The sequence below is a fragment of the Oceanibaculum indicum P24 genome (genome assembly GCF_000299935.1).
Taxonomy (GTDB): domain Bacteria; phylum Pseudomonadota; class Alphaproteobacteria; order Oceanibaculales; family Oceanibaculaceae; genus Oceanibaculum; species Oceanibaculum indicum.
On the sequence record NZ_AMRL01000013.1, the window covers coordinates 1 to 107,757 of the forward strand.

Consider the following 107,757-nt stretch of genomic DNA (forward strand, 5'->3'; position numbering starts at 1 on the left):
GGATGCGCTGGCCACCTTCGAATCGGCGGTGAACACGGCGCTGGGCAATATCGGTGCGGATACCCGCAAGCTGAACTTCCAGGACGATTTCATCGGCAAGATTTCCGATGCCGTGGAAGTGGGCCTGGGGTCCATCGTCGATGCTGACCTTGCGAAGGAATCGGCGAAGTTGCAGGCCCTGCAGATCCAGCAGCAGCTGGCTTCGCAGTCGCTCAGCATCGCCAACCAGCGGCCGTCGATCCTGCTCAGCCTGTTCCAGTAACGCCAGTTCTGGTAAGGTAAAGGCCGGGATCGGACGATCCCGTGCTTTTTTCAAGTGGCGCAAGCGGCCAAACCCGAGGATGTGGACATGGCACTGAAAATCAATGTCAAGCCTGGCGAAAAAATCGTCATCAATGGCGCGGTCATCACCATGGGTGAGGGTGCGAGCTACATCGTGCTGCAGAACCAGGCGACCTTCCTGCGCGAGAAGGACATCATGCAACCGGAGGAAGCGAATACGCCGGTCCGGCGAATTTACTTCTCCTTAATGCTTATGTACTTAGATCAGGAAAATTACCAAAGCTACTACAACGAGTATATGGATCGGATGATCGAACTGCTGCGCACGACAACGCTGCCGCAGGTTCGCGATACGCTGATGGTGATTTTCCGGGATGTTCAGGAAAAGCGATTCTTCCAGGCCATGAAAGCCTGCAAGGCACTGATGAAGTTCGAGGAAGAGCTGTTGAAATCCTTCGGCGGCGAGGTCGAACCATCGGACCTGGAAATGGCTGTAAAGCCGACGTGAGAAAGGTGAATACTATGGTAGGGAATTACGGCGCTTATCAGCGCGCGAACTCCGTGACGGAAAATCCGCGCGCCCTCGAATATCGTCTGCTCGGCATGGTGACGGCGGCAATGATCGAGGCGGAAAAGAAGCCCGATGCTGCGCGCTTTCCGGCACGGGTCGATGCGGCCTACTGGAACAAGCAGATCTGGGATCATCTGATGGTCGATCTGACCCATGATGAGAACAAGCTGCCGAAGGAGCTGAGGGTCTCCCTGGTCAATATCGGCGTCTGGGTGAACAAGGAAGTCCGCAGCGTCATGGACCGCAAGACGGATTGCAGCACGCTGATCGAGATCAACCAGATCATCATGCAGGGCCTGAAGCCGCCGGCGACGGGCGTCGATGATGAAAAGGGCGCGACAGCGTCTTCCATGCCGGCTCCGACATCCTCCTCGGCAAGCCCGCAGCAGATGCCGGAAGAGGCGCTGGCAGCGGCCGTTCCCGCCAATACGCCGATCCGCGGCTATGGCACCAGCCAGGGCGGCAAGGCCTACGGGATGTCTATCCGCTCCTAGACGATGCCCCCGCGCTGGCTGTAAGCTGGTATGCAATACCGGCTGGCCAGTGCGGGAGAATCGCCGGGGCAGAGAAGGGGGCGTCGCGTGACCGATGAATTCAAGACCGTGCCCTTGCGGCCGGGACAGAAGCTGGTCGTGAACGGCGTGGTGGTCCGCATGGGCCCGGATGGCCAGAGCCTTGAGCTGGACCTGAAGACCCCGGTCCTCACCGAAGACGAACTGATGAACGAGGACGAGGCGACAACCCCGGCCAAGCGCATCTATTTCCTGTTGCTGGTGATGTATCTTGATGCGTCGAGTTTTGACGCAACCTACCTGCCGTTTATGGACCGGATGATCGAACTGCTGCAGGCGACGACCATCAAGGAAGTCCGCGAGAATCTGCGCATCATCATGCAGTGCGTCGATAGCGGGCGGCTCCATGAGGCGCTGCAGGCCTGCCGGGCGCTGGTGCTGTTCGAGAAGGAGGTCCTGTCGCTCGCCGAGTCGTCTTCCGGGGCTGCCAGGGCGGGGTAATCCATGTACGGCTACAGTGCCTATCAGAAAGCCGCCAGAACCACGATCAGCCCGCGCAGCGCCGAGCACCGGCTGCTGGGAGAGGTGACCGCAGCCTTGATTGCGGCCGACCAGAACCCGGATGCGAAGCAGCAGATGGTTGACGCCCTGCTGTGGAACAAGAAGGTCTGGGACAATCTCATCATCGAGTTGAAGGCCGACGATAACCAGCTGCCGGCCGATCTTCGGGCCTCCATGGTGAAGGTTGGCGTCTGGGTGCTGCGCGAGACCTATCGCGTTATGGATGGCGACAGCGACATCAAATCCCTGATTGAAATCAATACCATCATCATGGAAGGGCTGCGCTAGAGCGCCTGCCCATACGTGAATGACAAGCCGTTGATGCCCGTCCTTGAAAAAGGGGCGGGCATTGTTGTTTCGGACTGCTTTCGACAGTCTGCGCCGCCCGTCTGCGCGCCCGGCACATTCTCCCCCTGGGGTACCCTGATGGGGCGGCAAGAATTGCCGGGAGCGTGCGGCATGCTTCCTCGCCGTTGCCTGTTTTCAATAAATTATTATTCAAAAACATATAGTTATGTTAATTCGCCGAACTGGCATCGCGTTTGCTCTCTCCCTAGCCAAAGAGAACATGGCATCGGTTTGGGAGTTCAGACATGCCGGTCAATTCGATCAACACCAACACCTCGGCTCTGGTCGCCCTGCAGGCGCTCAACGCGACGAACCGGGAGCTGGATACCGTCCAGGACCGCATTTCCACCGGCCTTAAGGTCACGGGTGCTGTCGATGACGCTTCCAGCTTTTCCATCGCGCAGGGCATCCGCAGCGACCTGAAGTCCTATTCGGCGGTGTCGCAGGGCATTTCCAACGCCAAGGGCCTGCTGACGGTGACCCTGGCCGGCGTCACGACGATCTCGGACCTGCTGGGCGACATCAAGAAGAAGGTGATCGAGGGCATGAACCCGGCGAACACCTCCGAACAGCAGGCGATTCTGGCGGCCGACTATGTGGAGCTGATCGCTCAGATCGAGCGGCTGATCGAGAATTCCACCTATAACAGCCGCAACCTGCTGGTCAGCGGTGCCACCGACGTGAATGTCATCAGCAATATCGACGGCGCCACCATTCCGGTGCGCGCGAACGACCTGGCGGCCGGCCAGGACGACCTGGCGACCAACACCAACCTCGACTCTGTTGCCAATGCGACGTCGGCGCTGGACGCCATCAACACCTATATCGGCACGGTCAACACGGTGCTGGGCAATCTTGGCGCCGACAGCCGAACAATCAGCTTTCAGGACCAGTTCATCAGCGTGCTGGACGATGCGACGACGACTGGCCTGGGCGACATCGTCGATGCCGACCTCGCCAAGGAATCGGCGCGGCTGCAGGCCATCCAGGTGAAGCAACAGCTCGGCACCCAGACTCTCAGCATCGCCAACCAGCGTCCGCAGGTGATCCTGCAGCTGTTCGGCGGCTGATGAGGGATGTGGCCCGTTTCTTGCTTGGATGTCTTTGCGGTAGTTCCTGCCCGGTTTTGACCGGGGACATTAGGAGAAGTCAGCGATGAGCCTCGATATCGCCCTGCAAAATTCCCTCAGCGGTCTGCGCGTTGCGCAGGGCGGGCTGGATATCGTCGCGCGCAACGTCACCAATGCGAATACCGAAGGCTATACCCGCAAGAGCGCGCAGCAGCTCCCCACCGTCATCCGTGGCGAAGGGGCGGGCGCCTATCTGGCGGAAATCCGCCGCACTGTGGATGCCGGGCTGCGCCGCGAACTGGAAACCGCGATCTCCAACGAGGCGCGGCTGACCGTTGTGGACAAGGCGCTGGCGGAGCTGGAGCTGTCCTTCGGCAAGCCGTCCGAGAATGATTCCATCGCCGGCCGGCTGAACCTGCTGCGCAACAGCTTCGAGCAGCTGTACGCTAACCCGGAAAATCTGACCACACAGCAGAAGGTACTGGGCGAGGCGCAGAACTTCATCGACACGATGAGCGACCTGTCGCAGCAGATCCAGGATCAGCGCGCCCGGGCCGATGCCGAGATCGCGACCGCCGTTGCCGATACCAATGCGGCGCTGGCCAACATCAAGTCGCTGAACGACGAGATCGCGCGCCGCCAGGCGCAGGGCAAGAGCACGGCCGACCTGGAAGATCTGCGCGACATGGAGTTGCAGACGGTCGCGGAGAATATCGGCATCCGTTATTTCGAGCAGAGCGACGGCAAGATGGTCATCATGACCGAAAGCAGCCGCTATCTGGTCGAGTATGAGGATTTCGCGCTGGAATTCTCCACCACGGCGAATTTCGATCCGTCCTCGCGCTATCCCGCCAATGTCGGCGGCCTCACGCTGAACGGCGTCGATATCACGGCGGAGACCACCAGCGGCAAGATCGGTGGCCTGCTGGAGATGCGCGACAGCCGGCTGGTGCAGGCGCAGGGCCAGCTCGACGAGCTGGCTGCGACCATGGCAGAGGCGTTCCAGGGCACCGGCACGCCACCGCCGGCGGCACCGCCCTACGATAACCGGGTCGAGCTGTTCATGGACAATGGCGCGACCTTCGTGCGCGGCGCCGACGACGTGAATGTGGTCGGCTTCTCACAGCGCATGACGATCAACCAGGACATCGTGGACGAGCCCTGGCGCCTGCGCGAAGGCTCCGACCCGGCGACGGTGGTGGCGGAAAGCCTGAACACCGGTGACACGGCCGTCCTGCAGTCGATCCTGACCATGTTCGAGACGCCGCGCGCCTTCACCACGACCGAGCCCGGCCTTGCGGGGCCGGGCGCCGGCCTGAACCTGGATGTCGGCACCGGCGTGACGCTGCAGAGCTATTCCGCCGGTATCGTTGCCTTTCAGGGCCAGACCCGGGCCAGCGTGCAGGCGCAGCTGAACTTCGAATCGGGGTTGAAGCTGTCGCTCGACCAGCGGCTGAAGAATGAGAGCGGGGTCAATATCGACGAGGAAATCTCGACGCTGATCCAGCTGCAGACATCCTATGCCGCCTCGGCGCGGGTGATCTCCACCATTACCGAGGCGTTTGACCAGCTGATCAACATCCGGCGCTGACGCCGGATGGGCTGAATGAGACGGACTGAAAGAGGAAGAGAGCCATGAGGATCGCCAACCTCGCCCAGACCCTGCTGATCCGCAACCAGACGCTGGAAACCCAGGCGCGGCTGCAGACCGTCGAGCAGCAGATCGCCAGCGGCTACAAGTCCCAGGTCTTCAGCGGCCTTGGCGGCGAAGCCAAGAAGCTGCTGGATTTCGACCAGGCGAAGAGCAGCCTGTCCACCTATGTGGACAGCATCGTGGCGGCCGAACGGCGCGCCAAGGTGATGGATGCGGCGATGCTGCAGGTCAGCGACATCGCCAAGGATCTGCGCGCCGACAATATCGCCACCTTCCCCTATATGAACGATACGTCGGTTCGGCAGAATGTGCTGACCCGCGCGGAAGAGGCCATCGGCACCACGATCAGCGCGCTGAACACGCAGTTCGAGGGGCGCTTCCTGTTCTCCGGTTACGAGCTCGCGACCAAGCCGGTTGACGATACCGCGGCGGATATCATTGCCGATGCCGAGGCGGTGCTGGTCGCCAACGGTTTCCCGGTCGGCACCCAGCCGATCACGCCTGCCGATATCGAGGCGGCGGTGGACGAATATCTCGGCATCGCGCCAGCCGGCGCTGCCACCTATTACCAGTCCGGCTCCAGCGACCAGGTGGCAGTGCGGATCGACGCCAACCAGGAACTGACCTATGGCGTGACCGCCGATGACGATGCCTTCCGCACTGTGCTGAAGGGCTATCTGATGACGTCGCTCTCGGTGTCGCGCTACGACGATCTGGAGGGCACGGCGCAGGGCAGCTTCGATACGGCCTACGAAAATGCGCGCGGCTTCATCGAGCAGGGCGACGACGCGGTAAATGGCGCGGTCGGCCAGCTGGGCATCCAGCGCCAGAAGATGGAGACCACCCGTCTGGGCCATGATTCGACCATCGATATCCTGACCCAGAGCATTTCCGAGATCCAGGATGCCGACGTCTATGAGGCGATCACCGAGCTGCAGCGCCTGCAGGTGCAGCTTCAGGGCTCCTACCAGGTGACGGCGCAGCTCGCCAATCTCAGCCTGGTGAACTTCATCTAAGGCCTTTTTCGGCTTTATCGCTATCTGCGCCTTTACGCATCGTCCGCTTCGATTTATCGGGCGGACGATGTTTGATTTAGGAAAGGTGCGCGCAGGCGGTGAAGTCCCCTCATTCGCCATTCCCGCACTTGTTGCGGGAATCCAGGGTTCAGCCTGCTCAGGCGGACATCCAGCAAGCGGAAGCCTGGACCCCCGGTACAAGACCGGGGGTGACGGTCAGGGTTTTGTCCCCCGTCAGAGCTTGCTATAGCGCCGCCTCCTCAGTGGGGGCGGCGCTGCCTGTTGTGATCTGCGCTCATTCGCTTATATATAAAAAGCGTCCTTTAACAGGAAGCGACGAGAGCAGGAGAGACAGGCGTGATCAGCGGCATTGGATCAGGCGAGGCTTTCGGCGCCGGCACCCAGCCGGTGGCCCGGAACAATGCTGAGCCGCTTCGCACCAATACCGCCCGTATTCCTGCCAATGGAGGCCCGTCAGAGGAACCGCTCTCCCGGCCGCGTCCCCCGGGGCCGACCGAGGTGGACGGTCCCCAGGTCTGGGGCAATGGCTATCTCAGCCCGGTCTATCGCTTCGACGACAGTACCAGCACCCTGTTCTTCGAGCAGCGCGCCTTCGTCTCCGGCGACACCACCCGCCAGGTGCCGCTCGAAAGCGCGGTGAAGCTCTACAGCCTGTTCGAGCAGGTGCGCCAGAGCACCCTGCCGGGGCAGTCCGGCGAGCCTGAGACAGCAGGCCAGGGCGATCCGGCCCCAGTGCCGACAGCATCTGGTCGGGAGACACCTGAGGCTACGGCCACGGGTCAGACGGAAGCCGCCACTGCAACGGGTGGCACCCCGCAGCCCGCCCCGGCGGAAACGGCACCGATAAGGCAGCCATCCAGCGCTACAGCAGGGCCTGTGGGCCAGTTGCTCGACATCGAGGCCTGAGCGCGGTCGGACTTTTTCAGCAATCCAAACGATAACGGCCCGGTCCGCGTTCTGCGGTCCGGGCCGTGTCTCCTGCCCCTGCTGGCTAACGAGAGGGGCGGGAAGGGCGTGTGTCAGATCTCGCGGTTGACGGCGATCGACACCTTGTCGTGCTTGGGCGTGCTGACGCCGTAGCTGAAATTGCCGGTGGCGGTATAGCCGCCGGTTTCCGCGCGCCTGGTCTGCACGGCGTCCTTGATGACCTTGAAGACGCGCTCGCCGGCTTCAACGGCGCTGGCGAGTGCCATCATGTTGCGACTGACCAGCGCCTGCAGTGCGTCCATCTTCTCGCGCAGCAGGCTGCGCTGCTCCTCCGGCGCCTGGTTCACCGGCGCGGGGTTCTGCTGCAGGGCGGTCTGCAGCTTCACATAATCGTTCGACGCCATGGTCTTTTCCGTCTGCAGCGTCGCGATCTCCTTCAGCAGCCGCTTTTCCAGCAGCTGGGTCTCGCGGCTGAGCACCTCGATCAGACGGTCGATGACCTCGACGAAGCGGTTCAGGTTGACCGGCGGGGGCGGTGCCTCCTGAGCCAGCGTCATGGCGGTGAATGCGGCGTTCATTTGCCTGTCTCCTGTAGTCTCAGCATTTCGGCCTGCACATTGTCGGCGATGCCGAACCCGCCGCGCCTGGAGATTTCCTTGCCCATCTCGGTGACGAGCAGGGAGCGCCAGATGCCTTCGGACGGGCCGCCGCCGAAGGGGCCGTCGGTCGGCAGCGATTCGAACATCGGTTTCAGCATTTCCGAGATGAAGACGGCCTCGAATTCCTCCGCCGCCTTGCGGGCCTTGTCGGCGGTCATGCCGGGGCCGGTCGGGATGGTCGGGCGCCCGCTGGTCGCCTGGCTGGTGGCCAGCGACAGGTCGATCGGGCTGGAGGACGCGGTGCTCATCAGATCACCTCGATTTCGGCCTGCAGCGCGCCGGACGCCTTGATCGCCTGCAGGATGGAGATCATGTCGCGCGGACCGACACCCAGCGCGTTCAGCCCATCGACCAGCTCCTGCAGCGTGACGCCGGAGGGCATGACGGTCAGCCGGCGGTCGGCCTGCTCGTCCACCTCGATCTGGGTGCGCGGCACGACCACGGTCTGGCCGCCATCGCTGAACGGGTTGGGCTGCGAGACCTGCGGCGTCTCGGTGATGCGGATCGTCAGGTTGCCCTGGGCGATGGCGACGGTGCTGATGCGCACATTCTCGCCCATCACGATGACGCCCGACTTCTCGTCGATCACCACCTTGGCGATATAGTCCGGCGAGACGCGCAGCTGTTCGATATCGGTGATCAGGCCAACCGCGTTGTTGGCGTATTGCTGCGGCAGCGCCATGCGCACGGTCGCCGGGTCCAGCGGCTGCGCGATCGGCTGGCCGAGGAAGGCGTTGATCGCCTGGGCCACGCGCCGCGAGGTGGTGAAATCCGGGTTGCGCAGGGAGATCTTCACCGACTCCATCTCGGTCATCTTGAAGTCGATCTCGCGCTCCACGATGGCGCCATTGGCGATCCGGCCTGCGGTCGGCACGCCACGGGTGATGGAGGCGGCGGCGCCCTGCGCGGAGAAGCCGGAGGCGGCCACCGGGCCCTGCGCCACGGCATAGACCTCGCCATCGGCGGCGATCAGCGGCGTGACCAGCAGCGTACCGCCCAGCAGGTTGGAGGCATCGCCGATGGTGGAGATGTTCACGTCGATGCGGGTGCCCTGGCGGGCGAAGGGCGGCAGCGTGGCCGTGACCATCACGGCGGCGATATTATCCACTTCCAGCCCGTTATCGCGGGCATTCACGCCCAGGCGCTCCAGCATGCCGACCAGGCTTTCGCGGGTGAAGATCGACTTGGTCAGATCGTCGCCCGTGCCGTTCAGCCCGACCACGAGGCCGTAGCCGACCAGGATGTTGTCGCGCACGCCCTCGAAGCTGGCGATGTCCTTGATCCGCGAATTGGCGGCGGCAGGCTGCGCGGCAGCCAGCAGGAACGTGGCCACCACCAGCAGGGGGGCGGCGAGCGCCGTCGAAAACAGGGTCTTCCGGATTGATCGCAGCATGTCGCTTCCTCGTGCGTGCAAGCCTGGCGTAATGTCTCGCCACCTCATATGCGAAAAGCGTGCCAGCGCTTGGCAGGTGGCGGGCGGCGGCAGAAGGGCCCGGAATTCCGCCGCTTCCCGCGGATCAGGTCCAGGATCGGGCCGGGCCGGGGGCATGCCGGCGGGCAAGGCGTTCCGGGTCGCGGACCCCAGGCGGAAAAAATTGCCGATCCCGCCGATATGCCTTGCGGTACCAGTGTAATTTGTTGATCCGCCGGCTTATATGGCCATATATAGAGGCATTGGGACGGAGAGAAAATGAAAGTCGGTTCAACAGGCCCCATTCGGTCCGACGCCGCCCGCCGGTCTGACAAGGCCAAGGGCCGTGGCGCCGAGTTCGCGCGTCATCTGAGCGCGACGGAGGAGTCCGGCTCCGCCCAGCCCGTCTCCGGTGTGTCTGGCGTCGATTCCCTGCTGGCCGTCCAGCAGGTGGACGAGCGGCCCGAGCGCCGCGCGCGCCAGCATGGCGAGGATATGCTGAGCCGGCTGGACGAGATCCGCCACGGCCTGCTGCTGGGTGGAATCCCGCTCGCCCGCCTGGAACAGCTTTCCGACATGGTGAAGCGGCAGCGCGAGCGCGATCTCGATCCGCGTCTTGCCGGAATCCTGGACGACATCGAGCTGCGGGTGCGCGTCGAGCTGGCCAAACTGGGCCGCGACAGCTAGCGTTCCTATATTATTAAATACTGAAATTCATTACTTTATTTCGATTTTTCGCCGGCTTTCCATTTAATAAAACTTACTCTTGTTCAGGGGCAGTGCGATCCCTATACTCCGCGCGCTTTCGGTTCTGCGTAGCGTGGAGTGGAGTATGTCAGCATCGCCTTTGCTGCCCCCCGACTACCGGCCGTCCGAGGACGAGCCGTTCATGAATCCGATGCAGCGGGAGTATTTCCGCCAGAAGCTGTTGCGATGGCGACAGGAGATTCTGGTGGAAGCGGGGCAGACCCTCGACCATCTCAGCCAGGAAAATCTGCAGCAGCCGGACATGGCTGACCGCGCCTCGCTGGAGACCGAGCATGCCATCGAGCTGCGTACCCGGGATCGCGAGCGCAAGCTGCTCGCCAAGATCGATGCCGCGCTGGAGCGGATCGACGATGACAGCTACGGCTATTGCGAGGAGACGGGCGAGCCGATCAGCCTGCGCCGGCTGGAGGCACGACCCATCGCCACGCTGAGCCTTGAGGCGCAGGAGCGGCACGAGCGGATGGAACGCACCCACCGCGACGACTGATCCCGCCCCCGGATCGGACAATTACAAAGGCCGCATCGCAAGGTGCGGCCTTTGCTTTGCTTGCCCGAAAATAAAAAGACCGCCTGGCCCCGGTTTCGGGAGGCGGTCTTTCGGTTCAGCCTTCTGCCGGCCGTCGCTTGCCCTTTAGATACTTGCCTTCCGGCGGGGCGGGCCAGAACCTTCTGCCCTGGGCATTCTGCTTCCGCTTGCCGCCTGTCCGGCCTTCTGCCGGCAAAATCTGCTGCCGTCTTTAGAACGGCATGATGATGTCCATCACCTGCTGGCCGTAGCGCGGCTGCTGCACATCGGTGATGTGGCCGCGGCCGCCATAGGCGATGCGCGCCTCGGCCAGACGGTCATAATCGATGGTGTTGGTCGAGCTGATATCCTCCGGCCGGATGATGCCGCCGACGATCAGTTCGCGGACCTCGAAATTCACCCGCACTTCCTGCTTGCCATAGACCACCATATTGCCGTTCGGCAGCTTCTGGGCGACCACGGCGGCGACCCGCAGATTGATCGCCTCCCGGCGGTTGATGGTGCCGGTGCCGGTGCTGCTGCTGCCGCTTTCCAGGCCCAGCAGATTGCCGGGGTTCACGGCGTCGGGCAGCACCTTGCCGAGTTCGGCTTCCAGGCCGAACAGGCCGGTCAGCCCAGCATCCTCGCTGTTGGCGCGGGTGCGCGCGGTGGTGTTCGAGAGCTGCGCGTTATCAGCGATCTCGATGATGACGGTGATCAGGTCGCCGACCTGGGATGCGCGCTGATCCTTGAAGAAGGCCCGCGAACCCATGCTCCACAGCGAATTCGCCTGGCGCACCTGCGGCCGCATCTCCGGCATCGGCATGCTGACCGGGGTGTAGTTGCTGGAGTGGGTCGGGTTGTCGATGCCGCTGAGGCCCGGCGCCTTGCCGACCTGGCTCAGCCGCTCGCCGGCGCCGCAGGCCGACAGGCTGAGCGCGGCAAGAGCGGTGCAGGCGAGCAGGAGTGCGCGGCTGCGCTTCGGGCTGTGGGGTTTCGTGGTGGTCATGGCAACTATCCTTCTTCAGGCAAGCTAGGGGCAGTCAAAGGGGCGGTAAGGGCGGCCGCCCGTTACTTTTCGTCTGTTCAGTTCAGGGCCACCTGGCCGCGGGTGACGACCTCGACGAGGTTCGGCCCGACGACCTTGCCCTGGATGATCTTCTTCGAGCCGGTATTGGTGACCTGGATCAGGTCGCCCTCGGCGCCGTTCTGCATGGCGATGCCGGTGGCGGTCAGCCGCATGTTGGCGGTGGTGGCCACGATGGTGACGCGGTCGCCGCGCGTGGTCAGCAGGTTCGGCTTCAGGTCGGTGCTGCGCAGCGGGCGGTTCGCGGCCAGCGGGCGGCGGGTGACCGTGCCGATGATGTCTTCTGGCTGGGCGACGATATTGCCGGCCAGGCTGGCCTGCCGCACCTTCTTCCAGGCGACGTCGCTCTGCTGGATTACCGCACCCGGCAGCACGGCGCGGGCCAGCACCGGCACATCGATCAGCGTATAGACGCGGCCCGTGACCTGCACGCTCTGCGCCTCGGGATCGTTCGCCGGGGCGGTGATGGTGGCCTGGAAGCGCTGCGAGCGCTTGTCGTAGCTCAGCTGCTCGACCCGCATGGTCATCGGCCGGTCGGTCGCGATATGCAGCTGGACGCTGCGGTTGAACAGATCGACGTCGATCTCCTCGAACCGGTCCTGGGTGATCAGCGCATCGCGGATCTCGCGCTCGATCTCCTCCGCCGGCACGACCACGCTGGCGCGTTCGATGGCGACCTTGTCCAGCGGGCTGTTCGGCCGCCAGTCGAGGCCATGCTGCTGCGCCAGGGCATAGAGATGGCTGGCGGTGTAGATACGGCGCTCGCCGGGCTGGGGCGCATGATCGATGATGCTGTTCCGATCGTCGGAGATGCCGGCGAACAGGTGGCCGAGGCGTACCTCGCGCCCCTGCACCATCGTGACGTTCTGCAGCGCCACCGGCAGCAGGGCGGCAGCCGGCGCCAGCACACGGTCGCGCGTCTGGTATTGCTGCGCCGATGCGGGCAGCGTGGCCAGACCCAGCAGGGGAGCCACAAGCATGGGGGCCAGGACGGCGAGACCCAGGCCGCGCATCCGAAGCTGCCCAGAAGTGTTCCGGGGGGCGGTCTTATGGTTGGCTCGCATGATGTCTGCTCCTTCTTCCGCGTGTGTCGCTTAGCCGCTCGCGCCTGATCCGGGATCAGCGCAGGCGGGTGACGGTCTGCATCATCTGGTCGGTGGCTTCGATGACCTTGGAGTTCATCTCGTAGGCGCGCTGCGCGGTGATCAGCGAGGTGATCTCGGTCACCGGGTTCACGTTCGAGGTCTCAAGGTACCCCTGCAGCAGCGTGCCATAGCCCGGCTCGCCCGGATTGCCGGCGATTTCCGCGCCGGAGGCCGGGGATTCGACCAGCAAATTGTTACCGATGGCCTCAAGGCCGGCCATGTTCGGGAACACCGCCAGATCGATCCGGCCGAGATTCTGCAGTTCGACCTGGTTGTCCAGCTTCGCCAGAACCTCGCCGCTGGCATTGATGGTAACCGACACGGCGTTCTGCGGCACGGCGATGGCCGGCTGCACCAGGAAGCCGTCGGCGGTGACGAGCTGGCCTTCCGGGTTCAGCTGGAAGGAACCGTCGCGGGTATAGCCGATCTCGCCATTCGGCAGTTCGATGCGGAACAGCCCTTCGCCCTGGATGGCGACGTCGAGCTGGTTGTCGGTCAGCATCAGGTTGCCCTGCTCGTTGATCCGGTAGGTGGCCGCAGCACGGACACCGACACCGATCTGCAGGCCGGAGGGCACGACATTGCCTTCCTGCGCGGACTGGGCGCCGACCCGGCGCAGATCCTGGTAGAGCAGGTCCTGGAATTCCGGCCGCATGCGCTTGAAGCCGACCGTGCTCATGTTGGCGATGTTGTTGGAGATGACCTCCACATTGATCTGCTGCGCCTGCATGCCGGTGGCGGCAATATTAAGGGATCGCATGATTTCTACTCCGTATCTGGCTTATGGCCGTTAAGTGCGTGCGGTCAGGTCTTAGGCGCCGTTATTCGGCTTGCCGAGCCGGCGGATACCATCGCGCATCCGGTCATGCTCCTGCTGGATGAGGTTGGAGGTGCGTTCATAGCTGCGGTGAATGTCGATCATCCGCGTGATCTCGCCGACCGCATTCACGTTGGAGCTTTCCAGCGCGCCCTGCACGACCCGCGAATTCTGCGGCTCAATCGGCTCCTCCAGGGAGACGAACAGGTTGGTGCCGGCGCGCTGCAGCGTCTGCGGGTTGTCGAAGCCGACGATCTGGATCTGGCTGATCTCGACACCGTCCTGGGTGCGGATGAAGCCGAACTCATCGACCAGCAGCGGCCCCTGATCCATCGGGATCGAGACCGGGTTGTTGTTGCTGTCGAGCACCGCATAGCCCTCGGTGGTGACAAGCTCGCCATTCTCGTTCGGCTTGAAGCTGCCGGTGCGCGTATAGCGCGGGCCCGCCGGCGTCTCGACGACGAAGAAGCCATCGCCAGTCACCGTCAGGTCATAATCGTTCGCAGTGGTCTGCAGCGCGCCTTCTGACATGTCGAAGGCAATCGCCTTGTCGATCACATAGGACAGCTTCTCACCGAAGCGGGGCTGCTCCAGATATTCGGCGAACAGCACGCGCTGCCCCTTGAAGCCGGCCGTGTTCACGTTGGCGATATTGTTCGCGATCGTGGACATCTCGCGCTGCAATGCGCTCTGACGTGACAAGGCGATGAACGAAGTGGCTTCCATGATCGTGTCTCTCCTGCCTGGTTCGATGGCCGGTAACGGTCCGGCACCTCGGGCTCGCCAAACCAGATGCAGGAGGTGTGCCAAAACGAAAACGCCAGGAAATCCGCCACTTTTCTGGAGAGAATCCGGTTCTGGGGACGGCGTGGGCATGTTGCGGCAGGCTTTGCCCGGCAAATCTTGCCAAGCCGTATCGCACAGCGTGGCAGGGGGAGGGGTACTCTTTGCCGGGCGCTGCCGCCGCGGCGGTGTGGGACCACAAGATCACGCGGTCGGCATTTAAAAAACGACAAGGTATGGGGTTACGCGGCAGCCAATCCTTTCAACACAGACGTGATTCCGCTAAACTGCAAAAAGCGTTATGTATGAAGCCATGCCGGATCGCCGGACACGATGCGGCCCGGCGTATGGCCAGGGAAGGCACGATTTTTGCTCCATCGGTTTTCAGGCGTCCAATCCGGGCGTCGCACCCAAGGCGCAGGCCGCCCGCTCCGGGCGGCTCCGCAAGAGTGACGGACAGGTAGAAGAAGATGGCGGCTGACGCGGTCGGCGAGGATTTTGAAGAAGGCGGTGAAGGCCCGCCGAAGAAAAAGTTCAGCGGTAAGAAGCTGATCCTTTTCATCGTGCTGCCGCTGCTGCTGCTGATCGGCGCGGCCGTCGGCGTCTATTTCTCCGGCCTGCTCGGCTCCGACCCGGCGCCGGTGGATACCGCCCAGGAGGCACCGCCGCCGCCGCCGCCGGCGCAGGCCGTGTTCTTCGATCTGCCGGAAATCATCGTGAATCTGAACAGCACCGGCCGGCGCTCCACTTTCCTGAAGATGAACATCAGCCTGGAGCTGCAGAACCCGTCCGATATCGCCCGGATCAACGAGGTGATGCCGCGCATCATCGATAATTTCCAGGTCTATCTGCGTGAATTGCGGATCGAGGATCTTCAGGGTTCCGCCGGCATGTACCGCCTGCGCGAGGAGCTGCTGCGGCGGGTGAATCTGGCGGTGCGGCCGGCGCGCGTGCGTGACGTGCTGTTCCGCGAGATGCTGGTGCAGTAGCGGATGCGGCGCCGGGACAAGACGGAGGCAAGATGAGCAACGACCAGGATGCCCTGGCTGACGAATGGGCCGCCGCGGGCGAGGACGACGAGGATATGGCCGCCGCCATGGGCGGCGATGAGGATGAGGCTACAGCCCGTGTCCTGAACCAGGCGGAGATCGATTCGCTTCTCGGCTTCGACGAGGATGGCGACGGCTCGGGCGACAATTCCGGCATCCACGCCATCGTCAATTCGGCGCTGGTGTCCTATGAACGCCTGCCGATGCTGGAGGTGGTCTATGATCGCCTTGTCCGCATGATGTCCACCAGCTTGCGCAATTTCACCTCGGACAATGTCGAGGTCTCGCTCGACAACATCAACTCGATCCGCTTCGGCGATTATCTGAACTCGATCCCGCTGCCCGCCATGCTGGGCGTGTTCAAGGCCGACGAATGGGACAATTTCGGCCTGCTGGTGGTCGATTCGGCGATGATCTATTCCATCGTCGACGTGCTGCTGGGCGGCCGGCGCGGCACGGCGGCGATGCGTATCGAGGGCCGGCCTTACACCACCATCGAGCGCAATCTGGTCGAGCGGCTGATCAACGTCGTGCTGTCCGACCTGTCGGCGGCCTTCGACCCGCTGTCGCCGGTGACCTTCCGCTTCGAGCGTCTGGAGACCAACCCGCGCTTTGCCACCATTGCCCGCCCGGCCAACGCCGCCATCGTCGCGCGCCTGCGCATCGATATGGAGGATCGCGGCGGACGGCTGGAGCTGCTGCTGCCCTACGCGACGCTGGAGCCGGTACGTGAGCTGCTGCTGCAGATGTTCATGGGCGAGAAGTTCGGCCGTGACTCGATCTGGGAAGGCCATCTGGCGACCGAGCTGTGGCACACCGATGTCGAGCTGGAAGCGGTGCTGGACGAAGTGCCGGTGCCGCTGGGCGACGTGCTGAACTGGAAGGTCGGCAGCCGCATGTTGCTGAACACCGAGGCGGATTCGACCATCGATCTGCGCTGCGGCAACGTCACCCTGTTCGGCGGCCGCATGGGCCGCAAGGGAACCGATATCGCCATTCGCATCGAGAAGCGTCATCGCAAGATGTAGCATGGAGCCGCCGGCACGCCGCCGGCCGCCACGGGAAGGGATGGGCGCATGATGGGCCTGGAAATGTCGCTGCTGCTGGAAACGCTGGTGGCTGCCTTGCTGGTCGCCACCATCGTCTATGCCGCCATCCTGAACCGCAAGCTGGGCCGGCTGCGCGCCGACCGGGCGGAGCTGGAGGCGCAGATCGCCCGATTCGTGGAGTGCACGCATCGCGCCGAAGCCAGCATCAAGCATCTGAAGGCGGTTTCCGAAGAGGCCGGCCGGTCGCTGCAGCAGCCCATCGACAGGGCTATGGCCGTGCGCGATGAGCTGGTGTTCATGATCGAGCGTGGCGACACGCTGTCGGAGAAGCTGTCGGGCCGGATCTCGGCGGCGCGCGAGCCGCGCGCGGAAGAGACGCCTGCTGCCATGCCCAGGCGACCGCGCCCGGCCGCGCCAGTTCAGGCTGCGCCCGGACAGGAGCGGGGCCAGGACAGGATGGTGGGACCGGCGCCCGAGGAGGACGAGGATATGGCCGGCCGTTCCAAGGCGGAGCGCGACCTGCTGCGTGCTCTCCGCGAGGCCCGCTAGCAACAACTGCTGAGATATGAAGGGGCGCGTGGCGCCCGCCTGAAAGAACCGAGTGGAATAGTGATGCTGTCGATCCCACGCCTGTTGCCGGTTACGATTCTGGCCGCCCTGCTGCTGCTGACCGTGAAGCTGGGCGGTATCTGGGACGGTGTCTCCCGCCTGCAGGCCGGGATCGGCACTGCGCCGGTGCGTGCCCAGCAGGCCCAGCAGCCGGCGCCCGCAAACCAGCAACCGGCGAACCAGCAGCAACCGGCCAATCAGCAGCCCGCAGGTCAGCCTTCCACAAATCAGCAGAACGGGGCCAACCAGGGTGGTACGGGCCAGGGTGGGGCTTCGTCGGGCGGCACCGCCGTCGATCCGATCCTGTTCAGCCGGTCGGAAATCGAGCTGCTGCAGGAATTGTCGCGCCGCCGCGATGAGCTGGACCAGCGCGAGCAGACGCTGGTGCAGAAGGAGGGGCTGCTGGCAGCCGCCGAGCAGCGTATCGACAAGAAAATTGCCGAGCTGGATGCGATCCGCTCCGACATCGAGGGGCTGATCAAGAAATATAACGAACAGGAAGAGGCGGAGGTGCAGCGCCTCGTGAAGATCTACGAGGCGATGAAACCCAAGGATGCGGCCCGCATCTTCGACCAGCTGGACATGAACATCCTCCTCCAGGTCGTGGAGCGCATGGCCGAACGCCGCGTCGCGCCGATCCTCGCCGATATGAGCCCGAAACGGGCCAATGAGCTGACTGCGGAAATTGCATCGCGTCGCCAGATGCCTGATCTTGGCGCGCAACCGACCCAGTAGCGGTAACAGTGGCGGAATTACAGCGGAACCGGCGCCGCCTGGCGCTTAAAAAAAGATCGTGATCGTTTTAACTCTTGTTTAATTAACGGCGACTAGAGTGACCCCCGTCGCCCGTTAACCACACAAACCTACGCTTTAAACCGAGGTGATGAATGAGCGTCGATATGAACATGGATATCCTCATCGTCGATGATTATCGCACGATGCTCCGGATCATCCGCAATCTGCTGAAACAGATCGGCTTCGATAATGTCGATGAAGCCACCGATGGCAGCATGGCGCTCAAGAAAATGCGCGAGAAGAGCTATGGGCTCGTCATTTCCGACTGGAACATGGAGCCGATGACCGGCCTGCAGCTCCTGAAGGAAGTGCGCGCGGACGCCAAGCTGAAACATACGCCCTTCATCATGGTGACGGCGGAAAGCAAGACCGAGAACGTGATCGCCGCCAAGCAGGCCGGCGTGAACAATTACATTGTGAAGCCGTTCAACGCCGCCACGCTGAAGATGAAGCTGACGGCTGTCATCGGGAACTTCTGACAGAGGGTTCTGCCATGGCCGTTCCGTCGAAATTTTCGGCAAAGCAGCCTGCCGGCGAGGCCGCTGCCGATTCGTCCGCCGGTCCGGCCGTGACCACGGAAGAGGTGGTCTCCGTTGTCGAGCAGATGCTGTCCAACCTGCGCGGCGACCTGTCGCCGGGTGCCATGCAGCTCTATGGCGAGCTGGAGGATCTGGCGCGCTTCATCCGTGATGCCCGCAAGGACCTGGCGGAAATCCGCCCGGAAGACATCCGCGACCATCATATCCCGAGTGCCACCGACGAGCTGGATGCGGTGATCGGCGCCACCGAGGAGGCGACGGGCCGTATTCTGGATGCCTGCGAGGTGTTCTCCGAAGTCTCCGGCAAGCTGTCGGAAGAGGATTCGGAGCGCACCATGAATGCGGTCACCGAAATCTACGAGGCCTGCAACTTCCAGGACATTACCGGCCAGCGCATTACCAAGGTGGTCGGCACGCTGAAGCATATCGAGGACAAGATCGAACAGCTCCTCCAGGCTTTCGGCGCGGGGGTCAATAACGCGAAGGACGGCGCTGCCAAGAAGCCGCCGGCCGCGGAAAAGCCCAAGGGCAAGGATGGCCGGCCGGATGCCGATCTGCTGAATGGCCCGCAATTGCCCGGCAATGCGAATTCGCAGGAAGATATCGACGCAATTCTCGCGAGTTTCGACTAGACTGTCGCCAGTTAGGTTAACGGGCGGCCGGAGTCGATGCAGGGCGAAGACGGGCAGAACGAAACGAAGAATCCCGCAGCGGCCAGTGCCCAGGCTCTGTTGAGCCTGTATCTCCTCCTGCTGGCCTTCTTCATCCTGCTGCAATCCATCTCCACCTTCGAGGACCAGCGCGCCGGCGAGGTGATGGAAGGGGTAAACCGCAGTTTCCCCTCCTTCCTGAAGTCCGGCACGGTCGGCGGCGACCGCATGACCAGCGGCGGCCTTGCCGAGGGTGCCGAAGCCTCGGCCCGGCTGGGTCCGCTTTTCGAAAGCCAGTTCACCCTGTCGCCGACGGCGCGCATGACGCCGGCCGACAGCTTCCGCGCGACCGTGCCGCTGGCGGAACTGTTCGAGGGGCCGGGTGAGGGGCTGAATCCGCAAATCGCCCCCTTCCTTGATCAGCTTGCCGATATTCTGCAGCGCCCGCCTGCCGGTGCACGGATCGAGCTTGAACTGCTGATTCCCGAAAAACCGGCTGCCATCGGCGCCAGCGGAAATGCCGAGACACCAACCATGCGGCGGCTTGCCAATCTGGTGCAGGCGCTCGTTCAGGCCGGCGCGCCGGCCAGCGTGCTGTCCATCGGCTATGGGCTTGGCAACGGAAACGGCAATGGCGATGGCCAGAAGATGAGCTTCCTGTTCCATGTCCGGAGCAGCGCCAGCACTGCCGTCACCTTCGGTCCGGAGAGCCGCTGATGCCCTCCGATCCGCTTTTTGGCCTGAACAGCGGCCCGCATGGTGGTGCAGGCAAAAACCCCAACGCACCAGATTCACCGCCGCAGCACAGCCCGTTCCATATCCTGCCGAAGGTCGGCGGGCCGTTCTGGCTGCTGACCTTTCTCGACGTCATCAGCCTGCTGCTGGCCTTCTTCATCATGCTGTTTGCCATGTCGAACCCCAGGACAGCAGACTGGGAGGAGCTGTCGGCCACCCTGGCCGACCGGCTGGCACCGAATGTGGAGACCGTGAAGCCGGCGCCGCCGACCGCGCTGACCATCGACGAAGACAAGACCGTACCGGGCCTGAACCTCGATTATCTGGTCTCGCTGCTGCGCGGCCATCTCGACAGCGATCCGCTGTTGGCACGAACCGTGCTTCACCGTTTTCCGGACCGGTTGATCCTCTCGATGCCGTCCGACCTGCTGTTCGCGCTGAACAGTGCCGCCCTCAACGACCAGGCCCGCCGGGCCCTGTTCGAGCTGGGCGGCCTGCTCGGCAACCTCAGCAACCGGACGGATGTGTATGGTCATACCGATCCCGCGCCGATCCGCTCCGGTCCCTATCGCAGCAACTGGGAGCTTTCGTTGGCGCGTGCACAGTCCGTAGCGACGGCGCTGCTGGAATCGGGTTATGATAAGCCTATGATCGTTCAAGGATTCGCCGATACGCGCTTCGTTTTTCTCGCCCGTGATATCCTCTCGCCCCGGCGTGAGGCGCTGGCGCGCCGCGTCGATATCGTGCTCTACCCGTCGCAGGCCGCGATCCTGCCATGAGGCGCGCCGCGATCCTTTCCCTGCTTGGGGCCCTGCTGGCGGCCCTGACTGGTGCGGCGTATCTCGCGCCGCTGCCGGCGCTTGCTCAGCAAACCGGACAGCCAGCCAGCAGCCCGGCACAGACGACGGCACCGGTGCAGGTGCCGGTGCGTGGTGGCCTGCATGAAGGCTATGGAAGGCTGGTGTTCGACTGGCCCGGTAATGTGGAATACACGGCGGCAGTCGAGGATGGTTCGCTCATCATCCGGTTCGACCGGCCGCTGCGCACGGATATCTCCGGCGCGCTCGCCAATCTGCGCAGCTTCCTGGCCGGCGGATCGCTGGAACCGGACGGCCGCACCCTGTCCTTCGTGCTGGCCAATGGCGATTTTGGCTTGCGCAGCTTCAAGATCGGCACCTCGGTCGTGCTCGACCTGCTGCGCCAGGGCGGGGCAGAGACGGCAGAATCCGCGCCGCCACCCAGCCCGCTGCCGGCCAATGCGCAGCAACCGGCACCAGCCAGTGTGCCAGCCAGTCCGGCGGCCACCGACCTCAGGGTGCGCGGCGCCGATCATGACGGCTATTCCCGTCTGGTGTTCGACTGGAATCAGCCGGTCGATTACACGGTGGACAGCCGGAACGGGCAGGCAACCCTGCGATTCGACCGGCCGGCCAGCTACGAGATCGGCACGCTGAACAGCCGGCCGCTGCGCAATGTGCGGCGGGTGGAACCGACAGGCGGCGACGGGCGCGGTGTGACCCTGCAGATCGCCCCCGATTCGCGGCTCAGGCATTTCCGCAGTGGCACGCGAATCGTGGTCGATGTGCTGAACCCTGCTTCCGGAGGCGCGCCGGAAACCCGACCGGCCTCCCAACAGGCAACTGCACCCACACCGACGCCCAAGCCGCCGGCCGGCGAGCGCGGCCAGCCAGCAGCGGCGCCCCAGCAGGCACCGCAGGCTCAGACTCCGGGCCAGCCTCCCTCCGCCGCAACCGCCAGCCCACAGGACCGCCCGCCCGGGGAACGCGGCCCGTCGCTGCCCGCACAGCCGGTCACGCCGGTTACCAGCCAGCAGACGGCGGATGCCCGCCCGATCCCGGGAGCAGGGCCGGCGGCGCAACCCCTGACCTCATCCCTGGCGCCGTCGCGAATCCAGGCCCCGGTACCGCTGGAGCAGCTACAGGGCGCACCGGTACCGGTGACGCTGCGCCGCGAGGGCGACATGGTGGCGCTGCGCTTCCAGTTCGAGGATTCCAACGCCGCGGCCGTGTTCCGCCGTGCCGCGCATCTGTGGATCGTGTTCGATGGTGCGCGTCGCTTCGACTTCTCGGCGGTGACGGATACCGACGCGGGCATCTTCTCTGAACTAACGCAGGTTCCGGTACCGAATGGCTCGCTGGCACGCGCGCGTCTGGTCCCCGGCGTCAATCCCCGGATCTGGCGCGACGGGCCAAGCTGGGTGATCGAGCTGCGCGCACAGCCGCTGCGCCCCGACGTGGCGCTGGCGACCGAGGTGCAGCCGGTCAGCCCGCAGGGGCCGCGCCTGTTCATTCCCGTTACCGGCATTGGCGAGACCGTTGTCGTGCGCGACCCGGAGGTCGGTGACGAGCTGCATATCGTGCCGCTGTCGATGCTGGGGCGCGGTATCGAGGGCGACCGGCGCTTTGCCGAGTTCGAGCTGCTGGCGACGGTGCAGGGTATCGCCGTGGTGCCGCTTGCCGATGGCGTGGCGGTACGGCAATTGCCGGATGGTGTCGCAATCACCAGCGGCGACGGTCTGGTGCTGTCGCGCGACCTGCCGGAACGGTCGGAGACCTTCGGGGAAGTTGCGTCGGACAGCGATATCCGCAAGGGCAAGCCTTTCGCCATGCAGGAATGGCGCGGCAACCAGGCGCCCGGCCAGGGTTTCTATCCCAAGCGGCAGCAGTTGCAATTCGCCCTGGCCGATGCCACCAGCATCGCACGCACCAAGCCGCGCATGGATCTCGCGCGCTTCTACTTCGCCAACGGCCTGGCGCCGGAGGCGATGGGGCTGCTCCGGATCATCGCGGAGGGCGATGCGGACTATGCGAACCTGCCCAGCTTCAAGGCGCTGCGCGGCGCTACCCTGTTCATGATGGGCCGCCACGAGGACGCGTTGAAAGACCTTTCCGACCGGGCGCTGGATGGTATCCGCGAGGTGGCGCTGTGGCGCGGCGCGGCCTTCGCGGCGCTCGGCAAGTGGAACGAGGCGGTGGAGCAGTTCGCCCGCGCCGGCGAGATTCCGGCCGACTATCCGCGTAACTACACGACGGAGATCGCGCTGCTGGCGGCCCAAGCGGCCATCCGCGTCGGCGACAACCGTGGTGCTGGCCAGTTCCTGAACGTGGTGGCGGCCGGCACGCCGACCGACAGCGAACAGGCGCGCATCAACTATCTGCGCGGGCTTGTGCTGCAGGCGGCGGGCGATACCGATGCGGCGTTCGAGCTGTGGCGTCCGCTGGCCGAGGGCGCGGACCGCTGGGCCCGGGTGCGGGCGGCACGCGCGATCATCGAGCAGGAGCTGGCGCAGGGCAAAATCTCCAACGCCGATGCGCTGCAGCGGCTGGAAAGCCTGCGCTTCGCCTGGCGCGGCGACGATCTGGAGTTCGATCTGCTGCGCCGGCTGGGCGACCTGTATCTGGCGGAGAATGATTACCGGAACGGTCTGGCGACGCTGCGCGAGGCGGCGACCCTGTTCCCGAATCATCCGGAAACGCCGACCCTGGCGCGCACCATGACCGACGCCTTCGCCAAACTCTATCTGGAAGGCGGTGCGGAGCGCATGCCGCCGCTGACAGCGCTGGCGCTGTACGATGATTTCCGGGAGCTGACGCCGCCCGGTGCGCGCGGCAACGAGATGATCCAGCGTCTGGCTGACCGTCTGGTGACGGTCGATCTGCTGGACCGTGCCGCCAACCTGCTGGACCGTCAGGTGAAGTTCCGCCTGGAAGGGGTGGAGAAGGCGCGGATCGGCGCCCGGCTGGCGCTCATCCGGCTGCTTGACCGTCGGCCCGAGGCGGCGGTCGGCGCGCTGGACGAGAGTGCTGTGCCCGGCATTCCGGTGGAGCTGGCGCGCGAGCGCAACCGGCTGCGGGCGCGGGCGCAGTTCGACCTCGGCAATCCCGAACAGGCCATCACCCTGCTGCAGCCGGACACCAGCCGCGAGGCCGACCTGCTGCGTGCCGATATCCTGTGGCGGCAGCAGGATTGGGCCGGCGCCGCCGAGGTGTTCGCCCGGCTGGCCGATCCGCTGGCCGACAAGCGCGACCTGACGGAGCGCGAGGCGACGCTGGTGCTGAACTGGGCGATTTCCGCCTCGATGAGCGAGAACACCCCGGCGGTGGTGCTGATCCGGCAGAATTTCGCGCAGGCGATGGACGCCACCCGCTTCCGCGAGGCCTTCCGCCTGATCACCAACACGACCTCGGGCGATTTGAACGATCTGCGGACGCTGACCCAGCGGTTCCAGGAGGTCGAGCGCTTCCAGTCCTTCCTCAGCGATTACCGGGAACGGCTGAAGGCCAGCCAGCTCAGCGCCATCAACTGACGCGTCTCTAGAGCGGCCCGAAGCTCTGCACCAGGCTGCCGGCGATCATGTACCAGCCGTCCAGCAGCACGAAGAAGATCAGCTTGAAGGGCAACGAGACGATAACCGGCGGAATCATCATCATGCCCATCGACATCAGGACCGAGGCGACCACCATGTCGATGATGACGAACGGGATGTAGATCAGGAAGCCGATCTCGAAGGCGCGCCGCAGCTCGCTGATCATGAAGGCGGGGACCAGCGCGCGCAGCGGCGTGTTCTCCCCCACCTGATCCGGCGTGGCCTTGGCGATGCCGAGGAACAGGTCCAGATCCTGCTCGCGCACATGGGTACGCATGAAGCTGTGGAACGGGGCGATCACCCGCTCCAGCGCCTCGGCCTCGTCAATCTGCTGGTCGAGCAGCGGCACCACACCCTCGTTATAGGCGCGCTCCAGCGTCGGCTGCATGATGAAGAAGGTCAGGAACATCGCCAGGCTGATCAGCACGATGTTCGGCGGGTTCTGTTGGGTGCCGAGCGCGAAGCGCATGAAGGACAGCACCACGATAATCCGGGTGAAGGAGGTGACCATCACCAGGATGCCCGGTGCGATGGACAGCACCGTGAACACCGCCAGCAGCTGGATGATGCGGGCGGTGGTGGAACCGTCCGGCGCGCCCAGGTCGAGATTGAAGCTCTGCGCCACCGCCATCTGTGGCAGCAGCAGTAGGGCCAGCGTCAGCAGTGCGGGCATCGCAAGCAGGCGGCGGCTCATTCGGCCGTCTCCGTGCCGGGGCGGCGGCCAAGGCGCGGTTCGCGCGGGCCAGCCGGTGCTACTGTTGCCTTGGTTGCGGGTTTTGCGGCGGGGGGCGTACGGTCCAGCACGGCATCGAAATCGGCGGTGCCGTCCGGCTCCTCCTCATCGAGGGATTCGATCAGCAGGTCGCTTTCCGGCCCCAGCAGCACCAGATGTTCCCGTCCGTCGCGGCGCAGCAGCACCAGTCGCCGCTTGGCATCCACCGGCAGCACCTCGACCAGCCGCAACCGCCGCTCGCCGCGCGTGCGCGGCAGGGCACCACCGATCCCGAGCCGGCGCATGACCAGATAGAACAGGCCGAGCAGGGCCAGGACGAAGACCAGCGCAAGAACGGCGTAGAGATAGCTTTCGATGTTCATGTGCCGGCCTTTTCGGGGAAATTCATCGGAAGCCTTTACCATAGGCACGCGCGGCATGCAGCCTTTGCGCGCTGGCCGGGTCCTGCCTTGTCTCGCCGGCCTTCTGCTCCATCCCGCCGCCTAGCTTTTCCGCCAGCTTTTCCAGTGCCTTGATCGCCTGTTCCATCGCCGGCAGCAGCGTGCGGGCCTCGGCGGCGGGCAGGGCGGTCGCCCCGGCGCAGGCCGCTGCAATGGCGCTGGTCAGGCCGGCCAGCTGGACAGGCCCCCCGGCGTCGAGCGCCTGGGCAGCGGCCTCTATATCGGCCTGGATACGGGCGAGGTTTTGGCGGGCTTCGGCGAGGGTCATGAGGTCGCAGGGCTGGCGGAGGACGGGCCGGTGTGGGGCGGGTTAGTAGGGGCCGCATCCTCGGTCAGCTGGTTGTTCGCGCGGTACACATAGGACAGGATTTCCGCGACAGCCGCGAAGGCCTCGACCGGAATTTCCTGATTGGCTTCCACCGCCATCAGCACCTGGGCGAGTTCCGGGTCGCGGCGCACCTTCACATCATGATCGAAGGCAAGGCGCAGGATCTTCTCGGCCACCGAGCCATAGCCCTGCGCCACCACCACCGGCGCCCGGTCGGCACCGCGTTCGTGATGCAGTGCGACCGCAATCTGCCGTTCGCCCTTCTTGCCACCGGACTCCGGGGGTGGCGACGGCACCTCAATTTCGTCGATGATGTCGAACAGCCGCTCGCCGAGCGAAGGCTTGTGGTGGCGCAGCTGCGGAGGCTTTTTCGGCTCCATGCGGTATCCCGTATGAATTCTGTCCGTCATCTTAACGCATTTTCCGGGGACGGGACACTCCGTGCGGCGATGCGGCAAATCTTGCCGGGGCGGCAGCGGACAGGCCGGAATCTCCTGCCGCGCCGTGCCGCCCTGTTTAAATAATTATGTGTTTTCAATGCATTGAGTTTCGGCACGTTGCTTGCTTTCATTCGGGCAAGGCAAACGGCCGATCCGGATGCGAGTTTAGGAGACGACGCGATGAGCATGGGCAATCTGGCACTGTTTCAGGGCATGAAGCAGAAGATGGACTGGCTGACCCAGCGTCATACCGTGCTGGCGGAGAATATCGCCAATGCCGACACGCCGGGCTACCGGGCGCGCGATCTGAAGCCGCTGGAATTCCGCTCGCTGGTGAAGGAAACCCCGCGGGTGAACATGGCCGCCACCTCTTCCAGCCACCTGACCGGCCTGCGCCGCGAGCCGGAGTTCCGCGTCAATGAGGAACGGCCGCGCAACGCCTACGAGGTCAGCATCAACCAGAATGCCGTGTCGCTGGAAAACCAGCTGACCAACGTATCGCAGAACCAGGCCGATTTCCGCCTCGCCAGCAGCCTGTACCGGCAGAACATCACCCTGATGAAGCTGGCCATCGGCCGCCAGCCGGGCGCTTAAGATCGGGCGCGTAAGACCAGGTAGCGGATAGAAGGAGAGAGCAGGATGTCACAGGATCTGATGCGCGCGATGACCGTCTCGACCTCGGGCATGAAGGCCCAGGGTCTGCGGCTGCGGGTGATCTCGGAAAACCTCGCGAACGCCGATTCGGTGGCGCAGGGGCCGGGGCAGGAGCCGTACCGGCGCAAGCTGGTGATGTTCCGCAACGAGCTGGACCGGGCCGACAATCTGCACAAGGTGTCGGTCAGCCGCGTGACGAACGACCCCTCGCAGTTCCAGACCAAGTACGATCCGACGCATCCCTATGCGGATCAGGACGGCTACATCATGACTCCGAACGTCTCCTCGCTGATCGAAACCATGGATATGCGCGAGGCGCAGCGCAGCTACGAGGCCAATCTGAACGTCGTCGAGACCTCGATGTCGATGCTGACCAGGACCATCGATCTTCTGCGCATTTGATGATAAATAGGAAGCGTTGAGCGCGAAGGAGGAAGTGCCATGGTTGCCCGGATCGGTGATGCGATCGCTGCCTATGCCAAGACCGGCCAGATCGACAGCGGTCCGTCTGGTGGCAGTGCGGTTGCGCCTGGCAAGGATTTCGCCAGCTTCCTGCGCGACAGCGTCCAGGAGGCGCACGAGGTCATGAAGGGCGGCGAGCAGATGAGCATGAAGGCCATCACCGGCAAGGCCGACCTCAATGATGTGATCGTCGCGGTGAACGATGCCGAGGTGACGCTGCAGACCGTCGTCGGCCTGCGCGACCGGATGGTCCAGGCCTATCAGGAAATCCTGCGCATGCCGATCTGATGGCCCGGTTCCACTAGGAAAAGGGCCGCGGCATGAACCCGAGTGATGTCATCGATGTTTCCCGCGAGGCGCTGCTGGCCACGCTGGTGATCAGCGCCCCGGCGATGCTGGTCGGGTTGGTCATCGGCCTGATCATCGCGCTGTTCCAGGCGTTGACGCACATCCAGGAAATGACACTGGTCTTCGTGCCGAAGATCATCGTGGTGTTCGCCAGCCTGTTTGTCTTCATGCCCTTCATGCTAAGCACGCTGCTGGATTTCTCGGCGACGCTGGTGGACCGCATCATCGGGCTGAATTAGCGGAGGCTGCTGCCGGCCGATGCCTTTCGAGCTGTTCCTTCCCGCCCAGTTCTTCGCCTTCTTCCTGGTGTTTTCGCGCGTCGGCGCGGCGCTCTCCATGATGCCCGGGCTGGGCGAGGGGCTGGTGTCCATTCGGGTCCGGCTGGCCTTCGCCATGCTGGTCAGCTTCCTGACGCTGCCGATGGTGCAGGACACGCTGCCGGCAATGCCGCCGACCGCGCCGCAACTGACCCTGCTGGTGGCCGGCGAGGTGGTGATCGGCCTGTTCATCGGCACCCTGTCGCGCATCGCGCTGACCATCCTGGAAATGGCCGGCTTCATCATCTCCATGCAGATCGGCCTTGCCTCGGCGCAGGTCTTCAACCCCAGTCTGGGCGCGCAAGGCTCGCTGCCGGGCGCATTGCTCAGCACCATCGGCGTGCTGCTGATCCTGGCGACCAACCTGCATCACATCTTCATCCTGGGGGTGGTGGACAGCTACACGCTGTTCACGCCCGGCGCGCCGCTGCCGGTGCAGGATTTCTCCATGGCGGTGACCCGGGCGGTGTCCGACGGGTTCCGCATCGCGCTGCAGATCGGCGCGCCGCTGCTGGTGATCGGCGTGCTGTTCCAGGTCAGCGTCGGTGTGCTGTCGCGCCTCATGCCGCAGCTGCAGATTTTCTTCATCGTGCTGCCGTTCCAGCTGCTGCTGGGCGTTTTCCTGTTCTCGCTGATATTGTCGGCCTCGATGATGTGGTTCCTGCGCTACTATGAAAGCGTGGTGATGCGCATGCTGGCACTTTGACTTAAGGTGCGGATAGGCAGGCACGGCAGCGCCAGCCTGTAAGTTTCATGAAGCGGAGCTGGCCCCCTGGCGGGAACCCGGCTCCAGACGGCGGAGGCCATGTCCGACGATCAGGACGAAGCGTCCAAAACAGAAGACCCGACAGACAAGAAACTGTCGGATGCCCGGGAGAAGGGCCAGGTCGCCGTCTCGCGCGAGATCGCGAGCTGGCTGGCGCTGGTCGGCGGGCTGCTGATCGTCAGCCTGTTCGCCAGCTTCATCTCCAAGCAGGTCTACACCACCATCCGACCCTTCATCGAAAAGCCGCACGAGCTGATCCTGGATGCGGCCAGTGTCGGCAGTGTCTTCGGCTTTGCGCTGGCCGGCACCGCCATCGCCCTCGCCATTCCGTTGCTGCTGTTCATGTTTCTGGGGGCTGCCGCGAACGTGATGCAGAATGGCGTGCTGTTCGCGCCGGAGGCGATTGCGCCGAAGCTGGAGAATATCTCGCCCCTCAAGGGGCTGAAAAAGATGTTCTCTTCCAGCGGGCTGGTCGAGTTCCTGAAGGGCATCTTCAAGATCGTGCTGGTGGGCGCGCTGCTGGGCGTGATCCTGTATCCGGAGCTGTCGCGGCTGGAAGAGATCATGCAGCTGGACCCGGTTTCCATGCTGGAGGAAATCCGCTGGATGCTGATCCTGCTGCTGGGTGGTGCCGTGGCGCTGATGGCGGTCATCGCCTTCGCCGATTTGGTCTATCAGCGCTACTCCTTCAACAAGCAGATGCGCATGACTAAGCAGGAGGTGCGCGACGAATACAAGCAGACCGAAGGCGATCCGATGATCAAGGGACGCCTGCGCAATCTGCGCATGCAGCGCGCCCGCCAGCGCATGATGGCCGCCGTGCCGCAGGCCACGGTGGTGGTCACCAACCCGACCCATTATGCGGTTGCCATCAAGTATGAGCGCGACAGCATGCAGGCGCCGATGGTGGTCGCCAAGGGCATCGACGCGGTGGCGCTGCGCATCCGCGAGATGGCGGAGGAACACAAGGTGCCGGTTGTCGAGAATCCGCCGGTCGCCCGCATGCTGTACGCGACGGTCGAGATCGACCAGGAAATCAAGCCGGAGCAGTATCAGGCCATCGCCGAGATCATCTCCTACGTCTTCCGCCTGAATCAGGGGCGTAATCCGAACATCAACCAGGGGCGCAATGGCGGATCCATCCGGCAATAGCCCCGCTACCGGCGGTCTGTTCGGCGACCTTGCCCGGCTGTTCGGCAAGGGCGGCGGTTCTGACGCTGCCCCGGATACCGGCCCGGTTACGGCGCCCGCGGGCGTTGAGACCTTCAACCCTGCTGGGGGTGGCCCTGTTGGCGGCAGTTTGGCCGGCATCGGCAGCGACCAGCTGTCACAGGCCTTCGAGAATGCGCCTCTGGCCATCGTCTTCGCCGACCGTGCGGGGCGGGTGCTGGCTGGCAACCGCATGTTCTGCGAACTGGCCGGTCTCGACAGCGTATCGCCGCAGGCCGGGCTGGCGCTGTCGGACCTCGTGATGGCCGAGGATGCCGGGCTGCTGGCCGAGGCCACCGGTCAGGCACTCGCCGGGTCGCCGCCGGGCCATCCGGTGGAGCTGCGCATGGCGCGCGATCCCGAACTGGTCGCCGCCGGCTTCGTCCGCGCCCTGCAATGCCCTGACGAGACGGCGGAGGAAGCGGAAAGTGCGCCCAGCCTGATACTGCATCTGATCGATGTCAGCCAGCGCAAGAAGCTGGAGGCGCAGTTCGTACAGTCGCAGAAGATGCAGGCGGTCGGCCAGCTGGCCGGCGGCGTGGCCCATGATTTCAACAATCTGCTGACCGCGATGATCGGCTTCTGCGACCTGCTGCTGCTGCGTCACTCGCCGGGCGACCAGTCTTTCGCCGACATCATGCAGATCAAGCAGAACGCCAACCGGGCGGCCAATCTGGTGCGCCAGCTGCTGGCCTTCTCGCGCCAGCAGACGCTGCGGCCGCGCGTGCTGGACGTATCGGAGGTGCTGTCGGAACTCTCCCACCTGCTGCGCCGGCTGATGGGCGAGAATATCCGGCTCGACATGCGCCATGGCCGCAATCTCGATCTGGTGAAGGCCGATCAGGGGCAGATCGAGCAGGTCATCCTGAACCTCGCCGTGAATGCGCGCGATGCCATGCCGGAGGGCGGCGCGCTGAGCATCGCGACGGAGACCATCGAGATCATCCGCGCCCAGCAGATTGGCTCGGAGGAGATCCTGCCCGGCCGCTATGTGAAGATCGAGGTTGCCGATACCGGCACCGGCATCCCGCCCGAAGTGGTGCCGCGCATCTTCGAGCCCTTCTTCACCACCAAGGCGGTCGGATCGGGGACGGGGCTCGGCCTGTCCACCGTCTATGGCATCGTGAAGCAGACCGGCGGCCATGTGCTGGTCAACAGCGAGGTGGGGGAGGGTACCAGCTTCTCCATCCTGCTGCCGGCTTACGCGGCGGATGCCGCGCAGGGCGCCGAGCCGGGCGAGGAGGCCGAGGCGCGCAACCGCGACCTGACCGGCGCCGGCACCATCATGCTGGTGGAGGATGAGGACCCGGTCCGGCTGTTCAGCGCGCGCGCGCTGCGCAACAAGGGCTACAAGGTGATTGAGGCACGCTCCGGCGAGGCAGCGATGGAAATCCTCGCCGCCGAGGAGGAGCCGATCGACCTGCTGATCACCGATGTGGTCATGCCGGGCATCGATGGGCCGACGCTGATCCGCCTGGTCCGCGAACGCCGGCCGCACATCAAGGTGCTGTGTATTTCCGGCTATTCCGAGGATGCGCTGCGCCAGCGCATCGCCGAGGAAACCGGCATCGCCTTCCTGTCCAAGCCGTTCAGCCTGAAGCAGCTGGCCGGCCGCGTGAAGGAGCTGCTGGACGGTTGATCCCGCCCAGGGCGATTACCGCGCACGAAAATGAGAACAAATCAGGAAAATCTGTTGCGATATGGAACATATCGTGTACATTAATCCCTGCGTTGCCAGCCGGCGCCGCGCTGTGAAATAACAGGGAGCATTGCCATGTCGGCACAACTTCTCCGCCTCGTCGAAGGGGACAATATGGATAAGCAGAAGGCTCTGGATGCGGCGCTGGGGCAGATCGAGCGCGCATTCGGAAAGGGCTCGATCATGAAGCTGGGGCAGCGCGATTCGGCCGTGGAGATCGAGGCGATCTCGACCGGCTCGCTCGGCCTGGACATCGCGCTGGGCATTGGCGGGCTGCCGCGCGGTCGCATTATCGAGATTTACGGGCCGGAAAGCTCGGGCAAGACGACGCTGGCGCTGCATGCGGTGGCCGAGGCGCAGAAGGTCGGCGGCACCTGTGCCTTCGTCGATGCGGAGCATGCGCTGGACCCGACCTATGCGCGCAAGCTGGGCGTGAATGTCGATGAGCTGCTGATCTCGCAGCCCGATGCCGGCGAGCAGGCGCTGGAGATTGCCGATACGCTGGTGCGTTCCGGCGCCATCGACGTGCTGGTGGTGGACAGCGTGGCCGCCCTGGTGCCGCGCGCCGAGCTGGAAGGCGAGATGGGCGACAGCCATGTAGGATTGCAGGCCCGGCTGATGAGCCAGGCGCTGCGCAAGCTGACCGCCTCGATCTCCAAGTCGCGCTGCATGGTGATCTTCATCAACCAGATCCGCATGAAGATCGGCGTCATGTTCGGCAATCCGGAGACCACGACCGGCGGCCATGCGCTGAAATTCTACGCCTCCGTCCGTCTCGACATCCGCCGCATCGGCGCGATCAAGGACAAGGACGAGGTGGTGGGCAACCAGACCCGCGTGAAGGTGGTGAAGAATAAGGTGGCGCCGCCCTTCCGCGTCGTCGAGTTCGACATCATGTATGGCGAGGGCGTGTCGAAGATGGGCGAGCTGGTCGATCTCGGCGTGAAGGCCAATATCGTCGAGAAGTCCGGCGCCTGGTTCTCCTACAATGGACAGCGCATCGGCCAGGGCCGGGAGAACGCCAAGAACTTCCTGCGCGAGAACACCGCCATGGCGCAGGAGATCGAGCAGAAAATCCGTGCCAATGCCGGCATCGTCTCGGAGGCGCTGATGGGCGCACCGGAGGATGACGGCCCCGACTCCCCGCCGGAGGAGTAAGGCTGGTTTCCGCCGCTGGACAGCGTTCCCGGCGGCCCGTATAAGCGAAGACCCGCTGGTGATCGGCGGCGCGGATGCCCTGACAGGCTCTTATGGCCTGATCGGGACAGTTCGCGCCGCTTTGCCATATGCGCCATCTGTGTGCGCTGCAGGGAAGGCCCGCATCGGCGGGACTTCACGGCGGTGCCCGATGGCACGATATAAGGGAATTGGGCACGGGAAACGGCAGGCCGGCTTTGACGGTGCCATACCCGACGCGAAACCTGGACCAAGCTAGAAGACTGCACGCATGAACACGGCGAACGATATCCGCAAGACCTTCCTGGAGTATTTCGCGCGCAACGGGCACGAGATCGTTTCCTCCAGCCCGCTGGTGCCGCGCAACGACCCCACCTTGCTGTTCACCAATGCCGGCATGGTGCAGTTCAAGAATGTCTTCACCGGCGCCGAGACCCGGCCCTATGATCGGGCGGTCACCTCGCAGAAATGCGTGCGTGCCGGCGGCAAGCACAATGATCTGGAGAATGTCGGCTATACCGCGCGTCACCACACCTTCTTCGAGATGCTGGGGAATTTCTCCTTCGGCGATTATTTCAAGGAACGCGCGATCGAGCTGGCCTGGAACTTGGTCACGAAGGAATACGGCCTGCCGAAGGACCGGCTGCTGGTCACCGTCTATGCCGAGGATGAGCAGGCGCACGGGCTGTGGAAGAAGATCGCCGGCCTGACCGACGACAAGATCATCCGCATCGGCACCTCCGACAATTTCTGGCAGATGGGCGATACCGGCCCGTGCGGCCCGTGCTCGGAAATCTTTTTCGATCATGGCGACAAGATCCCGGGTGGCCCTCCCGGCAGCCCGGACGAGGATGGCGACCGCTTCATCGAAATCTGGAACCTGGTGTTCATGCAGTTCGAGCAGCGGGCACCCGGCGACCGTGTGTCGCTGCCGCGCCCGTCGATTGATACCGGCATGGGGCTGGAGCGCATCACCGCCGTGCTGCAGGGCAAACACGACAATTACGATATCGACCTGATGCGCGCCCTGATCGAGGCCTCGGCGGAGGCATCGGGCGTCGATCCCGACGGGCCGTTCAAGACCTCGCACCGGGTGATCGCCGATCATCTGCGCGCCAGTTCCTTCCTGATCGCCGATGGCGTGCTGCCGGCCAATGAGGGTCGCGGCTATGTGCTGCGCCGGATCATGCGCCGCGCCATGCGCCACGCCCACATGCTGGGCTGCCGCGAGCCGCTGCTGTGGCGTCTCGTGCCCGCCCTGGTGCGCCAGATGGGCGAGGCCTATCCGGAACTGTCGCGCGCCCAGGCGCTGATCGTCGAGACGCTGAAGCTGGAGGAAAACCGCTTCAAGCAGATGCTGGATCGCGGCCTGAAGCTGCTGGAGGAGGAGACCGCCAGCCTGGGTTCCGGCGGCACCCTGTCCGGAGAGGTGGCCTTCAAGCTGTACGATACCTATGGATTCCCGCTCGACCTGACGCAGGACATCTTGCGCGGCCAGGGCGGCAGCGTCGATACGGCCGCCTTCGATGCCGCCATGGCGCGCCAGAAGGCCGCTGCCCGCGCTGCCTGGGCCGGCTCCGGCGAGGCGGCGACCGAGACTGTCTGGTTCGACATCCGCGAGAAGACCGGCGCCACCGAATTCCTGGGCTATGCCGAGGATGTGGCGGAGGGCCAGGTGATGGCGCTGGTGGTGGACGGCAAGCCGGTGCATGCCGCGAAGCAGGGCGACAAGGTCGCGCTGGTCGCCAACCAGACGCCCTTCTATGCCGAATCCGGCGGCCAGATGGGCGATGCCGGCACCATTATCACGGCCAATGGCGCGGAAATCCGCATTTCCGACACGCAGAAGAAGCTGGGCGCGCTGCATGTTCATCTGGGCGAGGTGGTGAAGGGCGAGGTGACGACCGGCGACACGGCCGAATTCCGCATCGACACCACGCGTCGCGATGCACTGCGTGCCAACCATTCGGCGACCCATCTGCTGCACGAGGCGCTGCGCCGCCGGCTGGGCGATCATGTCACGCAGAAGGGCTCGTTGGTGGCACCGGACCGGCTGCGGTTCGACATTAGCCATCCGAAGGCTCTGTCGCCGGAGGAAATCCGCGATGTCGAGGCGGAGGTGAACAGCCGTATCCGGGTGAATGCCGATGTGAACACCTCGCTGATGACCCCGGAGGAAGCGGTGGAGGCCGGCGCGCTGGCGCTGTTCGGCGAGAAATACGGTGAGGAGGTGCGCGTCGTCTCGATGGGCGGCGCGGAGCCGGAAAAGGGCAAGTTCGGCAGCTTCTCGACCGAGCTGTGCGGCGGCACCCATGTGCGCCGCACCGGCGATATCGGCTTCCTGAAGATCATCGGCGAAAGCGCGGTGTCGGCCGGTGTGCGCCGTATCGAGGCGGTCACCGGCATCGGCGCGCTGGCCCATGTCGAGCAGCAGGAGGCGCTGCTGGCGGAGACGGCCGGCGTGCTGAAGGCGGCCCCCTCGGAACTGCCGTCGCGCGTTGCGGCCCTGGTCGAGGAGCGCCGCCGGCTGGAACGCGAGCTGGTGGAACTGCGCAAGAAGATGGCCAGCGGCGGCGGGGCGGCCAGCGAATCGGCCGCCAAGGATGTGGCGGGCGTGAAATATGCCGCGCGCCGGCTGGATGATGTGCCGGCCAAGGAGCTGAAGGGCATGGCCGACGCGCTGAAGAAGCAGGTCGGCTCCGGCGTCGTGGCGCTGGTCGCGGTGCAGGACGGCAAGGCCTCGCTGGTGGTCGCGGTCACCGATGACCTCACCGGCCGCTTCAGCGCGGTGGATTTCGTGCGCGTCGGCTCCGAGGCGCTGGGCGGCAAGGGCGGCGGTGGCCGTCCGGACATGGCGCAGGCCGGTGGCCCCGACGGCGACAAGGCTGACAGCGCGCTGGCGGCCATTGAGCAGGCGCTGGCGGCGAAGGCGGCGGCCTGACCATGGATGGTGCTAAGGCGGCAAGCGATCTGCGCTTCGACGGGACCGACGATTACGTCGCCACCGCCGACCTGACGCTGGCGGTAAACGCCGCCATCACGCTGCAGCGGCCCCTGCTGGTGAAGGGCGAGCCCGGCACCGGCAAGACCGTGCTGGCGCATGAGGTGGCGAAGGCGCTGGGCCTCGGCCTCATCGAATGGCATGTGAAGTCCACCACCAAGGCGCAGCAGGGGCTGTACGAATATGATGCGGTCAGCCGGCTGCGCGACAGCCAGCTCGGCGACGAGAAGGTGAAGGACATCGCCAACTACATCCGCCGCGGCAAGCTGTGGGAGGCCTTCGTCGCCGACAAGCCGACCGTGCTGCTGATCGACGAGATCGACAAGGCGGATATCGAGTTCCCGAACGACCTGCTGCTGGAACTCGACCGGATGGAGTTCTTCGTCTACGAGACCGGCGTAGTGGTGAAGGCGGCGCGGCGGCCCATCGTCATCATCACCTCGAACAATGAGAAGGAGCTGCCGGACGCCTTCCTGCGCCGCTGCTTCTTTCATTACATACGCTTTCCCGATGCCGACACGATGGCCGACATCGTCGAGGTCCATTTCCCGGGCATCAAGCAGGCGCTGCTGCGCGAGGCGCTGGCCAGCTTCTACGAGCTGCGCGACGCGCCGGGCCTGAAGAAGAAGCCCGGCACTTCTGAATTGCTGGACTGGCTGAAACTGCTGCTGGTCGAGGATATCCCGCCGGAGGCGCTGCGTGCCAAGGATGCGAAAAGCGCCATTCCGCCGCTCTATGGCGCGCTGCTGAAGAACGAGCAGGACGTGCAGCTGTTCGAGCGTCTGGCCTTCCTCGCCCGCCGCGACGGACGCTAGGCGCAGGATCGGGGGAGGCGGATGTTCGTCAGCTTCTTCCTGGAACTGCGCAAGGCCGGCGTGCCCGTATCCTTGCGCGAATATCTCAGCCTGCTGGAAGGGGTCGAGGCCGGCGTGCCCGGCTATTCGGTCGAGAATTTCTATTATTTCTCCCGCGCCGCGATGGTGAAGGACGAACGCCATCTCGACCGTTTCGACCAGGTGTTCGGCCATGTCTTCAAGGGGCTGGAACTGCTGGACAGCGTGTTCGGCGCGGACATTCCCGAGGAATGGCTGCGCAAGCTGGCCGAACGCCACCTCAGCGAGGAGGAGAAGCGCCAGATCGAGGCACTGGGCGGCTGGGACAAGCTGATGGAGACACTCCACCAGCGGCTGGAGGAGCAGAAGAAGCGCCACCAGGGCGGCAATAAATGGATCGGCACCGCCGGCACCTCGCCCTTCGGTGCCTATGGCTACAATCCGGAAGGCGTGCGCGTCGGCCAGGACGGCAACCGCAATTTCCGCGCGGTGAAGGTGTGGGACCAGCGCGCCTACCGCAATCTCGACGACAGCGTGGAGATCGGCACCCGCAACATCAAGGTGGCGTTGCGCCGGCTGCGCCGCTTCGCCCGGCAGGGGGCGGCGACAGAGCTGGACCTTGACGGCACCATCCGTTCCACCGCGCATAATGCCGGCCTGCTCGACCTGAAGATGCGCCCGGAACGGCACAATGCGGTGAAGCTGCTGCTGTTCTTCGATGTCGGCGGATCGATGGATGGCCATATCCGCGTTTGCGAGGAGCTGTTCTCCGCCGCGCGGGCCGAATTCAAGCACATGGAATATTTCTACTTCCACAATTGCCCGTATGAGCGGGTGTGGAAGGACAATAACCGGCGCGGCATCGACAAGATTCCGACCTTCGAGGTGCTGCGCACCTATGCCGCCGACTACCGCGTCATCTTCGTTGGCGACGCCTCGATGAGCCCCTACGAGATTTTCCAGCCCGGCGGCTCCGTCGAGCACTGGAACGAGGAGGCCGGCGCGGTCTGGATGAAGCGGCTGCTGGACACCTATCCGCGCGCCATCTGGCTGAACCCGGTGGCGGAGGGGCGCTGGCCCTGGTTCGAATCGATCCAGGCGATCCACCAGATGATGGAGGGCCGCATGTTCCCGCTCACCCTCGACGGGCTCGACCGCGGCATCCGCGAGCTGACGCGCTAGGGCTGGTTGTATAGGGCATATTGCCCTATTATCTCTTCATTATGACCACGCCGACGAAGAAGACCGATCACGCGGCCAAGGCCGAGGAAACCCGGCCTGATGTGGTGCGTCGTTCTGGCGACGGGGAAGGCTACGAGCCCCGGGACAGCCTTAAGAAGGCAGCCGATTGGGCGTTCAAGCGCTATGAGCGCACCTTCAAGGCATTGGCGAAGTGATCGAGCCGCTCTGGCTCACTGTCCCTGACGTCCTGTATCTTCACGAACGCTCGATCGAATTGTTCGGCGGTTCGTACGGAACACGCGAAGAGGGCTTGCTGGAGTCTGCCGTGATGCGGCCGCAACAGCTTTGGTCTTACACCGAACCGCCGCCTAGCCTTTCTGATCTGGCGGCAAGCATTGGCTTCGGCCTGGCCCGTAATCATCCGTTATCGATGGAAACAAGAGAACCGCTTATGCGGCTGTTCTCTCGTTTCTGTATGAAAACGGCGCCTATCTTGATGTGAGTGAACTTGAGGCGGAGCGGGTGATGGTGAATGTGGCGAGCGGCCTGATGCCCGAAGCCCTTTTCGCTTCCTGGATCAGCGCGAATAGTCTCGCGACCGACGACTGATCCCGCCTTGGCACGGGGGTTGCTTATACCCTGGTGCCATGAAGAAAACGATCCTGACCCTCATCCTCCTTGCCGGTGCCGCGCTGCTGCCGCAGCGCGCCGAGGCGCTTGGCACGACGGCCGGCACGCTGCCTGACCTGTGCGGGGCGGCGATTGCCCGGACCGAGGAAGCGCGTGGCATTCCGCGCAATTTCCTGCGTGCCGTGGGGCTTGCCGAGTCCGGCCGCTGGGACAGCAAGGCCGGGCAGGGCGTACCCTGGCCCTGGACCGTGACGGCGGAGGGGGAGGGCAATTATTACCCCACCAAGGCGGCAGCGATTGCCGCCGTGCGCCGCTTGCAGGCCCGCGGGATCAAATCCATCGATGTCGGCTGCATGCAGGTGAACCTGTACTGGCATGGCAGCGCCTTTTCCGGCCTGGCGGACGCCTTCGAGCCGGAGGTCAATGTCGCCTATGCCGCCGACTTCCTGTCTCGGCTGAAGGAGGAACGGCGCAGCTGGCAGAATGCGGTCGGCTACTATCATTCCGCCACGCCGGAATTCAACCAGCGCTACCGCGCCAAGGTGCTGCGGCTGTGGCAGGGCGTGCGCGACCAGGACTTTGCCGGCGTGGAGGAGGAAGTGCGCTTCTCCGAGACCGCCCGCTCGGCGGCGCGGCGGCAGCTGCCGACCATGATGCCGGCCTGGGCGAAGAGCGGCGGTGCGGCGGAAACCGCGGCCGCCGTCCCGGCCTCGGCGCGTATCGCTGCCGGTGCGCGGCAGCAGGTGGCGCAGCGCGAGACGCCGTCCGCCGGCGGCCTCAACGCCTACCGCAAACGCGCGGTGCCGACGCCGGAGACTTTCCAGGCGGTTCCGGAAAGCCTGGTAACCCGTTAACAGAACAAAGAAAAGGGCGCCGGATGATCGGCGCCCTTGCTCTTTTCGCTAAAGGGATGGAGGTCAGCCCATCGCCTTCTGCAGGTTCTTGTCCAGCGCGTCGAGGAACTGGTTGGTGGTCATCCAGGGCTGGTCCGGGCTAATCAGGATGGCAAGGTCCTTGGTCATCTGGCCGGCCTCGACGGTCTGGATACAGACCTTCTCCAGCGTCTCGGCGAACTTCGCCACTTCCGGCGTCTCGTCCATCTTGGCGCGGAAGGAAAGGCCGCGCGTCCAGGCGAAGATCGAGGCGATCGGGTTGGTCGAGGTCTCCTTGCCCTGCTGATGCTGGCGGTAATGGCGCGTCACCGTGCCGTGCGCGGCCTCCGCCTCGACGGTCTTGCCGTCGGCGGTCATCAGCACCGAGGTCATCAGGCCCAGCGAGCCGAAGCCCTGCGCCACCGTGTCGGACTGCACGTCGCCGTCATAGTTCTTGCAGGCCCAGACATAGCCGCCGGACCACTTCATGGCGCAGGCCACCATGTCGTCGATCAGGCGATGCTCGTAGGTCAGGCCCTTGGCCTTGAACTTGGAGGCAAAATCGGCGTCGAACACTTCCTGGAACAGGTCCTTGAAGCGGCCGTCATAGGCCTTCAGGATCGTGTTCTTGGTGGACATATAGACTGGCCAGCCAAGGTCCAGGCCGTAATTGAAGCAGGCGCGGGCGAAGTCGCGGATCGAATCGTCCAGATTGTACATGCCCATGGCCACGCCGCTCGACGGGAAGTCATAGATGTCGAACTGCTGCGCCGGGCCGCCATCGGCCGGCTGGAAGGTCATGGTCAGCTTGCCGGGCCCGGGCACCTTGAAGTCGGTGGCGCGGTACTGGTCGCCGAAGGCATGGCGGCCGATGACGATGGGCTGGGTCCAGCCCGGCACCAGGCGCGGCACGTTCTGGCAGATGATCGGCTGGCGGAACACGGTGCCGCCCAGAATGTTGCGGATCGTGCCGTTCGGCGACTTCCACATCTTCTTCAGGCCGAATTCCTTCACCCGGTCCTCGTCCGGGGTGATGGTGGCGCACTTCACGCCCACGCCGTACTTCTTGATCGCATTGGCGGAATCGATGGTGATCTGGTCGTCGGTCTTGTCGCGGGCCTCGATGCCGAGGTCGTAATACTTCAGATCGACGTCGAGATAGGGCAGGATCAGCTTGTCCTTGATCATCTGCCAGATGATGCGGGTCATCTCGTCGCCGTCCAGCTCGACGATCGGATTCTTAACCTTAATCTTCGCCATGCGTTTTCTCCTCTTGCCGGCGCGTCGGGGCCGGCGCACCTTTATTTGCCGCGGCGAACAATATCAGGCCGTCCGCACGGCGCAATAGCCGGTTACGGATGGCAGGTCACTGCCATTTCACTTCCGGGCCGGGGATCGGTTCCGGTGCCTCCGCCAGGGCGGCGAAGGCGGCATCGATGTCGGGCACGAAGCGCAGCAGGGCGCGGTGCTGTTCGCTCACGAAACCTTCCGCGATCATGTGGTCCATCATGGCCCGCAGCGGCGCCCAGTAACCCTTGGCATCGATGATGATGATCGGCTTGGAATGCAGTTTCAGCTGCCGCCAGGTGGCAATCTCGAAGGTCTCGTCCAGCGTGCCGAGGCCACCCGGCAGCACGATGAAGCCGTCTGACCGCTCGGCCATGATCATCTTGCGCTCGTGCATCGTCTCCACGACGATCAGTTCGGTCGCCCCGCCATGGCCGACCTCCAGGCGCATCAGGTGGCGCGGGATGATGCCGGTGACCTTGCCGCCGGCGGACAGCGCGGCATCGGCGGCCTCGCCCATCAGCCCGACCTTGCCGCCGCCATAGACCAGTTCGATGCCGGCTTTCGCCATGCGTTCGCCGACGGCGCGGGCAAGCTGCTTGTAGTCGGGATCGACGCGGCCGGAGGAGCCGCAATAGACACAGAGGGATTTGATGTTTTCCATGCGCGGCGATATCGCATTGCCGTGCTGCCCGGTCAACCGTGCAGTGGTGACGATCACAAATGCGTGTGTGGTACCGTCGCCCGCGCGTTCCGGCTGCGCTGAGGCTTTACCCTGTTTGCGAAACCGGACATGCTTTCAGCGCGGCGGCGTGGGTCGCCGTTTTTCATGTGCTAGCCAGTCGGATTCGGCCGAATCGGGAGAGGACCAGACAGATGAGCAAAGCCCATTTCAGCAAAGCCCTGCGTGTCGCCGTCACCAGTTTCTGCGCGGCCGGCGTGCTCGCCGGCAGCGTGTTTGTGGGCGCGGCGGTTGCCGCTGACCGCAAGCCTGAGGATGCCCTGAAGTACCGCAAGGGCGTGCTGACCGGCCTTGCCTGGCATTTTGGCCCGGTGGTCGCCATGGCCAAGGGCGAGGCGCCGTTCGACCAGAAGCAGCTTTCCGAGCGCGCGGCAGCCATGGCGGCGCTGTCCAACATGCTGGGCGAAGGCTTCATCCAGGGCACGGCGCAGGGTCAGATCGACGGCAGCCGGACGCTGCCGGTGGCCTTTACCGACAGCGCCGACTTCCAGAAGAAGCTGGAGGCGCTGCAGACCGCCACCGCCGCGCTGGCCTCGGCCTCCGGCTCGGTGGCGCAGGGCGATCTCGGCAAGCATGTCGCCGCCATCGGCGGATCCTGCAAGGCCTGCCACGACACCTATCGGGCAAAATAGCGCCTCAGCGGAGCAGGGGTGGCAGTATTTCCACGGTGAAATAGACCGCCCCTGCGGAGATTACGGCGAACAGGCCGGCAAGCCACAGGCTCGCCGGCCTTTCCATGCCCCCCACATCCATGCCAAGGCCGGGAGGCAGGTCCCTGTGGCCGGTCACCATCGCGGTGACCAGGTTTTCGCGCTTGTACAGCCGGTAATAGGCAATCGCCGCCAGGTGCAGCACGACCAGCGCGATCAGGAACCAGACCGCGATGGCGTGGGTGCGGTTGGCGATGCTGTCCACCGCGCCGGAGAACAGCCCGTTCAGCGGACCTTCGGTCAGGATGTCGTCGGAGGCGAACAGGCCGCTGCCGGCCTGTGCCAGTGCCGCCAGCAACAAGGCGATAACCGACAGCGCGCCCAGCGGGTTATGGGTGTCGGTCGGGTGGGCCTTCGGCGCTGTCAGCGTGCGCAGATAGGCCAGCACCGCCGCCGGTCCGCGCAGGAAGCTGGCAAACCGCGCGGTGCGGCTGCCGAACAGGCCCCACAGGATGCGGAAGATCACCAGCGCCAGCACCGCGTAGCCGAAGCGCATGTGCCAGGTCTTGTCGAAGCCGCCGAATTCCCCGGTCCAGTAAGCGCCGACGATGGCGCCGGCCAGCAGCCAGTGGAACAGCCGCGTCGGGATATCCCAGACGAGGGCATGGCGATAGGCGGCGGGCGGGGCAGAATCGGTCATGGGCGGGGCTCGTCAAAGGGGTAGGTCAAAACCAAGATGGCTGGCCTGCGCCGGACCTGCAAGGCCAGCCGCTGCATGCACCTGCAATTGCACTCCGGACTATCCCGATATAGGGTTTGCGCTACGGCATAAAGCGGTCCGGATAACCGGCCGATTTTGGGGGCGTGCGCAATGAATCCTTCCGACATGACGGTTTTCTGACAATGCTGCGACGTCCTTTCATCATCGGCGTGATCGGCGCCATCGTGGTGCTGGTCGCGCTGGCCCTGAATTTCCTGGTGACGTCGGAAGATGCGCCGCAGCAGGCCGCGCCCGCCACCTTGCCATCCGGCGCCAGCCGGTCCACGCGGAGCCTATAAGTACCGGCCGCCACCTCGCCCTCGGGCTGCACGCACGGCGCCGTCCACCGCCGCGACACCCTCCACGGCCCCGCAGAACCCCGCCGTGCCGGACCAGACGCCGGCGCCGCGTGCGCCCAGCTTCGATGTGGTGCGGGTGAACCCGAAGGGCGATACGGTGATCGCCGGGCGCGCTACGCCGAATTCCAAGGTGATCGTGAAGGATGGCGACCGGGTGATCGGCGAGATCCAGGCCGATCAGCGTGGCGAATGGGTGCTGCTGCCGAAGGAGCCGCTGCCGCCGGGCAACCGGCAGTTGACGCTGGAGTCGGAACTGCCCGACGGCAGCCGCCTGCAGTCGCAGGATGTGGTGGTGCTGGCGGTGCCGGAACCGCAGAAGGATATCGCCGGTCAGCCGAGCGCCGCGCCGCAGACTCCGCTGGCCATGGTCGTGCCGCGTGAGGGCAGTGGCCCGTCCACGGTGCTGCAGGCCCCCGCCGCGCCGCAGCAGCCGGCGCAGCAGCCGACGGCTCCAGCGACGGCAGCCCAACCGGTGGCCCAGCCAGCGGATCAGGCCAAGCCGGCCGCTCCGGCGCCGACAGGCCCCTCCGTCGTCAGCCTGCCGGAAAACGGCAAGAAGACCGATATGCCGGTCAGCGTCGATGTGGTGGATTACGATGCCAAGGGGGCCGTGATCCTGAGCGGCCGGACCGAACCGAACGGGCAGGTGCGGGTCTATCTCGACGACAAGCCGCTGGGCGACGCACGGGCGGACGACAAGGGCAACTGGCGCCTGCAGCCCGAGGGCGAGGTGGCGGCCGGTACTTATAGGCTCCGCGTGGACCGGCTGGCGCCGGATGGCAAGGTGGTGGCGCGGGTGGAACTGCCCTTCGCCCGATCGGAGCCGCTGTCGGGCCTCCTGGAAGGCCGGGTGGTGGTCATCCAGCCGGGCAACAATCTGTGGCGCATCGCCCGGCGCACCTATGGCGATGGCATGGCCTTCACGCTGATCTATGGCGCCAACCGCGACCAGATCCGCGATCCCGACCTGATCTATCCGGGCCAGGTCTTCGTGCTGCCGCAGGTGAATTAGAGAACTTTACGCATCCTTGTCGGACGTGTCCGGCAGGGAGAGGGTGGACATCTGCCCGATATGATCGCGCAACCGGGCCAGGAACAGGGCCACCGTGGCGATCAGCAGGCTGGGCGTGGGCGGGCCTTCCAGCGGCAGTTCGACATCCAGACGGATGCGCTGGCGCGGATCGACCAGCAGCCGGGTCTCTTCCTTGACGCCGATGGCCCGCAGCGCCTCCAGGATGGCGCGGCGGCGCGCGACGGATTCGCTGCTGTAGGGCAGGATGCCGATCAGCGCGCGCATCGACAGGCGGGCCTCGCCCTCGCGGTCGTTCAGCTGCGCAATATAGGTCACCCCGTCGCAATCGAAGGCGAACTGGAAGGGGCGGGCATTATGCGGCGCCCCGTCGCCGCTGTTGGCAACCTTCACGAAAGTCCGCAGGTCGAACTCGTCGGGAACGTGATTGAGTACGGCACGGAAGGGGCTAGCGGCGTCCATCAGCATAAGGCTTTCGGCTCCGGGGCAGGATGCTGAAACTGTCACGCTGGAAGATAGTGTCAAGCTCCTAAGGAAGGGTTAAAACGGCGGCGATTGTTTCGGGCGCGTCGCTGTGTACTCTCCGCTTGCGAATGCCCATATGGTAGGGTCCCGATGGGAAACGAGAAAGGAAACGGCGTGTTGAAATCGATTCTGGTGCCGATTGCGCGGGAAGGCTGGCCCTTCATCGGGATATTCGCGGTCGGTACGCTGATCCTGTTCGCCATCTCCGATCCGCTGGGCTGGGCAGGCGTGATTCTGACCCTGTGGTGCGTCTATTTCTTCCGGGACCCGGACCGGGTGACGCCCAGCCGCCCTGGCCTCGTCATCAGCCCGGCCGATGGCGTTGTCTGCTTCGTCGGCAAGGCACCGCCGCCGGCCGATCTGGAGCTGGGTGACGCGCCGATGCTGAAGATCGGCATCTTCATGAATGTGTTCGACGTGCATGTGAACCGCGCCCCGGTGGACGGCAAGGTGTCGCGCCTGGCCTACCATCCCGGCAAGTTCTTCAACGCCTCGCTGGACAAGGCGAGCGAGCAGAATGAGCGGCACGGCATGGTCGTCGAGATGGCGGACGGCACCAAGGTCGGCAGCGTACAGATTGCCGGGCTGGTGGCCCGCCGCATCGTCTGCAAGACCGCCGAGGGGGCTACCCTGCGGGCCGGCGAGCGCTATGGGCTGATCCGCTTCGGCAGCCGGGTCGATGTCTATCTGCCGGCCAGCGCTGCCTCGCTGGCGGTACTGGGGCAGCGGATGATCGCCGGCGAGACGGTAATCGCCGACCTGACCTCCGCCGAACCGGATCGTCTGGGCGAGATTCGCTAGTGGTCGGGCTGCGGCAAAAAAGCGGGTTCAGACGGCACCGCCGGGCGCCGCGCCTGAAGGGACTGTCGATCAACCGGCTGATCCCGAACATCCTGACCGTGCTGGCGCTGTGTGCCGGGCTGACGGCGATCCGCTTCGCGCTGAATGGCGAATGGCAGCAGGCGGTGATCGCGATCTTCGCCGCCGCGATCCTCGACGGGCTGGATGGGCGCATGGCGCGCCTGCTGAAGGCGACCAGCAAGTTCGGCGCGGAGCTGGATTCGCTGTCGGATTTCATCAGCTTCGGCGTGGCGCCGGCAGTCGTCCTTTATATGTGGGGGATGAGTGGCGTTGCCGGCTTCGGCTGGGCGGTGGTGCTGTTCTTCGCCACCTGCGCCGCGCTGCGGCTGGCGCGCTTCAATACGACGCTGGGCGACCCCGAACTGCCGGCATACGCCTACAACTACTTCTCCGGCGTGCCGGCGCCGGCCGGGGCGGGGCTGGCGTTGCTGCCGATGATCCTGTCCTTCGACCTTGGCTATGACACGGTGCTGAAGCATCCGGCGCTGGTGATCGCCTGGGTATTCTTCATCGGCCTGCTGATGGTCAGCGCCATCCCGACCTTTTCGGGCAAGAAGGCGCGTATCCCGCAGGGGCTGGTGATCCCGATGCTGATCGTGGTCGGCCTGCTGGTGGCGGCACTGGTGAACGCGCCCTGGCGCACCCTGTCGGGGCTGGGCCTGCTCTACCTGCTGTGCATCCCGTTCTCCGTGCGCTCCTACCGCCGGCTGAAGGCGGAGGCGGAGCAGATGGTCGCCCAGCATGAGGCGGATATTGCTGCGTCTGGCGATGCCGTGCCCGAGAGCGGGAACGACCAGAGCGGGGAACCCCGTCCCGGCGCATGATCGACGCCGCACTGCGACGGCTGGTCGATCCGGCGCTGGATGCCGCCGGGGGCTTCCTGTCGCGCCGGGGCGTTTCCGCCAATGCCGTGACGCTGGCTGGCTTCGCGGTCGGGCTGATGGCCCTGCCGGCGCTGGCGCTGCAGGCCTATGGCCTGGCGCTGGCCTGTATTCTGCTGAATCGCCTGGCTGACGGGCTGGATGGCGCCATCGCCCGGCGGCGCGGCGCGACCGATTTCGGCGGCTATCTCGACATCGTGCTGGATTTCATCTTCTACGCCGCCGTGGCTTTCGGCTTTGCGCTGGCCGATCCGGCGGCGAACGCGCTGGCCGCCTGTTTCCTGATCTTCAGCTTCATGGGCACGGGATCGAGTTTCCTGGCCTATGCCGTGATGGCGGCGAAGCGCGGCCGCACAAGCACGGCGCGCGGCCCGAAATCGCTCTATTATCTCGGCGGGCTGACGGAAGGGGCGGAGACCATCGCCCTGTTCGTCGCGATCTGCCTCTGGCCGGGCTGGTTTCCCCAGCTCGCACTCCTCTTCGGCGCGCTGTGCTGGGTCACCACCGCGACGCGCATCCTCGCCGCGCGGCGCGACTTCACCCCTTAGTCGTGCCTTCGGCCGGAACCGGCGGCGCCTTCTTCTCCTCACGCTTCTGCCGCCGCCGTGCCCGCCAGTCGCTGACATTGGCGCGAACCTTTAGCGCCGAGGGCGTGATGACCAGCGTCAGGATGGTGGCGAAGGCCAGCCCGAAGACGATGGCGGTGGACAGCTGCACCCACCATTGCGTCGAGGGCGCGCCGATGCTGACCTCGCGGCTGATGAAGTCGATGTTCATCTGCAGCACCATCGGCATCAGGCCCAGGATGGTGGTCAGCGTGGTCAGGAAAACCGGCCGCAGACGCTGGGCGCCGGTGCGCAGCAGTGCCTCATGCGCCGGGATGCCCTGCTTGCGCATCAGATCGTAGGTATCGATCAGGATGATGTTGTTATTCACCACGATGCCGGCCAGCGCGATCACGCCGACGCCGCTCATGACGATGCCGAACGGCTTGTTCATCACCAGCAGGCCGATCATCACGCCGATGGTGGACAGGATCACCGCCGAGAGGATCAGGAAGGCGCTGTAGAAGCTGTTGAACTGGGTCAGCAGGATGATCGCCATGATGAACAGGGCGACGGCGAAGGCGCGCATCAGGAATTGCTGGGCCTCGGCCTGTTCCTTGTCCTCGCCCTTGAAGGTCACCTCGACGCGCGGATCGAGGCCGGCATCGGGCAGCCAGGCGCGCAGTTCCCGCACCTTGTCGTCGGCCAGCACGCCGGGCTGCACATCGGCCTTCACCGACATGATGCGCCGCCCGTCCACGCGCTTCAGCTCGCCGACCTTCTGTTCGGGATTCTCGGTGACGAAATTGCTGATCGGGATCAGCCCCTGCTCGGTCTGGATGCGCAGCTGGCCGAACCGGTCGAGATTGCGGTATTCGGTCGGGAAGCGCACGACGATGTCGATTTCCTCGTCGCTGTCGTCGGGCCGGTATTCGGTGACCTTCAGCCCGTTGGTGACCAGCCGCACATAATTGCCGATCATGCTGAGATCGACGCCGAACTTGGCGGCCTGTGCGCGGTCGGCATCGATGGCCCACTGGATGCCGGGGATCGGGCGGCTGTCCTCGATATTGGCCAGCCCCTCCATGCTCTCGAACTTGGCGCGGATCTGCGCGGCTGCGGGTTCCAGCAGCGAGACGTCGAGGGCGCTGATCTCCAGCGCGACGGGCTTGCCGACCGGCGGCCCGGCCTCCTGCTTCTGCGGTTCGACGAGGATGCCGGGATATTTGCGCGAGCGTTCCACGATCTCGGCCAGGATATCGTTGGCCGGCGGGCGCTTGTCCCAGTCCTTGAACTCGACAGAGATGGTGGCGATGACATCCTCGGCTTTGTCCTGGCCGCTGCGCACCTGGGTGCCGATCGAGGAATAGACCGAATCGAAGGCATCGAGCGCCAGCACTTCGCGTTCCACCAGGATGGCGAGCTGCTTCTTCTCCTCGATGGAAAGGTTGCCGCGCGCATGCACCAGGATCTGCGCCTGTTCCGGTTCCACCTCTGGGAAGAATTCCACGCCATGGCCGTGGGTGGCGTAATACCACTGCACGAAGACCAGGGTCCCGACGGCGGCCAGCACAACCTTGCCGGGATGCGTCAGCGCCTTGTCCAGCGTGCGGATATACAGGCCGGTCGGGCCCTTGACCTGCGTCAGGTCGATGGTCTCGTTGTCGTCGTCCGAGGCTTCGGCGCTCAGCGCCTTTGCCTTCTCGGGATCGAGCGAACCGCCCGGCTTGCCGATGAAGGCGCCCAGCGTCGGCACGAAGATCAGCGCCATCAGCAGCGAGGCCGACAGGGTGGCGATCAGCGTGATCGGCAGGAACTTCATGAACTCGCCAACCACGCCTGGCCAGAACAGCAGCGGCAGGAAGGCCGCCAGCGTGGTCGCGGTGGAGGCGATGATCGGCCAGGCCATGCGCTTGGCAGCGCGGGCATAGGCGCGCTTTGGCGACTGGCCCTCGGCCATCTTGCGGTCGGCGAACTCGGTTAGCACGATGGCGCCGTCCACCAGCATGCCGACGGCGAGGATCAGGGCGAACAGCACCACGATGTTGATGGTGATGCCCATGGTGAAGATCACCAGGATGGCCAGCAGGAAGGAGCCCGGAATGGCGACGCCGACCAGCCCGGCCGAGCGCAGCCCCAGCGCGCCGACAATGACGATCATGACCAGCAGAACCGCGCTGATGACGTTGTTCTGAAGGTCCGTCAGCATGGTGCGGATATCCTTCGAGCGGTCCTGGCTGTAGGTGACCTTCACGGCCTCCGGCCAGAACTGCTTCTGCCGCTCCGACAAGGCGCGCACCGCCTCAATGGTCTCGATGATGTTCTCGCCGGTGCGCTTGGTGACCTGCAGCCCCACCGCCGGCTCGCCATCCAGCCGGGCGACGGATTCGCGGTCCTTGAAGGTGCGCCGCACCTCGGCTACGTCGCGCACGCGCACCACCGCATCGCCGTCGGTCTTCAGCGGCATGTCAAGGATGTCCTCGGCACTCTCGAACAGGCCCGGCACCTTCACCGGGAATCGCCCGCTGCCGGTGTCCAGCGCGCCGGCGGCGATCAACCGGTTGGACCGGTCGATGAAGGTGAGAATATCCTCCGACCGCAGGCCATAGCTTTCCAGCTTCAGCGGGTCGATCAGGATTTCCACCAGCTCCTCGCGGTCGCCGGCGATATCGACGTTCAGTACCGAGGGGATGCCCTCGATCTCGTCGCGCAGCTCGCGGGCGAGGCGGACCAGCGTGCGTTCCGGCACCGGGCCGGACAGCGTGACCACCAGCACCGGGAACAGGCTGAAATTCACCTCGGTGATGGTCGGTTCCTCGGTCTCCTCCGGCAGCTCGGACTTGGCGATGTCCACCTTTTCGCGCACATCGTCCAGCGCCTTGTCGGCATCGAAGCCGGCATCGAACTCCAGCAGCACGAAGCCGCCGCCTTCGTAGGCGGTGGACCGCATCTCCTTAACGCCCTCGATGGATTTCAGCTCCTGCTCCATCGGGCGCAGCAGCAGCCGCTCGGAATCCTCCGGCGAGATGCCCTCATGCACCAGGCTGACATAGATGGTGGGGATGTTGATGTCCGGATCGGATTCCTTGGGAATGTCGATATAGGCGACGGTTCCCGCGATCAGGATCAGCACCAGCACCGCGATGGTGGTACGGGCGCGGGCGATGGCAGCGTCGATCAGGTTCATTTCTTCGCCCCGCCATCGGCATAGCTGCCAGCGAAATTCTCCGACCGCACGGCTTCAACCTTCTGGCCCTCGGCAACGAATTCCTGCCCGACGACGATCAGGCGCGCGCGCTGTGGCAGGCCGGCCAGCCAGACGCCGTCCGTCTCGCTGGCGATGATCCTGACCGGCCGGAAGGTGACGGTGTTGTCTTGGCCCACCAGCTTCACGCCCATCTGCCCGGCATCGTTCAGGGTCAGGATGGAGGGGGTGATGAAATGCGCGGGGACGGAGTCCAGCGACAGTTTCACCGCGGCGGTCAGCCCGTCGCGGATGGCGCCGTCCCGGTTATCCAGCTCGGCCTCCACGCGGAAGGTGCGGGTGGCGCTGTTGGCGACGCTGGCGATGTAGCGGATGACGCCGGTACGGGTCTCGCCGGTGGAGAAGCGCACCTCGGCCAGATCGCCCAGTTCGAGGGACAGGGCATGGGTCTCCGGCACCTCGATGACGACCAGCATCGGGTCGGTATCGACGATCTGCGCCACCTCGTCGCCGGCCTGAACATAATTGCCGATTTCGACCATGCGGTCGTTCAGCACGCCATCGAAGGGCGCGCGGATGGTCGTGTTGGTGATATCCGTCTCGATCCGGGCGAGGGCGGCGCGGGCGGCGTCCAGCTGCGCCTGCGCCTGCGCCAGATTGGTGTCGGAGCGGAAGCCCTTGCCGGCCAGCTGCTTGGAGGCGCTGAATTCGACCTCGCGCTGGCGTACCAGCGCCCGCGCCTCTGCCCGCCTTGCCTCCCGGTCGTCCAGGGCAAGGCGCGCGATCATCTCGCCGGCGGCGACGCGCTTGCCTTTTTCCACGCCGATCTCGGTGACACGGCCATCGGTCTCGACCCGCAGCTGCACGCGTCGTTCCGCCTGGGTGAAGCCGTTGATGGTCAGCTCGCGGCGGTGCGCCTGCTCCTCGGATACGATGAACTGCACGCCGGGCAGGGCTGCCTGCGCTTCCTGCTTGGGGGCTCCGGCAGGTGCTTCGGCGGCATCGCCGAACTGGCCGGAGGCAATCCAGAGCGTGGCGGCCACCGCGAACAGAATGGCGATCCAGATCGAGGACTTCATCGCGTGTCTTCCTGCTTGCTGCTGGCGGTGGTTGTGGCGCGTTCGGCCAGGAACCGGTCGCGGTTGCTTAAAAATAGGTCGGGCGACGCGATAAGCATCCGCCCCTGCCGGCATCGGCGCGGACTATAGGAGTGCTTGCCGACGGCATCAATCGGGATGTCGTTACGAAATATTTCGCGGGTCATCCTTTGTCGCCAAAGGGTTTGATGTGTTCAGGCGGCTTTCGTTCCCGCCGCGTAACGCACATGCACCGGCAGCCGGTAATGATCGCCCTCGCGGTATTCCTGTAGCCGCCGGACGACGGCGGCCTCGACCGCCTCGCGCTCGGCGGCGCTGGCCTCCATCCACAGCTTGCCGAAGGACATGTCCAGGTTGGTGCGCCAGAAGGGCTGGTCGCCCGGCGCCTTGCGGCGCGCCTGGATCACCTGTTCCTCGACAGCGGCAAAGCCGACCTGTTCCAGCAGCCCGACCAGGGTACCGGGCTGGCCCAGGATGAAGGGCATTTCCAGGAAGGTCTCGTCCTGCGGCCCCATCACTTCCAGCACGGCGGCCATGTTGATCTGGAACACCGCATTGTCGGCCAGCGGCCCCCAGACCATGAAGCCGGCGCGCCCGCCGGGCTTCAGCACGCGCAGACATTCCCGCAATGCCTTCGGCTTGTCGGGGAAGAACATCAGGCCGAAGCGACAGGTGACACGGTCAAAACCGGCATCGGGGAAGGGCAGGGATTCGGCGTCCGCAATCTCGAAGCCGATATTGCCGGTGCGGCGGTCAGCAGCGCGACGTTTTGCCCCAGCCAGCATGCCCTCGGCCAGGTCAGTCGCGGTGACATGGCCTGTCTCGCCAACCATCTCGGCGATGGTCAGCGCCGGCTCGCCAGCGCCGGAGGCCAGATCCAGCACCCGCTGGCCCTGTGCGATTCCGACCAGTTCCAGCAGCGGTTCGTTCAGGCGGCGCGCCATTTCCGCCATTTCCTCGGCGCGCTTGTTCCAGCCAATGCCGCGGTCGTTCCAGGCGGCGCGCTGCCGTTCCTTGAACGCTTCTGTCGTATCGCGGCTCATGGCATTCTCCCTGCGGATTTGGTTTTTAGTTGCAGCTCGGTCGTCAGCGGTCATCAGATGTGCGTGCGGTGCAATAACGGCTTGTTTGCAATCAACTCGCAATCTCACTATTATGCGCGCGTTTCGCCAGCGGAAGCCTTATGCCATAGCCGTTTTCGGGCGGAAACGCATCGTCGAAAGAGCAGGATACTGGAATGAACGAGACCACCCCGTCGGCTGCGGCCGCACTTCCCGGCGCCGTTCCCACAGACGCCGTGACGCCGCCGCCCGGTGCGCTCGATCAGGCGCTGGAGCTGATCCAGGCTGGTGGCCCGGTGGTGGTGATCCTGCTGGTCTTCTCGGTGGTGGCGCTCGCCATCTTCATCATGAAGATGATCCAGTTCCAGTCGGCGCGGCTGTGGAGCCGGGGCTTCGTGGAGCCGGCCCTGACGCAGGCGCGCAATGGCCGCCTGGCGGAGGCGCTGGCGGGTCTGCGCGGCCTGCGCAGCCCGGTCGCGGAAGTCATGGCGGTGGCCATTGACGGATTCCGCCATCGCATCGCCGAGGACCGCATCCGTGAGGAAGTCGCCCGCATCGGCAGCGCCCGGCTGGAGGAGCTGCGCTCCTACCTGCGCGTCATCGAGGTGATTGCGACGCTGAGCCCGCTGCTCGGCCTGTTCGGCACGGTGCTGGGCATGATCGACGCCTTCCGCCAGATGGAAGCCGCCGGCAGCAATGTGAACCCGGCCATCCTGTCGGGGGGCATCTGGGTGGCGCTGCTGACCACGGCCGTCGGCCTCGCGGTGGCGATTCCGGCTGTGGCCATGCTGAACTGGCTGGAGCGAACCGTCGAGCGCGCGGCGCACACGATGGACGATGCGGTGACGCGGTTGTTCACCATGCCGCTGGTAGCTTCCAATCACGGCGCCGACCACGGGGAGCGTGAGGCCGCCGGCCTGCGCCAGCCGCATGCACAGCCTGCGGAGTAGCCTTCCGGCGAAGCGCCGGCAGCTGATTAGCCTGACGCCGCTGATCGACGTCGTGTTCATCCTGCTGATCTTCTTCATGCTGGCCTCCAGCTTTCTGGACTGGCGGACCATCACGCTGAACACGCCGGGGCAGGCGGTCGCAACGCCGGATATGGAAGGCGCCATGCTGGTGCGCCTGCGTGCCGACGGCTCGCTGGACCTTGCCGGCGAGGCGCTGTCGGCCGAGCAGTTGCAGACGCGGCTGCAGGCCGCCCTGGCGCGCAAGCCGGATCAGCGCGTGCTGGTGCGCCCGGAGCGCGGCGTGGCGATGCAGCGCGCGGTGGAAGTGCTGGACATGGTGACGGCGAGCGGCATCAAGGATGTCTCGCTGGTGCGGGGGCGGTGATGAGCGTTCTGAACCATGGCCGGAAGAGCGCTGGCGGCGGCCTGTTCGCCGCCGGCCGCCATCGCGAGCGGAATTCCGACGAGGGCATCATCCCCCTCATCAACGTGGTGTTCCTGCTGCTGATCTTCTTCATGCTGGCCGGCAAGCTGTCGCAGATCGACCCGTTCGAGGTGACGCCGCCGGATTCCGCGTCGGAAAGCCTGCCCGATGGCTCGACGCTGACCGTCCTGGTCGGCGCCGACGGGCGCATCGCCTTCGACGGCAAGCCGATGGAGCTGGACGCGCTGCCGGCGGCGCTGGAGGCGCATGCCAGGGACGGCGCGGTGCTGCGGCTGAAAGCCGACCAGCAGGCCGAGGCCGACCGGGTGATCGAGGTAATGGAAAGCCTGCGCGCGGCCGGCATCGAGAAACTGTCACTGCTGACCACGAAGACGGGAACAGGCGAATGAGACTCTCCCCGCGCGCCAAGCTGGCCGGGCTGATCGCATCGCTGGCGATCCATGGCAGCGCGCTGGCTTTCTTCGCTGATTTCAGCGAGGACAAGGGCACCGCGCAGGCGGGCCTCGGCGGCGTCGAGGTGGCGCTGGCGCCGATGGGTGGCGCGCCAGGCAGCGAGGCGCGCGCCGTCGAGTCGACCGAGACGGTGAAGCCGACCGAAGTGACAGAGGCGGTGAAGCCCATCGAAACGGCGGAGGTACCGGACGTTCCGGTAACGCCGGTCGAGCAGGCGCGTCCCGTGGAGCCGGTAAAGCCCATAGAACCGGTGAAGCCGGTGGAGCCCGTAAAGGTCAAGGAAGAGCCGGAGAAGGTGAAGATGGCGGAGGTTCCGCCGCCACCACCGCCGCCGCCGGTGAAGCCTGTCGTCAAGAAGCCGGAACCGCCGAAGCCGGTGCAGCAGCCCCAACCACAGGAAATCAAGCCGCAGCAGGTCGCCAAGGCAGAACCCGCCCCGGTGCAGGCGGAAGCCGCACCGGCACCGTCGGTTACCGGGTCCGCTGGCAAGTCGGGCGCCCAGGATTCGCAGAATGCCGGCACCACGAACAGCACTTCCGCGTCGGCGGGCGGCGGCATGCCGGGTTCCTCGGCCGATTATCTGGCGCTGGTGCAGGCCTGGCTGGAACGCCACAAGGAATATCCGCGCCGGGCGCAGTTGCGCCGCATCGAGGGCACGGCGGTGCTGCGCTTCGTCATGGACCGCGAGGGCAAGCTGGTTTCCTACCGGCTGGAACGCGGCTCCGGCCATTCCGTGCTGGACGAGGCGGTGCGGGAAATGATCGAGCGTGCCTCGCCCTTCCCACCGCTGCCGCCCGAAATCCAGCAGGCCAATCTGGAACTGGTGGTGCCAGTTTCCTTCTACCTGCGCTGACGTCGCTTACAGGCCCGGCCCCATCAGATAGTCGGGCAGCCAGGTGGCGATGCCGGGGAACAGGCACAGCAGCAGCATGCCGACCACCATGCACAGCATGAAGGGCAGGGCGCCGTACAGGATCGTCGGCAGCTTGATCTTCGGTGCGATGCCGTTGATGACATAGAGGTTCAGGCCGACCGGCGGGGTGATCAGCCCCAACTCCATATTGATGGTCAGGATGACGCCGAACCAAATCGGGTCGAAGCCGGCATTCACGATGATCGGCAGCAGGATCGGCGTGGTCATCAGGATGACGGCGGCCGGCGGCAGGAAGCAGCCGGCGACCAGCAGCAGGATGTTCACGAAGAACAGCAGCAGCCAGCGGTTGATGTCCAGTAGCGCAATCCATTCCGCAATGGCCTGGGTGACGTACAGGCTGGACAGCATGTAGCTGAACAGCACCGAGGTGCCGATGATCATCATGATCATCACCGATTCGCGCATGCCGTCGCGCATGATGTGCCACAGCGCGGTCGGCTGCCAGACGCGGTAGATGACGACCACCAGCAGCAGGCACAGCATGGCGCCCACGCCCGCCGCCTCGGACGGGGTGGCGAGGCCGCCATACATCGAATAGACGACGCCGGCGATGATCAGCAGGAAAGGCAGGATGCGCGGTAGCACCTCCAGCTTCTGGCGCAGCGAATAGCGCTCGCCGATCTGCGCCAGCCCCTCGCCGCGCCGCCAGCACAGGAACAGCGCCCACAGCATGAACAGGCCGGTCAGCATTAGCCCCGGCACGACGCCGGCCAGGAACAGCCGGCCGATGGAGGTCTCGGAAGCGATGCCGTACAGGATCATCGTCACCGAGGGCGGGATCAGGATTCCCAGCGTGCCGCCCGCCGCGATGGCGCCGGTCGCCAGATCGTCGGAATAGCCGCGCTTCTGCATCTCCGGGATGCCCATGCGGCCAATGGCGGCGCAAGTGGCGGGCGAGGAGCCGGTCATCGCGCTGAACAGGGCACAGGCGCCCAGATTGGAGATGACAAGGCTGCCCGGCACGCGGCTGAACCAGCGCGCCAGCGCCTCGTACAGGTCCGAGCCCGCCCGGCTGGAGGCGACAGCAGCCCCCATCAGCACGAACATCGGGATCGACACCAGGGTGAAGTCGTTCAGGCCGGCATAGAGCGTGTCGGCCAGGAACTCGATGGCGCGCAGCCCGTCGAAGGCGACCATGAAGCCGACGGCGACCACGCCAAGCCCAAAGGCGACCGGCATGCCGGTCCCCAGCACGACCAGCGTCACGAGGCCGATCAGCAGGCCAAGGGTAAGCTCGCTCATGAATGCTGCTCCGGTTCCATGCCGAACGGCATGTCGCGTCCGGTCAGCAGGCAATAGATATCGGCGACATATTGCAGGCACAGCACGCCCATGCCGATGGGCAGGGCGGCGTAATAGATCCACAGGCGCGCCCGCCACATGGAATCGGTGGTCCAGCCGCCATCATAGGCCTCCCACCACCATTCGATACCGTTCCACAGCACCAGCAGGCAGAAGCCGAGCGCGATCACCGAGGCGACGAAGGCCAGCCGCACACGCCAGCGGTGCGAGAGATAAAGCGGCAGCAGATCGACATTCACATGCCCCTTGGTCAGCAGCACATAGGGGCTGCCCACGAAGGTGGCGGCGACCAGGATGAAGGTGACGAACTCGCTCTGCCAGATCGCCGATTCCTGCAACACCGTGCGGACGAAGATCATCTGGCAGACGATGATGACCGAGGCGAGGATCATCAGGACGGCGGCAATGCCGCAAATCCGCGACAGCGCCGTGACCGTTCGGACGTAGAGCTGCATGGTCGCTCCAGAGAGGGCGGTATGTGACGGGGTAGGGGAGAGGGTTCCGCCCGTACCGCTTATCGGCACGGGCGGACTCTCTGTGGCTGGCGGGCTTACTGCACCGACAGCGCCATCTCGATCAGCTTGGCGCCGGTCGGCACCTTTTCCGAGAAGGTCTTGTAGGAGGTCTTCTTCGCCACCTCGCGCCAGGCATTGGCCTGTGCGTCAGACATGGTGACGACCTTCACATTGTTCTTCGTGTAGGCCTCGACCAGCTTCTCGTCGAGCTTCTTGCTCTCCGCCGCGAAATAGTCTTCCGACTTCTTCGCCGCCTTCATCAGCGCGTCCTGCTGGTTCTTGTTCAGTTTGTCGAAGCTGCGCTTGGACATCAGCACCGGCTCGTACATGAACCACAGCGCATTGTCGCCGGGAGCGGTCAGGCAGGAGAGCTGCTCATACAGGCGGAAGGAGACGAAGCTGCCCGCGCTGGTGTCGGTGGCATTGGCCACACCGGTCTGCAGCGCGTTATAGACCTCGTTGGACGGGATCGAGACGATGGACGCCCCGGCGCCGGCCCACATCTCGGCGAAGGTGGCACCGGCCGAGCGCGCCTTCAGGCCCGCCGCGTCCTGCGGCTCCAGGATGCACTTGTCCTTGCCGCCGAAGGCGCCGGCCAGCCAGGCATCGGCCAGCACGATGACGCCGGCATCCTCGATGATCTTCTTGATCTCACCCATGAAGGGCGACTTGTTCAGGCGCTTGGCATGGTCATGATTCTTCACCAGGCCCGGCATCAGCGTGGCGCCGAATTCCGGATGGCGGCCGCTGGCATAATCGAGCGGGAAGGCCGTGATGTCGATCTGGCCCTTCAGCATCGCCTGCCACTGTTCCTTCGGCTTCACCAGCGAGGCGCCGGGGAACACCTTGATCTCCATGCCGACATTGGCTGCCGCGACCTCACGGGCGATGATCTGCACCATCTCGTCGCGCACATCGCCCTTGCCGCCGGGGAACTGGTGCGAGGCCTTCAGCTCGACCGCTGCCGCATCCTGTACGGCAAGGGCCGCCATCGCCACACCGGCGAATGCGGCCAGAATGAACCGGTTACGCTTCATTGGTTTTCCTCCCTGTGAAAGCGTTTTTCATTTTTTGTAAAACCAGTATGAGACGAAAAATGTGCGCATCACAACAGTCTCTGTATTGGGCTCTGTTTGGTGGCGGGCAGGGGGCAAAATAATACCGCCCATCGGGGCTTGCCGTGGGGCCCGTCCCGTCGCACTCTGCGAGCCGGTCGCATTGACCTAACCGAGGGGGCGAAATCCATGCTGCGCATCTGGGGCCGCAACAATTCCATCAATGTCCAGAAGGTGATGTGGTGCGTCGGCGAGCTGGGGCTGACGCATGAGCGTATCGATGCGGGCCGCGAATTCGGCCTGACCGGCGAGGACTGGTACCGCAAGATGAACCCGAACGGGCTGGTGCCGGTGATCGACGATCGCGGCTTCGTGCTCTGGGAATCCAACGCCATCGTCCGCTATCTGGCGGAGACCTACGACCATGGTGGCCTGTGCCCCGCTGATGCGAAGAAGCGCGCGCAGGCCGGCCAGTGGATGGACTGGGCCACGACCATTCTGGGCGCGCCGATGACCACTGCTTTCTGGCAACTGATCCGCACGCCCGAGGCGGAGCGCGACATGGGCGCGGTTGAGAAGGCGGCTGAGGCGCTGGGCAAGCATTACGCGCTGCTGAACCGGCATCTCGACAGCCGGCTCTACATGCTGGGCGAGCGGCTGACCATGGCGGACATCCCGGTCGGCGCCTTCGTGCACCGCTGGTACGCGCTGGACGTGCCGCACCCGGAGCTGCCGTCCTTGCGTGCCTGGTATCAGCGGTTGACCGAGCGGGAGGCGTTCCGCACCCATGTCATGCTGCCGCTGACGTGATCCGCCTGTTCCGAACGGTATTGGAGGCCGCCCAAAAACGGCCCGAATGAGGTTTCATCATCCCTGTCGTCAAAGGTTAAGCTTAGGCCGCTACGATGCGATACCGGACACACAAAAGAAGCGAGGCTAACATCATGTCGATTTCCCCCCGGTTCCGAACCGCTTCCGGTTTCCTGTCCCGTATGGTTGTCGCCGCGTCCCTGGCTGTCGCCGGGTTGGCCGGGACCGCCCCCGCGCCGGCCAGCGCGCAGGTCAGCGCTCAGGCCTCCGGCATCTCCATCGAGCTCAACAAGCTGGAGGAGCAGCCGAATGCCTGCCGCGTCTATATGCTGTTCGAAAATCCGGGCCAGACCGAGTTCAGCGAATTCCAGCTCGACCTCGTGCTGTTCGATACCAATGGCGTGATCGCCCGCCGCCTGTCGCTGGACGCCGCCCCCTTGCGGGCCGAGAAGACCAGCGTGAAGCTGTTCGATATCGACGGGCTGGCCTGCCCGAAGATCGGCCGCATCCTGCTGAACGACATGCTGGGCTGCGCCGATGCCTCGGGCAAGCGCAGCGACTGCCTGAAGCTGATCAAGCCTTCCAGTCGGGTCGACGCCAAGTTCGTGAAATAGGGGTAAGAAAACCCTCTCCCCAACGCGGGAGAGGGCGGTGAGCGTAAGCGAACCGGGTGAGGGGGCGACTCTGACCGTGCAATTACCCCTCACCCAGCTGCGCCTAATTCGCTCTCGCTCATAAGGCTCCGCAACCCTCTCCCGCAAGGGGAGAGGGCATTTAACAGTAGAGCCCCCTACATCACCTTGCCGGGGAACGGGTGTTCCCCGGTGCGCGATTCGACCTCGATGACCCAGATGTCCGGGTCGCGCCCGACCGCGCGCTCGATATAGGCGTCAGCCTCGGCTTCCGGCACCAGCGCGCCATCGAAGGCGGCCAGCCAGCCCAGATTGCCGTCCAGATCGCGGGCCTGGCTCAGCAGCTGGCAGCCCTGTTCCAGCCGGTTCACCTTCAGCAGCACCGTCGCCCCGGCCTCCGCCCCCTTGCGCAGCACATAGGCCGGCAGGTTGCGCGCCATGCATTGGCGCAGGTGAGCCTTGACCCAGATGTCCGTGGTCAAGCGCGGTTCTTCCATCCTAGACTGCCTTTCAAGAATTCAGCGACCGTTCCTGCCGCCTTATCCCATGCCGGGAAGGGCGCGCCAAGGACAGCATAAGAGCCGCAGCATATCTTGAGGAAGGAAACGGACGATATGAGTGCGACCTCATTCACCGTCGATCAGCTGGCCCAGCGCATCCCGGACGGGGCCAAAATCGCCCTGCCGCCGGATTATTCCGGCTGCGCCATGGAAGTGGTGCGCGCGCTGATCCGGCGCGGTGCTAAGAATCTGCACATTGTCGGCGTGCCCTCGGTGGGGCTGCAGGGCGACATGCTGATCGGCGCCGGCTGTGTCGGCACGCTGGAGACAGCGGCGGTCACCATGGGCGAGCTGGGCATAGCACCCCGCTTCATCGCCGCCGCCAAGGCCGGCACCATCAAGCTGCGCGACGGCACCTGCCCGGCCATTCATGCCGGGTTGCAGGCGGCGGAGAAGGGCATCCCCTACATGCCGCTGCGCGGCGTGCTGGGCAGCGATCTGGTCGCGCATCGCGACGACTGGAAGGTGGCTGAAAACCCGTTCGGCGAGAATGATCCGATCCTGCTGGTCCCGGCGATCCGCCCGGATGTGGCGCTGTTCCATGTCCGCAAGGCCGACCGCAAGGGCAATGTCTGGATCGGCGTGCGGCGCGAGCTGATGCTGATGGCGCATGCCGCGAAGGAATGCCTGGTCACCGCCGAGGAGATCGTCGAGGGCGACCTGCTGGCCGACGAGGCGACGGCGGCCGGCACCATCCCCGGCCTCTATGTCACCGCCATCGCGGAGGCGAAGGAGGGGGCCTGGCCGGTCGGCCTGGGTGGCGCCTATCCGGCCGATGCCGGGCATATCGCGGATTATTACGAACAGGCACGCAGCGACGAGGGCTTCCGGAGCTACCTCGCGCAGCATGTGCTGACCCGTAACGCGGCGGAGTGACCCTGATGGCCACAGATTGCAAGCCCGAGGAACTGCTGATCTCCTTCATCGCCGACAGGCTGGCGGGGCTGCGCCATGTCGCGGTCGGCAATTCCTCCCCGATTCCGGGTGCCGCCGCGCTGCTGGCGCGTGCCCGCTCCAACGGCATGCTGCGCGTCTCGCTGCTCGGCAGCCGCAAGCACACCGCCTTCACCGATGGCGGCAAGGAGCTGTTCGACTGCGCCGCCGAGGGCCGTATCGACGCCTTCTTCCTGGGCGGCGGGCAGATCGACGGCGAGGCCAACATCAACCTGGTCGGCATCGGCGACTATCCGCAGACCAAGGTGCGCTTCCCCGGCTCGTTCGGTTCCGCCTATCTGTATTTCCTGGTGCCGCAGGTGATCCTGTTCCGCGAGGAACATACCGACCGCGTGCTGGTGCCGAAGGTGGATTTCGTCAGCGCGCCGGGCACCAGCCCCGCCAATGTCTATCGGCCGGGCGGGCCGAAGATGCTGGTCACCGGGCGCTGCATCTTCGACTTCGACAAGGACCGGAAACGCTTCAGCCTGCGCAGCGTGCATCCGGGCCATACGGTCGAGGAAATCCGCGAGAATACCGGCTTCGACTATGACGAGCCGGCGAGCGTGCCGGAGACGCCGATCCCCGATGCCGAGACGCTGGCGCTGTTGCGCGGGCGCATCGGGCAGGAGATCGCCGAGACCTATCCCGCCTTCGCGTCGCGTGTCTTCGACATCGCCGCCTGATTTTCATTTTGGGAGAACGAATGATGGCGGATACCGCCGCGAACCCGGCCGGCGGCGCTTTTGGCGCGCTGAACGGCCTGAAGGTGATCGACCTGACCCGCGTGCTGGGCGGCCCCTACGGCACCCAGATCCTGGGCGACCATGGCGCGGAGATCGTGAAGATCGAGCCGCCGCAGGGCGACGAGGTGCGCGACTGGGGGCCGCCCTTCCTGGAGGGCGACGCCTCCTATTTCATCGGCGTGAACCGCAACAAGCGCTCGCTCGGCCTCGACCTCTCCAAGCCGGAGGGCCGGGAGGTGCTGCTGCGCCTGCTCGACGGTGCCGACGTGCTGATCGAGAATTACAAGCCCGGCACCATGGAGCGCTGGGGCATCGGTTATGAGGAGGTGTTGTCGAAGCGCTTCCCGAAACTGATCCATTGCCGCATCAGCGGCTTTGGCGGCGACGGCCCGCTGGGCGGCTTTCCCGGCTATGACGCGGTCATCCAGGCGATGGCCGGCATGTTCTCGATCAACGGCACGCCGGAGGCCGGGCCGACCCGTATGGGCACGCCGCTGGTCGATCTCGGCACCGGGCTCTATTCCGCCATCGCCATCCTGATGGCGCTGTTCGAGCGCCAGCGTTCCGGCAAGGGCCAGTATATCGATATGACGCTGTATGATTCGGCGGTGGCTCTCCTGCATCCGCAGGCGGCCAACTACTTCCTGTCGGGCAAGACCCCGGTGCTGACCGGCAGCGAGCATCCCAACATCACGCCCTACGACAAGTTCGCCACCAGCACCGGCGAGATTTTCCTCGCCATCGGCAACAACCGCGCCTTCGAGCGGTTCTGCACCGAGATCGGCCGCCCGGACCTGCCCGCCGATCCGCGCTTTACCAGCAATGGCGAGCGCACGATCAACCGCCCGGCGCTGCGCGCGGAGCTGGAAAAGGCGATGGCGGACATGGACGGCAAGGCGCTGTGCGAGCGGCTACTGGCCGTCGGCGTGCCGGCTGGACCCGTCATGAACATCGCCGAGGTGTTTGCAGCGGAACACACCCAGCATCGCCGCATGGACGAGACGCTGGGCGCCTATCGCGGCACCGGCATCCCGATCAAGTTCAGCCGCACGCCGGGCAGCGTGCGCCGCACCCCGCCAAAATTCGCCCAGCACAGCGATGAAATCCTGGCCGAGGCGGGCTTCTCCGCCGAGGAGGTCGCATCGCTGAAGCAGGGCGATGTGGTGGTCACCAAACGCCGGCAATAAGAAACGAACACGGAGGACCGCCATGAAGATCGTCGAGCTGAAGGCCTATCCGATCTCCTTCAAGGTGCCGGAGGGGGCGAATGTCTCGCTGGGCATCGGCCGCACGGTGAAGCGCGACGCGGTGATCGTGAAGATCGTCACCGAGGACGGCATCACCGGCTGGGGCGAGGCGCATGCCGCCCGCGCGCCGGGTGCCGTGGCGCAGCTTGCCAACACCACGCTGCGCCAGCTCGTGGTCGGGCAGGATGCCGGCGATATTGTCGGCCTGTGGAACCGCATGTACCGCATGCAGCTCGCCAGCCACGGCATGGGGGCGGGCGCCGCCATCGCGATGAGCGGCATCGACATGGCGCTGTGGGACATCAAGGGCAAGGCGGCGGGCTGGCCGCTCTACCGGCTGCTGGGCGGCTCCGCGAAGCCGATGCAAGCCTATGCCGGCGGCATCTCGCTGGGCTTCCAGGAGCCGGCAAAGCTGGTGGAGGAGGCGCAATCCTATGTCGCGCAGGGCTACAGGGCGCTGAAGCTGCGCATCGGCGACACGGTGGCGCGCGATCTGGAACGGGTGCGCGCCGTGCGCAAGGCGCTGGGCGAGGGCATCGACATCCTGACCGACGCCAACACCAACTACACGCTGGCAGATGCCCGCAACGCCTATCCGGGTCTGGACGAGTGCCGTGTCGGCTGGCTGGAGGAACCCTTCCCCTCGCCGGACGACCGTAGCTACGAGATCGCGGCGTCCTATGGCCGCACGCCGCTGGCGGCGGGCGAGAACCATTATACCCGCTTCGATTTCAACCGGCTGATCGAGCGCAAGGTGATCAATATCTTCCAGCCTGACCTGTCGAAGACCGGCGGCATCACCGAGGGGCTGCGCATCGCGCACATGGCCTCGGCCTGGAAGATTTCCAGCCATCCGCATACGTCGGTGACGGGCCTCAACATGGCGGCCTCGCTGCATTTCCTGGCCGCCATCGACAATCCCGGCTATTTCGAGGCCGATCTGTCGAAGGGCAATGTGTTCCGCGATCAGCTGTGCAGCCCGGCCTACAGCGTTTCAGCCGACGGCACGGTAACGCCGCCGGAGGCGCCCGGCCTTGGCATCGAGGTTGATGAGGCGGTGCTGGCCGCCCACCCCGTCATCGACGGGGCGGGGTATGTGTGATTAAGCATCAGAAAAGATTCTGAAATTAGCATTAACGCTTAATTGTCATTGCCGGGCTTGACCCGGCAATCCAGGGGCCAAGGCCTGAGACGTTACAGGCAAAGCGACGCTCCTGGACCCCCGGGTCAAGCCCGGGGGTGACATGAGAATGTACTTTCTGAAATCCACCCATGCTCTTCGAGACGGCGCTTCGCGCCTCCTCAGGGCGAGGGGAGTATTGGATTACCGGCGGCGCCTCCTGGTGACCTCATGCTGAGGAGGTCGCGCCCGGTTCAGGGCGCGACCGTCTCGAAGCATAGGGCGGCGTGCGCCCGGTCTTTACCCCGCCGTCTTCGCGGACAGGCCCAGCAGGGCGCGGCGGCGGAGCCACAGGCTGGGGCGGTAGCGGTCCTCCCCGGTCAGTGCCTGCAACTGTTCCAGCACGCGCAGCGTCGCCCTGGTCCCCATGGCATCGACCATGGCCAGCGGCCCCTGCGGATAGTTCAGACCCAGCGTCATGGCGAGGTCGATCTCCTCCGGGCTGGCGAGGCCGACCTGCGCCATCTCGCAGGACAGGTTGCCGATCATGGCGCGCAGGCGCTGGGCGATGAAGCCCGGCGAATCCTTGATCGCGGTGACCTTGCAGCCATCCTTCGCCAGCAGCGCCGCCACGGAATCGCGGGCGGCGGCATCGGCCCCCGGCGCGGTCATGATGGTGATGCGCTTCGAGATGTCGGCGCTGAGGTCGATGGCCACCAGCCGGCGGTGATCGGCGCCGGTGCGCACGGCGACGCTTGTCGCGTCCTCGCCGATGGGGGCGCAGAGGATGGGGCTCGATCCATCGTCCGACGCGGTGATCTTCACGCCGAGGCCGCCAAGGAACTTCTCCAGCGCGGCATCCGGCTCGGCCAGGCTGACGGTGGCGGCGGGGGCCGCATCCGTCACATGATCCGGGCTCGGCGCATCGAGAACATTCCCTTTATTGTCATAGCGATAGTGGCCGGCCTTCGTCTTGCGTCCCAACCGGCCCGCCTCGTACAGCGCCTTGTGCAGCGGCACCGTCTTCAGGCGCGGATCGTGCAGATAGCCCTCATAGACGATCATGCTGACCGGATAGTTCACATCGATGCCGGTCAGATCCATCAGCTCGCACGGCCCCATGCGGAAGCCGCAGCATTCCTTCATGACCGCATCGATCTGCGCCGGCGTAGCCACGCTCTCATGGATCAGGCGCATGCCCTCGGTTGTGTAGGCGCGCCCGCCCATATTGACGAGGAAGCCGGGCGCGTCCTGCACGGTGACCGGCGTGCGGCCCATGCGCTTGCCCAGCTCGGCCAATGCTACGGCGACATCGTCGGCGGTTTCCGGCCCCTTGATGATCTCGACCAGCTTCATCAGCGGCACGGGATTGAAGAAATGCATGCCGGCGACGCGCTGCGGCCTGGCGCAGTTGCGCGCGATGGCGGCAATCGGCAGGGATGAGGTGTTGGAGGCGAGAATCGCATCCTCCGCCACATGTTTCTCCAGCTCGGCGAAGATGCTGCGCTTCAGCTCCAGATCCTCGAACACCGCCTCGACCACCACAGGGCAGCTGCCCAGATCGGCAAGGGCAGGGGCGATGGAGAGGCTTTCCTTCATGCCGGCGACGGCATCGGCCTGCAGCCGGCCCTTCTCGACCAGCCGGTCCAGCCGCCCGAAGATCAGCTCGCGCCCGGCCTCCGCACCGCCCGGCTTGGCATCATGCAGGACGACCTTGCAGCCGCCCTCCAGCGCCACCTGGGCAATGCCCTGGCCCATCGCGCCGGCGCCGACGACGCCGACCGCGAATCCCTCGGCTTTCACATCCATGATCGCCGCCTCCTCATATCCGCTCGATGATGGTGGCGATGCCCTGGCCGACGCCAATGCACATGGTGCACAGCGCATAGCGGCCGCCGGTGTCGTGCAGCTGCTGCGCCGCCGTCAGCAGCAGGCGCGCGCCGCTGGCACCCAGCGGATGACCCAGCGCGATGGCGCCGCCATTCGGGTTCACGCGGGGATCGTCATCGGCGATGCCGAGCATGCGGGTGGTCGCCAGCGCCTGGGCGGCGAAGGCCTCGTTCAGCTCGATCACATCCATCTGGTCGATGGTCAGGCCGGCCAGCTTCAGCACCTTCTCCGAGGCCGGGGCTGGACCGATGCCCATGATGCGGGGTGCTACACCGGCGACGGCAGCGGCGACGATGCGGGCGCGCGGCGTCAGGCCGTGGCGCTTGGCGGCCTCCTCCGAGGCGACGATGATCGCGGCGGCGCCGTCATTCACGCCCGAGGCATTACCGGCGGTCACCGTTCCGCCTTCCTTGCGGAACGGGGTGGACAGCTTCGCCAGCTGCTCGATGGTGGTGTCGCCGCGCGGATGCTCGTCCTGGTCCACCACGATGGGGTCGCCCTTGCGGCGCGGGATGGTGACGGCGACGATCTCCTTCGCCAGCCTTCCATTCGCCTGCGCGGCGGCAGCCTTGTGCTGGCTGCGCAGCGCGAAGGCGTCCTGGTCCTCGCGGCTGACCTGGAACTGCTCGGCCACATTCTCGGCGGTTTCTGGCATCTGGTCGATGCCGTACTGCTTCTGCATGATCGGGTTCACGAAGCGCCAGCCGATGGTGGTGTCGTAGATCTCGGCCTTGCGGGAGAAGGCGCTGTCCGCCTTCGGCATGACAAAGGGCGCGCGCGACATGCTCTCCACACCGCCCGACAGCATCAGCGAGGTCTCGCCAGCGCGGATCGCGCGGGCGGCCTGCACCGTGGCCTCCATGCCGGAGCCGCACAGCCGGTTCACCGTGGCGCCCGGCACCTCGACCGGCAGGCCCGCCAGCAGCAGCGCCATGCGCGCGACATTGCGGTTATCCTCGCCGGCCTGGTTCACGCAGCCATAGAGCACATCGTCCAGCGCGCCCCAGTCCACCGATGTGTTGCGCTCCATCAGCGCCTTGATCGGCACGGTCGCCAGATCGTCGGCGCGCACGGCGGACAGGCTGCCGCCAAAGCGGCCGATTGGCGTGCGGATGGCGTCGCAGATGAAAGCCTCGGTCATCGTTTCCCCCATGGTTTGGATAGGTTGCTCCCAGAGTGCGATCACATTGAATGCGGTCGCTTTAGGGACGCATTCAATGTGTGAATCGCCCTCTGATAACTTGAATAGAGACGGATTCACGCTTCAGGTCGAGGCACGGCTTGCCACGACCTGAAGCGATCCGGCTCTAGCATTGCCGGGGAAGCTTGCACACCCTATGATCCGGGTCAATTCTGCAAAACCACATTCCGCCCAGCAAAACTGGGGATGTAAACAAAGGAGGAAAGCAATGTCCGAGACGGCCCAGCCGGAGGTAATCGTCGAGCGCCCGGAAGACGGCATCGCCGTTGTGCGCATCAACCGCCCGGCGGTGCGCAACGCGCTGAACATCGCCACCCGCAAGAAGCTGGCCGAGGAATTCGCCAAGCTGTCCGAGGATAGCAGCGTGCGCGCCATCGTGCTGACCGGCAATGAGGAGGCCTTCGCCGCCGGGGCCGACCTGCGCGAGTTTGTCGAGGCCACGCCTATCGACCTGCTGACCCGCCATACCGAGCGGCTGTGGCGGGTGATTTCCTCGACGCCGCAGCCGGTGATCGCCGCCATCAACGGCTTCGCGCTGGGCGGCGGGCTGGAGCTGGCGATGCATGCCGATATCATCGTGGCCGGCGAGGGCGCCAAGCTGGGCCAGCCGGAGGTGCGCGTCGGCATCATGCCGGGGGCGGGCGGCACGCAGCGCCTGACGCGCGCGGTCGGCAAGTTCCACGCCATGAAGCTGTGCCTGACTGGCCGGCCCATCGACGCCGCCGAGGCGTTCCAGATCGGCCTTATCAGCACGCTGGTGGCGGACGATCAGGTGATGGAGACGGCGCTGAAGATGGCGCGTGACCTCGCCTCGCTGCCGCCGCTCGCCGTGCAGCAGATCAAGGAAGTCATCGTGGCCGGCGAGGACAGCTCGCTGGAGACCGGCCTGATGCTGGAGCGCAAGGCGATGCAGATGCTGTTCGCCAGCAAGGACAAGAATGAGGGCATGCAGGCCTTCTTCGAAAAGCGCAAGCCGGCCTATACGGGCGAGTAACGGCGTCGGCGAGGCCCGGCATTCGTGCCGGGCCAGCCATGCGCGGAATTTCCGCACTCCGGGATTGACGCGCCCATGGGGAAGCTGGCTAGACTGCAAAAGCAGTCAGCGCTCTTGACTTTTCGCGGTCACGGGCTAGCCGGCTCGTTTTTTGCTGCTTTCCAGAGGACGGACCCATGACCTTCGTGCCGAATTCCGCGAGCGCCCGCGACATCGCGCATCATCTGCATCCCTACACCAATCTGAAGGTGCATGAGACGGAAGGTCCGCTGGTCATCACCGGTGGCAAGGGCGTCCATGTCTTCGACGAGGACGGCAAGGACTATATCGAGGCGATGGCCGGCCTGTGGTCGGTGTCGCTGGGCTTCAACGAGCAGCGTCTGGTCGATGCCGCGATCAAGCAGATGAAGGAGCTGCCCTACTACCATACCTTCACGCACAAGTCGCACCTGCCCTCCATCGACCTTGCCGAGAAGCTGAAGTCGGTCGCCCCGGTGGAGATGTCGAAGGTGATCTTCCAGAACTCCGGTTCGGAAGCCAACGACACCGTCGTGAAGCTGATCTGGTACTTCTGGAACGCCCAGAACAAGCCGGAGAAGAAGAAGATCATCTCGCGCATCAAGGGCTATCACGGCGTCACCGTCGCCTCGGCCAGCCTGACCGGCCTGCCGAACAACCACCGCGACTTCGACCTGCCGATCGCCAATATCCTGCATGCCGACTGTCCGCATTATTACCGCTTCGGCCTTGAGGGCGAGAGCGAGGAGGAGTTCGCCACCCGCATGGCGGACAATCTGGAGAAGCTGATCCTGAAGGAGGGGCCGGAGACGGTCGGTGCCTTCATCGCCGAGCCGATCATGGGCGCCGGCGGCGTCATCGTGCCGCCGAAGACCTATTTCGAGAAGATCCAGGCCGTGCTGAAGAAGTACGACGTGCTGTTCTGCGCCGACGAGGTGATCTGCGGCTTCTGGCGCACCGGCAATTACTGGGGCAGCCAGACCTTCGGCATGAAGCCGGACATCCTGTCCTGCGCCAAGGCGCTGTCCTCCTCCTATCTGCCGATCTCGGCGGTGATGGTGAATGAGCGCGTCTATCAGGCCTGCGTGACCGAGTCCGAGAAGATCGGCGTGTTCGGCCATGGCTACACCTATTCCGGCCATCCGGTCGCGGCCGCCGTTGCGCTTGAGACGCTGAAGATCTACGAGGAGCGCGACATCGGCGCGCATGTCGGCAAGGTCGGCCCGCTGCTGCAGAAGGGCATCGCCGGCTTCGCCAGCCACCCGCTGATCGGCGAGGTGCGCGGCACCGGTCTGATCGGCGCCATGGAGATGGTGCAGGACAAGAAGACCCGCGCCGCCTTCGACCCGAAGCTGGGTGTCGGCGCCAAGTTCGCCAAGATCGCACAGAAGAACGGCCTGATCGTCCGCGCCATCGGCGATTCGGTCGCTTTCTGCCCGCCGCTCATCATCACCGAGCAGGAGATGGGCGACATGCTGTCGCGCTACGCCAAGTCTCTGGACGAGGTGGCCGCACAGCTGAAGGCGGACGGCATTGCCTTCGGCTGATCGCCGCGATCATGGGACGATACGAAGGCCGCCTCCCCGGAGGCGGCCTTTTCGTTTGCCCGTTCCGCTGCCGCGACATTCCGCGCGGATGACCGGTGCGCGTTTCGATAGTATAAGCTCGGCAAAAAACCGGATTGCCGCCATGGATTATCAAAGTTTCTTTGCCGACCGCATCGCGCAGCTGAAGGCCGAGGGGCGCTATCGCGTCTTTGCCGATCTGGAGCGCCAGGCCGGCCGGTTCCCGGATGCGCGGCAGCATGTCGGCGGCGCGCAGCAGCGTCCGGTCACCATCTGGTGCTCCAACGACTATCTCGGCATGGGCCAGCATCCCGCCGTGCTGGCGGCGATGCAGGAGGCGATCCAGCGCACCGGCGCCGGCGCCGGCGGCACCCGCAACATCTCCGGCACCACTCATTATCATGTGCTTCTGGAGCGCGAACTGGTGGCGCTGCACGGCAAGGAAGCGGCCTTGCTGTTCACTTCCGGCTATGTCGCGAACGAGGCGGCGCTGTCCTGCCTCGCCTCGTCGCTGCCGAACTGCATCGTGTTTTCCGATGCGCTGAACCACGCCTCGATGATCCAGGGCATCCGCCATTCCGGGGCGGAGAAGAAGATATTCCGGCACAATGATATCGCCCATCTGGAACAGCTGCTGGCCGAGGCCGACCCCGCGCGGCCGAAGCTGGTCGCCTTCGAATCGGTCTATTCGATGGATGGCGACATCGCACCCATCGGCGATATCCTCGATCTGTGCGAGCGTTATGGCGCGCTCAGCTATCTCGACGAGGTGCATGCCGTCGGCCTCTATGGCGTGGAAGGGGCGGGCGTCGCCCAGCGCGACGGCGTGATGCACCGGGTCGATGTGGTGCAGGGGACAATGGGCAAGGCGTTCGGCCTGATGGGCGGCTACATTGCCGCCTCGGCCACGTTGGCGGATTTCATACGCTCCCATGCCTCCGGCTTCATCTTCACGACGTCGCTGCCGCCGGCGTTGACCGCCGGTGCGCTGGCCAGCGTGCGCATCCTGCGCAGTGATGAGGGCAGGGCACTCCGCGCCCGCCATCAGGAACGGGCGGAACGGCTGCGTGCCCAACTGCGCGCCGCCCGGCTGCCGCTCATCGAGGCGCCCAGCCATATCGTGCCGGTGCTGGTGGGCGATGCCGCACGCTGCAAGCAGGCCAGCGACCTACTGCTGGAGCGCCATGCGATCTATGTGCAGCCGATCAACTACCCGACCGTGCCACGTGGCACCGAACGGCTGCGCCTGACGCCGACCCCGCTGCATGACGATGCGGCAATGGACCGGCTGGTTGCGGCGCTGACCGATATCTGGGGCGCGCTGGAGCTGAAGCAGGCGGCGTGAGACGGCCTGCCGCAAAATTGCCGCTTCCCTTTTTCTGCGAATCGTTCTTAATAGTGGACAAATCCGGTCCGGTATCCCATTTGGATAGTCGGACTTTCCGAAAGGTGCGCAACAGGATATGCCCATGTTCCGCGACAACTCGCTGATCCCGACCGAGGCGCTGCGCCTGGCCATGCTGGGTTTCCTGGCCGAGGGGCCGAAGCGCTATGCCGATCTGGCGGCGACTGTGCGGCGCTTCGCCAGCCGGATGGCCGGCCCGTCGCTCGACCTGCTGGCCCCGTCGCTGGAGTTGCTGCGCTTCGAGGGGCTGGTGGCCCCCATTGACGGCGAGAGCATGGAAGATAATCCGGTGCTGCGCCTGACGGATGCCGGCCGCGCAGCGCTTGATGGCCTGCTGAGCGCCAACATGAAGCCGCTCGTGAACGACCTGAACAAGCTGGTGGTGGCGCTGAAGCTGCGTTTCCTGCATCTGATGGCGCGGGAAGACCAGCTGGTCCAGCTTGAAATGCTGGAAGACCTCTACCGCAACGAACGCGCCCGGCTGGTCGATCTTAAGGCGAATGAGGAAGCGGCCATCATCGACGGGCTGCTGCCGGCCTGGCTGGACCAGGAGATCGCCCAGGCGGAGGCCCGTATCGCCTGGTGTCAGGAGATACAGGCCCGCCTCTGAGCTACCGGGTCAGCTCTCCGCCAGACCCTTGATCGCCGCGCGCATGAACTGGCGCGAGCGCAGATAGACCAGTTCCTTCCAGTCATCCTCGTCCGGATAGAAGGCCTTGCGCATCTGGGCCTTCAGTTCCTTGCCCTGCGCCGAGTCGAGATCGCCGCGCGCATGCAGCCAGTTATCGGCGATGACGGCGCCGACCACATTCTTCAGCGGATAGGTGCCGTATTCCGCCGTGACGGACGTCACATCCGTCCCCTCCAGCATGTCCACCACCGCGTGCTTGATGACGCCATAGAGGGCGGGCGAGGTGGAGTTGCCGAGCGCCGGCGAGCTGACATTGTTCACGAACCAGTCGAAGCAGCGCTGCAACTCCGGCGTGCCCGGCTCGCCATCGGCGATCAGATCGACCGTGCCATAGGGGCCAAGGCCGGTGTGGTAGTCGATGAAGCAGGCATGTTTCGCGCCCTTCACATGGGCATCGACGATCTTGCGGAAGGTCAGGTTCGACCAGGTCGGCTTGTTGCCGCCATGGAAGATGCCGTCGGCATGGTTGTACTGGCCCTGGCTCAGCGCCTTCTGCCAGGCGAAGGCGCCATGCTGCTTCTTATAAGCATCGAACGCGGCCTCCATCGCGGCGAGGCTGTCCTGCCCCCACTGCTTCGGCACGATGACATCGTGCAGCGCGTCATAGTCCGGGTTTTCCGGATAGCCGCCATTGTGATCGATGAAATTGCGGTTCAGATCGACATTGTCCTCTGTCACGCGCCGGATCCAGGCGAAGCCATGCGGGTTGATGGCGTGGACAAGCACGACCTTTACATTCTTCGGCACGCTCCTGTAGGCGCCGCTGCGCAGCCAGCCGATCAGCGCGCCGGAGCCGCAGAAGCCCTCCGCGCCATGCGTCGCGGAATTGGCCAGCAGCACGCGGTCGGCCTTCGGATCGCCCCAGACCGCGACATCGGTATAGAGCGCACCGCCGTCCGGCCCCTTTGAATTAGGGTTCAGGTGATTTTCGATGACGAGGCCGGCATGGGTAGCGGCTTCCAGAAACTTGGCGCGGGCAGCCTGGTAGTCGGGGGAAAAGTAGTTGATGACGTCCATCGGGGATTCTCTTACTGCGGGAAGAGGATAGGCGGCGATGCTGCGCGTATTGCCTGGCGATGGCAAGGGGGCAAAGCCGCTGAAGCCGTGCTATCGGGCATCCGATTCGCGTTGACGCGCGGCTGCAAAGAAAGCTACATCCGAAATAGGCAAGGTCCGGTAGAAGACCCGGCCTGATGGTTTGGTTACAGGCGCTCCGCCAGCCGCGAAAGCGGTGGCGCGGCGCGAGAAAAGAAGGAAGTTCAGGGATGCGCAAGCTATTTGGAGCGGCCGTGGTCGCGGGCGCTGTCGCGCTCAGCCTCGGCGGTGCCGCAGACGCCAAGACGTTCCGTTATGCGACGACGGGCGACATTCTGGGTCTGGACCCCCACATCAACAATGAGGGGCCGACCAACACGATGAAGAACAATGTGTACGAGGGTCTGATCCATCGTGCATGGGACCTCTCGCTGCATCCGGCGCTGGCGACCGAGTGGGAGCAGGTCAACCCGACCACCTGGCGCTTCAAGCTGCGCCAGGGCGTGAAGTTCCACAATGGCAGCGACTTCACCGCCGATGACGTGCTGTTCAGCTTCGACCGTATCCGCCAGCCCCAGTCGGAGATGAGCTTCGCGGTCAACACGATCCAGGAAATCAAGAAGATCAGCGATTACGAGATCGAGATCATCACCGGTGGTCCGGATCCGATCCTGATGCTGAACCTGCCGAATTTCCACATCATGGACAAGGAATGGTCGGAGCAGAACAACACGACCAATGTGGAGCGCGGCAGCTCGGCCAAGACCTACGCCAACCTCAACATGAACGGCACCGGCCCGTTCAAGCTGATGGAGTGGGTGCCCGATACCCGCGTCGTGCTGGAGCCGAACAAGGGTTGGTGGGGCAAGCCAACCCACAATCTGACCAAGGCCATCTTCACCCCGATCGGCAACGACGCGACCCGCGTGGCCGCGCTGCTGTCGGGCGAGATCGACCTGATGTACCCGGTGCCGCTGCAGGACGTGAAGCGCATCGACAGCTCCAGCTCTGCCAAGGTCCTGCAGGGGCCGGAACTGCGCACCATATTCCTGGGCTTCGACCAGCATCGTGACGAGCTGCTCGACATGCCGGGCACCGGCAAGAACCCGTTCAAGGACAAGAAGGTCCGTCAGGCCTTCTACCAGGCCGTGGACATGGAAGCGATCAAGCGCGTCGTGATGCGCGGCGCCTCGGCCAATACGGCGCTGATGATTGCCCCGGGCATCAACGGCTTCGACAAGGCGCTGAACGACCGCTACCCGTACGATCCGGAAGCGGCCAAGAAGCTGCTGGCGGAAGCCGGCTATCCGAACGGCTTCCCGGTCACGCTGGACTGCCCGAACGACCGTTATGTGAACGACGAGGCGATCTGCCTGGCCGTCGTGCCGATGCTGAAGCGCATCGGGATCGACATCAAGCTGAACGCCCAGACCAAGTCGCTGCATTTCGACAAGATCGGCGCCAAGCAGAACTGGAACACCAGCTTCTACATGCTGGGCTGGACGCCGGGCAGCTACGACGCGCTGAACCTGCTTGAGAACATCATCACGCTGGACGGCAAGGGCCAGGGCACCTGGAACTCGGGCCGCTATACCAACCCGCGTGTTGAGGAGCTGACCGACCTGATCCGGGTCGAGACCAACCAGGAAAAGCGCAACGCGATGATCAGCGAGGCCATGAAGATCCATAAGGAAGACTTCGGCCACCTGCCGCTGCATCAGCAGGCGCTTGCCTGGGGCGTCGCCAACACCGTCGCCGAGGTGAAGCAGCGTCCGCAGAACGATGTGGACATCCGCTACGTCACCATGAAGTAAGGCGCCAGCCGGGAGTAGTACGGCCCGGACCTCCCACGGTCCGGGCCGTCGCTCTTTCGGCGGCCGACCCAGCTCCGTTTTTCAGGCACGGCGAAATGTTCGCTTTCATCATCCGACGTCTGCTCCAGTCACTTTTCGTGATGCTGGCGGTGGCGTTTATCTCCTTCTCGCTGTTCAATTTCGTCGGCGACCCGGTCAACAACATGATGGGTCAGGAGGCGACCGCCGAGCAGCGCGAGGAATTGCGCAGGGAACTCGGGCTCGACCAGCCATTCCCGATCCAGTTCGCCCGTTTCGTCGGCAATGCCGTGCAGGGCGATTTCGGCGTCTCCTACCGGCTGAGCCGCCCGGTCTCCGATGTGATCGCGACGCGCCTGCCGGCGACGCTGGAGCTGGTGTTCGTCGCCGCCGTGCTGGCCCTGGCCATCGGCGTGCCGCTGGGCGTCTATACCGGCCTGCACCGCCACGGAACGATCAGCAAGATATTGCTGACAGCTTCGCTCATAGGCATTTCCCTGCCGACCTTCCTGATCGGCATCATCCTCATCCTGATCTTCGCGGTCTGGCTTGGCTGGCTGCCCTCCTTCGGGCGCGGGCCGACGGTCGATCTGGGCTGGTGGACGACCAATTTCCTCACCGTTGGCGGCTGGCAGGCGCTGATCATGCCGTCGATCACGCTGTGCCTGTTCCAGTTGACCCTGATCATGCGCCTGGTGCGCGCCGAGATGATGGAGGTGCTGCGCACCGACTACATCAAGTTCGCGCGCGCCCGCGGCCTTTCCAACCGGGCGGTGAATTTCGGCCATGCGCTGAAGAACACGATGGTGCCGGTCATCACCATCACCGGCCTGCAGATCGGCTCGCTGATCGCCTTCGCCATCATCACCGAGACGGTGTTCCAGTGGCCGGGCATGGGCCTGCTGTTCCTGCAGGCGATCCAGTTCGTCGATATTCCCGTCATGGCGGCCTATCTCTGCCTGGTCGCCTTCATCTTCGTGGTCATCAACCTGATGGTCGATATGCTCTATTACGTCGTCGATCCGCGCCTGCGCGTCGAGCGCGGCGGGCATTGAGGGAGGGCAAACCATGGCCGATACCAACATGACCGACGATCTCGGCGCCGCCCGCAGCCTGTGGTTCCGCATCAGCGACGGTGCGCGCCGTTTCTTCGATGGCGACGTGTTCTACAGCTTCAAGCGCTCACCCGTCGTGATCGTCGCCTTCGTGGTGACGATGCTGTTCTTCCTGCTGGCCTTCCTGGCCCCCTGGATTGCGCCGCACAACACCTATGACGTGGTCACGCTGAACCTGATGGATGCCTTCCGGCCGCCAGTGTGGGAGGCGGGGGGCGATCCCAGCTACCTGCTGGGCACCGACGATCAGGGTCGCGATGTGTTCTCCACCATCATGTTCGGCGCGCGTGTGTCGCTGACGGTGGGCTTCCTGTCGGTCATCCTGGCGATGGTGATGGGCATCGTGCTGGGGCTCGTGGCCGGTTATTTCGGCGGCGTCACCGATGCCGTCATCATGCGCATCGCCGATGTGCAGCTCAGCTTCCCGGCCATCCTGATCGTGCTGCTGATCGACGGCTTCACCCGCTCGCTGCTGCCGCGCGGCATGCATGAGGAGATCGCCCTCGTCATCCTCGTGCTGGCCATTGCCTTTGCCAACTGGGTGCAGTTCGCGCGTACCGTGCGCGGATCGTGCCTGGTCGAGAAGAACAAGGAATATGTGCAGGCGGCCCGTGTGATCGGTTTGCATCCGGCCCTTATCCTGATCCGGCATGTGCTGCCGAACGTGATGAGCCCTGTGCTGGTCATCGCCACCATCAGCCTGGCCATCGCCATCCTGACCGAGGCGACGCTGTCCTTCCTGGGCGTCGGCGTGCCGCCGACCCAGCCCTCGCTGGGCACGCTGATCCGCATCGGCAACGACTTCCTGTTCTCCGGCGAATGGTGGATGACCATCTTCCCCGGCGCGGCACTGGTGATCCTGGTGCTGGCCGTGAACCTGCTGGGCGACTGGCTGCGCGACGCCCTTAACCCGAAGCTGCGATAGGACATGCCGGAAATGCCCCAGAGCACCGACAAGCCGCTGCTCCAGGTCCGCGATCTGAAAATCGAGTTCCCGACCCGGCGCGGCATCCTCACCGCCGTCGATGGCATCAGCTTCGACATCATGCCCGGCGAGGTGCTGGGCGTGGTCGGCGAATCCGGTGCCGGCAAGTCACTGACCGGCGCCGCCGTCATCGGCCTGCTGGAGCCGCCGGGCCGCATCGCGGCCGGCAGCATCACGCTGGACGGAAGGCGTATCGACAATCTGCCCTATGAGGAGATGCGCAAGATCCGCGGCCGCAAGATCGGCGCCATCTTCCAGGACCCGCTGACCAGCCTGAACCCGCTCTATTCCGTGGGGCGGCAGCTGACCGAGACGATCCAGACCCATACCGACATGACGGACAAGCAGGCGCGCGACCGTGCCATCGAGCTGCTGTCCGATGTCGGCATCCCGGCGCCGGAACGCCGCATCGACCATTACCCGCACCAGTTCTCTGGCGGCATGCGGCAGCGTGTGGTGATTGCGCTGGCGCTGGCGGTGAACCCGACGCTGGTGATCGCCGACGAGCCGACCACGGCGCTGGACGTGTCGATCCAGGCGCAGATCATCGCGCTGCTGAAGCGGCTGTGCCGGGAGCATGGCACGGCGGTCATGCTGGTCACCCACGATATGGGCGTGATCGCGGAGACGGCGGACCGGGTGGCGGTCATGTATGCCGGCCGCATTGCCGAGATCGGCCCGGTGAAGGACGTCATCAAGCGCGCCAAGCACCCCTATACGCATGGGTTGATGGGCTCGATCCCGATGATCGGCCACGATATCGAGCAGCTAACCCAGATCGATGGCGCCATGCCGCGCCTGACCGACATCCCGCAGGGCTGCGCCTTCAACCCGCGCTGCCCCAAGGTGTTCGACAAATGCCGCGTCGAGCGGCCGGAGCTGATTGCCGTGGAGAAGACGGACGTGGCCTGCTGGCTGTACGAGAAGGAGGCGGTCCATGGCTGAGAACGCCGCCCTGAAAACCCAGGCTGCCGATGCCGGCCCGGTGCTGGCTGCCCGTGACCTGGCGCGCTATTTCGACGTGTCGCCGCCGCTGCTGAACCGCGTCATCGAGGGCGTGCCGCGCCAGACGCTGAAGGCGGTGGACGGGGTGAATTTCGAGATCGCGCGCGGTGAGACCTTCTCGCTGGTCGGCGAATCGGGGTGCGGCAAATCCACCGTGGCGCGCCTCGTGGTCGGCCTCTATACCCCGACACGTGGCGACCTGATCTTCGAGGGGCAGAACATCGCCGGCCTGACGCGCAAGCAGATGGCCCCGATGCGCCGCAAGATGCAGATGATCTTCCAGGACCCCTATGCCTCGCTCAATCCGCGCTGGCGGGTGGTGGACATCATCGCCGAGCCGCTGCGTTTCTTCGGGCTGACCTCCGGCGAGGCGGAAACCCAGAAGCGGGTGGGGGAGCTGCTGAATTTCGTTGGCCTGTCGGCCAAGGACGGCGTGAAGTACCCGCACGAATTCTCCGGCGGCCAGCGCCAGCGCATCTCGATTGCCCGCGCGCTCGCCAGCAATCCGGAATTCCTGGTGTGTGACGAGCCGACTTCGGCGCTGGACGTCTCGGTGCAGGCGCAGATCCTGAACCTGATGAAGGAGTTGCAGCGCGAGCTGAACCTCACCTACCTGTTCATCAGCCACAACCTTGCCGTCGTCTATCACATGTCGAACCATGTCGGCGTGATGTATCTGGGCAAGCTGGTGGAGGTGGCGCCGGCGCGCGTGCTGTTCGCCAAGCCGCGCCATCCCTATACCAAGCTGCTGCTGGACACGATCCCCGACCTCGACATGAAGGGGGCGGAGCGTGCGCCGGTTGCGGGCGAGGTGCCGAACCCGATCAACCCGCCCAGCGGCTGCGCCTTCCATCCACGCTGCCCCTTCGCCAATGACCGCTGCAAGCGCGAGGCGCCGCAGGCCATCGCCCTGCCGGACGGCGCAAAGATCGCCTGCCACGGCGTCGAGGAAGGCCGTATCCCAGCGGCTGCCTGAACAAGGCCGCCGGGGATATGAACATGCCGCAGCCCAGCCTTGCGGCTGTTGGGGCGGCATTGCCGGACGCTATGGCCTAGTCTGGAATGGCCGATTTAAGAGAAGAAGGAACAGGGACATGAGCATGCTTTTCCTGGGCGCGCAGATCATCGACGGCGCCGGCAAGGCGCTGAAGGATCACGGGTTGCTGGTCGAGGGCGGCAAGATCGCCCGGATCGCCCCGGCGGGTGAATTCGCCGGCTATGCCGGCCAGACCGTGGACGCCAAGGGCATGACCCTTCTGCCTGGCCTGATCGACTGCCATGTCCATCTCTGCATGGGGGCGGAGGGCAATCCCAGCATCTTCGTGCAGACCGCGCGGCCCGACCAGATTGCCATCCGCGCGCTGGAACATGCGCAGATCACGCTGCGTGGCGGCGTGACCGCCGTGCGCGACTGCGGCGGCAAGGATTATCTGGAATTCGGCGTGCGCGACGCCTGCAATGCCGGCAAGCAGCTGGGCCCGACCATCCGTGCCGCCGGCCGCATGATCTGCATGACCGGCGGTCACGGCAACCGCTATGGCCGCATCGCCGACGGCGTTGACGATGTGGTGAAGGCGGTGCGCGAGCAGGTGCATGCCGGCTCCGACCTCATCAAGATCATGGCCACCGGCGGCGTGATGACTCCGGGCGTGAACCCGGAGGACGCGCATTACTCGCCGGAGGAGCTGGCCGCCGGCATCGCCGAGGGGCACCGCTTCCACAAAACCTGCGCCAGCCACGCCCAGGGCGAGGAGGGCATCCTGAACGCGGTGCGCGGCGGGATCGATTCCATCGAGCACGGTATCTTCCTGACGCAGCAATGCATCGACGAGATGCTGCCGCGCGGCACCTACATTGTGCCCACCCTGGCAGCGGTGAACAATATCGTCGCCAACAAGGATAATGGCGTGCCGCCCTATGCCTATGAGAAGGCGGCGCGCGTGGCGGAGCGGCACAAGCAGTCGATCCTGATGTTCTACAAGGCGGGTGGCAACCTCGCCATGGGTACCGATGCCGGCACGCCCTACAACAAGCATGGCGAGAACGCGAAGGAGCTGGAATACATGACGGAGATCGGCATCTCCGCGATGGATTCCATCACCATCTCCACGAAGAACGCCGCCGACCTGATGCGGCTGTCCGATCGGGGCACCCTCGCCGAGGGGCTGGCCGCCGACCTGCTGCTGGTGAAGGGCGATCCGCTCAGTGATATCAAGGCCGCTTCGCGCGCCGAGAATCATGTCATGGTGCTGAAGAACGGTATCGCCGCGCTCGACCGCCGGCCGGGTGGCGTCTCCGCCTTCCCGATGGCGGCAGAGTAATCTGAGAGAGACAGGGGAGGGCCAGATCATGCCGATCATCAACCGCATCGCCGACTTCCAGGACGAGATGACCGCCTGGCGGCATCACATCCACACCCATCCGGAAACCGCCTTCGAGGAGCACAAGACCAGCGCCTTCGTCGCGGAGAAGCTGGAATCCTTCGGCATCGAGGTGCACCGCGGCCTCGCCGGCACCGGCATTGTCGGCAAGCTGACGGGCGGCAACGGCTCCGGCCGGGCCATCGGCCTGCGCGCCGACATGGATGCGCTGGACGTACACGAGAAGAACGATTTCGACCACAAGTCGCAGCATGAGGGCAAGATGCATGCGTGTGGCCATGACGGCCACACCACCATGCTGCTGGGGGCGGCCAAGTACCTGTCCGAGACGAAGAATTTCGACGGCACGGTCTATTTCATCTTCCAGCCGGCGGAAGAGAATGAGGGCGGCGGCCGGGTCATGGTGGAGGACGGGCTGTTCGAGAAATTCCCGGTCGAGCAGGTCTATGGCATGCACAACTGGCCCGGCCTCGATGTCGGCAAGATGGCCGTGCGGACCGGGCCGATGATGGCCTCGTTCGATATTTTCGAGATCACCGTGAAGGGCAAGGGCGCGCATGGCGCCATGCCGCATATGGGCGTGGATTCGGTGGTGACCGCCTCGCAGATCGTGAACGCGCTGCAGACCATCGCCAGCCGCAACACCCATCCGCTGGATGCGGTGGTGGTCAGCGTCACGCAGATCCATGGAGGCGACGCCTACAATGTGCTGCCGGACGAGGTGGTGCTGCGCGGCACCACGCGCAGCTTCCGCCCGGAAGTGCAGGACAGCATCGAGCCGGCGATGCGCCGCATCGTGGACGGCATCTGCCAGACCATGGGGGCGACCGCCACGGTGAAGTACGAGCGCCGCTACCCGCCGACGATCAATACCGCGGCGGAAACCGAGATCGCGGCCAGGGTCGCGGCCCAGGTGGTCGGCGACGGCAATGTGCATGATGATCTGATGCCCTCCATGGGGTCGGAGGATTTCGCCTTCATGCTGCAGCAGAAGCCGGGCAGCTATGTCTGGATCGGCAATGGCTCGACCGAGGGCGGCTGCATGCTGCACAACCCGCATTACGACTTCAACGACGGCGTGCTGCCGATCGGCGCCAGCTACTGGGCGAAGCTGGTCGAAACCACGCTGGGCAAGGCGGCGTAGGACAACAGGGCTGGATCACGCAGCGTCGAGCGGGATGATGCGGGCGATATCCGGCCCCTTTTCCCGCTCGACCTGCTCCAGATCGTAGCGTGCCTGCAAATTCATCCAGAAGGCCGGGCTGGTGCCGAAATAGCGGCCCAGCCTTGCCGCCGTGTCGGCGGTGATGCCACGCCGCTCATGCAGGATTTCCGACAGGCGGGTCTGCGGCACGCCGATGGCCTTGGCCAGCCGGTAGGCGGTCAGGCCCATCGGGGTCAGAAATTCCTCGCGCAGCACTTCCCCGGGATGAATATTGGGAAGCATGCCTGCCTGTTTATCAGCCGTGATAATCGACAATCTCAACCTCCCGCGCGCCATCGCCATCCCAGACGAAACAGATCCGCCACTGATCGTTGATGCGAATGCTGTACTGCCCGGCACGGTCACCTTTCAGAGCTTCCAGCCGGTTGCCGGGAGGAACACGCAATTCCTCAAGCGCCGTCGCGGCATCCAGCATACGCAGCTTGCGCCGGGCAATCCGCTGAATGTCCGTCGGCAGCCGTCTGGCGAAGTGTCCCAGCCAGATCGACTCCGCATCGCGATTGGCAAAACTCTTCAGCATAATAACGCCAGACGTTACTGACGAAAAGCGTTATTGCACGCCCGTCCGCACCACGCGGCCCTCGATGGGGTAGCTGGGGTCGCTGTAGCCGGGCGTGGAGGGGTGGCCGATGGGCACCAGGCTGTCCACCAGCGCCTCGTCCTCGGCGTCGAAGCGGTAGGACAGCGCCTCCACATAGCCCAGCCAGTGGTCCATGGTGCGCGGCCCGGCGATGGTGGCGGTGACGAACTTATTGTTCAGCACCCAGTTGACGGCAAAGCCGATGGCGGTGGTGCCTTTCTTCTCGGCATGGGCCTTCAGGGTCTGCGCGATGACCATGGATTCGCGCCGCCATTCGGTCTGCATCATGCGCTTGTCCTGGCGCGCCGCGCGGCTGTCGTTCGGCGGCGGGGAATCCGGCAGGTACTTGCCGGTCAGGATGCCGCGCGCCAGCGGGCTGTAGGGCACCACGCCCAGCCCGTAATGATTGCAGGCCGGCAGGTGCTCGACCTCCGGCATGCGGTTCATGGCGTTGTAGTAGGGCTGGCTGACCACCGGGCGGTCGATGCCGGCCTCGCCGGTCAGGCGGCAGATCTCTGCGACCCGCCAGGAGCGGAAATTCGACAGGCCGAAATGGCGGACTTTGCCGGCGCGCACCAGCATCTCGATAGCGCGCACGGTTTCGTCCAGCGGCGTGCTGAGGTCTTCCTTGTGCAGGTAAAGGATGTCGATATGGTCGGTGCCCAGGCGCTTCAGGCTGGCTTCCGCTGCCTGCAGCACCCAGCGCCGCGACAGGCCGCGCTCGTTCGGCCCCGGGCCCATCGGGTTGGCCAGCTTGGTCGCCAGCACCCACCAGTCGCGGTCGGCCTTGATGGTGCGGCCGACGACACGCTCCGACTCGCCCTCATTATAGGCGTCGGCGGTATCGATGAAATTGAAGCCGCGGTCACGGGCATCGGCGATGATGGCGGCGGAATCCGCCTCGTTCGTCGGGCCGCCGAACATCATGGTGCCGAGGCACAGCGGCGAGACCTTCAGGCCGCTGCGGCCCAGATTGCGGTATTCCATTTTTCTCTCCCTATCGGCAGTCCGCCGTGTAGCGCCAGCCTTCTTCCTGCTGGCGCGCGTTGATATCGATGGCATGGCTGGTCGTGGTGTAGCAGCTGAACAGCGGCAGCCCCAGGAAGTTCACCAGCACCAGCGAGATGCGGTTACCGCCATAGGTCGTCCCCACCAGGCAGGATTCGACCTGCCGGTTACGCTCCAGCCGAAAGGTGAAGCGCTCGCGCGATTGCAGCACGACGCGGCCGTAGAGCGTCACCGGCGAGCGGTTGCGCAGCAGGAAGCATATTTTTCCCGTGGCGCCGATGCCGGGCGACGCAGGGGTCTGCGCCTGCACGGGCCTATCGAAGGCAGCGAGGGCGAGCACGACAAGGGCAAGGAAGACAGCAACGGATTTCATGGCTGCCATTGAAGCGCAGAGCGGCGATGCGAACAAGCGGGCGCTGGGCGCGTTATAGAAGAAGAGCGCCCGTTGGTTGCCATCGACTGAATTAATTGGATTTTAAGAATGGCGGGCGCATATCTTCACCACGCACTCTTCAGGACAGGCCCGCCCCCATGCTTTCGGAAATGATCGCGAAATACGGTTATCTCGCGGTTTTCGTCGGGACATTCTTCGAGGGCGAGACCATCCTGGTGCTGGGCGGCTTCGCGGCGCATCGCGGCTATCTGGAACTGCCCTATGTGATGCTGGCGGCCTTCGTCGGCACCTTCCTTGGCGACCAGCTCTACTACTTCATCGGCCGGCGCTGGGGTGTTCGCCTGCTCGACAAGCGCCCGCGCTGGCGCGAGCGCTCGGCCAAGGCGATGGCGCTGCTGCACAAGTACGACGTTATCTTCATCCTCAGCTTCCGCTTCATCTATGGCGTGCGCTCGGTCAGCCCCTTCGTCATCGGGATGAGCGGCATCAGCCCGATGCGCTTCATGCCGCTGAACCTGATCGCGGCCTTCATCTGGGCGATTGCCGTCGGCCTGCTGGGCTATCTGTTCGGCGAGGTGTTCCAGATGTACCTGGCCGAGATCAAGCAGTACGAATTCTACATTCTGGGCGGTATCGCCGGCATCGGCCTGCTGCTGTGGGGCCGCAACCTGATGCGCGGCCGGCGCCGCAAGCGCTGGCGGGAGATGCTGGCCGGTGCCCGTGTCCGGAAAGAGGCCCGCATGGCCGAACGCTCAGCGGCGAACGACGCCTCGGCTGGTACCCCGTCCGGCACCCCGGCCAGCTCTGGGGTCGAAGGCGTCCTGCAGCCCGTCGCCCAGGAAGTTGAAGGCGATGACGGTCAGAAAGATCAGCAAGCCGGGGTAGAGGGCGAGCGCCGGGCGCTGCCATAGCGTTTCCTGCGCGCCGGTCAGCATGGCGCCCCAGCTCGCCACCGGCGGCTGGATGCCGAGGCCTAGGAAGCTCAACACCGATTCCAGCAGGATTACATTGCCGACCGACAGGGTGGTGGCCACCAGGATCGGCGACAGCGCATTCGGCAGGATATGGCGGAACATGATGCGCGCCGCCGTGGCGCCCTGCGCGCGCGCCGCCTCCACGAAGGCACGTTCCTTCAGCGACAGGGTGGCGCCGCGCACCAGCCGCGCCGTCGTCGTCCAGCCGACCAGCGCGATGATGGCAACGATGCGGTAGAGGCTGAGATGCTCCGACTGCGCCACGCTGTCCGGCAGGCCCAGCTTGGCCGGGTCGATGGCCGCCAGCACGATCAGCAGCGGCAGCATGGGCAGCGAGATCACCCCGTCCGCCAGCCGCATCAGCACGGCGTCCAGCCGCCCGCCCAGATAGCCGGCGGCAACGCCCAGCACCGCGCCGATGCTGGCCGCCATCAGCGCCGCGACGATGCCGACGAACAGTGATACCCGCGCGCCATAGAGCAACCGCAGCAGCAGATCGCGGCCCAGCTCGTCCGTGCCCAGCCAGTGCTCGGGGGAGGGTGGAGCCAGCCGGCCAAAAAGGTTCACCGCCGCCGCGTCCAGACCCAGTACCCGCTCGATCAGCGGGGCGGCCAGAGCGAGGGTGGCCAACAGGATCAGCAGCGCAAGGCTGGCCAGCGCCAGCCGGTGCCGGCGGAAGCGCCGCCAGACCAGCACTGCCGGGCGTTCCATGGCCGGGGCGAGTGAGGTATCGGCGCTCATGCGTAAGAAATCCGGGGGTCCAGCTTGGCATAGCCGATATCGGCGGCGAGGTTCGCCAGCAGCGTCACCAGCGTCGCGAACAGCAGCCCGACCAGCGCCAGGTTATAGTCGTTGTTCATGATGGCGTCGTAGATCAGCTTGCCCATGCCGGGCTGGGCGAACATGGTCTCGGTGATCAGCGCGCCGGAGAACAGGGTGCCGAAATCCAGCGCCAGAATGGTAACCACCGGGATCAGCGCGTTGCGCACGCCGTGCCGCCACAGCACGCGCGCCTCGCCGGCGCCCTTGGCGCGGGCGGTGCGGATATAATCCTCGCGCATCGCCTCGATCAGGGACGCCCGCAGATAGCGCGTGAGGCCGGCAAGGCTGGCCAGCGTCAGGGTGATGACCGGCAGCACCAGATAGGGCAGCCGGTCGGCAAGGCCGGGATTCTCCATGCCCGCCGGGGCAGCACCGCCCGCCGGCAGCCAGCCCAGCGTGACGGCGAACAGCATGATCAGCAGCAGCGCCAGCCAGAAGGGCGGGACGGAGATGCCGGCGAAGCAGAACAGGTTCACGATGCGGTCGGCTAGCGAGCCCGGCCGGCTGGCCGCCAGCACACCCAGCGGTAGGGCGATGGCGATGGCCAGCACGAAGCTGGCCCCCATCAGCAGCAGCGTGTTGCCGAGGCGCGGCACCAGCACTTCCAGCACCGGCCGGGAGAATTGCCGGGAGTAGCCGAAATCGCCGCTCAGCGCCGCCGAGGCCCAGTTGGCATAGCGCTCCAGGATCGGCCGGTCCAGCCCGTACAGCGCCTTCAGCCGGGCGATGTCGGCGCTGGTAAGGGTCGGGTCGGCCTGGATCATCAGGTCGATGGGGTCACCCGGCATCAGCCCCAGCAATCCATAGATGATGAAGGACATGACGAGCAGGACGCCCACCCCCTGCAACAGCCGCCGGACGATATAGGCCTGCATCAGCGGACCGGTAGATTAGGGCGGGTCACTCCGCAGCGCGCCATTGTTCGACCCACAGCGTCGTCGGGTACTGGTGGCCGGTCGGGGTGATGCCCTCCAGCCAGCGCGGCATCACATAGGCGTCGGAGCGGAAATAGAGCGGGATGACTGGCAGCTCGGTGGCATAGATTTCCTGCAGCCGTGACCACATGGGCCGGCGTTTCTCGCGGTCCAGCTCGACCTCCAGCCGGTCGATCAGCCTGTCCATCTCGTCATTGCGGAAGCCGGGATTGTTCTGGCCGCTCCAGCCATTTTCGGCACTCGGAATCTGCGAGGAATGCAGCGTGGTGCGCGGCACCGATTCCGGCGCGCTGATCCAGGCATACATGGCAAGGCCGGTGAATTTCCGCTTCGTCACCGTCTCGCCGAAGAACACGCGGGCCGGCTCGTTGCGGATGCGGATATCCACGCCTGCCTGCCGCCATTGCGCCTGCAGCGCCTGCTGCACCAGCTCCCGCGTCCGGTTGCCCGCCGTGGTCATGAACTCCAGCGTCAGCTTCTCGCCCTTGGCGTTCTGGCGGATGCCGCCGGCGCCGCGCGTCCAGCCGGCCTCGTCCAGCAGCTCCGCTGCCCGCTTCGGGTCATAGGCATAGGTTGGCGTGGCCGTATCATGCACCCAGTCCAGCGGGTTAACATTGGAATGGGCGACCGGCTGCTTGCCGCCGAACAGCTGGCGGTCGATGGCCTGCCGGTCGATGGCGTGGATCAGCGCGCGGCGTACCCGGATGTCGGCCAGCACCGGATTGTCCAGCATCAGATCGATATGCTCGTAGATCAGGCCGGGCTTGTAGGCGATTTTGAACCGCTCGCCATGGCGTTTCTCGAAGGCCAGCGCCTGGTCCAGCGGCAGGCCCAGCTCGCCGGAAATGTAGTCGATATCGCCGGCCAGCAGATTGGCCTCCAGCGCCGCCGTATTCTCGATGACGCGGACGACGATGCGGCTGAAATGCGGCGTCTTGCCCCACCAGTTCGGATTGCGTTCCAGCGTGATGTGGCTGCCGGGGGCAACCTGGGTGACGCGGTAGGGGCCGTTATACAGGCCGGGATTGGTGGAGTCGGTATCGTAAAGCGTGCGGCGGCGATATTCCGCCGGCTCCGCCATCGGCGCTTCCTCCATATGAGCCGGCAGCAAATCCAGCCCGTTGATGGCGTTGTAGTTGAAGGACAGCCGGTCGATGGTGAGGGTGAAGGTTTTGTCGTCTTTCGCCTCGATATCGAGGATACGGCGGAAGGTTTCCTGGTTGGCGACGCCGCTCTGCGGTGTCTTTCCCACCGTCCATGTGAAGATCACATCCTTCGTCGTTACCGGCGTGCCGTCGCCCCATTTGGCGTCCGGGTGCAGCGTGTAGGTCAGGCGGATGCCCTGGGTTCCGCCGGCATCGTTCGGCTTGTCGAGCTCGAAGGGGACGGCGCCGCCATTCTCGATGGTCGGCAGGTCGGTGCAGAGCATGCACATCAGCTGCCAGTCCGGGCCATAGGTGGTGATCGGCCGCCGCGCCATGCCCAGCACGTAGGACTTCGCCATCATGGCGTCGATCAGCGGGTTCAGCGTGGAGGGAAACTGCGTGATGCCGATGACCAGCTCGTCCTTCGGCTTCGCCTGCGCCGCCGGTCCGCTGACCGTCAGGCAGAGCGCGAACAGCGCCAGAAAACCGAGACTTATCAGCCGCTTCATCGCCGTTCCTTCGCTGCCATCCTTATCCATATACATGCCAAGGAGTATAGCAGCCGTGATCCGGCGCGACAGGGGCGCGTACTAACTTCGGCGGGTATTTTTGCGACTTGGCTTGGTTATCGCCAACCGTCATTCCCAATCACAAACTGTCATTCCCGGGCTTGTCCCCGGAATCCAGGGTTGAGTTTACTCGGGCGAACATCCAGTGAGCGGAGGTCTGGACCCCCGCAACAAGTGCGGGGGTGACGGTCTGTGGGGCTGAGGTGAACTCACCCCTTGGCGCGGGTCTCCGCCCAGCCGTCCGGGTCCTTCAGGAAGCTGCGCACCTGGTCGAGCTGGTCCTTGGTGTAGCCGCGCCGCTCGGCGGCCAGCAGCACATCGGCCCAGGTCGCCAGCTCGTGCAGGGCCACGCCCTGCTCGGTCAGCTTGGCGACCCCTTCCGGAAACACGCCGTAATGGAACACGACGAAGCAATGCGCGACTTCCGCCCCGGCGGTGCGCAGCGCTTCGACGAAGTTCAGCTTGCTGCCGCCATCGGTCGCCAGATCCTCGACCAGCAGCACGCGCTGGCCTTCCCTGATCTCACCCTCGATCTGAGCATTGCGCCCGAAGCCTTTGGTTTTCTTGCGCACATAGAGCATCGGCAGGCCCATCCGCTCGGCGATCCAGGCGGCGAAGGGGATACCCGCCGTCTCGCCGCCGGCCACCGCGTCGAAGCCCTCGAAGCCGGCGATGCGGCCCATCTTCTCCACGCCCATATCCATCAGCTTGGCGCGGGCGCGCGGGAAGCTGATGATCTTGCGGCAATCGACATAGACCGGGCTGAGCCGGCCGGAGGTGAAGGTGAAAGGCTCCTCCGGGCGGATGTGGATCGCCTTGATGTCCAGCAGGATGTCGGCGGTGATCTCGGCCCAGCTCTTGATGTCGGTCATTGTGTCCTCGCGCGGTTTTGCGCCAAGACAGCCCAGGATGCGCCCGCCGTCAAGCACGGCCTGCTGGCGCAGCCTGCGTCTGGTTCCCCTGTGACGGTTAGAGTATTTTCCCGGCATGATCTCCGATCCCGATATTCTGGCCGCCTACCATGCCGAAGGGCGCGGCATCCTCTACCGCTATCGCCGGCATCGCGGTGCGTGGCAACCGCATCTGGAGGCGGCGAAACAGGTCATTCTGGAGGCGGTGGCGGCGTGCCCGGGCCGGGAGAGTGTCGCTGTGCTCGGCTCCGGCGCGCTGCTCGATGTGCCGCTGGCTGATCTTCTGGCGGGCTTCCGCCGGGTGGTGCTGGTCGATGTCGCGCATCCCTGGCGAGTCCGGCTGCGCGCCGCGCTGACCCCGCGTCTTACGCTGCTGGATGCCGACCTGACCGGCCTCGGCGGGCGGCCATCCCCCGGCATGGAGCCGCCATCGCCGCCCGACCTGCCGGCGGTGCAAACGGCCGATCTGGTGATCTCGCTGAATCTGATGTCGCAACTGGCCTATGTGCCTGTCAGCCAGTTGGAGCGGATGGGCCAGACGGAGGAGCAGACCGACGCCTTCGCCGCAGGGCTGGTGCGCGCGCATCTCGACTGGCTGCGCCGCCTGCCGGGGCGGGTGTGCCTCGTCACCGACGTGAAGCGCATCGTGCTGGACCCGAAGGGCGGGGTGATCGGCGAGATCGATCCGCTCTACGGGCTTTCCCTGCCGGCGGGCGGCACCGAATGGAGCTGGGACATCGCCCCGATTGGCGAGATGGCGCCGGACTATGCGGTGCGGCACCGGGTGCGCGGCTATAGCGATTTGCCGAAGGGCTGAAAGCGGCTAGCATCGGGGCAAGCATCCGAAAGAAAAGAGGAAACCGCCATGTCCACCGCAACCGATCCGGTCGTCCTGCTGGAGCGCGACGGCGCCGTCGCCACCATCACGCTGAACCGGCCGGACAAGCTGAACGCGCTGAACCGGACGATGTGGATCGGCGTGCGCGATGCCTTCCATGAGGTGTCGGCGGACCCGTCCGTGCGCTGCGTCGTGCTGACCGGGGCGGGGGAGCGCGCCTTCTGCCCCGGCGCCGATATATCCGAGTTCGAGACGGCGCGCGCCAGCGCCGCGCAGGCCGCCGAGTACGGCAAGCTGATGGACGGGGCGATGGAGGCGATCGCGGACTGCCCGCATCCGGTGGTGGTGAAGGTGAAGGGCATCTGCGTCGGCGGCGGGCTGGAGATCGCGTGCCTTGCCGACATGCGCATCTGCCAGGAAAGCAGCCGCTTCGGCGTGCCGGTGAACAAGCTGGGCCTGACCATGGGCTATAGCGAGATCGCCGCGCTGATCGGCCTGGTCGGCAAGACCAACGCACTGGAAATCCTCTATGAGGCGCGGGTGTTCGGCGCGGCGGAGGCGAAGGAGAAGGGGCTGGTGAACCGGGTCGTGCCGGATGCACAGATCGATGCGGCTGTGGCCGAGAGCGTTTCCCGCATTGTCGCCGGTGCGCCGCTGGTCAACCGCTGGCACAAGAAGTTCGCCCGCCGGCTGGAGCGGGCCACGCCGCTGACCGAGGCGGAGATCGCGGAAGGCTATGCCGCCTTCGACACGCAGGATTTCCAGACCGGCTACAAGGCCTTCCTGGCCAAGGCCACGCCGGACTTCGAGGGCCGCTAGGAGCCGCCATGGACGCCTTCGAGGGCCACAGCTTCTCCAAGGGCACGGTCATCGTGCATGAAGGCACGCGCGCCGATGCCGCCTATGTGGTGGAGAAGGGCTCGGTCGTGGTGTTCCGCACGGTGAATGGCCGCGAACTGATGATCGCCCGGCTGGAGACGGGGGCGATCTTCGGCGAAATGGCCCTGATCGAGCGGCGCAAGCACAAGGCCAGCGTGCGCGCCGCCGAGGATTGCATCTGCGCCGTGGTCACCGAGAAGGTGTTCTGGAAGCTGCTGGAGGATGCCAACCCCTTCATCCGCGCGCTGGTGCTGACGCTGGTGAAGAGCCTGGGCGCCACCACCAGCCAGGCCATCGGCCTGCAATCCATGCTCGGCATGGGCATCGGCCCGGATACGGACGAGCGCGGGCGGTGATCAGTTTTGAAGTGACGGCCTTTCTCTTTCGTCATGGTCGGGCTTGACCCGACCATCCATTGACCGGGCTAGCTGCACGGACCGCTGGCCCCTCGGGTCAAGCCCGAGGGTGACGAGAAAAAGTGGGATGGTCCGCGGCGGCAGGCATCCAAAACCCCAGACGGCGCCTCACCCCAGGAACAGCAGGTAACCGCCGACCAGCACGCCACCCAGCGCGATCCAGATGATCGCATCCTTCCAGAAATCGGATTTCAGGCGCCGGCGGTAATAGAAGGCCGGGGCCAGAAAGGCCAGCAGCAGGGTCAGATAGACCAGCCGCATCCAGTCATGTTCGCTCATGCCGCCCCGTCGATTGACTTTGCCTGCATCCGGTCCCTAGCTTGCCTGATGAAGCCGCAAAGGCATAGCACTTGAACCGGGAGCCGCACTTGACACCCCTCGACCTCGATTTCGTCCGCCGCCAGTTTCCCAGCTTTTCCGACCCCGAGGCCGGCCCCTGGGCCTTCTTCGAAAATGCCGGCGGCTCCTATGTACCGCAGGCGGTGGTGGACCGGATGAGCCGCTATCTCTCCACCATGCGGGTGCAGCATGGCGCGGAATATGATCTGTCGCGCCGCGCCACCCAGGCGGTGACCGCGGCGGCGGACCTGATGGCGGAATGGGTGAACGCCAGGCCGGACGAGATCGTCATCGGCCCGTCGGCGACGCAGCTGACCTATGTGCTGGCGCAGGCGATGCGCGGCTGGTTCGGCCCTGGCGACGAGATCATCGTCACCAACCAGGACCATGAGTGCAATGTCGGCGCCTGGCGAAGGCTGGCGGCGGCGAGCGGCGCCACGATCCGGGAATGGCGTATTGACCCGGAGACGGGCGAGCTGGAACTGCCGGCCCTGCAGGCGCTGCTGAACGGGAAGACGCGGCTGGTCTGCTTCACCCATTGCTCCAACATCGTCGGCACCATCAACGACATCCCGGCGATTGCCCGGATGGTGCATGAGGCCGGCGCGCTGATCTTCGTCGATGGGGTCGCCTATGCGCCGCACCGGGCGCTGGACATGAAGGCGCTGGATGTCGATTTCTACGTCTTCAGCCTCTACAAGACCTACGGCCCGCATCAGGCGCTGCTCTATGGCCGGCATGAGCTGCTGGCGAAGGCGGAGAACCAGAACCACGATTTCATCGCCGGCAGCGTGCCCTACCATCTGGCTCCGGGCGGCAAGAACCAGCCGGACGTGGCGGCGCTGGCCGGCATCGCCGATTACCTAGACGCCGTTCATGCGCATCATTTCCCAGCATCGGAGAACAGCTTCCAGAAGCGCTCCGCTGCCGTGTTCGATCTGTTCGCCCGGCAGGAGGAGGCGCTGGCCGCGCGACTGCTGGACTATCTGACCGCGCGGAAGGATATCCGGGTGATCGGCCAGCGCACCGCCGATCCGGCAAGGCGCGCGCCGACCATCAGCTTCACGGTGGCGGGCAAGTCCTCGCTTGAAGTCACGCGCGGCCTGCTGCCGCACAAGATCGCCGCACGGAACGGCAATTTCTACGCGCCGCGCTGCGTCGAGGCACTGGGGCTGGACCGCGAGGATGGCGTCGTCCGGGTCAGCATGGTGCATTACAACACGGCAGACGAGGTGGACCGGCTGATCCGCGCGCTGGACGGTGCCTCCTAAGCTTTTGGGCAGAGCTTGGTTTCGGCGCCGAACACCTCGTCGAAGGTATCGCGCAGGGCAACGTCCAGATCTTCCATCGTCACCGGCAGGCCCAGATCGACCAGGCTGGTGACGCCATGTTGGGCGATGCCGCAGGGCACGATGCCCTGGAAGTGCGACAGCTCCGGCTCGACATTGATCGACAGGCCGTGGAAGGTCACCCAGTGCCGCACGCGCACGCCGATGGCGGCGATCTTGTCCTCGCGCATCGGCAGGCCCAGATCGTGCCGCACGACCCAGATGCCGACGCGTCCCTCGCGGCGCTCGCCGGTCACGTTGAAGCGGGCCAGCGCGCGGATCACCCATTCCTCCAGCGCGTGGACATAGCAGCGCACATCCGGGTTGCGCTGTTTCAGGTCCAGCATCGCATAGACGATGCGCTGGCCCGGCCCGTGATAGGTGTACTGGCCGCCGCGCCCGGCCTCATAGACCGGGAAGCGGTCGGGTTCCAGCAGGTCTTCCCGCCGGGCGCTGGTGCCGGCGGTAGAGAGCGGCGGGTGCTCCAGCAGCCACAGCAGCTCCGGCGCGCTGCCCTCGCGGATCGCCTTCACGCGGGCATCCATGTCGGCCAGCGCCTCGGGATAGGCGACCGGCAGGTCGCTGACGCGCCATTCCGGGGTGGCGATCTTGGAAGCAGTGGAGAGCGAGCCGTCGGGCACGGGGCACCTATCGGACGGAAAAACATGGGTTCGGGGCGAACGCGCCTTGCGGTGCCCCTCGGGATTTGGTATGTCCGCGCGCACCGTTTGGCAAGGCTTGCTTTCCCGGCGGCGTTGACATTACCTCAAAGGCGGAAACGCCTTTCTTAGATATGCGGTCGTGGCGGAATTGGTAGACGCGCAGCGTTGAGGTCGCTGTCCGAGAAATCGGGTGGAAGTTCGAGTCTTCTCGACCGCACCATTTTTGGTAAGAAACGGCCCGCCGGACCTTCCGCGGGCCTTTTTCTTGGCTATGATCCAGGCGGACCAGACATCGGGGAACAGAATGGCCGACGATTTCAGCGAAGCCGCGCTCGACTATCACCGCAATCCGGTACCGGGGAAGATCCAGGTCACCTCAACCAAGCCGGTGGCGACGGCGCGCGACCTTGCGCTGGCCTATACGCCCGGCGTGGCGGTGGCCTGCAACGCCATCGTGGACGATCCGGAGGAGGCCTTCAGCCTCACCGCGCGCGGCAACCTCGTCGGCGTCGTTACCAACGGCACGGCGGTGCTGGGGCTGGGTGCCATCGGGCCGCTGGCCTCCAAGCCGGTGATGGAAGGCAAGGGCGTGCTGTTCAAGAAGTTCGCCGGCATCGATGTGTTCGATATCGAGATCGACGAGCTGGATGTCGACAAGCTGGTGGACATCATCGCCAGCCTGGAGCCGACCTTCGGCGGCATCAACCTTGAGGACATCAAGGCGCCGGAATGTTTCGAGGTGGAACGCCGGCTGCGCGAGCGCATGAAGATTCCGGTCTTCCATGACGACCAGCACGGCACCGCCATCATCGTCGCCGCTGCCGTGTTCAACGGGCTGCGCGTGGTCGGCAAGAAGTTCGAGGATGTGAAGCTGGTCACCTCCGGCGCCGGTGCCGCAGCGCTGGCCTGCGTCGATCTGCTGGTCCATATGGGCGTGCGCCGCGAGAATGTGACGCTGACCGACATCGTCGGCGTGGTCCATGAAGGCCGCAACGAGCTGATGGACAAGTACAAGGCGCGCTATGCCCAGGCGACCGACGCGCGCACGCTTGCCGAGGTGATCGAGGGCGCCGACGTGTTTCTCGGCCTCTCCGCGCCGCGCGTACTGAAGCCGGACATGGTGGCGAAGATGGCCGACCGGCCGATCATCATGGCGCTGGCCAACCCGACGCCGGAGATCATGCCGGACGAGGTGAAGGCGGTCCGCCCCGATGCCATCATGGCGACCGGGCGCAGCGACTTCCCGAACCAGGTGAACAACGTCCTGTGCTTCCCCTTCATCTTCCGGGGCGCGCTGGATGTCGGCGCCACGGTTATCAACGAGGAGATGAAGATCGCCTGCGTGAAGGCCATCGCCGACCTCGCCATGGCGGAGCCTTCGGACGTGGTGGCCGCCGCCTACAGCGACCAGGAGCTGGTGTTCGGCGCGGACTACATCATTCCCAAGCCGTTCGACCCGCGGCTGATCGTGGAGATCGCGCCGGCTGTCGCCAAGGCGGCGATGGAATCCGGCGTGGCGCGGCGCCCGATCCCGGATTTCGAGGCCTACCGGCAGAAGCTGACGCAGTTCGTCTTCCGCTCTGGCCTTGCCATGAAGCCAGTGTTCGACCGGGCGCGCGAGAATCCGAAACGCATCGTCTTTGCCGAGGGCGAGGATGAGCGCGTGCTGCGCGCCGCCCAGCAGATGATCGAGGACAAGATCGGCTATCCGATCCTGATCGCGCGGCCGGAAGTGCTGGAAACCCGCATCAAGCGCATGGGGCTGAAGCTGGTGCCGGGCGAGAATGTCGAGGTGGTGAACCCGCAGAGCGACCCGCGCTATCCCGATTACTGGAAGCTCTATCACCAGATCATGGAGCGCAAGGGTGTCTCGCCCGACTATGCCCGCACCGTGGTGCGCACGCGCCAGACCGTCATTGCCACGCTGATGCTGAAGCGCGGCGAAGCGGATGCCATGATCTGCGGCACGGTCGGCCGCTATGATGATCATCTGCGCCATATCACCGACCTGATCGGCAAGGCCGATGGCGTGCGCCAGATGTCGGCGCTGAACATGCTGATCCTCTCCAAGGGCGTCTATTTCCTGGCCGATACCTATGTGACGCCGGACCCGACCGCCGAGGAGATCGCCGAACTTGCCGTGCTGGCCGCCGCCGAGGTGCGCCGCTTCGGCATCGAGCCGAAGGTGGCGCTGCTCTCGCATTCCAGCTTTGGCAGCCACCAGACCGATTCGGCGATCAAGATGCGCGAGGCACTGCAGCTGCTGATGCGGATGGCGCCCGGCCTGGAGGTCGAAGGCGAGATGCATGGCGATGCCGCCGTCTCCGAGGCGATCCGCAGCCGCATCTTCCCGAATTCGCGGTTGCAGGGCGCGGCCAATCTTTTCATCCTGCCGACCCTTGATGCGGCCAACATCTCCTTCAACTTGCTGAAGGTACTGGGCGAGGGGCTGTCGGTCGGGCCGATCCTGCTGGGGTCTGCCCTGCCGGCGCATATCCTGACCCCCTCGGTTACGGTGCGTGGCATCGTGAACATGTCGGCCCTTGCCGTGGTCGATGCCCAGGGAGCCGAGGCGCACGGCGTCTATGTCTGACGGCCCTGCGGTGGATGGTGCGGTAGATGCACTGACGGGATTGTACTAGAAGCGACACGAACCCAGAGCCGCCCTCAAGAGGGCTAGACCGATCCGGCGCCGGAGGTGGCGAATGACGGAACCCGACCAGAAGCGCGAAGAGCAGCCGGCCGGAACATCCGCCGCGCCGGATGTCGATACGCTGGCCGAAACCATGACCGCCGCGGTCCCGCCACCCGAGGCGGTCCAGCCGCCGCATGAGCCGGAGGACGGCCCGTCCACCCTGTCCGCCGAGGCGACCGACGCCGCGCTGGAAGCCGAGGAGGCGCTGGAGGCGCTTGCCGAGGCAGAGGCGGCAGAGGAAGAGGCAGGCGGCGAGACGGTGCCGGGCGGGCAGGCCGCCGAAACTGCCGCCACCGTTCAGGACGAGGCCGCACCACCGACGGTTTCCCTGGAAACGCTGAAACGCTTCGTGCTGACGCCGAAGCTGGAGCGCAAGGTCGCCAAGGCGATCGACGAGGAGAAGCTGAAGAAGGCCGGCAAGCTGGCCAGGCGCCTGCACGCCGCCGACCTAGCCGACCTTCTGGAGCGGCTGTCCTACGAGCAGCGCGCGATCCTGCTGGAGGTGCTGCGCGAGGGGTTCGACCCGGAAGTCCTGCCCTATCTGGACGAGAATGTCCGCGACGACGTCATCGAAATTCTGGGGCCGGAGGCGGTGGGGCGCGCTATCGCGGAGCTGGATTCCGACGACGCTATTGCCATCATCGAGGATCTGGAAGACGCGGAGAAGCAGGCGATCCTGGAGGCGGTGGAGCCGACCGGCCGCGCCCTGCTGGAGGAAGGCCTGACCTTCCCGGAATATTCTGCCGGCCGCCTGATGCAGCGTGAGCTGGTGGCCGTGCCGTCGCACTGGACGGTCGGCCAGACCATCGACTTCATGCGGACCAACCCGAACCTGCCGGACGATTTCTACGAAATCTTCGTGGTCGATCCGCGCTTCCGCCCCATCGGCCTCGTCTCGCTGGGCAAGCTTCTGCACAACAAGCGGCCGATAAGGCTGCGCGACATCATGTCGGGCGACTTCGTGCGGCTGCAGGCCGAAACCCCGCAGGAGGAGGTGGCCCATCTGTTCCGCCAGTACGGGCTGGTCTCCGCGCCGGTGGTGAATGACAGCGGGCGGCTGCTGGGCCGGGTCACGGTCGATGACGTGGTCGATATCGTCGATGAGGAGGCGGAGGAGGATATCCTGCGCCTCGGCGGCGTGTCCGAATCCGACCTTCAGAGCAATGTGCTGGAAACCACCAAGCAGCGTTTCCTGTGGCTGCTCATCAATCTCGGTACGGCCATCATGGCCTCGGGCGTCATCGCCATCTTCGAGGCAACCATCGCGCAGGTGGTGGCGCTGGCCGTCCTTATGCCCATCGTCGCCTCGATGGGCGGCAATGCCGGCACGCAGACCGTGACGGTCGTGGTGCGCGCGCTGGCCATGCGCGACCTCAGCACCTCCAACGCCTTGCGGGTGATCTGGAAGGAAGCATTGGTCGGCCTGCTGAACGGGGTGCTGTTCGCCGTGCTGATCGGCGCCATCGCCGCCTTCTGGTTCGAACCGCTGATCGGCGCGGTGATCGCTGCCGCAATGGTCATCAACATGCTGGTTGCCGGCCTGTCCGGCGCGCTCATCCCCATCGGCCTAGAGCGGCTGAAGATCGACCCGGCGGTCGCGTCCTCGGTGTTCCTCACCACCGTCACCGACGTAATCGGCTTCTTCGCCTTTCTGGGGCTGGCAGCGGCCTTTGTGCTCTAACTTTACGCAAGCGTAAATCTATGCAACGCTGAGGCATGTCTGAGAGCTTCAGTATCGCGCAGCTGGCCGAGGAATTTGGCGTCACCCACCGGGCTATCCGCTTCTATGAGCAGGAAGGGCTGCTGGCACCGGCGCGGCGCGGCAACAGGCGGGTCTATTCCGGCGGCGACAGGGTCCGGCTGAAGCTGATCCTGCGCGGCCGTCGGCTCGGCTTTTCTGTAATGGAAATCAAGGAAATCCTCAGCCTCTACGACCCGGAGGACGGGGAGGGCGCGCAGCTGCGCCATCTGGTCGGCAAGATCCGTGAGCGCCGTGCCCTCCTGCGCCGGCAGCGCGACGATATCGATGCCATCCTGGACGAGCTGGACCGGCTGGAGGCCGCCTGCACCGACCGTCTGCTCGATGCCGCCGATTGATTGACGCGCGCGTAAGGCAGGATTACGCTTCCCCAAAAGACACTCAGGGAGGCGTCCATGCAGGTCGCGATCAGCGATCCAGACTATCAGGCGCGGGTCAGGCAGGCCTTCGACGGCCAGCCCTTCATGCATTTCATCGGCGCGGAGATGACGGAACTGTCGCCCGGTGCCTGCGAGATCAGCCTGCCCTGGCGTGCTGACCTGACGCAGCATGACGGCTTCTTCCATGGCGGCGTTGTGGGCGCCATTGCCGACAATGCCTGCGGCTTCGCCAGCTACACGGCGGCAGCGGCGGACCAGTCGATCCTGACGGTGGAATACAAGCTGAACCTGGTGTCGCCAGGCGTCGGCGAGGTGCTGGCGGCGCGCGGTCGCATCGTGAAGCCGGGGCGTCGTCTCGTCATCGCGCAGGCCGATGTATTCGCGCTGAAGGAAGGCCGGGAGAAGCTGGTCGCCACCTCGCTCAGTACGCTGATGCTGCTGAACCCGTCCGAACGCGGCGAGCGCGCCTGATGGGATGCGCTTGATTTGATGATTAAGGCCGCGTCTCATGGAGGGGCGGGCCGACAAGAGCCAATCCGGGAGGAACCATGAGCATCCCCAATGATCTGCCTGGGCTGAATTTCGACCTGGGCGAGACTGCCGAGATGATGCGCGACCAGGTGCGCGGCTTTGCCGCCGACGAGATTGCGCCGCGCGCCGCCGATATCGACCGCGACAACCAGTTCCCGATGGATCTGTGGCGCAAGATGGGCGACCTCGGCGTGCTGGGCATCACCGTCGGCGAGGAATATGGCGGCGCCGGCATGGGCTATCTGGAGCATTGCGTGGCGATGGAGGAAATCTCCCGCGCCTCGGCCTCGGTCGGCCTGTCCTATGGCGCGCATTCCAACCTCTGCGTGAACCAGATCCGGCTGAACGGCACGGAGGAGCAGAAGCGCAGATATCTGCCGAAGCTGATTTCCGGCGAGCATGTCGGCGCGCTGGCGATGAGCGAGCCGGGCGCCGGTTCCGACGTCGTCTCCATGCGTACCAAGGCGGAGAAGAAGGGCGACCGCTACATCCTGAATGGCGGCAAGATGTGGATCACCAACGGCCCCGACGCCGATACGCTGGTGGTCTATGCCAAGACCGACCCGGACAAGGCGCAGCACGGCATCACCGCCTTCCTGATCGAGAAGGGGATGAAGGGTTTCTCCACTGCGCAGAAGCTGGACAAGCTGGGCATGCGCGGCTCCAACACCTGCGAACTGGTGTTCCAGGATTGCGAGGTGCCGGAGGAGAATGTGCTGGGCCAGCTGAATGGCGGCGTGCGCGTGCTTATGAGCGGGCTGGATTACGAGCGCGCGGTGCTGGCCGCCGGGCCGCTTGGTATCATGCAGGCCTGCATGGATGTGGTCGTGCCCTATGTCCATGAACGCAAGCAGTTCGGCAAATCCATCGGCGAGTTCCAGCTGATGCAAGGCAAGCTGGCTGACATGTACACGACGATGAATGCCAGCAAGGCCTACGTCTATGCCGTGGCGAAGGCCTGTGACCGCGGCGAGGTTACGCGCAAGGATGCGGCGGGCTGCATCCTCTACGCCGCCGAGAAGGCGACCTGGATGGCGCTGGAGGCGATTCAGTGTCTTGGCGGCAACGGCTATATCAACGACTATCCCACCGGCCGGCTGCTGCGCGACGCCAAGCTCTATGAGATCGGGGCGGGCACCTCGGAAATCCGCCGCATGCTGATCGGCCGCGAACTGTTCAACGAAACCCGATAGAGGCCAGCATGACACGCCGCCGCATTTCCTCCGGTTCCAGCTTCGAGAAGCTCTGCTCCTACAGCCGCGCCGTCATCCATGGCGACTGGGTCTATGTCTCGGGCACCACCGGCTTCGACTATGCGAAAATGTCGATCTCCGACGATCTCGTTGAGCAGACCGAGCAGTGCTTCCGCAATATCGACAAGGCGCTGGTCGAGGCCGGCTCCAAGATGGCGGACCTCGTGCGCATCGTCATCTATCTGGGCGATCCGTCCTATTTCGAGACTGTGGCGCCCATCGTCGGCAAATGGTGCGCGGAGTGCCGCCCGGCCAACACCACGGTTGTCGCGCAGTTCATCGATCCCAAAATCAAGATCGAGATCGAGACGACCGCCATCATCCAGCGCCCCGAAGGCGAGTGAACAGGGCGGTCCTACCGGAAACCAGGGGAGAAGATCATGCCGACCGTTCTGATCACCGGCGCCAATCGTGGCATCGGGCTGGAATTCGCCAGGCAGTACGCCGCCGATGGCTGGAAGGTCATCGCCACCGCCCGTGACCCCGGCAAGGCCGGCGAGCTGAAGGCGGTTCCCGGCGTCCAGGTCGAGGCGCTGGAGGTAACCGATGATGCTTCCGTCGCCGCGCTGGCGGCAAAGCTGAAGGGTGTAAAGATTGATGTGCTGCTGAACAATGCCGGCATTTCCGGCCCGCGCGGCTTCGCCATCGGCGAGTGGGACTTCAAGGCGTGGGAGGAGGTGATGGTGGTGAACAGCATCGCCCCGCTGCGTGTTGCTCAGGCCTTTCTGCCGCATGTCGAGGCGTCGGACCGCAAGATCATGGCGTTCATCAGCTCACGCATGGGCTCGATCACGCTGAATGGCGGCGGCAGCGCCTTCTACCGCTCCTCCAAGACGGCGCTGAACATGGCGGTCAGCTGCCTGGCGCTGGAGCTGAAGGACCGGGGCGTCACCTGCGCCGTCTTCCATCCGGGCTGGGTGAAGACCGACATGGGCGGCGCCGGGGCGGACATCACTACGGGCGAGAGCGTCACCGGCCTGCGCAAGGTGATCGGCGGTCTGGACATCGGCAAGACCGGCAAGTTCTTCAACTATGACGGGGCCGAATTCCCCTGGTAGGGGAAAGGCCGGTGGGGAGGGCGGCATGCGGTTGAGCGAAGAGCAGCGGATGATCCGCGACATGGCGCGGGACTTCGCGCGCGAGAAGCTGCTGCCCAACGCCGCCCACTGGGACCGCGAGCATGAATTCCCTGCCGAGGCCGTGGCCGAGATGGGGGCACTTGGCCTGATGGGCATGCTGGTGCCCGAGGAATGGGGCGGGGCGGCGGCCGATAATGTCGCCTATGCGCTGGCGCTGGAAGAGGTGGCGGCCGGCGACGGTTCCTGTTCCACCATCATGAGCGTGCACAACTCGGTCGGCTGCGTGCCGATCCTGCGTTTCGGCACGCAGGAGCAGAAGCAGCGCTTCCTCGGCCCGCTGGCGCGCGGCGAGATGCTGGCCGCCTTCTGCCTGACAGAGCCGCAGGCCGGCAGCGATGCCTCCTCCATCCGCACGCGGGCGCGGCTAGACGGCAATCACTGGGTGCTGAACGGCACCAAGCAATTCATTACCTCGGGCAACCGGGCGGACATCGCCATCGTCTTCGCCGTCACCGATCCGGAGGCCGGCAAGAAGGGCATCTCGGCCTTCATCGTGCCGACGAAGACCGACGGCTACCGGGTCGCCAGCGTGGAGCGGAAGCTGGGCCAGCATGCCTCCGACACCTGCCAGATATTGTTCGAGGAGATGCGCCTAACGCCGGACCTGATGCTGGGCCAGCCGGGCGAGGGCTACCGGATCGCGCTGTCCAATCTGGAGGGCGGTCGCATCGGCATCGCCGCGCAGTCGGTCGGCATGGCGCGCGCGGCCTATGAGGCGGCACTGGCTTACGCGAAGGAACGGCAGAGCTTCGGCAAGCCGATCATCGAGCATCAGGCGGTGGGCTTCCGGCTGGCCGACATGGCGACACAGATCGAGGCAGCACGCCTGCTGGTGCTGAATGCGGCCCAGAAGCGCGATGCCGGGGAGCCCTGCCTGACAGAGGCGGCGATGGCCAAGCTGTTCGCCTCCGAAATGGCGGAGAAGGTCTGCTCCGACGCTATCCAGATTCATGGCGGCTACGGCTATCTGGAGGATTTCCCGGTCGAGCGCATCTACCGCGATGTGCGGGTCTGCCAGATCTATGAGGGCACCTCCGACATCCAGCGGCTGGTGATCTCCCGCGCGCTGGCGGCGGCCTAGAATAAATAACAGGAGGAAGAACGACCCATGTCCGATGCCGCGAAACCGCCGGTCGAATTCTATTTCGACTTCTCCTCTCCCTATGCCTATCTCGCCAGCCTGCGCATCGATGAGGTGGCGAAGCTGTATGAGCGCACGGTTATCTGGAAGCCGGTGCTGCTGGGTGTGGTGTTCAAGACCACCGGCAATGTGCCGCTGCTCGACCAGCCGCTGAAGGGCGATTATGTGAAGCGCGACCTCGCGCGCACCGCCCGCCTGCTGGGCGCGGATTTCCGGCTGCCGTCCAGCTTTCCCTTCGCCGCCGTAGCGCCCTCGCGGCTGTTCTACTGGCTGGCGCAGGACGATCCGGCGCGGGCCAACGCCTATGCCAAGGCGGTGTTCTCGACCGCCTTCCAAGAGGCCGTGGCGGTGAATTCGCCCGATGCCGCTGCCGATGTCGCGGCGAAGCTGGGCATCGACCGGGGCGCGGCGCTGGCCGCCTGCCAGAACCCGGAGATCAAGGAGAAGCTGCGCCTCGCCAATGAGGAGGCGGTGGCCGCCGGCGTTTGCGGCGCGCCCTATTTCATCGTTGATGGCGAGCCGTTCTGGGGCAATGACCGTATGGACCATCTAGAACGCTGGCTGGCGACCGGCGGCTGGTGAGCAAGGCCCTATGACCATCCTGAAGAGCCAGATCAGCCCCCGCAGCGACGCGTTCCGCGAGAATGAGGCGGCGATGCGCGCGCTGGTCGATGACCTGCACGCCAAGGTTCAGCACATCAAGCAGGGCGGCGGCGAGAAGGCGCGGGAGCGGCACCTGTCGCGCGGCAAGCTGCTGCCGCGCGACCGGGTGCGCGGGCTGCTGGATGTCGGATCGCCCTTTCTGGAACTGTCGCAGTTCGCCGCCCACGGCATGTATGGCGGGGACATCGCGGCGGCAGGCATCGTCACCGGCATTGGCCGGGTGTCCGGTCAGGAATGCGTCATCGTCGCCAACGACGCCACGGTGAAGGGCGGCACCTACTACCCGATGACGGTGAAGAAGCATCTGCGCGCGCAGGAGATCGCGCGGGAGAACAACCTGCCCTGCCTCTATCTGGTCGATTCCGGCGGCGCCAATTTGCCGAACCAGGATGAGGTGTTCCCCGACCGCGATCATTTCGGGCGCATCTTCTACAATCAGGCGACCCTGTCCGCCGCCGGCATCCCGCAGATTGCCGTGGTGATGGGCAGTTGCACGGCGGGCGGCGCCTATGTGCCCGCCATGTCGGACGAGAGCATCATCGTGAAGGGGCAGGGGACGATCTTCCTGGGCGGCCCGCCGCTGGTGAAGGCGGCGACCGGCGAGGTGGTGACGGCGGAGGAGCTGGGCGGCGCCGACGTGCATTCCCGCACCTCCGGCGTGACCGATCATTACGCCCAGAACGACGCCCATGCGCTGGCCATTGCCCGGCGCATCGTCGGCAATCTGAATCGCGTGAAGCAGCCCAATCTGGCGATGCGCGAGCCGCGCGAGCCGCTCTATGACCCCGCCGAACTGTATGGGGTGGTGCCGGCCGATCTGCGCAAGCCCTATGACGTGCGGGAGGTGATCGCCCGCCTTGTCGATGGCAGCGAGTTCGACGAGTTCAAGCAGCTCTATGGTGCCACGCTGGTCACCGGCTTTGCCCATCTGTACGGATGCCCGGTCGGCATCGTCGCCAATAACGGCATCCTGTTCTCCGAATCGGCGCAGAAGGGCGCGCATTTCATCGAACTCTGCGCCCAGCGCGGCATCCCGTTGATTTTTCTACAGAACATCACCGGCTTCATGGTCGGCCGGAAGTATGAGGCCGGCGGCATCGCCAAAGATGGCGCCAAGCTGGTGACGGCGGTTTCCTGCGCCCAGGTGCCGAAGCTGACGATGATTTTGGGCGGCAGCTTCGGCGCCGGCAATTACGGCATGTGCGGCCGCGCCTTCGGCCCGCGCTTCCTGTGGATGTGGCCGAATGCCCGCATCTCCGTCATGGGCGGGGAGCAGGCGGCGAATGTGCTGGCGCAGGTGAAGCGCGATAATCTGGAGGCTGCCGGCACCTACTGGCCGGCCGACGAGCAGGAAGAATTCATGGCGCCGATCCGCCGGCAATATGAGGAGCAGGGGCACCCGTATTATGCCAGCGCCCGGCTGTGGGACGATGGCATCGTCGATCCGGCGGAGGCACGCACGGTGCTGGGCCTCGGCCTGTCGGCAGCGCTGAACCGCCCCATCGAGCCGACCCGGTTCGGCGTGTTCCGGATGTAGGACGGGAAGCGATGGCAACGATCTGGTTCTATCACCTGCAGCGCAGCGGCCTTGAGGATGAGTTGCCGAAGCTGCTGGAAAAGGTGCAGGAGCGCGGCAAGCGCGCCGTCGTCATGGCCGGCTCGCCGGAGCGTGTCGAGGCGCTGACCCAGCATCTGTGGAGCTATCGCGACGACAGCTTCCTGCCGCATGGCAATGCGAAGGACGGTAACCCGGCAGAACAGCCGATCTGGCTGACCGAGACAGATGAGAATCCGAACGAGGCCGCCTATCTGTTCCTGACCGATGGCGCGGTGTCGGAGAAGCTGGAAGAATATGAGCGCTGCCACGACATGTTCGATGGCCGCGACCAGGAGGCGCTGACGGCGGCGCGGGCGCGCTGGAAGGCGCTGAAGGCGGCCGGGCACGAGCTGGCCTACTGGCGGCAGAAGGAGCAGGGCGGCTGGGAGAAGGCGGCCTGAAGCTGCCTGTTGCCGCAACGCAGCACGCCGGCTATAACCCCGCCACCTGTTCATCCCATAAGCCTTCTGGAGCGAATCACATGGCCACCGAACGCACCCTGTCGATCATCAAGCCGGACGCCACCCGCCGCAACCTGACCGGCAAGATCAATGCCCGTTTCGAGGATAACGGCCTGCGCATCGTCGCGCAGAAGCGCGTGCAGCTGACCAAGGCCCAGGCCGAGGGCTTCTATGCCGTGCACAAGGAGCGGCCGTTCTTCAACGACCTCGTCTCCTTCATGATTTCCGGCCCGGTGGTGGTTCAGGTGCTGGAAGGCGAGAACGCCGTGGTGAAGAACCGCGAGATCATGGGCGCCACCAACCCGGCCAATGCCGCCGATGGCACCATCCGCAAGGATTTCGCCGAATCGATCGAGGCCAACTCGGTGCATGGCTCCGACTCGGCTGAGAACGCGGCCATCGAGATCGCCTATTTCTTCGCGCAGACCGAAATCGTCGGCTGACGCGGACTTCAGGCAAAAAGAAAAGGCCGGGGATTTCCCCGGCCTTTTTTGTTCCTTCCGGCGGTCGTTCAGACCAGGAAGATCGCCATCAGCGCCAGCGAGATGATCACGGCGACGGTCGAATAAGTGAAGAACTTCACGAAGCCGCCGTAGATTTCCTGATGGCGCTTGGTTTCGGTATCCATCGTCATGACGCTGTCTTCCCCTTATTCCCAATGAGGCTGGGTTATCAAACATGGCGGGCGCCCGCCCTGAAATAGCGGTTCCATATAGCCCAACCGCAAAGCCCGAGAAAAGAGAAAATGGCGGATTTCCGGGCGCCCCTCTTGTCTTGTGGAAAACACGGTTAAAATCAGTTGCGGAATTGCGCGGGAAACGCCAATTTCGAGTCATCCTAAAAAGGAAGTATCGCGCGCTCGGACAGGGTCCAGCCAATGAACTTCCAGGCCCGAGGGACAGAGGCATCGCCGGAACAGCGTTGAGGCAGTGGATCGCGGGCCAGCCCCCAACTCCCGAAAAGAGCATGACGAGATGAGTGACTATAATGCCGGTGGCGACGACGCCACCATCACCGGAACGGTGAAGTGGTTCAACGCCGAGAAGGGCTATGGCTTTGTTGCCCCGTCGGACGGTTCCCCCGATGTCTTCCTGCATATCTCCGCGCTGAAGCGGGCCAATCTCGATGATGCGCCACAGGGCTCCACCATCGTCTGCCAGGTGCAGCAGGGCCAGAAGGGGCGTCAGGTCTCCCAGGTCTCCGAGCTGGACACCAGCACGGCGGACCCGGTGGCGCCGCGCCGCTCCTCCAATTTCGGTGACCGCCCGCGCCCGTCTGGCGGTTATGGCGACCGCAACCGGGGCGGCTATGGCGACCGGGACCGCGGCGGTTATGGCGGTGATCGTGGTGGAGACCGGGGCGGTTATGGCGAGCAGCCCCGCAACTTCGGTGACCGTGGCGGCTTTGGCGACCGCGACCGTGGCGGGGACCGCGGCGGTTTTGGCGGCGGTGATCGGGGTGGCTTTGGCGACCGGGGCGGCTTCGGTGACCGCGGCGGCTTCGGTGACAAGGGTGGCTACAATGATCGCGGCCGTGGCGGCCGTGGGCGTGGCTCGCGCCGCTACGAGGACTGATCGGCCTAACCGGCGAATTCAGGAAAACCCCGGCGTCAGGCCGGGGTTTTCTTTTGCGGGCCTCAGTTTTGGTCCGCCCTCCCTGCATGGCGGATGGGCGCGCTTCGCCCTTAACGGCGGGTTGCATGCGGTCCATACTGCCCCGACCTTAAAGACAGGCGCTGGCCAGAAGCCGGCGCGGTTATCCATTGCGAAGGCAGGAAACATCCCATGAGCACGACCATCCCCCTGAAAGACCCGAAGCTGTTCCGGCAGCAATGCTATATCGACGGTGCCTGGGTCGATGCCGACAAGGGCGACACGCTGAAGGTGACCAATCCGGCGGATAATTCGACGCTGGGCACGGTGCCGAAGATGGGCGCCACCGAGACGCGCCGCGCCATCGAGGCGGCGAATGCGGCCTTCCCGGCCTGGCGCGCCAAGACCGCGAAGGAGCGTGCCACCATCCTGCGCAAGCTGTTCGACCTGATGATGGCGAATCAGGACGATCTGGCGGCGCTGATGACGGCGGAGCAGGGCAAGCCGCTGACCGAGGCGAAGGGTGAGGTGGCCTATTCCGCCAGCTTCATCGAATGGTTCGCCGAGGAAGGCAAGCGCGTCTATGGCGACACCATCCCCGGCCACCAGGCCGACAAGCGCATCGTCGTGACCAAGGAGCCTATTGGCGTTGTCGGTGCGATCACGCCCTGGAACTTCCCCTCCGCTATGATCACCCGCAAGGCCGGCCCGGCGCTGGCGGCGGGCTGCACCGTGGTGCTGAAGCCGGCGAGTGCCACCCCCTATTCGGCGCTGGCCCTGGCGGAGCTGGCGGAGCGTGCCGGCGTGCCGAAGGGCGTGTTCAACGTCGTCACCGGCTCAGCCTCCGGCATTGGCGGCGAGCTGACCAGCAATCCCATCGTGCGCAAGATCACCTTCACCGGCTCCACCGAGATCGGCAAGGTGCTGCTGGAACAGTGCGCCGCGACGGTGAAGAAGGCCTCGATGGAACTGGGCGGCAACGCGCCCTTCATCGTGTTCGACGATGCCGACCTGGATGCGGCGGTGGAAGGGGCGATTGCCTCCAAGTACCGCAATGCCGGCCAGACCTGCGTGTGCGCCAACCGCCTGCTGGTGCAGGACGGCGTCTATGACGCCTTTGCCGCCAAGCTGGCCGAGGCGGTCAACAAGCTGAAGGTCGGCAACGGCTTTGAGGCCGGCGTCGTGCAGGGGCCGCTGATCGACATGGCCGCCGTGGAGAAGGTGGAGGAGCATATTGCCGACGCGCTCGGCAAGGGCGCCAAGGTGGTGGTCGGCGGCAGCCGGCACGCGCTGGGCGGCAGCTTCTTCCAGCCGACCGTGCTGGCCAATGTCACCACTGACATGAAGGTGACCCGCGAGGAGACCTTCGGCCCGGTCGCCCCGCTGTTCCGCTTCAAGACGGAGGAAGAGGCGATCAAGATGGCGAACGATACCGAGTTCGGCCTCGCCTCCTACTTCTACAGCCGCGACCTCAGCCGCGTCTGGCGTGTTTCGGAAGGGTTGGAATACGGCATCGTCGGCATCAATACCGGCATCATCTCGACCGAGGTTGCGCCGTTCGGTGGCGTGAAGGAATCCGGCCTCGGCCGCGAAGGCTCGAAGTACGGCATCGATGATTATCTGGAGATGAAGTATCTCTGCATGGGCATCTGATATCTA

The 107,757-nt window shown here is 65.1% G+C and carries 116 protein-coding genes, 1 tRNA gene and 1 pseudogene; 81 read left to right on the forward strand and 37 right to left on the reverse strand.

All coding sequences use genetic code 11. From position 1 onward, the window contains the following. From P24_RS10925 to P24_RS10965, 9 genes are all read left to right on the forward strand, one after another. On the forward strand, positions 1-262 hold a 262-nt coding region (locus P24_RS10925; protein WP_008944780.1), incomplete at its 5' end, for a flagellin. Between the two features lie 87 nt (positions 263-349). Next, positions 350-790 carry a flagellar biosynthesis repressor FlbT gene (gene flbT, locus P24_RS10930; RefSeq protein ID WP_008944781.1) on the forward strand — a complete coding sequence of 147 codons (441 nt, stop codon included), beginning with the start codon at positions 350-352 and terminating at the stop codon, positions 788-790. 14 nt (positions 791-804) lie between these two features. Next, complete coding sequence (flaF, locus tag P24_RS19245; RefSeq protein WP_008944782.1) at positions 805-1,347, forward strand: flagellar biosynthesis regulator FlaF; 543 nt, start codon at positions 805-807, stop codon at positions 1,345-1,347. An 87-nt stretch (positions 1,348-1,434) separates the two neighbouring features. Then, positions 1,435-1,866: a flagellar biosynthesis repressor FlbT gene (locus P24_RS10940; protein ID WP_008944783.1), complete on the forward strand. Its 432-nt coding sequence runs from the start codon at positions 1,435-1,437 to the stop codon at positions 1,864-1,866. 3 nt (positions 1,867-1,869) lie between these two features. Continuing rightward, positions 1,870-2,214, forward strand: coding sequence for a flagellar biosynthesis regulator FlaF (gene flaF, locus P24_RS10945; RefSeq protein WP_008944784.1), 345 nt, complete (start codon positions 1,870-1,872; stop codon positions 2,212-2,214). Between the two features lie 305 nt (positions 2,215-2,519). Further along, a complete protein-coding gene (locus P24_RS10950; protein WP_008944785.1) occupies positions 2,520-3,344 on the forward strand; it encodes a flagellin in 825 nt (274 codons plus the stop codon). Between the two features lie 85 nt (positions 3,345-3,429). Further along, a complete protein-coding gene (flgK, locus tag P24_RS10955; protein ID WP_008944786.1) occupies positions 3,430-4,935 on the forward strand; it encodes a flagellar hook-associated protein FlgK in 1,506 nt (501 codons plus the stop codon). Between the two features lie 44 nt (positions 4,936-4,979). After that, positions 4,980-6,014: a flagellin gene (locus P24_RS10960; protein WP_008944787.1), complete on the forward strand. Its 1,035-nt coding sequence runs from the start codon at positions 4,980-4,982 to the stop codon at positions 6,012-6,014. Positions 6,015-6,371: 357 nt separating this feature from the next. Beyond that, positions 6,372-6,941: a hypothetical protein gene (locus P24_RS10965; protein WP_008944788.1), complete on the forward strand. Its 570-nt coding sequence runs from the start codon at positions 6,372-6,374 to the stop codon at positions 6,939-6,941. 113 nt (positions 6,942-7,054) lie between these two features. On the opposite strand, the gene P24_RS10970 is transcribed toward P24_RS10965, so the two are convergent. The 3 genes from P24_RS10970 to P24_RS10980 are packed head-to-tail and all read right to left on the reverse strand — an operon-like array spanning position 7,055 to position 9,014. Then, positions 7,055-7,540: a flagellar protein FlgN gene (locus tag P24_RS10970; RefSeq protein ID WP_008944789.1), complete on the reverse strand. Its 486-nt coding sequence runs from the start codon at positions 7,538-7,540 to the stop codon at positions 7,055-7,057. After that, on the reverse strand, positions 7,537-7,869 hold the full coding sequence (locus tag P24_RS10975; RefSeq protein ID WP_008944790.1) for a rod-binding protein: 333 nt from the start codon (positions 7,867-7,869) through the stop codon (positions 7,537-7,539). The genes P24_RS10970 and P24_RS10975 overlap by 4 nt, the downstream gene beginning before the upstream one ends. Next, positions 7,869-9,014 carry a flagellar basal body P-ring protein FlgI gene (locus tag P24_RS10980; protein ID WP_008944791.1) on the reverse strand — a complete coding sequence of 382 codons (1,146 nt, stop codon included), beginning with the start codon at positions 9,012-9,014 and terminating at the stop codon, positions 7,869-7,871. The genes P24_RS10975 and P24_RS10980 overlap by 1 nt, the downstream gene beginning before the upstream one ends. A gap of 297 nt (positions 9,015-9,311) precedes the next feature. On the opposite strand from P24_RS10980, the gene P24_RS10985 reads away from it, so the two are divergent. Further along, positions 9,312-9,719 carry a flagellar assembly protein FliX gene (locus P24_RS10985; RefSeq protein WP_008944792.1) on the forward strand — a complete coding sequence of 136 codons (408 nt, stop codon included), beginning with the start codon at positions 9,312-9,314 and terminating at the stop codon, positions 9,717-9,719. Positions 9,720-9,864: 145 nt separating this feature from the next. Further along, entirely contained in the window at positions 9,865-10,287 is a 423-nt protein-coding gene (gene dksA / locus P24_RS10990; protein WP_008944793.1) for an RNA polymerase-binding protein DksA, read from the forward strand. A 250-nt stretch (positions 10,288-10,537) separates the two neighbouring features. On the opposite strand, the gene flgH is transcribed toward dksA, so the two are convergent. The 4 genes from flgH to flgF all read right to left on the reverse strand — a co-directional run bounded on the left by flgH (position 10,538) and on the right by flgF (position 14,080). Further along, entirely contained in the window at positions 10,538-11,314 is a 777-nt protein-coding gene (gene flgH / locus P24_RS10995) for a flagellar basal body L-ring protein FlgH (RefSeq protein ID WP_008944794.1), read from the reverse strand. A gap of 77 nt (positions 11,315-11,391) precedes the next feature. Further along, positions 11,392-12,405 carry a flagellar basal body P-ring formation chaperone FlgA gene (gene flgA, locus P24_RS11000; RefSeq protein WP_008944795.1) on the reverse strand — a complete coding sequence of 338 codons (1,014 nt, stop codon included), beginning with the start codon at positions 12,403-12,405 and terminating at the stop codon, positions 11,392-11,394. A 106-nt stretch (positions 12,406-12,511) separates the two neighbouring features. Beyond that, entirely contained in the window at positions 12,512-13,297 is a 786-nt protein-coding gene (gene flgG, locus P24_RS11005) for a flagellar basal-body rod protein FlgG (RefSeq protein WP_008944796.1), read from the reverse strand. 51 nt (positions 13,298-13,348) lie between these two features. Further along, entirely contained in the window at positions 13,349-14,080 is a 732-nt protein-coding gene (flgF, locus tag P24_RS11010) for a flagellar basal-body rod protein FlgF (protein ID WP_008944797.1), read from the reverse strand. 527 nt (positions 14,081-14,607) lie between these two features. Here flgF and P24_RS11015 point away from each other — a divergent pair. From P24_RS11015 to P24_RS11055, 9 genes are all read left to right on the forward strand, one after another. Further along, on the forward strand, positions 14,608-15,126 hold the full coding sequence (locus P24_RS11015) for a flagellar basal body-associated FliL family protein (RefSeq protein WP_008944798.1): 519 nt from the start codon (positions 14,608-14,610) through the stop codon (positions 15,124-15,126). 32 nt (positions 15,127-15,158) lie between these two features. Further along, the gene (gene fliM, locus P24_RS11020) at positions 15,159-16,214 is read left to right on the forward strand and encodes a flagellar motor switch protein FliM (RefSeq protein WP_008944799.1); all 1,056 of its coding nucleotides are present in this window, start codon (positions 15,159-15,161) and stop codon (positions 16,212-16,214) included. 48 nt (positions 16,215-16,262) lie between these two features. After that, positions 16,263-16,784, forward strand: coding sequence for a DUF6468 domain-containing protein (locus P24_RS11025; RefSeq protein WP_008944800.1), 522 nt, complete (start codon positions 16,263-16,265; stop codon positions 16,782-16,784). 63 nt (positions 16,785-16,847) lie between these two features. Continuing rightward, the gene (locus tag P24_RS11030) at positions 16,848-17,579 is read left to right on the forward strand and encodes a MotE family protein (protein WP_008944801.1); all 732 of its coding nucleotides are present in this window, start codon (positions 16,848-16,850) and stop codon (positions 17,577-17,579) included. A 152-nt stretch (positions 17,580-17,731) separates the two neighbouring features. Further along, a complete protein-coding gene (locus tag P24_RS11035; RefSeq protein ID WP_008944802.1) occupies positions 17,732-18,118 on the forward strand; it encodes a response regulator in 387 nt (128 codons plus the stop codon). Positions 18,119-18,132: 14 nt separating this feature from the next. Then, positions 18,133-18,810 carry a protein phosphatase CheZ gene (locus P24_RS11040; protein WP_008944803.1) on the forward strand — a complete coding sequence of 226 codons (678 nt, stop codon included), beginning with the start codon at positions 18,133-18,135 and terminating at the stop codon, positions 18,808-18,810. Positions 18,811-18,846: 36 nt separating this feature from the next. Continuing rightward, entirely contained in the window at positions 18,847-19,545 is a 699-nt protein-coding gene (locus P24_RS11045) for a hypothetical protein (RefSeq protein ID WP_008944804.1), read from the forward strand. Next, the gene (locus P24_RS11050) at positions 19,545-20,342 is read left to right on the forward strand and encodes an OmpA/MotB family protein (RefSeq protein ID WP_008944805.1); all 798 of its coding nucleotides are present in this window, start codon (positions 19,545-19,547) and stop codon (positions 20,340-20,342) included. Before P24_RS11045 ends, P24_RS11050 begins: the two co-directional genes overlap by 1 nt. Further along, positions 20,339-23,890, forward strand: coding sequence for a tetratricopeptide repeat protein (locus P24_RS11055; protein ID WP_008944806.1), 3,552 nt, complete (start codon positions 20,339-20,341; stop codon positions 23,888-23,890). The genes P24_RS11050 and P24_RS11055 overlap by 4 nt, the downstream gene beginning before the upstream one ends. Before the next feature lie 7 nt (positions 23,891-23,897). Here P24_RS11055 and fliP read toward each other — a convergent pair whose 3' ends face one another. From fliP to P24_RS19815, 4 genes are read right to left on the reverse strand one after another with little or no spacing between them, the layout of a single operon-like run. Beyond that, complete coding sequence (fliP, locus tag P24_RS11060) at positions 23,898-24,644, reverse strand: flagellar type III secretion system pore protein FliP (protein WP_008944807.1); 747 nt, start codon at positions 24,642-24,644, stop codon at positions 23,898-23,900. Next, positions 24,641-25,045, reverse strand: coding sequence for a flagellar biosynthetic protein FliO (locus P24_RS19810; RefSeq protein ID WP_008944808.1), 405 nt, complete (start codon positions 25,043-25,045; stop codon positions 24,641-24,643). The genes fliP and P24_RS19810 overlap by 4 nt, the downstream gene beginning before the upstream one ends. 22 nt (positions 25,046-25,067) lie before the next feature. Next, positions 25,068-25,391: a hypothetical protein gene (locus P24_RS11070; protein WP_008944809.1), complete on the reverse strand. Its 324-nt coding sequence runs from the start codon at positions 25,389-25,391 to the stop codon at positions 25,068-25,070. Then, on the reverse strand, positions 25,388-25,831 hold the full coding sequence (locus P24_RS19815; protein WP_008944810.1) for an EscU/YscU/HrcU family type III secretion system export apparatus switch protein: 444 nt from the start codon (positions 25,829-25,831) through the stop codon (positions 25,388-25,390). The genes P24_RS11070 and P24_RS19815 overlap by 4 nt, the downstream gene beginning before the upstream one ends. A gap of 240 nt (positions 25,832-26,071) precedes the next feature. Between P24_RS19815 and flgB the strand changes: the two genes are divergently transcribed. The 14 genes from flgB to P24_RS19250 all read left to right on the forward strand — a co-directional run bounded on the left by flgB (position 26,072) and on the right by P24_RS19250 (position 39,022). After that, positions 26,072-26,485: a flagellar basal body rod protein FlgB gene (gene flgB, locus P24_RS11080; protein WP_008944811.1), complete on the forward strand. Its 414-nt coding sequence runs from the start codon at positions 26,072-26,074 to the stop codon at positions 26,483-26,485. Between the two features lie 45 nt (positions 26,486-26,530). Further along, the gene (gene flgC / locus P24_RS11085; protein ID WP_008944812.1) at positions 26,531-26,947 is read left to right on the forward strand and encodes a flagellar basal body rod protein FlgC; all 417 of its coding nucleotides are present in this window, start codon (positions 26,531-26,533) and stop codon (positions 26,945-26,947) included. A gap of 39 nt (positions 26,948-26,986) precedes the next feature. Next, positions 26,987-27,295, forward strand: a complete 309-nt coding sequence (fliE, locus tag P24_RS11090) for a flagellar hook-basal body complex protein FliE (RefSeq protein WP_008944813.1) — start codon at positions 26,987-26,989, stop codon at positions 27,293-27,295. Positions 27,296-27,327: 32 nt separating this feature from the next. Then, on the forward strand, positions 27,328-27,594 hold the full coding sequence (fliQ, locus tag P24_RS11095; RefSeq protein ID WP_008944814.1) for a flagellar biosynthesis protein FliQ: 267 nt from the start codon (positions 27,328-27,330) through the stop codon (positions 27,592-27,594). 19 nt (positions 27,595-27,613) lie between these two features. Continuing rightward, positions 27,614-28,378: a flagellar biosynthetic protein FliR gene (gene fliR, locus P24_RS11100; RefSeq protein ID WP_008944815.1), complete on the forward strand. Its 765-nt coding sequence runs from the start codon at positions 27,614-27,616 to the stop codon at positions 28,376-28,378. A gap of 99 nt (positions 28,379-28,477) precedes the next feature. After that, positions 28,478-29,590, forward strand: coding sequence for a flagellar biosynthesis protein FlhB (gene flhB / locus P24_RS11105; RefSeq protein ID WP_008944816.1), 1,113 nt, complete (start codon positions 28,478-28,480; stop codon positions 29,588-29,590). Next, the gene (locus P24_RS11110; protein ID WP_008944817.1) at positions 29,568-31,286 is read left to right on the forward strand and encodes an ATP-binding protein; all 1,719 of its coding nucleotides are present in this window, start codon (positions 29,568-29,570) and stop codon (positions 31,284-31,286) included. The genes flhB and P24_RS11110 overlap by 23 nt, the downstream gene beginning before the upstream one ends. Positions 31,287-31,421: 135 nt before the next feature. Then, positions 31,422-32,504 carry a recombinase RecA gene (recA, locus tag P24_RS11115; protein WP_008944818.1) on the forward strand — a complete coding sequence of 361 codons (1,083 nt, stop codon included), beginning with the start codon at positions 31,422-31,424 and terminating at the stop codon, positions 32,502-32,504. A gap of 289 nt (positions 32,505-32,793) precedes the next feature. Continuing rightward, the gene (gene alaS, locus P24_RS11120; protein WP_008944819.1) at positions 32,794-35,463 is read left to right on the forward strand and encodes an alanine--tRNA ligase; all 2,670 of its coding nucleotides are present in this window, start codon (positions 32,794-32,796) and stop codon (positions 35,461-35,463) included. Positions 35,464-35,492: 29 nt separating this feature from the next. Beyond that, positions 35,493-36,338 carry an AAA family ATPase gene (locus tag P24_RS11125; RefSeq protein WP_040707422.1) on the forward strand — a complete coding sequence of 282 codons (846 nt, stop codon included), beginning with the start codon at positions 35,493-35,495 and terminating at the stop codon, positions 36,336-36,338. A 21-nt stretch (positions 36,339-36,359) separates the two neighbouring features. Beyond that, positions 36,360-37,538, forward strand: coding sequence for a vWA domain-containing protein (locus P24_RS11130; RefSeq protein ID WP_008944821.1), 1,179 nt, complete (start codon positions 36,360-36,362; stop codon positions 37,536-37,538). A 41-nt stretch (positions 37,539-37,579) separates the two neighbouring features. After that, the gene (locus tag P24_RS11135) at positions 37,580-37,753 is read left to right on the forward strand and encodes a hypothetical protein (RefSeq protein WP_156816273.1); all 174 of its coding nucleotides are present in this window, start codon (positions 37,580-37,582) and stop codon (positions 37,751-37,753) included. Further along, positions 37,750-38,040 (forward strand): type II toxin-antitoxin system death-on-curing family toxin, encoded by a 291-nt coding sequence (locus P24_RS11140; RefSeq protein ID WP_008944823.1) that lies wholly within the window; start codon positions 37,750-37,752, stop codon positions 38,038-38,040. Before P24_RS11135 ends, P24_RS11140 begins: the two co-directional genes overlap by 4 nt. 145 nt (positions 38,041-38,185) lie before the next feature. Further along, the gene (locus P24_RS19250; protein WP_008944824.1) at positions 38,186-39,022 is read left to right on the forward strand and encodes a lytic transglycosylase domain-containing protein; all 837 of its coding nucleotides are present in this window, start codon (positions 38,186-38,188) and stop codon (positions 39,020-39,022) included. A 63-nt stretch (positions 39,023-39,085) separates the two neighbouring features. Here P24_RS19250 and P24_RS11150 read toward each other — a convergent pair whose 3' ends face one another. Both P24_RS11150 and P24_RS11155 read right to left on the reverse strand, forming a co-directional pair. Beyond that, positions 39,086-40,300, reverse strand: a complete 1,215-nt coding sequence (locus P24_RS11150; RefSeq protein WP_008944825.1) for an NADP-dependent isocitrate dehydrogenase — start codon at positions 40,298-40,300, stop codon at positions 39,086-39,088. A 106-nt stretch (positions 40,301-40,406) separates the two neighbouring features. Then, positions 40,407-40,991, reverse strand: coding sequence for an LOG family protein (locus P24_RS11155; protein WP_008944826.1), 585 nt, complete (start codon positions 40,989-40,991; stop codon positions 40,407-40,409). Between the two features lie 212 nt (positions 40,992-41,203). Between P24_RS11155 and P24_RS11160 the strand changes: the two genes are divergently transcribed. Beyond that, positions 41,204-41,701 carry a c-type cytochrome gene (locus P24_RS11160; RefSeq protein WP_008944827.1) on the forward strand — a complete coding sequence of 166 codons (498 nt, stop codon included), beginning with the start codon at positions 41,204-41,206 and terminating at the stop codon, positions 41,699-41,701. 4 nt (positions 41,702-41,705) lie between these two features. Here P24_RS11160 and P24_RS11165 read toward each other — a convergent pair whose 3' ends face one another. Continuing rightward, a complete protein-coding gene (locus P24_RS11165) occupies positions 41,706-42,419 on the reverse strand; it encodes a cytochrome b/b6 domain-containing protein (RefSeq protein ID WP_008944828.1) in 714 nt (237 codons plus the stop codon). Positions 42,420-42,622: 203 nt separating this feature from the next. Here P24_RS11165 and P24_RS11170 point away from each other — a divergent pair, with 203 nt between their 5' ends. Both P24_RS11170 and P24_RS11175 read left to right on the forward strand, forming a co-directional pair. Then, the gene (locus tag P24_RS11170) at positions 42,623-42,778 is read left to right on the forward strand and encodes a hypothetical protein (protein WP_156816274.1); all 156 of its coding nucleotides are present in this window, start codon (positions 42,623-42,625) and stop codon (positions 42,776-42,778) included. 85 nt (positions 42,779-42,863) lie between these two features. Next, a complete protein-coding gene (locus P24_RS11175) occupies positions 42,864-43,850 on the forward strand; it encodes a LysM peptidoglycan-binding domain-containing protein (protein WP_008944829.1) in 987 nt (328 codons plus the stop codon). A 6-nt stretch (positions 43,851-43,856) separates the two neighbouring features. On the opposite strand, the gene P24_RS11180 is transcribed toward P24_RS11175, so the two are convergent. Further along, entirely contained in the window at positions 43,857-44,330 is a 474-nt protein-coding gene (locus P24_RS11180; protein WP_156816275.1) for a hypothetical protein, read from the reverse strand. A gap of 153 nt (positions 44,331-44,483) precedes the next feature. Between P24_RS11180 and P24_RS11185 the strand changes: the two genes are divergently transcribed. Genes P24_RS11185 through P24_RS11195 form a run of 3 tightly spaced genes read left to right on the forward strand, consistent with a single transcriptional unit; the run spans position 44,484 to position 46,683 of the window. Then, positions 44,484-45,194, forward strand: a complete 711-nt coding sequence (locus P24_RS11185) for a phosphatidylserine decarboxylase (protein ID WP_040707394.1) — start codon at positions 44,484-44,486, stop codon at positions 45,192-45,194. Continuing rightward, positions 45,194-46,078, forward strand: a complete 885-nt coding sequence (gene pssA, locus P24_RS11190; RefSeq protein ID WP_008944832.1) for a CDP-diacylglycerol--serine O-phosphatidyltransferase — start codon at positions 45,194-45,196, stop codon at positions 46,076-46,078. The genes P24_RS11185 and pssA overlap by 1 nt, the downstream gene beginning before the upstream one ends. Then, on the forward strand, positions 46,075-46,683 hold the full coding sequence (locus P24_RS11195) for a CDP-alcohol phosphatidyltransferase family protein (RefSeq protein ID WP_008944833.1): 609 nt from the start codon (positions 46,075-46,077) through the stop codon (positions 46,681-46,683). Before pssA ends, P24_RS11195 begins: the two co-directional genes overlap by 4 nt. On the opposite strand, the gene P24_RS11200 is transcribed toward P24_RS11195, so the two are convergent. Genes P24_RS11200 through P24_RS11210 form a run of 4 tightly spaced genes read right to left on the reverse strand, consistent with a single transcriptional unit; the run spans position 46,673 to position 52,025 of the window. Then, positions 46,673-49,867: an efflux RND transporter permease subunit gene (locus tag P24_RS11200; RefSeq protein WP_008944834.1), complete on the reverse strand. Its 3,195-nt coding sequence runs from the start codon at positions 49,865-49,867 to the stop codon at positions 46,673-46,675. The two genes, P24_RS11195 and P24_RS11200, sit on opposite strands and share 11 nt — an antisense overlap. Further along, a complete protein-coding gene (locus P24_RS11205) occupies positions 49,864-50,964 on the reverse strand; it encodes an efflux RND transporter periplasmic adaptor subunit (protein ID WP_008944835.1) in 1,101 nt (366 codons plus the stop codon). The genes P24_RS11200 and P24_RS11205 overlap by 4 nt, the downstream gene beginning before the upstream one ends. After that, positions 50,961-51,149, reverse strand: a complete 189-nt coding sequence (locus tag P24_RS20285) for a hypothetical protein (protein WP_008944836.1) — start codon at positions 51,147-51,149, stop codon at positions 50,961-50,963. The genes P24_RS11205 and P24_RS20285 overlap by 4 nt, the downstream gene beginning before the upstream one ends. 27 nt (positions 51,150-51,176) lie before the next feature. Beyond that, positions 51,177-52,025, reverse strand: coding sequence for a class I SAM-dependent methyltransferase (locus tag P24_RS11210; RefSeq protein WP_008944837.1), 849 nt, complete (start codon positions 52,023-52,025; stop codon positions 51,177-51,179). 194 nt (positions 52,026-52,219) lie between these two features. Between P24_RS11210 and P24_RS11215 the strand changes: the two genes are divergently transcribed. Genes P24_RS11215 through P24_RS11230 form a run of 4 tightly spaced genes read left to right on the forward strand, consistent with a single transcriptional unit; the run spans position 52,220 to position 54,744 of the window. Next, a complete protein-coding gene (locus P24_RS11215) occupies positions 52,220-52,993 on the forward strand; it encodes a MotA/TolQ/ExbB proton channel family protein (protein ID WP_008944838.1) in 774 nt (257 codons plus the stop codon). Then, positions 52,974-53,378 carry an ExbD/TolR family protein gene (locus P24_RS11220; RefSeq protein WP_040707397.1) on the forward strand — a complete coding sequence of 135 codons (405 nt, stop codon included), beginning with the start codon at positions 52,974-52,976 and terminating at the stop codon, positions 53,376-53,378. Before P24_RS11215 ends, P24_RS11220 begins: the two co-directional genes overlap by 20 nt. Beyond that, positions 53,378-53,827 (forward strand): ExbD/TolR family protein, encoded by a 450-nt coding sequence (locus P24_RS11225; RefSeq protein ID WP_008944840.1) that lies wholly within the window; start codon positions 53,378-53,380, stop codon positions 53,825-53,827. The genes P24_RS11220 and P24_RS11225 overlap by 1 nt, the downstream gene beginning before the upstream one ends. Continuing rightward, complete coding sequence (locus P24_RS11230; protein WP_008944841.1) at positions 53,824-54,744, forward strand: energy transducer TonB; 921 nt, start codon at positions 53,824-53,826, stop codon at positions 54,742-54,744. Before P24_RS11225 ends, P24_RS11230 begins: the two co-directional genes overlap by 4 nt. A 6-nt stretch (positions 54,745-54,750) precedes the next feature. Here the strand turns inward: P24_RS11230 and P24_RS11235 are convergent, their stop codons facing one another. The 3 genes from P24_RS11235 to dctP form a co-directional block, all read right to left on the reverse strand. After that, the gene (locus P24_RS11235; RefSeq protein ID WP_008944842.1) at positions 54,751-56,067 is read right to left on the reverse strand and encodes a TRAP transporter large permease; all 1,317 of its coding nucleotides are present in this window, start codon (positions 56,065-56,067) and stop codon (positions 54,751-54,753) included. Further along, positions 56,064-56,582 carry a TRAP transporter small permease gene (locus tag P24_RS11240; protein WP_008944843.1) on the reverse strand — a complete coding sequence of 173 codons (519 nt, stop codon included), beginning with the start codon at positions 56,580-56,582 and terminating at the stop codon, positions 56,064-56,066. Before P24_RS11240 ends, P24_RS11235 begins: the two co-directional genes overlap by 4 nt. A 95-nt stretch (positions 56,583-56,677) precedes the next feature. Further along, positions 56,678-57,679, reverse strand: a complete 1,002-nt coding sequence (gene dctP / locus P24_RS11245) for a TRAP transporter substrate-binding protein DctP (protein ID WP_008944844.1) — start codon at positions 57,677-57,679, stop codon at positions 56,678-56,680. A gap of 207 nt (positions 57,680-57,886) precedes the next feature. Between dctP and P24_RS11250 the strand changes: the two genes are divergently transcribed. Both P24_RS11250 and P24_RS11255 read left to right on the forward strand, forming a co-directional pair. Next, a complete protein-coding gene (locus P24_RS11250) occupies positions 57,887-58,507 on the forward strand; it encodes a glutathione S-transferase family protein (protein WP_008944845.1) in 621 nt (206 codons plus the stop codon). Positions 58,508-58,641: 134 nt separating this feature from the next. Continuing rightward, a complete protein-coding gene (locus tag P24_RS11255) occupies positions 58,642-59,121 on the forward strand; it encodes a hypothetical protein (RefSeq protein ID WP_008944846.1) in 480 nt (159 codons plus the stop codon). 176 nt (positions 59,122-59,297) lie between these two features. Here the strand turns inward: P24_RS11255 and P24_RS11260 are convergent, their stop codons facing one another. Continuing rightward, positions 59,298-59,621 carry a DUF1491 family protein gene (locus tag P24_RS11260; RefSeq protein WP_237740190.1) on the reverse strand — a complete coding sequence of 108 codons (324 nt, stop codon included), beginning with the start codon at positions 59,619-59,621 and terminating at the stop codon, positions 59,298-59,300. 132 nt (positions 59,622-59,753) lie between these two features. Between P24_RS11260 and P24_RS11265 the strand changes: the two genes are divergently transcribed. The 4 genes from P24_RS11265 to P24_RS11280 are packed head-to-tail and all read left to right on the forward strand — an operon-like array spanning position 59,754 to position 63,727. Next, the gene (locus P24_RS11265; protein ID WP_008944848.1) at positions 59,754-60,575 is read left to right on the forward strand and encodes a CoA transferase subunit A; all 822 of its coding nucleotides are present in this window, start codon (positions 59,754-59,756) and stop codon (positions 60,573-60,575) included. A gap of 5 nt (positions 60,576-60,580) precedes the next feature. Then, positions 60,581-61,318, forward strand: a complete 738-nt coding sequence (locus tag P24_RS11270) for a CoA-transferase (protein WP_008944849.1) — start codon at positions 60,581-60,583, stop codon at positions 61,316-61,318. Positions 61,319-61,338: 20 nt separating this feature from the next. Then, complete coding sequence (locus P24_RS11275) at positions 61,339-62,565, forward strand: CaiB/BaiF CoA transferase family protein (RefSeq protein WP_008944850.1); 1,227 nt, start codon at positions 61,339-61,341, stop codon at positions 62,563-62,565. 22 nt (positions 62,566-62,587) lie between these two features. Next, positions 62,588-63,727 carry a mandelate racemase/muconate lactonizing enzyme family protein gene (locus P24_RS11280; RefSeq protein ID WP_008944851.1) on the forward strand — a complete coding sequence of 380 codons (1,140 nt, stop codon included), beginning with the start codon at positions 62,588-62,590 and terminating at the stop codon, positions 63,725-63,727. A 318-nt stretch (positions 63,728-64,045) separates the two neighbouring features. On the opposite strand, the gene P24_RS11285 is transcribed toward P24_RS11280, so the two are convergent. Next, on the reverse strand, positions 64,046-65,554 hold the full coding sequence (locus tag P24_RS11285; protein WP_008944852.1) for a 3-hydroxyacyl-CoA dehydrogenase: 1,509 nt from the start codon (positions 65,552-65,554) through the stop codon (positions 64,046-64,048). A 13-nt stretch (positions 65,555-65,567) separates the two neighbouring features. After that, complete coding sequence (gene pcaF / locus P24_RS11290; protein WP_008944853.1) at positions 65,568-66,776, reverse strand: 3-oxoadipyl-CoA thiolase; 1,209 nt, start codon at positions 66,774-66,776, stop codon at positions 65,568-65,570. Between the two features lie 268 nt (positions 66,777-67,044). Between pcaF and P24_RS11295 the strand changes: the two genes are divergently transcribed. The 4 genes from P24_RS11295 (at position 67,045) to P24_RS11310 (ending at position 71,428) form a co-directional block, all read left to right on the forward strand. Beyond that, a complete protein-coding gene (locus P24_RS11295; RefSeq protein WP_008944854.1) occupies positions 67,045-67,830 on the forward strand; it encodes an enoyl-CoA hydratase in 786 nt (261 codons plus the stop codon). 176 nt (positions 67,831-68,006) lie between these two features. Then, entirely contained in the window at positions 68,007-69,395 is a 1,389-nt protein-coding gene (locus P24_RS11300) for an aspartate aminotransferase family protein (protein WP_008944855.1), read from the forward strand. A gap of 142 nt (positions 69,396-69,537) precedes the next feature. Beyond that, positions 69,538-70,758, forward strand: a complete 1,221-nt coding sequence (hemA, locus tag P24_RS11305) for a 5-aminolevulinate synthase (protein WP_008944856.1) — start codon at positions 69,538-69,540, stop codon at positions 70,756-70,758. A gap of 124 nt (positions 70,759-70,882) precedes the next feature. Then, a complete protein-coding gene (locus P24_RS11310) occupies positions 70,883-71,428 on the forward strand; it encodes a hypothetical protein (RefSeq protein WP_008944857.1) in 546 nt (181 codons plus the stop codon). 9 nt (positions 71,429-71,437) lie between these two features. Here the strand turns inward: P24_RS11310 and P24_RS11315 are convergent, their stop codons facing one another. Beyond that, entirely contained in the window at positions 71,438-72,526 is a 1,089-nt protein-coding gene (locus tag P24_RS11315; protein ID WP_008944858.1) for a M14 family metallopeptidase, read from the reverse strand. A 248-nt stretch (positions 72,527-72,774) separates the two neighbouring features. Here P24_RS11315 and P24_RS11320 point away from each other — a divergent pair, with 248 nt between their 5' ends. The 7 genes from P24_RS11320 to P24_RS11350 all read left to right on the forward strand — a co-directional run bounded on the left by P24_RS11320 (position 72,775) and on the right by P24_RS11350 (position 81,006). After that, complete coding sequence (locus P24_RS11320; RefSeq protein WP_008944859.1) at positions 72,775-74,358, forward strand: ABC transporter substrate-binding protein; 1,584 nt, start codon at positions 72,775-72,777, stop codon at positions 74,356-74,358. Between the two features lie 95 nt (positions 74,359-74,453). Further along, on the forward strand, positions 74,454-75,431 hold the full coding sequence (locus P24_RS11325; protein WP_008944860.1) for an ABC transporter permease: 978 nt from the start codon (positions 74,454-74,456) through the stop codon (positions 75,429-75,431). A 13-nt stretch (positions 75,432-75,444) separates the two neighbouring features. After that, on the forward strand, positions 75,445-76,416 hold the full coding sequence (locus P24_RS11330; RefSeq protein ID WP_008944861.1) for an ABC transporter permease: 972 nt from the start codon (positions 75,445-75,447) through the stop codon (positions 76,414-76,416). A gap of 12 nt (positions 76,417-76,428) precedes the next feature. Next, entirely contained in the window at positions 76,429-77,421 is a 993-nt protein-coding gene (locus P24_RS11335) for an ABC transporter ATP-binding protein (RefSeq protein WP_237740191.1), read from the forward strand. After that, a complete protein-coding gene (locus tag P24_RS11340) occupies positions 77,414-78,457 on the forward strand; it encodes an ABC transporter ATP-binding protein (RefSeq protein WP_008944863.1) in 1,044 nt (347 codons plus the stop codon). The genes P24_RS11335 and P24_RS11340 overlap by 8 nt, the downstream gene beginning before the upstream one ends. Positions 78,458-78,575: 118 nt before the next feature. Next, positions 78,576-79,802, forward strand: a complete 1,227-nt coding sequence (locus P24_RS11345; RefSeq protein ID WP_008944864.1) for a metal-dependent hydrolase family protein — start codon at positions 78,576-78,578, stop codon at positions 79,800-79,802. A 28-nt stretch (positions 79,803-79,830) separates the two neighbouring features. Next, a complete protein-coding gene (locus P24_RS11350; RefSeq protein WP_008944865.1) occupies positions 79,831-81,006 on the forward strand; it encodes a M20 aminoacylase family protein in 1,176 nt (391 codons plus the stop codon). Positions 81,007-81,021: 15 nt separating this feature from the next. Here P24_RS11350 and P24_RS11355 read toward each other — a convergent pair whose 3' ends face one another. From P24_RS11355 to P24_RS11370, 4 genes are read right to left on the reverse strand one after another with little or no spacing between them, the layout of a single operon-like run. Beyond that, on the reverse strand, positions 81,022-81,309 hold the full coding sequence (locus P24_RS11355; RefSeq protein WP_008944866.1) for a HigA family addiction module antitoxin: 288 nt from the start codon (positions 81,307-81,309) through the stop codon (positions 81,022-81,024). Between the two features lie 13 nt (positions 81,310-81,322). Beyond that, positions 81,323-81,607: a type II toxin-antitoxin system RelE/ParE family toxin gene (locus P24_RS11360; RefSeq protein WP_008944867.1), complete on the reverse strand. Its 285-nt coding sequence runs from the start codon at positions 81,605-81,607 to the stop codon at positions 81,323-81,325. Positions 81,608-81,637: 30 nt separating this feature from the next. Further along, positions 81,638-82,654: an aldo/keto reductase gene (locus tag P24_RS11365; protein ID WP_008944868.1), complete on the reverse strand. Its 1,017-nt coding sequence runs from the start codon at positions 82,652-82,654 to the stop codon at positions 81,638-81,640. Positions 82,655-82,664: 10 nt separating this feature from the next. Continuing rightward, positions 82,665-83,048, reverse strand: a complete 384-nt coding sequence (locus P24_RS11370) for a hypothetical protein (RefSeq protein WP_008944869.1) — start codon at positions 83,046-83,048, stop codon at positions 82,665-82,667. A 170-nt stretch (positions 83,049-83,218) separates the two neighbouring features. Between P24_RS11370 and P24_RS20500 the strand changes: the two are divergent. Beyond that, positions 83,219-83,620, forward strand: a pseudogene (locus P24_RS20500) (DedA family protein); the annotation flags it as partial. Positions 83,621-83,821: 201 nt separating this feature from the next. On the opposite strand, the gene P24_RS11375 reads toward P24_RS20500, so the two are convergent. The 4 genes from P24_RS11375 to P24_RS11390 form a co-directional block, all read right to left on the reverse strand. Then, positions 83,822-84,784: an ABC transporter permease gene (locus P24_RS11375; RefSeq protein ID WP_008944871.1), complete on the reverse strand. Its 963-nt coding sequence runs from the start codon at positions 84,782-84,784 to the stop codon at positions 83,822-83,824. Beyond that, positions 84,781-85,740 carry an ABC transporter permease gene (locus tag P24_RS11380; RefSeq protein WP_008944872.1) on the reverse strand — a complete coding sequence of 320 codons (960 nt, stop codon included), beginning with the start codon at positions 85,738-85,740 and terminating at the stop codon, positions 84,781-84,783. Before P24_RS11380 ends, P24_RS11375 begins: the two co-directional genes overlap by 4 nt. A gap of 25 nt (positions 85,741-85,765) precedes the next feature. Continuing rightward, complete coding sequence (locus P24_RS11385) at positions 85,766-87,454, reverse strand: peptide ABC transporter substrate-binding protein (protein WP_040707449.1); 1,689 nt, start codon at positions 87,452-87,454, stop codon at positions 85,766-85,768. 269 nt (positions 87,455-87,723) lie between these two features. After that, positions 87,724-88,386 carry an orotate phosphoribosyltransferase gene (locus P24_RS11390; RefSeq protein WP_008944874.1) on the reverse strand — a complete coding sequence of 221 codons (663 nt, stop codon included), beginning with the start codon at positions 88,384-88,386 and terminating at the stop codon, positions 87,724-87,726. Positions 88,387-88,501: 115 nt separating this feature from the next. Here P24_RS11390 and P24_RS11395 point away from each other — a divergent pair, with 115 nt between their 5' ends. From P24_RS11395 to P24_RS11405, 3 genes are read left to right on the forward strand one after another with little or no spacing between them, the layout of a single operon-like run. Then, the gene (locus P24_RS11395; RefSeq protein WP_008944875.1) at positions 88,502-89,242 is read left to right on the forward strand and encodes a hypothetical protein; all 741 of its coding nucleotides are present in this window, start codon (positions 88,502-88,504) and stop codon (positions 89,240-89,242) included. A gap of 48 nt (positions 89,243-89,290) precedes the next feature. Continuing rightward, complete coding sequence (locus tag P24_RS11400) at positions 89,291-90,082, forward strand: enoyl-CoA hydratase/isomerase family protein (protein WP_008944876.1); 792 nt, start codon at positions 89,291-89,293, stop codon at positions 90,080-90,082. Between the two features lie 8 nt (positions 90,083-90,090). After that, positions 90,091-90,498 (forward strand): Crp/Fnr family transcriptional regulator, encoded by a 408-nt coding sequence (locus P24_RS11405; RefSeq protein WP_008944877.1) that lies wholly within the window; start codon positions 90,091-90,093, stop codon positions 90,496-90,498. A gap of 168 nt (positions 90,499-90,666) precedes the next feature. Here the strand turns inward: P24_RS11405 and P24_RS20065 are convergent, their stop codons facing one another. Next, a complete protein-coding gene (locus tag P24_RS20065) occupies positions 90,667-90,837 on the reverse strand; it encodes a hypothetical protein (RefSeq protein WP_156816276.1) in 171 nt (56 codons plus the stop codon). 89 nt (positions 90,838-90,926) lie between these two features. On the opposite strand from P24_RS20065, the gene P24_RS11410 reads away from it, so the two are divergent. Next, positions 90,927-92,168 (forward strand): cysteine desulfurase-like protein, encoded by a 1,242-nt coding sequence (locus P24_RS11410; RefSeq protein WP_040707402.1) that lies wholly within the window; start codon positions 90,927-90,929, stop codon positions 92,166-92,168. Here the strand turns inward: P24_RS11410 and lipB are convergent. Continuing rightward, positions 92,165-92,866, reverse strand: coding sequence for a lipoyl(octanoyl) transferase LipB (gene lipB, locus P24_RS11415; RefSeq protein ID WP_008944879.1), 702 nt, complete (start codon positions 92,864-92,866; stop codon positions 92,165-92,167). The two genes, P24_RS11410 and lipB, sit on opposite strands and share 4 nt — an antisense overlap. A gap of 154 nt (positions 92,867-93,020) precedes the next feature. On the opposite strand from lipB, the gene P24_RS11420 reads away from it, so the two are divergent. The 13 genes from P24_RS11420 (at position 93,021) to ndk (ending at position 104,949) form a co-directional block, all read left to right on the forward strand. Continuing rightward, positions 93,021-93,107 (forward strand) — tRNA-Leu (locus P24_RS11420). A gap of 84 nt (positions 93,108-93,191) precedes the next feature. After that, the gene (locus tag P24_RS11425) at positions 93,192-95,480 is read left to right on the forward strand and encodes an NADP-dependent malic enzyme (protein WP_008944880.1); all 2,289 of its coding nucleotides are present in this window, start codon (positions 93,192-93,194) and stop codon (positions 95,478-95,480) included. 112 nt (positions 95,481-95,592) lie between these two features. After that, on the forward strand, positions 95,593-97,263 hold the full coding sequence (mgtE, locus tag P24_RS11430) for a magnesium transporter (protein ID WP_008944881.1): 1,671 nt from the start codon (positions 95,593-95,595) through the stop codon (positions 97,261-97,263). A gap of 35 nt (positions 97,264-97,298) precedes the next feature. Continuing rightward, the gene (locus tag P24_RS11435) at positions 97,299-97,679 is read left to right on the forward strand and encodes a MerR family transcriptional regulator (RefSeq protein WP_008944882.1); all 381 of its coding nucleotides are present in this window, start codon (positions 97,299-97,301) and stop codon (positions 97,677-97,679) included. 57 nt (positions 97,680-97,736) lie between these two features. Further along, a complete protein-coding gene (locus tag P24_RS11440; protein WP_008944883.1) occupies positions 97,737-98,192 on the forward strand; it encodes a PaaI family thioesterase in 456 nt (151 codons plus the stop codon). A gap of 77 nt (positions 98,193-98,269) precedes the next feature. Beyond that, entirely contained in the window at positions 98,270-99,445 is a 1,176-nt protein-coding gene (locus tag P24_RS11445; protein ID WP_008944884.1) for an isovaleryl-CoA dehydrogenase, read from the forward strand. Between the two features lie 8 nt (positions 99,446-99,453). After that, complete coding sequence (locus P24_RS11450) at positions 99,454-99,849, forward strand: RidA family protein (protein WP_008944885.1); 396 nt, start codon at positions 99,454-99,456, stop codon at positions 99,847-99,849. A gap of 36 nt (positions 99,850-99,885) precedes the next feature. Next, a complete protein-coding gene (locus P24_RS11455; RefSeq protein ID WP_008944886.1) occupies positions 99,886-100,563 on the forward strand; it encodes an SDR family oxidoreductase in 678 nt (225 codons plus the stop codon). 25 nt (positions 100,564-100,588) lie between these two features. Further along, positions 100,589-101,725 (forward strand): acyl-CoA dehydrogenase family protein, encoded by a 1,137-nt coding sequence (locus tag P24_RS11460; protein ID WP_008944887.1) that lies wholly within the window; start codon positions 100,589-100,591, stop codon positions 101,723-101,725. Positions 101,726-101,752: 27 nt separating this feature from the next. Next, positions 101,753-102,367 carry a 2-hydroxychromene-2-carboxylate isomerase gene (locus P24_RS11465; protein ID WP_008944888.1) on the forward strand — a complete coding sequence of 205 codons (615 nt, stop codon included), beginning with the start codon at positions 101,753-101,755 and terminating at the stop codon, positions 102,365-102,367. A 10-nt stretch (positions 102,368-102,377) separates the two neighbouring features. Next, entirely contained in the window at positions 102,378-103,985 is a 1,608-nt protein-coding gene (locus P24_RS11470) for a carboxyl transferase domain-containing protein (RefSeq protein ID WP_008944889.1), read from the forward strand. 11 nt (positions 103,986-103,996) lie between these two features. Beyond that, positions 103,997-104,446, forward strand: coding sequence for a DNA polymerase III subunit chi (locus P24_RS11475; protein ID WP_008944890.1), 450 nt, complete (start codon positions 103,997-103,999; stop codon positions 104,444-104,446). 80 nt (positions 104,447-104,526) lie between these two features. Next, complete coding sequence (gene ndk / locus P24_RS11480) at positions 104,527-104,949, forward strand: nucleoside-diphosphate kinase (RefSeq protein WP_008944891.1); 423 nt, start codon at positions 104,527-104,529, stop codon at positions 104,947-104,949. A gap of 68 nt (positions 104,950-105,017) precedes the next feature. Here ndk and P24_RS11485 read toward each other — a convergent pair whose 3' ends face one another. Continuing rightward, on the reverse strand, positions 105,018-105,140 hold the full coding sequence (locus P24_RS11485; protein WP_008944892.1) for an aa3-type cytochrome c oxidase subunit IV: 123 nt from the start codon (positions 105,138-105,140) through the stop codon (positions 105,018-105,020). Between the two features lie 340 nt (positions 105,141-105,480). On the opposite strand from P24_RS11485, the gene P24_RS11490 reads away from it, so the two are divergent. Further along, positions 105,481-106,080, forward strand: a complete 600-nt coding sequence (locus P24_RS11490; protein WP_008944893.1) for a cold-shock protein — start codon at positions 105,481-105,483, stop codon at positions 106,078-106,080. Positions 106,081-106,290: 210 nt separating this feature from the next. Then, complete coding sequence (gene gabD, locus P24_RS11495) at positions 106,291-107,751, forward strand: NADP-dependent succinate-semialdehyde dehydrogenase (RefSeq protein WP_008944894.1); 1,461 nt, start codon at positions 106,291-106,293, stop codon at positions 107,749-107,751. The last annotated feature ends 6 nt before the right edge of the window (positions 107,752-107,757 follow it).

What these genes read in the sequence shown, in the direction of transcription:
- flbT (WP_008944781.1), top strand. Translation starts at nt 350, where the DNA reads ATGGCACTGAAAATCAATGTCAAGCCTGGCGAAAAAATCGTCATCAAT.
- flaF (WP_008944782.1), top strand. Translation starts at nt 805, where the DNA reads ATGGTAGGGAATTACGGCGCTTATCAGCGCGCGAACTCCGTGACGGAA.
- flaF (WP_008944784.1), top strand. Translation starts at nt 1,870, where the DNA reads ATGTACGGCTACAGTGCCTATCAGAAAGCCGCCAGAACCACGATCAGC.
- P24_RS10950 (WP_008944785.1), top strand. Translation starts at nt 2,520, where the DNA reads ATGCCGGTCAATTCGATCAACACCAACACCTCGGCTCTGGTCGCCCTG.
- flgK (WP_008944786.1), top strand. Translation starts at nt 3,430, where the DNA reads ATGAGCCTCGATATCGCCCTGCAAAATTCCCTCAGCGGTCTGCGCGTT.
- P24_RS10960 (WP_008944787.1), top strand. Translation starts at nt 4,980, where the DNA reads ATGAGGATCGCCAACCTCGCCCAGACCCTGCTGATCCGCAACCAGACG.
- P24_RS10970 (WP_008944789.1), bottom strand. Translation starts at nt 7,540, where the DNA reads ATGAACGCCGCATTCACCGCCATGACGCTGGCTCAGGAGGCACCGCCC.
- P24_RS10975 (WP_008944790.1), bottom strand. Translation starts at nt 7,869, where the DNA reads ATGAGCACCGCGTCCTCCAGCCCGATCGACCTGTCGCTGGCCACCAGC.
- P24_RS10980 (WP_008944791.1), bottom strand. Translation starts at nt 9,014, where the DNA reads ATGCTGCGATCAATCCGGAAGACCCTGTTTTCGACGGCGCTCGCCGCC.
- P24_RS10985 (WP_008944792.1), top strand. Translation starts at nt 9,312, where the DNA reads ATGAAAGTCGGTTCAACAGGCCCCATTCGGTCCGACGCCGCCCGCCGG.
- dksA (WP_008944793.1), top strand. Translation starts at nt 9,865, where the DNA reads ATGTCAGCATCGCCTTTGCTGCCCCCCGACTACCGGCCGTCCGAGGAC.
- flgH (WP_008944794.1), bottom strand. Translation starts at nt 11,314, where the DNA reads ATGACCACCACGAAACCCCACAGCCCGAAGCGCAGCCGCGCACTCCTG.
- flgA (WP_008944795.1), bottom strand. Translation starts at nt 12,405, where the DNA reads ATGCGCGGCCTGGGTCTCGCCGTCCTGGCCCCCATGCTTGTGGCTCCC.
- flgG (WP_008944796.1), bottom strand. Translation starts at nt 13,297, where the DNA reads ATGCGATCCCTTAATATTGCCGCCACCGGCATGCAGGCGCAGCAGATC.
- flgF (WP_008944797.1), bottom strand. Translation starts at nt 14,080, where the DNA reads ATGGAAGCCACTTCGTTCATCGCCTTGTCACGTCAGAGCGCATTGCAG.
- P24_RS11015 (WP_008944798.1), top strand. Translation starts at nt 14,608, where the DNA reads ATGGCGGCTGACGCGGTCGGCGAGGATTTTGAAGAAGGCGGTGAAGGC.
- fliM (WP_008944799.1), top strand. Translation starts at nt 15,159, where the DNA reads ATGAGCAACGACCAGGATGCCCTGGCTGACGAATGGGCCGCCGCGGGC.
- P24_RS11025 (WP_008944800.1), top strand. Translation starts at nt 16,263, where the DNA reads ATGATGGGCCTGGAAATGTCGCTGCTGCTGGAAACGCTGGTGGCTGCC.
- P24_RS11030 (WP_008944801.1), top strand. Translation starts at nt 16,848, where the DNA reads ATGCTGTCGATCCCACGCCTGTTGCCGGTTACGATTCTGGCCGCCCTG.
- P24_RS11035 (WP_008944802.1), top strand. Translation starts at nt 17,732, where the DNA reads ATGAGCGTCGATATGAACATGGATATCCTCATCGTCGATGATTATCGC.
- P24_RS11040 (WP_008944803.1), top strand. Translation starts at nt 18,133, where the DNA reads ATGGCCGTTCCGTCGAAATTTTCGGCAAAGCAGCCTGCCGGCGAGGCC.
- P24_RS11045 (WP_008944804.1), top strand. Translation starts at nt 18,847, where the DNA reads ATGCAGGGCGAAGACGGGCAGAACGAAACGAAGAATCCCGCAGCGGCC.
- P24_RS11050 (WP_008944805.1), top strand. Translation starts at nt 19,545, where the DNA reads ATGCCCTCCGATCCGCTTTTTGGCCTGAACAGCGGCCCGCATGGTGGT.
- P24_RS11055 (WP_008944806.1), top strand. Translation starts at nt 20,339, where the DNA reads ATGAGGCGCGCCGCGATCCTTTCCCTGCTTGGGGCCCTGCTGGCGGCC.
- fliP (WP_008944807.1), bottom strand. Translation starts at nt 24,644, where the DNA reads ATGAGCCGCCGCCTGCTTGCGATGCCCGCACTGCTGACGCTGGCCCTA.
- P24_RS19810 (WP_008944808.1), bottom strand. Translation starts at nt 25,045, where the DNA reads ATGAACATCGAAAGCTATCTCTACGCCGTTCTTGCGCTGGTCTTCGTC.
- P24_RS11070 (WP_008944809.1), bottom strand. Translation starts at nt 25,391, where the DNA reads ATGACCCTCGCCGAAGCCCGCCAAAACCTCGCCCGTATCCAGGCCGAT.
- P24_RS19815 (WP_008944810.1), bottom strand. Translation starts at nt 25,831, where the DNA reads ATGGAGCCGAAAAAGCCTCCGCAGCTGCGCCACCACAAGCCTTCGCTC.
- flgB (WP_008944811.1), top strand. Translation starts at nt 26,072, where the DNA reads ATGAGCATGGGCAATCTGGCACTGTTTCAGGGCATGAAGCAGAAGATG.
- flgC (WP_008944812.1), top strand. Translation starts at nt 26,531, where the DNA reads ATGTCACAGGATCTGATGCGCGCGATGACCGTCTCGACCTCGGGCATG.
- fliE (WP_008944813.1), top strand. Translation starts at nt 26,987, where the DNA reads ATGGTTGCCCGGATCGGTGATGCGATCGCTGCCTATGCCAAGACCGGC.
- fliQ (WP_008944814.1), top strand. Translation starts at nt 27,328, where the DNA reads ATGAACCCGAGTGATGTCATCGATGTTTCCCGCGAGGCGCTGCTGGCC.
- fliR (WP_008944815.1), top strand. Translation starts at nt 27,614, where the DNA reads ATGCCTTTCGAGCTGTTCCTTCCCGCCCAGTTCTTCGCCTTCTTCCTG.
- flhB (WP_008944816.1), top strand. Translation starts at nt 28,478, where the DNA reads ATGTCCGACGATCAGGACGAAGCGTCCAAAACAGAAGACCCGACAGAC.
- P24_RS11110 (WP_008944817.1), top strand. Translation starts at nt 29,568, where the DNA reads ATGGCGGATCCATCCGGCAATAGCCCCGCTACCGGCGGTCTGTTCGGC.
- recA (WP_008944818.1), top strand. Translation starts at nt 31,422, where the DNA reads ATGTCGGCACAACTTCTCCGCCTCGTCGAAGGGGACAATATGGATAAG.
- alaS (WP_008944819.1), top strand. Translation starts at nt 32,794, where the DNA reads ATGAACACGGCGAACGATATCCGCAAGACCTTCCTGGAGTATTTCGCG.
- P24_RS11130 (WP_008944821.1), top strand. Translation starts at nt 36,360, where the DNA reads ATGTTCGTCAGCTTCTTCCTGGAACTGCGCAAGGCCGGCGTGCCCGTA.
- P24_RS11135 (WP_156816273.1), top strand. Translation starts at nt 37,580, where the DNA reads ATGACCACGCCGACGAAGAAGACCGATCACGCGGCCAAGGCCGAGGAA.
- P24_RS19250 (WP_008944824.1), top strand. Translation starts at nt 38,186, where the DNA reads ATGAAGAAAACGATCCTGACCCTCATCCTCCTTGCCGGTGCCGCGCTG.
- P24_RS11150 (WP_008944825.1), bottom strand. Translation starts at nt 40,300, where the DNA reads ATGGCGAAGATTAAGGTTAAGAATCCGATCGTCGAGCTGGACGGCGAC.
- P24_RS11155 (WP_008944826.1), bottom strand. Translation starts at nt 40,991, where the DNA reads ATGGAAAACATCAAATCCCTCTGTGTCTATTGCGGCTCCTCCGGCCGC.
- P24_RS11160 (WP_008944827.1), top strand. Translation starts at nt 41,204, where the DNA reads ATGAGCAAAGCCCATTTCAGCAAAGCCCTGCGTGTCGCCGTCACCAGT.
- P24_RS11165 (WP_008944828.1), bottom strand. Translation starts at nt 42,419, where the DNA reads ATGACCGATTCTGCCCCGCCCGCCGCCTATCGCCATGCCCTCGTCTGG.
- P24_RS11170 (WP_156816274.1), top strand. Translation starts at nt 42,623, where the DNA reads ATGCTGCGACGTCCTTTCATCATCGGCGTGATCGGCGCCATCGTGGTG.
- P24_RS11180 (WP_156816275.1), bottom strand. Translation starts at nt 44,330, where the DNA reads ATGGACGCCGCTAGCCCCTTCCGTGCCGTACTCAATCACGTTCCCGAC.
- P24_RS11185 (WP_040707394.1), top strand. Translation starts at nt 44,484, where the DNA reads ATGGGAAACGAGAAAGGAAACGGCGTGTTGAAATCGATTCTGGTGCCG.
- P24_RS11195 (WP_008944833.1), top strand. Translation starts at nt 46,075, where the DNA reads ATGATCGACGCCGCACTGCGACGGCTGGTCGATCCGGCGCTGGATGCC.
- P24_RS11200 (WP_008944834.1), bottom strand. Translation starts at nt 49,867, where the DNA reads ATGAACCTGATCGACGCTGCCATCGCCCGCGCCCGTACCACCATCGCG.
- P24_RS11205 (WP_008944835.1), bottom strand. Translation starts at nt 50,964, where the DNA reads ATGAAGTCCTCGATCTGGATCGCCATTCTGTTCGCGGTGGCCGCCACG.
- P24_RS20285 (WP_008944836.1), bottom strand. Translation starts at nt 51,149, where the DNA reads ATGACCCGCGAAATATTTCGTAACGACATCCCGATTGATGCCGTCGGC.
- P24_RS11210 (WP_008944837.1), bottom strand. Translation starts at nt 52,025, where the DNA reads ATGAGCCGCGATACGACAGAAGCGTTCAAGGAACGGCAGCGCGCCGCC.
- P24_RS11215 (WP_008944838.1), top strand. Translation starts at nt 52,220, where the DNA reads ATGAACGAGACCACCCCGTCGGCTGCGGCCGCACTTCCCGGCGCCGTT.
- P24_RS11220 (WP_040707397.1), top strand. Translation starts at nt 52,974, where the DNA reads ATGCACAGCCTGCGGAGTAGCCTTCCGGCGAAGCGCCGGCAGCTGATT.
- P24_RS11225 (WP_008944840.1), top strand. Translation starts at nt 53,378, where the DNA reads ATGAGCGTTCTGAACCATGGCCGGAAGAGCGCTGGCGGCGGCCTGTTC.
- P24_RS11230 (WP_008944841.1), top strand. Translation starts at nt 53,824, where the DNA reads ATGAGACTCTCCCCGCGCGCCAAGCTGGCCGGGCTGATCGCATCGCTG.
- P24_RS11235 (WP_008944842.1), bottom strand. Translation starts at nt 56,067, where the DNA reads ATGAGCGAGCTTACCCTTGGCCTGCTGATCGGCCTCGTGACGCTGGTC.
- P24_RS11240 (WP_008944843.1), bottom strand. Translation starts at nt 56,582, where the DNA reads ATGCAGCTCTACGTCCGAACGGTCACGGCGCTGTCGCGGATTTGCGGC.
- dctP (WP_008944844.1), bottom strand. Translation starts at nt 57,679, where the DNA reads ATGAAGCGTAACCGGTTCATTCTGGCCGCATTCGCCGGTGTGGCGATG.
- P24_RS11250 (WP_008944845.1), top strand. Translation starts at nt 57,887, where the DNA reads ATGCTGCGCATCTGGGGCCGCAACAATTCCATCAATGTCCAGAAGGTG.
- P24_RS11255 (WP_008944846.1), top strand. Translation starts at nt 58,642, where the DNA reads ATGTCGATTTCCCCCCGGTTCCGAACCGCTTCCGGTTTCCTGTCCCGT.
- P24_RS11265 (WP_008944848.1), top strand. Translation starts at nt 59,754, where the DNA reads ATGAGTGCGACCTCATTCACCGTCGATCAGCTGGCCCAGCGCATCCCG.
- P24_RS11270 (WP_008944849.1), top strand. Translation starts at nt 60,581, where the DNA reads ATGGCCACAGATTGCAAGCCCGAGGAACTGCTGATCTCCTTCATCGCC.
- P24_RS11275 (WP_008944850.1), top strand. Translation starts at nt 61,339, where the DNA reads ATGATGGCGGATACCGCCGCGAACCCGGCCGGCGGCGCTTTTGGCGCG.
- P24_RS11280 (WP_008944851.1), top strand. Translation starts at nt 62,588, where the DNA reads ATGAAGATCGTCGAGCTGAAGGCCTATCCGATCTCCTTCAAGGTGCCG.
- P24_RS11285 (WP_008944852.1), bottom strand. Translation starts at nt 65,554, where the DNA reads ATGGATGTGAAAGCCGAGGGATTCGCGGTCGGCGTCGTCGGCGCCGGC.
- pcaF (WP_008944853.1), bottom strand. Translation starts at nt 66,776, where the DNA reads ATGACCGAGGCTTTCATCTGCGACGCCATCCGCACGCCAATCGGCCGC.
- P24_RS11295 (WP_008944854.1), top strand. Translation starts at nt 67,045, where the DNA reads ATGTCCGAGACGGCCCAGCCGGAGGTAATCGTCGAGCGCCCGGAAGAC.
- P24_RS11300 (WP_008944855.1), top strand. Translation starts at nt 68,007, where the DNA reads ATGACCTTCGTGCCGAATTCCGCGAGCGCCCGCGACATCGCGCATCAT.
- hemA (WP_008944856.1), top strand. Translation starts at nt 69,538, where the DNA reads ATGGATTATCAAAGTTTCTTTGCCGACCGCATCGCGCAGCTGAAGGCC.
- P24_RS11310 (WP_008944857.1), top strand. Translation starts at nt 70,883, where the DNA reads ATGTTCCGCGACAACTCGCTGATCCCGACCGAGGCGCTGCGCCTGGCC.
- P24_RS11315 (WP_008944858.1), bottom strand. Translation starts at nt 72,526, where the DNA reads ATGGACGTCATCAACTACTTTTCCCCCGACTACCAGGCTGCCCGCGCC.
- P24_RS11320 (WP_008944859.1), top strand. Translation starts at nt 72,775, where the DNA reads ATGCGCAAGCTATTTGGAGCGGCCGTGGTCGCGGGCGCTGTCGCGCTC.
- P24_RS11325 (WP_008944860.1), top strand. Translation starts at nt 74,454, where the DNA reads ATGTTCGCTTTCATCATCCGACGTCTGCTCCAGTCACTTTTCGTGATG.
- P24_RS11330 (WP_008944861.1), top strand. Translation starts at nt 75,445, where the DNA reads ATGGCCGATACCAACATGACCGACGATCTCGGCGCCGCCCGCAGCCTG.
- P24_RS11335 (WP_237740191.1), top strand. Translation starts at nt 76,429, where the DNA reads ATGCCCCAGAGCACCGACAAGCCGCTGCTCCAGGTCCGCGATCTGAAA.
- P24_RS11340 (WP_008944863.1), top strand. Translation starts at nt 77,414, where the DNA reads ATGGCTGAGAACGCCGCCCTGAAAACCCAGGCTGCCGATGCCGGCCCG.
- P24_RS11345 (WP_008944864.1), top strand. Translation starts at nt 78,576, where the DNA reads ATGAGCATGCTTTTCCTGGGCGCGCAGATCATCGACGGCGCCGGCAAG.
- P24_RS11350 (WP_008944865.1), top strand. Translation starts at nt 79,831, where the DNA reads ATGCCGATCATCAACCGCATCGCCGACTTCCAGGACGAGATGACCGCC.
- P24_RS11355 (WP_008944866.1), bottom strand. Translation starts at nt 81,309, where the DNA reads ATGCTTCCCAATATTCATCCCGGGGAAGTGCTGCGCGAGGAATTTCTG.
- P24_RS11360 (WP_008944867.1), bottom strand. Translation starts at nt 81,607, where the DNA reads ATGCTGAAGAGTTTTGCCAATCGCGATGCGGAGTCGATCTGGCTGGGA.
- P24_RS11365 (WP_008944868.1), bottom strand. Translation starts at nt 82,654, where the DNA reads ATGGAATACCGCAATCTGGGCCGCAGCGGCCTGAAGGTCTCGCCGCTG.
- P24_RS11370 (WP_008944869.1), bottom strand. Translation starts at nt 83,048, where the DNA reads ATGAAATCCGTTGCTGTCTTCCTTGCCCTTGTCGTGCTCGCCCTCGCT.
- P24_RS11375 (WP_008944871.1), bottom strand. Translation starts at nt 84,784, where the DNA reads ATGAGCGCCGATACCTCACTCGCCCCGGCCATGGAACGCCCGGCAGTG.
- P24_RS11380 (WP_008944872.1), bottom strand. Translation starts at nt 85,740, where the DNA reads ATGCAGGCCTATATCGTCCGGCGGCTGTTGCAGGGGGTGGGCGTCCTG.
- P24_RS11385 (WP_040707449.1), bottom strand. Translation starts at nt 87,454, where the DNA reads ATGAAGCGGCTGATAAGTCTCGGTTTTCTGGCGCTGTTCGCGCTCTGC.
- P24_RS11390 (WP_008944874.1), bottom strand. Translation starts at nt 88,386, where the DNA reads ATGACCGACATCAAGAGCTGGGCCGAGATCACCGCCGACATCCTGCTG.
- P24_RS11395 (WP_008944875.1), top strand. Translation starts at nt 88,502, where the DNA reads ATGATCTCCGATCCCGATATTCTGGCCGCCTACCATGCCGAAGGGCGC.
- P24_RS11400 (WP_008944876.1), top strand. Translation starts at nt 89,291, where the DNA reads ATGTCCACCGCAACCGATCCGGTCGTCCTGCTGGAGCGCGACGGCGCC.
- P24_RS11405 (WP_008944877.1), top strand. Translation starts at nt 90,091, where the DNA reads ATGGACGCCTTCGAGGGCCACAGCTTCTCCAAGGGCACGGTCATCGTG.
- P24_RS20065 (WP_156816276.1), bottom strand. Translation starts at nt 90,837, where the DNA reads ATGAGCGAACATGACTGGATGCGGCTGGTCTATCTGACCCTGCTGCTG.
- P24_RS11425 (WP_008944880.1), top strand. Translation starts at nt 93,192, where the DNA reads ATGGCCGACGATTTCAGCGAAGCCGCGCTCGACTATCACCGCAATCCG.
- mgtE (WP_008944881.1), top strand. Translation starts at nt 95,593, where the DNA reads ATGACGGAACCCGACCAGAAGCGCGAAGAGCAGCCGGCCGGAACATCC.
- P24_RS11435 (WP_008944882.1), top strand. Translation starts at nt 97,299, where the DNA reads ATGTCTGAGAGCTTCAGTATCGCGCAGCTGGCCGAGGAATTTGGCGTC.
- P24_RS11440 (WP_008944883.1), top strand. Translation starts at nt 97,737, where the DNA reads ATGCAGGTCGCGATCAGCGATCCAGACTATCAGGCGCGGGTCAGGCAG.
- P24_RS11445 (WP_008944884.1), top strand. Translation starts at nt 98,270, where the DNA reads ATGAGCATCCCCAATGATCTGCCTGGGCTGAATTTCGACCTGGGCGAG.
- P24_RS11450 (WP_008944885.1), top strand. Translation starts at nt 99,454, where the DNA reads ATGACACGCCGCCGCATTTCCTCCGGTTCCAGCTTCGAGAAGCTCTGC.
- P24_RS11455 (WP_008944886.1), top strand. Translation starts at nt 99,886, where the DNA reads ATGCCGACCGTTCTGATCACCGGCGCCAATCGTGGCATCGGGCTGGAA.
- P24_RS11460 (WP_008944887.1), top strand. Translation starts at nt 100,589, where the DNA reads ATGCGGTTGAGCGAAGAGCAGCGGATGATCCGCGACATGGCGCGGGAC.
- P24_RS11465 (WP_008944888.1), top strand. Translation starts at nt 101,753, where the DNA reads ATGTCCGATGCCGCGAAACCGCCGGTCGAATTCTATTTCGACTTCTCC.
- P24_RS11470 (WP_008944889.1), top strand. Translation starts at nt 102,378, where the DNA reads ATGACCATCCTGAAGAGCCAGATCAGCCCCCGCAGCGACGCGTTCCGC.
- P24_RS11475 (WP_008944890.1), top strand. Translation starts at nt 103,997, where the DNA reads ATGGCAACGATCTGGTTCTATCACCTGCAGCGCAGCGGCCTTGAGGAT.
- ndk (WP_008944891.1), top strand. Translation starts at nt 104,527, where the DNA reads ATGGCCACCGAACGCACCCTGTCGATCATCAAGCCGGACGCCACCCGC.
- P24_RS11485 (WP_008944892.1), bottom strand. Translation starts at nt 105,140, where the DNA reads ATGACGATGGATACCGAAACCAAGCGCCATCAGGAAATCTACGGCGGC.
- P24_RS11490 (WP_008944893.1), top strand. Translation starts at nt 105,481, where the DNA reads ATGAGTGACTATAATGCCGGTGGCGACGACGCCACCATCACCGGAACG.
- gabD (WP_008944894.1), top strand. Translation starts at nt 106,291, where the DNA reads ATGAGCACGACCATCCCCCTGAAAGACCCGAAGCTGTTCCGGCAGCAA.